The 115,343-nt window shown below is 39.9% G+C and carries 113 protein-coding genes, 1 tRNA gene and 3 pseudogenes (1 of these 117 running past the window's edge); 68 read left to right on the top strand and 49 right to left on the bottom strand.

Annotated elements, in window-relative coordinates:
• On the bottom strand, positions 1–1,065 hold the 5' portion of the coding sequence (eat, locus tag DTA23_RS05970) for an ethanolamine permease (RefSeq protein ID WP_112374122.1). Its footprint begins 258 nt before the window's first position; the window shows 1,065 of its 1,323 coding nt (coding positions 1–1,065); its start codon is at positions 1,063–1,065; its stop codon lies beyond the left edge, outside the window.
• Positions 1,066–1,256: 191 nt separating this feature from the next.
• Here eat and DTA23_RS05965 point away from each other — a divergent pair, with 191 nt between their 5' ends.
• Complete coding sequence (locus DTA23_RS05965; protein ID WP_112374121.1) at positions 1,257–1,721, top strand: Lrp/AsnC family transcriptional regulator; 465 nt, start codon at positions 1,257–1,259, stop codon at positions 1,719–1,721.
• 152 nt (positions 1,722–1,873) lie between these two features.
• Here the strand turns inward: DTA23_RS05965 and DTA23_RS05960 are convergent, their stop codons facing one another.
• Positions 1,874–2,818 carry a pentapeptide repeat-containing protein gene (locus DTA23_RS05960; RefSeq protein ID WP_112374120.1) on the bottom strand — a complete coding sequence of 315 codons (945 nt, stop codon included), beginning with the start codon at positions 2,816–2,818 and terminating at the stop codon, positions 1,874–1,876.
• A gap of 353 nt (positions 2,819–3,171) precedes the next feature.
• Between DTA23_RS05960 and DTA23_RS05955 the strand changes: the two genes are divergently transcribed.
• The gene (locus DTA23_RS05955; protein WP_070564084.1) at positions 3,172–4,749 is read left to right on the top strand and encodes a Na+/H+ antiporter; all 1,578 of its coding nucleotides are present in this window, start codon (positions 3,172–3,174) and stop codon (positions 4,747–4,749) included.
• A gap of 80 nt (positions 4,750–4,829) precedes the next feature.
• On the opposite strand, the gene DTA23_RS05950 is transcribed toward DTA23_RS05955, so the two are convergent.
• The 5 genes and pseudogenes from DTA23_RS05950 to DTA23_RS05935 all read right to left on the bottom strand — a co-directional run bounded on the left by DTA23_RS05950 (position 4,830) and on the right by DTA23_RS05935 (position 7,720).
• Positions 4,830–5,096, bottom strand: a complete 267-nt coding sequence (locus DTA23_RS05950) for a hypothetical protein (RefSeq protein ID WP_070564082.1) — start codon at positions 5,094–5,096, stop codon at positions 4,830–4,832.
• Positions 5,097–5,135: 39 nt separating this feature from the next.
• A complete protein-coding gene (locus tag DTA23_RS28600) occupies positions 5,136–5,594 on the bottom strand; it encodes a tetratricopeptide repeat protein (protein ID WP_256602933.1) in 459 nt (152 codons plus the stop codon).
• A gap of 273 nt (positions 5,595–5,867) precedes the next feature.
• Positions 5,868–6,772, bottom strand: a pseudogene (locus DTA23_RS28595) (serine hydrolase domain-containing protein); the annotation flags it as partial.
• 536 nt (positions 6,773–7,308) lie between these two features.
• Complete coding sequence (locus DTA23_RS27060) at positions 7,309–7,464, bottom strand: hypothetical protein (protein WP_172462333.1); 156 nt, start codon at positions 7,462–7,464, stop codon at positions 7,309–7,311.
• A 7-nt stretch (positions 7,465–7,471) separates the two neighbouring features.
• Positions 7,472–7,720, bottom strand: a complete 249-nt coding sequence (locus DTA23_RS05935; RefSeq protein WP_112374117.1) for a hypothetical protein — start codon at positions 7,718–7,720, stop codon at positions 7,472–7,474.
• 204 nt (positions 7,721–7,924) lie between these two features.
• On the opposite strand from DTA23_RS05935, the gene DTA23_RS05930 reads away from it, so the two are divergent.
• A complete protein-coding gene (locus DTA23_RS05930) occupies positions 7,925–8,584 on the top strand; it encodes a FadR/GntR family transcriptional regulator (protein WP_112374116.1) in 660 nt (219 codons plus the stop codon).
• 88 nt (positions 8,585–8,672) lie between these two features.
• Entirely contained in the window at positions 8,673–9,884 is a 1,212-nt protein-coding gene (locus DTA23_RS05925) for an MFS transporter (RefSeq protein WP_070564519.1), read from the top strand.
• Positions 9,885–10,396: 512 nt separating this feature from the next.
• Here the strand turns inward: DTA23_RS05925 and DTA23_RS05920 are convergent.
• Positions 10,397–12,274: a RagB/SusD family nutrient uptake outer membrane protein gene (locus DTA23_RS05920; RefSeq protein ID WP_112374115.1), complete on the bottom strand. Its 1,878-nt coding sequence runs from the start codon at positions 12,272–12,274 to the stop codon at positions 10,397–10,399.
• A 36-nt stretch (positions 12,275–12,310) separates the two neighbouring features.
• Positions 12,311–15,526, bottom strand: a complete 3,216-nt coding sequence (locus DTA23_RS05915) for a SusC/RagA family TonB-linked outer membrane protein (RefSeq protein WP_083295857.1) — start codon at positions 15,524–15,526, stop codon at positions 12,311–12,313.
• Between the two features lie 491 nt (positions 15,527–16,017).
• Here DTA23_RS05915 and DTA23_RS30185 point away from each other — a divergent pair, with 491 nt between their 5' ends.
• On the top strand, positions 16,018–16,326 hold the full coding sequence (locus tag DTA23_RS30185) for a GNAT family N-acetyltransferase (RefSeq protein WP_070564064.1): 309 nt from the start codon (positions 16,018–16,020) through the stop codon (positions 16,324–16,326).
• Positions 16,289–16,399, top strand: coding sequence for a GNAT family N-acetyltransferase (locus DTA23_RS30180; protein WP_201639204.1), 111 nt, complete (start codon positions 16,289–16,291; stop codon positions 16,397–16,399). The genes DTA23_RS30185 and DTA23_RS30180 overlap by 38 nt, the downstream gene beginning before the upstream one ends.
• On the opposite strand, the gene DTA23_RS05905 is transcribed toward DTA23_RS30180, so the two are convergent.
• The 6 genes from DTA23_RS05905 to DTA23_RS05880 form a co-directional block, all read right to left on the bottom strand.
• Positions 16,396–17,250 (bottom strand): polysaccharide deacetylase family protein, encoded by an 855-nt coding sequence (locus DTA23_RS05905; RefSeq protein ID WP_236590847.1) that lies wholly within the window; start codon positions 17,248–17,250, stop codon positions 16,396–16,398. The genes DTA23_RS30180 and DTA23_RS05905 overlap by 4 nt on opposite strands.
• 291 nt (positions 17,251–17,541) lie before the next feature.
• Positions 17,542–18,291, bottom strand: a complete 750-nt coding sequence (locus DTA23_RS05900) for a succinate dehydrogenase/fumarate reductase iron-sulfur subunit (RefSeq protein ID WP_046673445.1) — start codon at positions 18,289–18,291, stop codon at positions 17,542–17,544.
• Positions 18,292–18,302: 11 nt separating this feature from the next.
• Positions 18,303–20,219 (bottom strand): fumarate reductase/succinate dehydrogenase flavoprotein subunit, encoded by a 1,917-nt coding sequence (locus tag DTA23_RS05895; RefSeq protein WP_046673351.1) that lies wholly within the window; start codon positions 20,217–20,219, stop codon positions 18,303–18,305.
• A gap of 12 nt (positions 20,220–20,231) precedes the next feature.
• The gene (locus tag DTA23_RS05890; protein ID WP_070564055.1) at positions 20,232–20,888 is read right to left on the bottom strand and encodes a succinate dehydrogenase cytochrome b subunit; all 657 of its coding nucleotides are present in this window, start codon (positions 20,886–20,888) and stop codon (positions 20,232–20,234) included.
• A 16-nt stretch (positions 20,889–20,904) separates the two neighbouring features.
• Entirely contained in the window at positions 20,905–22,335 is a 1,431-nt protein-coding gene (locus tag DTA23_RS05885) for an anion permease (RefSeq protein WP_046673349.1), read from the bottom strand.
• A 20-nt stretch (positions 22,336–22,355) separates the two neighbouring features.
• Positions 22,356–23,522, bottom strand: coding sequence for a porin (locus DTA23_RS05880; protein WP_083295856.1), 1,167 nt, complete (start codon positions 23,520–23,522; stop codon positions 22,356–22,358).
• Between the two features lie 614 nt (positions 23,523–24,136).
• Here DTA23_RS05880 and DTA23_RS27450 point away from each other — a divergent pair.
• The 6 genes from DTA23_RS27450 to DTA23_RS05855 all read left to right on the top strand — a co-directional run bounded on the left by DTA23_RS27450 (position 24,137) and on the right by DTA23_RS05855 (position 27,975).
• Complete coding sequence (locus DTA23_RS27450; RefSeq protein ID WP_218565304.1) at positions 24,137–24,961, top strand: glycoside hydrolase family protein; 825 nt, start codon at positions 24,137–24,139, stop codon at positions 24,959–24,961.
• A 446-nt stretch (positions 24,962–25,407) separates the two neighbouring features.
• Entirely contained in the window at positions 25,408–25,824 is a 417-nt protein-coding gene (locus DTA23_RS28585) for a glutaminase (protein ID WP_256602919.1), read from the top strand.
• Positions 25,825–25,861: 37 nt separating this feature from the next.
• Complete coding sequence (locus DTA23_RS28580; RefSeq protein ID WP_256602917.1) at positions 25,862–26,371, top strand: glutaminase; 510 nt, start codon at positions 25,862–25,864, stop codon at positions 26,369–26,371.
• Positions 26,372–26,392: 21 nt separating this feature from the next.
• On the top strand, positions 26,393–26,758 hold the full coding sequence (locus DTA23_RS05865; protein ID WP_070564049.1) for a VOC family protein: 366 nt from the start codon (positions 26,393–26,395) through the stop codon (positions 26,756–26,758).
• 124 nt (positions 26,759–26,882) lie between these two features.
• Positions 26,883–27,323 (top strand): carboxymuconolactone decarboxylase family protein, encoded by a 441-nt coding sequence (locus DTA23_RS05860; RefSeq protein WP_070564046.1) that lies wholly within the window; start codon positions 26,883–26,885, stop codon positions 27,321–27,323.
• Between the two features lie 139 nt (positions 27,324–27,462).
• A complete protein-coding gene (locus DTA23_RS05855; RefSeq protein ID WP_046673443.1) occupies positions 27,463–27,975 on the top strand; it encodes an SRPBCC family protein in 513 nt (170 codons plus the stop codon).
• A gap of 79 nt (positions 27,976–28,054) precedes the next feature.
• On the opposite strand, the gene DTA23_RS05850 is transcribed toward DTA23_RS05855, so the two are convergent.
• From DTA23_RS05850 to DTA23_RS05815, 8 genes are all read right to left on the bottom strand, one after another.
• Positions 28,055–28,741 (bottom strand): Bax inhibitor-1/YccA family protein, encoded by a 687-nt coding sequence (locus DTA23_RS05850; RefSeq protein WP_046673344.1) that lies wholly within the window; start codon positions 28,739–28,741, stop codon positions 28,055–28,057.
• Positions 28,742–28,866: 125 nt separating this feature from the next.
• Positions 28,867–30,306, bottom strand: coding sequence for a TolC family protein (locus DTA23_RS05845; RefSeq protein ID WP_070564043.1), 1,440 nt, complete (start codon positions 30,304–30,306; stop codon positions 28,867–28,869).
• Positions 30,299–33,463, bottom strand: a complete 3,165-nt coding sequence (locus DTA23_RS05840; RefSeq protein ID WP_112374113.1) for an efflux RND transporter permease subunit — start codon at positions 33,461–33,463, stop codon at positions 30,299–30,301. Before DTA23_RS05840 ends, DTA23_RS05845 begins: the two co-directional genes overlap by 8 nt.
• A 21-nt stretch (positions 33,464–33,484) precedes the next feature.
• Complete coding sequence (locus DTA23_RS05835; RefSeq protein WP_256602914.1) at positions 33,485–34,525, bottom strand: efflux RND transporter periplasmic adaptor subunit; 1,041 nt, start codon at positions 34,523–34,525, stop codon at positions 33,485–33,487.
• A 220-nt stretch (positions 34,526–34,745) separates the two neighbouring features.
• Positions 34,746–35,042 carry a hypothetical protein gene (locus DTA23_RS05830; protein ID WP_070564037.1) on the bottom strand — a complete coding sequence of 99 codons (297 nt, stop codon included), beginning with the start codon at positions 35,040–35,042 and terminating at the stop codon, positions 34,746–34,748.
• Positions 35,043–35,231: 189 nt separating this feature from the next.
• Positions 35,232–36,446 (bottom strand): DUF763 domain-containing protein, encoded by a 1,215-nt coding sequence (locus DTA23_RS05825; RefSeq protein WP_112374112.1) that lies wholly within the window; start codon positions 36,444–36,446, stop codon positions 35,232–35,234.
• A gap of 158 nt (positions 36,447–36,604) precedes the next feature.
• Positions 36,605–37,255 (bottom strand): hypothetical protein, encoded by a 651-nt coding sequence (locus tag DTA23_RS05820; RefSeq protein ID WP_046673338.1) that lies wholly within the window; start codon positions 37,253–37,255, stop codon positions 36,605–36,607.
• A 93-nt stretch (positions 37,256–37,348) separates the two neighbouring features.
• Positions 37,349–40,270, bottom strand: coding sequence for an FAD-binding and (Fe-S)-binding domain-containing protein (locus tag DTA23_RS05815; RefSeq protein WP_239468863.1), 2,922 nt, complete (start codon positions 40,268–40,270; stop codon positions 37,349–37,351).
• Between the two features lie 210 nt (positions 40,271–40,480).
• On the opposite strand from DTA23_RS05815, the gene DTA23_RS05810 reads away from it, so the two are divergent.
• The 8 genes and pseudogenes from DTA23_RS05810 to DTA23_RS05785 all read left to right on the top strand — a co-directional run bounded on the left by DTA23_RS05810 (position 40,481) and on the right by DTA23_RS05785 (position 45,905).
• Entirely contained in the window at positions 40,481–40,984 is a 504-nt protein-coding gene (locus DTA23_RS05810) for an FUSC family protein (protein ID WP_046673336.1), read from the top strand.
• 183 nt (positions 40,985–41,167) lie between these two features.
• Positions 41,168–41,641, top strand: coding sequence for an Lrp/AsnC family transcriptional regulator (locus DTA23_RS05805; protein ID WP_046673335.1), 474 nt, complete (start codon positions 41,168–41,170; stop codon positions 41,639–41,641).
• A gap of 18 nt (positions 41,642–41,659) precedes the next feature.
• A complete protein-coding gene (locus DTA23_RS28575; RefSeq protein WP_256602910.1) occupies positions 41,660–42,016 on the top strand; it encodes an EamA family transporter in 357 nt (118 codons plus the stop codon).
• Positions 42,017–42,254: 238 nt separating this feature from the next.
• Positions 42,255–42,416, top strand: a complete 162-nt coding sequence (locus DTA23_RS28570; RefSeq protein WP_256602909.1) for a hypothetical protein — start codon at positions 42,255–42,257, stop codon at positions 42,414–42,416.
• 34 nt (positions 42,417–42,450) lie between these two features.
• The gene (locus DTA23_RS28565) at positions 42,451–42,726 is read left to right on the top strand and encodes a hypothetical protein (RefSeq protein WP_256602908.1); all 276 of its coding nucleotides are present in this window, start codon (positions 42,451–42,453) and stop codon (positions 42,724–42,726) included.
• 145 nt (positions 42,727–42,871) lie between these two features.
• Positions 42,872–43,632: pseudogene (locus DTA23_RS30175) on the top strand (5'-nucleotidase C-terminal domain-containing protein).
• Positions 43,610–44,569, top strand: a complete 960-nt coding sequence (locus DTA23_RS05790; RefSeq protein ID WP_112374111.1) for a bifunctional metallophosphatase/5'-nucleotidase — start codon at positions 43,610–43,612, stop codon at positions 44,567–44,569. The pseudogene DTA23_RS30175 and the gene DTA23_RS05790 overlap by 23 nt, the downstream one beginning before the upstream one ends.
• A 121-nt stretch (positions 44,570–44,690) precedes the next feature.
• The gene (locus tag DTA23_RS05785) at positions 44,691–45,905 is read left to right on the top strand and encodes an MFS transporter (RefSeq protein WP_112374110.1); all 1,215 of its coding nucleotides are present in this window, start codon (positions 44,691–44,693) and stop codon (positions 45,903–45,905) included.
• Positions 45,906–45,980: 75 nt separating this feature from the next.
• On the opposite strand, the gene DTA23_RS05780 is transcribed toward DTA23_RS05785, so the two are convergent.
• The 4 genes from DTA23_RS05780 to DTA23_RS05765 form a co-directional block, all read right to left on the bottom strand.
• Positions 45,981–47,984, bottom strand: a complete 2,004-nt coding sequence (locus tag DTA23_RS05780) for a M13 family metallopeptidase (RefSeq protein WP_112374109.1) — start codon at positions 47,982–47,984, stop codon at positions 45,981–45,983.
• A gap of 105 nt (positions 47,985–48,089) precedes the next feature.
• The gene (locus DTA23_RS05775) at positions 48,090–48,299 is read right to left on the bottom strand and encodes a hypothetical protein (protein ID WP_046673330.1); all 210 of its coding nucleotides are present in this window, start codon (positions 48,297–48,299) and stop codon (positions 48,090–48,092) included.
• Between the two features lie 60 nt (positions 48,300–48,359).
• Entirely contained in the window at positions 48,360–49,301 is a 942-nt protein-coding gene (gene metA / locus DTA23_RS05770; protein ID WP_112374108.1) for a homoserine O-acetyltransferase MetA, read from the bottom strand.
• 113 nt (positions 49,302–49,414) lie between these two features.
• Positions 49,415–49,945, bottom strand: coding sequence for a TlpA family protein disulfide reductase (locus DTA23_RS05765; RefSeq protein WP_112374107.1), 531 nt, complete (start codon positions 49,943–49,945; stop codon positions 49,415–49,417).
• A gap of 262 nt (positions 49,946–50,207) precedes the next feature.
• Here DTA23_RS05765 and DTA23_RS28550 point away from each other — a divergent pair, with 262 nt between their 5' ends.
• From DTA23_RS28550 to DTA23_RS05750, 5 genes are all read left to right on the top strand, one after another.
• On the top strand, positions 50,208–51,833 hold the full coding sequence (locus DTA23_RS28550; protein WP_256602901.1) for an aconitate hydratase: 1,626 nt from the start codon (positions 50,208–50,210) through the stop codon (positions 51,831–51,833).
• A gap of 121 nt (positions 51,834–51,954) precedes the next feature.
• Complete coding sequence (locus DTA23_RS28545) at positions 51,955–52,365, top strand: hypothetical protein (RefSeq protein WP_256602900.1); 411 nt, start codon at positions 51,955–51,957, stop codon at positions 52,363–52,365.
• Positions 52,366–52,411: 46 nt separating this feature from the next.
• Positions 52,412–52,786, top strand: coding sequence for a hypothetical protein (locus DTA23_RS28540; protein WP_256602899.1), 375 nt, complete (start codon positions 52,412–52,414; stop codon positions 52,784–52,786).
• 446 nt (positions 52,787–53,232) lie between these two features.
• On the top strand, positions 53,233–53,799 hold the full coding sequence (locus DTA23_RS05755) for a pentapeptide repeat-containing protein (RefSeq protein WP_070564014.1): 567 nt from the start codon (positions 53,233–53,235) through the stop codon (positions 53,797–53,799).
• A 139-nt stretch (positions 53,800–53,938) separates the two neighbouring features.
• A complete protein-coding gene (locus tag DTA23_RS05750) occupies positions 53,939–55,324 on the top strand; it encodes a WG repeat-containing protein (protein ID WP_112374106.1) in 1,386 nt (461 codons plus the stop codon).
• Positions 55,325–55,399: 75 nt separating this feature from the next.
• Here DTA23_RS05750 and DTA23_RS05745 read toward each other — a convergent pair whose 3' ends face one another.
• Entirely contained in the window at positions 55,400–56,269 is an 870-nt protein-coding gene (locus DTA23_RS05745) for a DUF808 domain-containing protein (protein ID WP_112374105.1), read from the bottom strand.
• Positions 56,270–56,402: 133 nt separating this feature from the next.
• Here DTA23_RS05745 and DTA23_RS05740 point away from each other — a divergent pair, with 133 nt between their 5' ends.
• The 5 genes from DTA23_RS05740 (at position 56,403) to DTA23_RS05725 (ending at position 59,753) form a co-directional block, all read left to right on the top strand.
• Entirely contained in the window at positions 56,403–56,960 is a 558-nt protein-coding gene (locus DTA23_RS05740; protein WP_112374104.1) for a DUF4256 domain-containing protein, read from the top strand.
• 31 nt (positions 56,961–56,991) lie between these two features.
• Complete coding sequence (locus DTA23_RS05735; RefSeq protein WP_112374103.1) at positions 56,992–57,849, top strand: DUF6265 family protein; 858 nt, start codon at positions 56,992–56,994, stop codon at positions 57,847–57,849.
• Positions 57,850–57,910: 61 nt separating this feature from the next.
• Positions 57,911–58,126 (top strand): GyrI-like domain-containing protein, encoded by a 216-nt coding sequence (locus DTA23_RS27445; RefSeq protein ID WP_218565303.1) that lies wholly within the window; start codon positions 57,911–57,913, stop codon positions 58,124–58,126.
• Positions 58,105–58,368 carry a GyrI-like domain-containing protein gene (locus tag DTA23_RS27440; protein WP_218565302.1) on the top strand — a complete coding sequence of 88 codons (264 nt, stop codon included), beginning with the start codon at positions 58,105–58,107 and terminating at the stop codon, positions 58,366–58,368. The genes DTA23_RS27445 and DTA23_RS27440 overlap by 22 nt, the downstream gene beginning before the upstream one ends.
• A gap of 92 nt (positions 58,369–58,460) precedes the next feature.
• On the top strand, positions 58,461–59,753 hold the full coding sequence (locus DTA23_RS05725) for a chloride channel protein (RefSeq protein ID WP_239468862.1): 1,293 nt from the start codon (positions 58,461–58,463) through the stop codon (positions 59,751–59,753).
• Between the two features lie 60 nt (positions 59,754–59,813).
• Here DTA23_RS05725 and DTA23_RS05720 read toward each other — a convergent pair whose 3' ends face one another.
• From DTA23_RS05720 to DTA23_RS27055, 3 genes are all read right to left on the bottom strand, one after another.
• Positions 59,814–61,235: an RtcB family protein gene (locus DTA23_RS05720; RefSeq protein ID WP_112374101.1), complete on the bottom strand. Its 1,422-nt coding sequence runs from the start codon at positions 61,233–61,235 to the stop codon at positions 59,814–59,816.
• A 102-nt stretch (positions 61,236–61,337) separates the two neighbouring features.
• Positions 61,338–62,432, bottom strand: a complete 1,095-nt coding sequence (locus DTA23_RS05715; protein ID WP_112374100.1) for a slipin family protein — start codon at positions 62,430–62,432, stop codon at positions 61,338–61,340.
• Between the two features lie 407 nt (positions 62,433–62,839).
• Positions 62,840–62,901 (bottom strand) — tRNA-OTHER (locus DTA23_RS27055).
• Positions 62,902–63,448: 547 nt separating this feature from the next.
• Between DTA23_RS27055 and DTA23_RS05705 the strand changes: the two genes are divergently transcribed.
• Positions 63,449–63,892, top strand: a complete 444-nt coding sequence (locus DTA23_RS05705; RefSeq protein WP_112374099.1) for a hypothetical protein — start codon at positions 63,449–63,451, stop codon at positions 63,890–63,892.
• 215 nt (positions 63,893–64,107) lie between these two features.
• Here the strand turns inward: DTA23_RS05705 and DTA23_RS05700 are convergent, their stop codons facing one another.
• The 3 genes from DTA23_RS05700 to DTA23_RS27050 all read right to left on the bottom strand — a co-directional run bounded on the left by DTA23_RS05700 (position 64,108) and on the right by DTA23_RS27050 (position 66,661).
• Positions 64,108–65,364, bottom strand: a complete 1,257-nt coding sequence (locus tag DTA23_RS05700) for an amidohydrolase (RefSeq protein ID WP_112374098.1) — start codon at positions 65,362–65,364, stop codon at positions 64,108–64,110.
• 76 nt (positions 65,365–65,440) lie between these two features.
• A complete protein-coding gene (locus DTA23_RS05695) occupies positions 65,441–66,292 on the bottom strand; it encodes an AraC family transcriptional regulator (protein WP_112374097.1) in 852 nt (283 codons plus the stop codon).
• Positions 66,293–66,484: 192 nt separating this feature from the next.
• The gene (locus DTA23_RS27050) at positions 66,485–66,661 is read right to left on the bottom strand and encodes a hypothetical protein (protein ID WP_172462332.1); all 177 of its coding nucleotides are present in this window, start codon (positions 66,659–66,661) and stop codon (positions 66,485–66,487) included.
• Between the two features lie 116 nt (positions 66,662–66,777).
• On the opposite strand from DTA23_RS27050, the gene DTA23_RS05690 reads away from it, so the two are divergent.
• From DTA23_RS05690 to DTA23_RS05680, 3 genes are read left to right on the top strand one after another with little or no spacing between them, the layout of a single operon-like run.
• Positions 66,778–67,392, top strand: coding sequence for a hypothetical protein (locus DTA23_RS05690; protein ID WP_112374096.1), 615 nt, complete (start codon positions 66,778–66,780; stop codon positions 67,390–67,392).
• A 14-nt stretch (positions 67,393–67,406) separates the two neighbouring features.
• Complete coding sequence (locus DTA23_RS05685) at positions 67,407–67,760, top strand: hypothetical protein (RefSeq protein ID WP_112374095.1); 354 nt, start codon at positions 67,407–67,409, stop codon at positions 67,758–67,760.
• A complete protein-coding gene (locus DTA23_RS05680; RefSeq protein ID WP_239468861.1) occupies positions 67,745–68,941 on the top strand; it encodes an oxygenase MpaB family protein in 1,197 nt (398 codons plus the stop codon). Before DTA23_RS05685 ends, DTA23_RS05680 begins: the two co-directional genes overlap by 16 nt.
• Here DTA23_RS05680 and recR read toward each other — a convergent pair.
• Positions 68,938–69,552, bottom strand: a complete 615-nt coding sequence (gene recR, locus DTA23_RS05675; protein WP_046673482.1) for a recombination mediator RecR — start codon at positions 69,550–69,552, stop codon at positions 68,938–68,940. The genes DTA23_RS05680 and recR overlap by 4 nt on opposite strands.
• 114 nt (positions 69,553–69,666) lie before the next feature.
• On the opposite strand from recR, the gene DTA23_RS05670 reads away from it, so the two are divergent.
• From DTA23_RS05670 to DTA23_RS05645, 6 genes are all read left to right on the top strand, one after another.
• Entirely contained in the window at positions 69,667–70,371 is a 705-nt protein-coding gene (locus DTA23_RS05670) for an LOG family protein (protein WP_046673602.1), read from the top strand.
• Between the two features lie 211 nt (positions 70,372–70,582).
• Complete coding sequence (locus DTA23_RS05665) at positions 70,583–71,140, top strand: RNA polymerase sigma-70 factor (RefSeq protein ID WP_112374094.1); 558 nt, start codon at positions 70,583–70,585, stop codon at positions 71,138–71,140.
• A 66-nt stretch (positions 71,141–71,206) separates the two neighbouring features.
• Positions 71,207–72,346 (top strand): FecR family protein, encoded by a 1,140-nt coding sequence (locus DTA23_RS05660; protein ID WP_112374093.1) that lies wholly within the window; start codon positions 71,207–71,209, stop codon positions 72,344–72,346.
• 35 nt (positions 72,347–72,381) lie between these two features.
• Positions 72,382–75,654 (top strand): TonB-dependent receptor, encoded by a 3,273-nt coding sequence (locus tag DTA23_RS05655; protein ID WP_112374092.1) that lies wholly within the window; start codon positions 72,382–72,384, stop codon positions 75,652–75,654.
• 18 nt (positions 75,655–75,672) lie between these two features.
• Entirely contained in the window at positions 75,673–77,223 is a 1,551-nt protein-coding gene (locus DTA23_RS05650) for a RagB/SusD family nutrient uptake outer membrane protein (protein ID WP_070563972.1), read from the top strand.
• A 66-nt stretch (positions 77,224–77,289) separates the two neighbouring features.
• Positions 77,290–77,961 carry a heparan-alpha-glucosaminide N-acetyltransferase domain-containing protein gene (locus DTA23_RS05645; protein ID WP_112374091.1) on the top strand — a complete coding sequence of 224 codons (672 nt, stop codon included), beginning with the start codon at positions 77,290–77,292 and terminating at the stop codon, positions 77,959–77,961.
• Positions 77,962–79,052: 1,091 nt separating this feature from the next.
• On the opposite strand, the gene DTA23_RS05640 is transcribed toward DTA23_RS05645, so the two are convergent.
• Positions 79,053–80,423 (bottom strand): exonuclease domain-containing protein, encoded by a 1,371-nt coding sequence (locus tag DTA23_RS05640; RefSeq protein WP_112374090.1) that lies wholly within the window; start codon positions 80,421–80,423, stop codon positions 79,053–79,055.
• Positions 80,424–80,601: 178 nt separating this feature from the next.
• Here DTA23_RS05640 and DTA23_RS05635 point away from each other — a divergent pair, with 178 nt between their 5' ends.
• Entirely contained in the window at positions 80,602–80,883 is a 282-nt protein-coding gene (locus tag DTA23_RS05635; protein ID WP_112374089.1) for a GNAT family N-acetyltransferase, read from the top strand.
• A gap of 65 nt (positions 80,884–80,948) precedes the next feature.
• On the opposite strand, the gene hutG is transcribed toward DTA23_RS05635, so the two are convergent.
• Genes hutG through hutH form a run of 4 tightly spaced genes read right to left on the bottom strand, consistent with a single transcriptional unit; the run spans position 80,949 to position 86,808 of the window.
• The gene (hutG, locus tag DTA23_RS05630) at positions 80,949–81,971 is read right to left on the bottom strand and encodes a formimidoylglutamase (RefSeq protein WP_112374088.1); all 1,023 of its coding nucleotides are present in this window, start codon (positions 81,969–81,971) and stop codon (positions 80,949–80,951) included.
• Entirely contained in the window at positions 81,968–83,986 is a 2,019-nt protein-coding gene (gene hutU / locus DTA23_RS05625; protein ID WP_112374142.1) for a urocanate hydratase, read from the bottom strand. Before hutU ends, hutG begins: the two co-directional genes overlap by 4 nt.
• Positions 83,987–83,990: 4 nt before the next feature.
• Positions 83,991–85,238: an imidazolonepropionase gene (gene hutI, locus DTA23_RS05620; protein ID WP_112374087.1), complete on the bottom strand. Its 1,248-nt coding sequence runs from the start codon at positions 85,236–85,238 to the stop codon at positions 83,991–83,993.
• A gap of 10 nt (positions 85,239–85,248) precedes the next feature.
• Positions 85,249–86,808, bottom strand: a complete 1,560-nt coding sequence (hutH, locus tag DTA23_RS05615) for a histidine ammonia-lyase (protein ID WP_112374086.1) — start codon at positions 86,806–86,808, stop codon at positions 85,249–85,251.
• Positions 86,809–86,885: 77 nt separating this feature from the next.
• On the opposite strand from hutH, the gene DTA23_RS05610 reads away from it, so the two are divergent.
• From DTA23_RS05610 to DTA23_RS28505, 10 genes and pseudogenes are all read left to right on the top strand, one after another.
• Entirely contained in the window at positions 86,886–87,809 is a 924-nt protein-coding gene (locus DTA23_RS05610; RefSeq protein ID WP_112374085.1) for a LysR family transcriptional regulator, read from the top strand.
• Positions 87,810–87,931: 122 nt separating this feature from the next.
• Positions 87,932–88,222 carry an antibiotic biosynthesis monooxygenase family protein gene (locus tag DTA23_RS05605; RefSeq protein WP_046673491.1) on the top strand — a complete coding sequence of 97 codons (291 nt, stop codon included), beginning with the start codon at positions 87,932–87,934 and terminating at the stop codon, positions 88,220–88,222.
• A 110-nt stretch (positions 88,223–88,332) separates the two neighbouring features.
• Positions 88,333–88,839, top strand: a complete 507-nt coding sequence (locus DTA23_RS05600; protein ID WP_112374084.1) for an S-ribosylhomocysteine lyase — start codon at positions 88,333–88,335, stop codon at positions 88,837–88,839.
• Positions 88,840–89,481, top strand: coding sequence for a 5'-methylthioadenosine/S-adenosylhomocysteine nucleosidase family protein (locus DTA23_RS05595; protein ID WP_112374083.1), 642 nt, complete (start codon positions 88,840–88,842; stop codon positions 89,479–89,481).
• A 256-nt stretch (positions 89,482–89,737) separates the two neighbouring features.
• Positions 89,738–90,916 (top strand): trehalose-6-phosphate synthase, encoded by a 1,179-nt coding sequence (locus DTA23_RS28535; protein ID WP_256602896.1) that lies wholly within the window; start codon positions 89,738–89,740, stop codon positions 90,914–90,916.
• 43 nt (positions 90,917–90,959) lie between these two features.
• Positions 90,960–91,349 carry a trehalose-6-phosphate synthase gene (locus tag DTA23_RS28530; RefSeq protein WP_256602895.1) on the top strand — a complete coding sequence of 130 codons (390 nt, stop codon included), beginning with the start codon at positions 90,960–90,962 and terminating at the stop codon, positions 91,347–91,349.
• Positions 91,244–91,917 (top strand): annotated as a pseudogene (gene otsB / locus DTA23_RS28520) (trehalose-phosphatase). The gene DTA23_RS28530 and the pseudogene otsB overlap by 106 nt, the downstream one beginning before the upstream one ends.
• Positions 91,917–92,246 carry a trehalase-like domain-containing protein gene (locus tag DTA23_RS28515; RefSeq protein ID WP_256602885.1) on the top strand — a complete coding sequence of 110 codons (330 nt, stop codon included), beginning with the start codon at positions 91,917–91,919 and terminating at the stop codon, positions 92,244–92,246. Before otsB ends, DTA23_RS28515 begins: the two are co-directional and overlap by 1 nt.
• A 50-nt stretch (positions 92,247–92,296) precedes the next feature.
• The gene (locus DTA23_RS28510) at positions 92,297–93,310 is read left to right on the top strand and encodes a glycoside hydrolase family 15 protein (RefSeq protein WP_256602878.1); all 1,014 of its coding nucleotides are present in this window, start codon (positions 92,297–92,299) and stop codon (positions 93,308–93,310) included.
• On the top strand, positions 93,262–93,723 hold the full coding sequence (locus tag DTA23_RS28505) for a glycoside hydrolase family 15 protein (RefSeq protein ID WP_370445059.1): 462 nt from the start codon (positions 93,262–93,264) through the stop codon (positions 93,721–93,723). Before DTA23_RS28510 ends, DTA23_RS28505 begins: the two co-directional genes overlap by 49 nt.
• A gap of 75 nt (positions 93,724–93,798) precedes the next feature.
• On the opposite strand, the gene DTA23_RS05580 is transcribed toward DTA23_RS28505, so the two are convergent.
• Both DTA23_RS05580 and DTA23_RS05575 read right to left on the bottom strand, forming a co-directional pair.
• On the bottom strand, positions 93,799–94,068 hold the full coding sequence (locus tag DTA23_RS05580; RefSeq protein WP_046673496.1) for a hypothetical protein: 270 nt from the start codon (positions 94,066–94,068) through the stop codon (positions 93,799–93,801).
• Between the two features lie 184 nt (positions 94,069–94,252).
• Entirely contained in the window at positions 94,253–94,831 is a 579-nt protein-coding gene (locus DTA23_RS05575) for a hypothetical protein (protein WP_046673497.1), read from the bottom strand.
• Between the two features lie 141 nt (positions 94,832–94,972).
• Between DTA23_RS05575 and DTA23_RS05570 the strand changes: the two genes are divergently transcribed.
• Complete coding sequence (locus DTA23_RS05570; RefSeq protein ID WP_112374082.1) at positions 94,973–95,323, top strand: hypothetical protein; 351 nt, start codon at positions 94,973–94,975, stop codon at positions 95,321–95,323.
• A 41-nt stretch (positions 95,324–95,364) separates the two neighbouring features.
• Here the strand turns inward: DTA23_RS05570 and DTA23_RS05565 are convergent, their stop codons facing one another.
• Positions 95,365–95,613, bottom strand: a complete 249-nt coding sequence (locus tag DTA23_RS05565) for a hypothetical protein (protein ID WP_070563936.1) — start codon at positions 95,611–95,613, stop codon at positions 95,365–95,367.
• A 397-nt stretch (positions 95,614–96,010) separates the two neighbouring features.
• Here DTA23_RS05565 and DTA23_RS05560 point away from each other — a divergent pair, with 397 nt between their 5' ends.
• The 4 genes from DTA23_RS05560 (at position 96,011) to DTA23_RS05545 (ending at position 98,461) form a co-directional block, all read left to right on the top strand.
• Positions 96,011–96,511, top strand: coding sequence for an RNA polymerase sigma factor (locus tag DTA23_RS05560; protein WP_112374081.1), 501 nt, complete (start codon positions 96,011–96,013; stop codon positions 96,509–96,511).
• A 79-nt stretch (positions 96,512–96,590) separates the two neighbouring features.
• Positions 96,591–96,776 (top strand): hypothetical protein, encoded by a 186-nt coding sequence (locus DTA23_RS05555; protein WP_112374080.1) that lies wholly within the window; start codon positions 96,591–96,593, stop codon positions 96,774–96,776.
• Between the two features lie 215 nt (positions 96,777–96,991).
• The gene (locus DTA23_RS05550; RefSeq protein ID WP_112374079.1) at positions 96,992–97,465 is read left to right on the top strand and encodes a PA2169 family four-helix-bundle protein; all 474 of its coding nucleotides are present in this window, start codon (positions 96,992–96,994) and stop codon (positions 97,463–97,465) included.
• A gap of 36 nt (positions 97,466–97,501) precedes the next feature.
• Positions 97,502–98,461 (top strand): DNA topoisomerase IB, encoded by a 960-nt coding sequence (locus DTA23_RS05545; protein ID WP_112374078.1) that lies wholly within the window; start codon positions 97,502–97,504, stop codon positions 98,459–98,461.
• An 8-nt stretch (positions 98,462–98,469) separates the two neighbouring features.
• On the opposite strand, the gene DTA23_RS05540 is transcribed toward DTA23_RS05545, so the two are convergent.
• On the bottom strand, positions 98,470–99,534 hold the full coding sequence (locus DTA23_RS05540; protein WP_218565300.1) for an NAD(P)/FAD-dependent oxidoreductase: 1,065 nt from the start codon (positions 99,532–99,534) through the stop codon (positions 98,470–98,472).
• Between the two features lie 265 nt (positions 99,535–99,799).
• On the opposite strand from DTA23_RS05540, the gene ku reads away from it, so the two are divergent.
• The 4 genes from ku to DTA23_RS05520 all read left to right on the top strand — a co-directional run bounded on the left by ku (position 99,800) and on the right by DTA23_RS05520 (position 104,023).
• Positions 99,800–100,555: a non-homologous end joining protein Ku gene (gene ku / locus DTA23_RS05535; RefSeq protein ID WP_070563924.1), complete on the top strand. Its 756-nt coding sequence runs from the start codon at positions 99,800–99,802 to the stop codon at positions 100,553–100,555.
• Between the two features lie 97 nt (positions 100,556–100,652).
• Complete coding sequence (locus DTA23_RS05530) at positions 100,653–101,279, top strand: hypothetical protein (protein ID WP_112374077.1); 627 nt, start codon at positions 100,653–100,655, stop codon at positions 101,277–101,279.
• Between the two features lie 163 nt (positions 101,280–101,442).
• The gene (locus DTA23_RS05525; protein WP_112374076.1) at positions 101,443–103,611 is read left to right on the top strand and encodes an ATP-binding protein; all 2,169 of its coding nucleotides are present in this window, start codon (positions 101,443–101,445) and stop codon (positions 103,609–103,611) included.
• A 112-nt stretch (positions 103,612–103,723) separates the two neighbouring features.
• Positions 103,724–104,023, top strand: coding sequence for a hypothetical protein (locus DTA23_RS05520; protein WP_046673508.1), 300 nt, complete (start codon positions 103,724–103,726; stop codon positions 104,021–104,023).
• An 8-nt stretch (positions 104,024–104,031) separates the two neighbouring features.
• Here the strand turns inward: DTA23_RS05520 and DTA23_RS28500 are convergent, their stop codons facing one another.
• Positions 104,032–106,050, bottom strand: a complete 2,019-nt coding sequence (locus DTA23_RS28500) for a glycoside hydrolase family 43 protein (RefSeq protein ID WP_239468859.1) — start codon at positions 106,048–106,050, stop codon at positions 104,032–104,034.
• 314 nt (positions 106,051–106,364) lie between these two features.
• Between DTA23_RS28500 and DTA23_RS05505 the strand changes: the two genes are divergently transcribed.
• Both DTA23_RS05505 and DTA23_RS31030 read left to right on the top strand, forming a co-directional pair.
• On the top strand, positions 106,365–106,739 hold the full coding sequence (locus tag DTA23_RS05505) for a hypothetical protein (RefSeq protein ID WP_139144937.1): 375 nt from the start codon (positions 106,365–106,367) through the stop codon (positions 106,737–106,739).
• 31 nt (positions 106,740–106,770) lie between these two features.
• Positions 106,771–107,100: a four-helix bundle copper-binding protein gene (locus DTA23_RS31030; RefSeq protein WP_084823133.1), complete on the top strand. Its 330-nt coding sequence runs from the start codon at positions 106,771–106,773 to the stop codon at positions 107,098–107,100.
• A 50-nt stretch (positions 107,101–107,150) separates the two neighbouring features.
• On the opposite strand, the gene DTA23_RS05495 is transcribed toward DTA23_RS31030, so the two are convergent.
• Both DTA23_RS05495 and DTA23_RS05490 read right to left on the bottom strand, forming a co-directional pair.
• On the bottom strand, positions 107,151–107,807 hold the full coding sequence (locus DTA23_RS05495) for a response regulator transcription factor (protein ID WP_046673510.1): 657 nt from the start codon (positions 107,805–107,807) through the stop codon (positions 107,151–107,153).
• A 10-nt stretch (positions 107,808–107,817) separates the two neighbouring features.
• Positions 107,818–108,549: a hypothetical protein gene (locus tag DTA23_RS05490; protein WP_070563908.1), complete on the bottom strand. Its 732-nt coding sequence runs from the start codon at positions 108,547–108,549 to the stop codon at positions 107,818–107,820.
• Positions 108,550–108,898: 349 nt separating this feature from the next.
• Between DTA23_RS05490 and DTA23_RS05485 the strand changes: the two genes are divergently transcribed.
• The 3 genes from DTA23_RS05485 (at position 108,899) to DTA23_RS05475 (ending at position 112,007) form a co-directional block, all read left to right on the top strand.
• On the top strand, positions 108,899–109,405 hold the full coding sequence (locus tag DTA23_RS05485) for an RNA polymerase sigma factor (protein WP_070563905.1): 507 nt from the start codon (positions 108,899–108,901) through the stop codon (positions 109,403–109,405).
• A gap of 181 nt (positions 109,406–109,586) precedes the next feature.
• On the top strand, positions 109,587–110,309 hold the full coding sequence (locus tag DTA23_RS05480) for an SIMPL domain-containing protein (RefSeq protein ID WP_112374075.1): 723 nt from the start codon (positions 109,587–109,589) through the stop codon (positions 110,307–110,309).
• A 363-nt stretch (positions 110,310–110,672) separates the two neighbouring features.
• The gene (locus DTA23_RS05475) at positions 110,673–112,007 is read left to right on the top strand and encodes a GH1 family beta-glucosidase (protein WP_112374074.1); all 1,335 of its coding nucleotides are present in this window, start codon (positions 110,673–110,675) and stop codon (positions 112,005–112,007) included.
• 5 nt (positions 112,008–112,012) lie between these two features.
• Here the strand turns inward: DTA23_RS05475 and DTA23_RS05470 are convergent, their stop codons facing one another.
• The gene (locus DTA23_RS05470; protein WP_146753011.1) at positions 112,013–112,645 is read right to left on the bottom strand and encodes a hypothetical protein; all 633 of its coding nucleotides are present in this window, start codon (positions 112,643–112,645) and stop codon (positions 112,013–112,015) included.
• Positions 112,646–112,942: 297 nt separating this feature from the next.
• Here DTA23_RS05470 and DTA23_RS05465 point away from each other — a divergent pair, with 297 nt between their 5' ends.
• Entirely contained in the window at positions 112,943–113,458 is a 516-nt protein-coding gene (locus DTA23_RS05465) for a hypothetical protein (RefSeq protein WP_070563896.1), read from the top strand.
• 20 nt (positions 113,459–113,478) lie between these two features.
• Positions 113,479–113,868 (top strand): ribosomal maturation YjgA family protein, encoded by a 390-nt coding sequence (locus DTA23_RS05460; RefSeq protein ID WP_112374072.1) that lies wholly within the window; start codon positions 113,479–113,481, stop codon positions 113,866–113,868.
• Between the two features lie 11 nt (positions 113,869–113,879).
• Here the strand turns inward: DTA23_RS05460 and DTA23_RS05455 are convergent, their stop codons facing one another.
• Positions 113,880–114,398, bottom strand: coding sequence for a VOC family protein (locus tag DTA23_RS05455; RefSeq protein WP_201303537.1), 519 nt, complete (start codon positions 114,396–114,398; stop codon positions 113,880–113,882).
• 266 nt (positions 114,399–114,664) lie between these two features.
• Here DTA23_RS05455 and DTA23_RS05450 point away from each other — a divergent pair.
• Positions 114,665–115,343 (top strand): threonine aldolase family protein (locus DTA23_RS05450; protein ID WP_112374071.1); only part of this gene is annotated, 679 nt, incomplete at its 3' end.

Raw genomic sequence — 115,343 nt, 5'->3', positions numbered from 1 at the left:
ACATGCGATGGTAATAATACCTGCGGTCTTTCCGGTCAATAATGCTATGATGCCAATAGCCATATTGATTAAGAGTGCATTGGCCGGAGTCTTAAATCGTTGATGTACTTTTCCAAGAATCGACGGTGCATACCCCACTCTCCCAAATTCGAAGGTAGCTCTGCCACCAGCGAGAATGATACCATGAAATGAGGCTATAAGACCCAAAAGACCAACGCCTATAAGTAGTTTATAGAGAATATGGCGATTGTCAATGACATGTGCAATGGCAAGTGGCAATGGTGAATCGGAGGGTTCAGTGCTTCCGACAGGATAAACAACAGCCTCCCAGCCGCCGACACCCACCGCCGACAAAAATGTAATGATACAAAGCACAACTAAAGTTACGATGGCCGATCCAAAGCCGATTAATACATTTTTCTGTGGATTGATCGTTTCCTCAGCAACATTCGCTACACCTTCAATAGCGAGAAAAAACCAGATGGCAAACGGAATAGCTGCAAAAATACCCGAGAAGCCATTGGGCAATGCGTTGTGCTCAAGGTTGGAAAATTCGAAAGCCGGAAATGTAACACCGGCAAATATTAGTAATTCGATAACCGCAAGAACAGTTACGACCAATTCAAATGATGCAGCGAGCTTTACGCCCAGTATATTCATTGAAGTGAAAATCACATAGGCCCCAATGGCAAAAATAAGATAGTCAACCGAAGGATGCAATAAATGTAGATAAGCACCTATAGCAGCAGCAATGGCAGGCGGAGCAAAAACAAACTCGATATTTTGTGCAATACCGGCGACAAATCCCAAATGCTTGCCCAATCCTCGATTGGCATATTCAAAGGCTCCGCCAGCCTTAGGGATCGCACACGCCATCTCTGTATAGCTGAAGTTAAATGTAAGGTACATGATAATAACGAACACTGTAGCAATGGCCAATCCCAATGTGCCGCCTTCTGCCAAACCGAGATTCCATCCAAAATACATTCCCGAGATAACATAGCCTACACCCAATCCCCATAACATAACCGGACCAAGGACTTTTTTTAATTGAGGCTCACTCATAATTTTATTTAGGTTGGTAAATGATAGTAATTAATTAATTTAAATTTACTACATATAGTTTAAATGATAGTATTATATATCTGTAATTATGGCTATTTTAGTAAAATAATATGGTTATATTTTATTTACTAGTGTTTACGATCTAACTACAGTCATAGATATAGTTTTTTTAGATTTAATTTACTACGATAATGAAATTGGATGAGAAAGACCTCATGCTTCTGGACCTTTTGCAACAGGATGCGAACATAAGTAACAAGGAAATAGCTGACCGTGTTAATTTATCCATGACTCCCGTTTACGAACGTATTAAGAAGTTAATGGCAACCTCCGTTCTCAAACAGAAAGTCTTTCTGCTGGACAGAAGAAAACTTTATCTTAATCTAATGGTCCTTGTATCCATTAGTATGGAAAAACATTCCAATGAAAGTGCCTTGTTATTTATGGAGGAGATACAAAAATTTCCAGAAGTAGTCGAGTGTTTCCACGTAACGGGTGCATTTGACTATCAAATAAAGGTGATGGTTAGGGATGTTGATCACTATCATGAATTCAATTTTAATAAACTGGCAACAATCAAGGGAATCAGACATATGGAAAGTTATTTTGTCATGAAAGAAATCGTGAATACAACCCGTCTCCCAATCTTTCTTTGATAATTAGTTTAGCATATTTTAGCTTTACTATGCTGCGCTGACGACTCTCCTAATTTAATTTCCCGGAATTGATGGGTTTCATTGGTATGGCACCTACACTTAGGCAATGGTTCATACTTGCAGAACCATGCCTTCTATTTGTATCGTGTTGTTTATAAGAGCACAATATTCTCAAGCGATACGCCTACTCCCTTAAGAGCTGCGTAGGTTAATTTGTCCATTGAGGCCCCGTCAAAATCGATTGTTTTAATACTCTTATAATATTTATTGGTAAGCGCAAACGTGGGCCGAAAGGAAACATTTCTAAGAATAACCCCTCTAAATGAACTGTTTGCTAGGTCTGCATTATCGAATTTTACGTCGACAAATACTTGCCCATCAAAGCTTATGCCTTTCATATCACAGGACTTAAAGCAAACACCATTGAACTCACAGTGTTCAAAAATGGTTTTTCTGAGATCCGACGCCGTAAATTTGACATCTGTCAGCTTTATACTATTAAATCTAGCATTGTTCAACTCCGACGCATAAAATTCTGTACGTGCGAGAACGGTCTTGTTGAAATTTGCGTTCGTCATATTACTAGCAGAAAATGTACAGTCCGTAAGGTTCGACGAATCAAAATTAGCATCGCGGATATCACTTCCTTTAAAAATGCTTGCCGTGAAATCTGCTGTACTGAAGTCTGTGCCACGCAGCTCACTTCCGAGAAATTTTCTCTTTGGCGCATTTACGCCAGAAAAATCAGTTTCGGCTAGCGTGTTACCGCTAAAATCTGTCAGTAGCGGCTTTTGTCCCGTATCAGAAAATTTTGCCTCTTCCAGAGAATTTCCTTTCGTGTCATCTAAAGTGCCAATGACCACCTTTTGACTTGCTACGCTATCTCCTAATTTCGAATTTTCGGCGAAGTAGTTTAGATCGACTGCGAATATTTCCGCAAGTCTATGTAGTGTTAAAAAGTCTGGTAAAGACTCTCCCCGCTCCCATTTTCCAACTGCTTGGGGGCTGACGAATAAAAGTTCAGCAAGCTGTGCTTGCGACATATTTCGCTCTTTCCGCACTTTGGCAATATTATTACCTAATGTTTTGTTATCCATAATTATTGTTTATTGATGATGTTCAACTTTACAAATATATTGAGGCTAATCTGTAATTATCGCGAAAAGGGAAATACCTCTAGTTGTAATTATGCTACTTATCGTTGTATTCGAACAGCTTCGGGTTGTTATTCCTAGAGTATTGTCCTATACTGTTATTGAAACTATATTTTAAGTAAAACTTCTCAAAGACGGGCCTTTCTTTATAATAATGCCATCCCATATTTTAGATCGTGGGTTATGAGAAAGACAAACTTTAACTAATTTAGGAAGATCTACCACCATGAATACCGCCAAGCTAGTTTAAATATTTCTAGAAATTTGATCTATATTTATATACCTAAAATTTACATATGTTAGAGAATTTTGAGTTTTACCTTTTTTTAGTCCTACTAATTACGATGTTGATCATGCTGGCGAGAAAAATTCAGGTTGCATACCCTGTTTTACTCGTATTAGCGGGACTTGTAATAAGTTTTATCCCGGGAGTTCCCCCTATAAAGATAGAACCCGAATTGATATTCATTATTTTTTTACCGCCGCTCCTCTACGAGGCAGCTTGGTCAACTTCCTGGAAAGAACTCTGGCGATGGCGCCGGATTATCTTCAGCTTTGCCTTTGTTGTGGTCTTTTTTACAGCATTGTCCGTTGCCGTTTTTGCCAACTATTTTATCCCGGGATTCTCCTTAGCTCTCGGTTTTCTATTGGGCGGAATAGTTTCCCCTCCTGATGCGGTTAGTGCCGGTGCAATTTTAAAATTCGTGAAGGTACCCAAAAGGCTGGCGTCCATATTGGAAGGTGAAAGTTTGTTGAATGATGCTTCCTCACTAATAATTTTTCGCTTTGCAATGATTGCTGCTGCTACTGGGCAGTATGTATGGTACCAAGCGGCCGGGAGCTTTATTTGGATGTGTATTGGCGGAGTGGGAATCGGACTTACAATTGCCTATGTTTTTCTGAAAATGCACAAACTTTTACCAACCGATTCCAATACAGACATATTGCTAACTTTTATTGCACCTTTCTCGATGTATTTGATCGCAGAACAACTTCATGCTTCTGGGGTTCTTGCGGTTGTCAGTGGCGGCTTATTTCTCTCGTATCGTAGTCACGATTTTTTGAGCAGTGCATCCCGGATCCGGACAGTGACCGTATGGGAAAGCTTTTGCTTTCTGCTGAATGGCATTGTCTTTATGCTTATCGGATTAGATTTACCGGAAATTGTATCTGGATTGGGTGATACCAATATCTCCACTGCTATTGGCTATGGCGTCGCCGTTACAATAGTCCTTATTCTTGTACGAATTTTTGCAGGGTATGCTGCAGTAATTACGACCTTGATCATGAGAAATTTTATAACGGTTGCAGACGATCAATCGCCTGGTTGGCAAACGCCAATGATTATCGGCTGGACTGGAATGCGTGGCGTCGTTTCTTTGGCAGCAGCGCTATCTATCCCATTAACTTTGGCCGACGGAACTCCTTTTCCTCAAAGGAATCTCATTCTTTTCATCACATTTGTTGTGATTCTGTTAACCTTACTTGTTCAAGGGTTAACCCTCCCTTTTATCTTGAGGAAAATCAAATTAGTAGATAGAGATTTTGTAAGAAGTGAAAAGGAGATCGATTATGAAATTCAGAATAGATTGGCTCAAGTCGCCGTTGACAAGATTCGTAATGATTACGCGGACAAAGTTGAAAGTTTTCCGACCTTAAAGGATCAACTACAGAAGTATGAAAATCAGTTGCGGAGCTCCGAGATTATCATTAATTATGCCGAATACCGTAAAATCTATATCGATATCCTTGAAACACAGCGTATTTGGCTTATCAATAAAAACCGCGAAGAACTTTTATTGGACGAAGAGATTATCCGTAAACACCTTCGTTTGTTAGATCTTCAGGAAGAAAGGTTGAATATGAGAAGCTAATTTATCCCTAGATCAGCCTACTGCCGTACATTTATGATCGACAATGCAGATTGAATTGTCGATCATAAATAACTAATTTATTAGTCTTCATCCAAATAAATGTCGTGAACAACAAAACGAATAGACTTGCTAAACACCAACATATCCGCTACATCTTCAGAATCTATGGCATAGAGTGTTTCTACCCCACCTTCATCCAAAAGTTCGGAATCTGGTATAAGTTCAAAAAAAGTGATTCCTTCAACAATGGATAATTCTTCTACTTTAACATATGATACATCCTGGCTCTTCCAAAGTGAGAGAATTTCTTTGGAAAACAATTGATAATTATTAGCTTGATTTGACATGCTCGCAAATTAACAAAAATATGGCTCATTATATTTGTGTTATAACGTTTCTAAAATCTTACTTACTCTTTCGTTTTTAGGATTAATTTCGCGAACTTTTTGATAGTTCTTCTTGGCACTATCTATTTGTCCAGATTTCAGGTAGGCTTCCGCTAAACTATTATAAACATTTTCACTTTTAGGATATAGCACCGTATTCACCTTAAATATGTCAATAGCTTGGTTTATTTTATGCTGATTGAGCAATTCATAACCTGCACCGTTCAGGAAACCTTCTGAAAGCAACTCATCGTCACTATCCTGTTCTTTTGCTTTTTGAAAAGCTTTTAATCCATCCTCGAAATTTCCTTCTAAAATAAGCTCTAGTGGAGTCCGGTCATTTGCATTGACTTTCGGATTTTTGGAATAAATCTTTTTATCACGCAAAACCTGTACAAGCTCATATTGACCGCTTTCGGTATCCTTTGAAAATACTACGTTCACGTTTCGATCTCGCATAACAAAAGTATTTGCCGACACTTTAACCAACTCTACAGGCTTGTCTAGATTTTGGACTGACATAAGCTTGCCACTCTGACTATAGACCCTTATAACACCGTATTTGCCAGATCGATAACGTCCACTATTAACATTCAGTTCTTGAGAACTGAGCGGCAAAATTTTATTTATTGGGGCCAGGTAATTGGGCCATTGATAGGTTAGTGCAACCGCTCGGACAAGTTCGTTGATAAATTCAGGTTTGTTTGTATTTGTAAGAATAACTACGCCATCACCGCTTGTTTTATTTCCAACAAAATAGGAGCTAAAGCCTTCGTTCCATCCACCATGGCAAAAAAAAGATGAACCGTCGTAATCTTCCAGAAAGACACCTAATCCTATAATAGATTCAATATAGGGGCTTGTGAATTCTTCGGCCGTCTTCTTGGAAATAACAGCATTACTTTTGCCATTTAAGGTCCGTTGAATATCGATCACGAATCTAGCGTAATCTTCTGCTGTTGACCACAAGCCAGCAGCCGCCTGCTCTGGGTAGACATGATATCTTCCTTCGACTTTTTTACCATCTACAGTATAAGCCGTCGCCGCAAATTGTTTTTTCAACTCAGGAAGAGGCTGGGCAAAAGTGCTATTTTTCATACCCAAAGGTGAGAGTACCTTTTCTTCCATTATGCTACTATAATCTTTCCCTTCAATATCAACGAGCATCTGTTGAAGTACGGTATAGCCACCGCCTGAATACCGAAAATTTAAGCCAGGAAGTTTATCAACATACACCATTGGTGTATTAGCAGGCTTTAGACCACTCAGTACTTCTACCGCTGTAGGAATTGGGTCTGTTGTCCGATAGCCCGGGAACCCACTTACAGTAAGTCCCGCAGTGTGGCTAATGATATTTTTGAGTGTAACATTTTTCGCTCTGGTCCAATTATTTCGGGTATTTTCCAGGATTTCAGGTATAAATTCACATCGGCATTGGATGCCAACTTGCCAAGCTCCACTTCCTTCAATGCAGCGTATGCACTTACGGGCTTGCTCATGGACGCCACCTGAAATAAGGTGTTTGACCTAACTGGTGTTTTCGAATCGAGATCGGCAAAACCATACGTTTTGCTCCATAATATTTCAGCGTTTTTTATCACGGCGATGCTTACACCTGGAACCTGATAAAATTCCATGCGCGATTTAATATTCCAGGCCGGCTCACCCTCAAAACGAACAGGCGGTATGAGACTGGATTCGACATGAGAAATCTCCTTTATTTTTTGAGGGGTCGTTTGAGCACATGCGGTTGACACTAGTATCGCAAAAATTCCAGTAATTGGTAAAGCTTTCATTTTATTTATGATCGTTTAAATGGTGATACGAAGCGTCTCTCCTATCTCTTGCTCGCTTCTTTGTAATTCTTCATTGACAGTAGATGCCAATTTTATTGCCAAAACCATAAATCACTGTAAAACAATATTATGCAATAGTATTCCAAAATAAATTGATCGTATTCGGACATTTATTGTCCGAATACGATCAATTTATTTTTACTAAGCGGTATCTCGCTTTTCTAACATCATCAGCTGTCAGCCCCATAGCATGTTCGCATACAGTAGCATCTTCATTGTCGTATTAGGATCGCCAATAGAAGTTTCCTTTTGGTTGAATTGTGGAAAAATGAAAACGGGGCATACTAGCCCCGTTACATTGTTTGATTAATTGATACTTAATGATTCGGATTACCATAATAGTTTTGATAATTCTGAATGGTAGCACTAAACCATGCTCCACAGCTGCTATAATACATATCATTGGCTCCATAGCTGGTGTACGTGAGATCCTGAGTTTCGATCAACTGACCGCTTGTATTATAGATACTCATCGTCAATCTACATAGCGTACGAGACTTTCCGAGCTTGATCTCTGGCTTCGCTCACGATATTCAAATTAGCTTTTCCAGTTTGTGATTTGTAAATCGTTGATTTTTCAACAAGGCTGTTGTCGGCCGCTTTTGGCCCCGTTTTCGCAAAAGTTGATTTTTCAACAAGGCTGTTGTCGGCCGCTTTTGGCCCCGTTTTCGCAAAAGTAGCAGATGACATTAAAGCCAAGGCTACGGCGCTCATCATTAATTTTTTCATGTTACTAAGTTTTTGATAAATACATTGGAGGACCAGCCTCACTGTTAATAAACCTAAAACTGCCAATAAATTTGGCACTGTAAACACTGTAATAAATATCTGATGTAGTCGTAACAATATTCGGTTGGTTTGATCAAATTTTTGAAAATAACTAAGAATTCAAAAAATTCTACTACCTTTGCAATCATCAGATGATATGACTATATGAAGACTGAAGCTATCGTACGAAGATCCTTGGCAGAGGAAGTTGCCGCGGCAATAGAAGAAAAAATAAAATTAGGTGAATTCCCGGTAGAATCTAAACTTCCTACGGAACCAGAATTGATGAAACAATTTGCTGTGGGCAGATCCAGCATTCGTGAGGCGGTCAAATATTTAAGTCAATCAGGCTATCTCAATGTACAACAAGGTCTTGGTACTTTTGTTAAAAGTAGCACAGGTCATCATGCTCTTGACTCAAAAATTGAAAAAGCCAATTTTAACGATATTTTTGAAGTTAGACACGTATTGGAATTGCGAATTATTGAAAAAGCTGCCTTAAATCGTACTTCGAAAGGCCTCAAGGATATGGCTCAAGCGCTCAAAAATAGAGCAAAATATGCCGAAATGGGAAATTTGATGGCGTGCGTGGATGCCGATATTGCCTTTCACAGTGCAATTGCTGAATCATGTGGAAATAGTATTTTGACCGCTTTATATACAACTTTATCTGAACATGTCAATAAGTTCTTCATGACTATTTATAAGGATACAGTACCCTTCTTAACTTCACAACAGCAACACGAGGAACTGATGTTGGCAATCAAAGATAAAGAAGTGAAAAAAGCTGTTGATATTGCTAACCGAATTATCCAACAGCTGTAATTTTCCTATAGCATATGCAAATCATCAATCTCAATATACTTTATTTTTATCAATTAAAACATCAGATGACCTGATGAATATTTCTTTTATGAAAACACAATCTTTAAACCCGAGTGGATCTTGGAAAAGCTCCGAAACCGTCTATCCGATTTTATTTGCGATTAGTCTTTCACACTTGCTCAACGACTTGATTCAGTCGGTCATTCCGGCAGTATATCCCATGTTAAAATCAAATTATGCGCTTAGTTTTACCCAAATTGGTATTATAACGTTGGTTTTTCAGCTTACTGCTTCTATTTTGCAACCCTTCGTTGGTTTGTATACAGATAAAAACCCTACACCACGATCACTCGCTGTCGGTATGCTTTTCTCTTTAGCAGGATTGATATGCATTTCTTTTGCGTCAAACTTTATCTACATTCTCCTTTCTGTAAGTCTTATTGGCATGGGTTCGTCTATATTTCATCCTGAAGCTTCTCGAGTTGCTCATTTAGCTTCCGGAGGCAAAAAGGGGCTCGCGCAGTCTATCTTCCAAGTCGGTGGTAATGCTGGTGGTGCGATAGGTCCCCTTCTTGTAGCGCTTATTGTGATCCCTTTGGGCCAACAATACATTGGTGTATTTGGCGTATTGGCCATTGTAGCCGTTATGATTCTTACTTATGTCGGTAATTGGTATCAAATACATCTCAAGCCTAAGACACAAACAACTGCTGTTGGTGCTTCAAAAGCCGACCTGCCAAAATCAAAAGTAGTATTTGCACTTGTAATTTTATTGGTACTCATTTTTTCCAAATATTTTTACATGGCTTCCATGACCAGTTATTTCACCTTCTATTTGATCAATAAATTCCATGTTTCGGTTCAGGAATCTCAAATATACTTATTTATATTTCTTGCTTCTGTAGCTGCGGGAACTATATTAGGGGGGCCATTGGGAGATCGCTATGGGCGTAAACTAATTATCTGGGTATCGATTCTCGGAGCGGCTCCGTTCACATTACTATTGCCACACGTTGGTCTAGGGCTAACCATTATCCTCGCTATTTTAATAGGTCTTATTATATCGTCTGCATTCTCTGCTATCTTGGTCTATGCGACAGAACTCATCCCAGGAAAGGTCGGAATGATTGCTGGTTTATTTTTTGGCTTTGCTTTTGGTATGGGGGGAATTGGTTCAGCAGTTCTGGGCTGGCTTGCAGATCAAACCTCAATCGAATATGTATTTAATATCTGTGCTTATCTTCCATTAATCGGAGTAGTTACAGGGCTATTACCTAATATAAGTCAGCAGAAAAAGTAATTATATAATCCGTGTGTCCGAAAAGTTTGTCACTTGTTTTGTGGAAACTATTTTTGAATAGCAGAGAAAGTTTCAACCTGTCCAAAGAGCTATGGTGAAATTCGATGAAAAATAACCAAAATAAGCGAGTGGGAAGCCCTTTGCTTCGTACCTGCTTCGTACTTTCTTCGGATCATCAATAGATTCCGTACAGATGCTGAACAGTCATTGACCAGTCTCCGAACAGGAAAATACTGGTCAGGAACTGGCCAATAGCTAATCCTTATCTGGTGAGCTCCGAAGCTTGTCCGAAGCAGGTACGAACACAATAGGTATCTAAGGCATATTGCCGCCACTAGCAGCATATACTGAAACTTATTCCTGTCGCTTATCAATACAGCATAGTTACTAAAATTGGACCTATTCACGTATTAAAAATTAGCCGCAAAAAAAGCTGTCCAAAAAAATGCAGTGCCCCCAAAAAGTTAGACATTTTCCGGGGGCACAGCACATTTGGACAGCTTCTTTAAATACTAGTAACCTGGATTTTGGATCAATTTTGTATTTCGATTAACCTCATCGCGATGCAAAGACGTGTAGTACATCTTGTCATCCCAGTTCCTATTTTCGATACCTGGATCAATATTGGATACCGTATAGGTATAGGTGTAGTTATCGGGATTATATTGATAAAGAGTTACATTTTTACCCGCCTTAAGGGTTCCCGTGATGTTTATAATATTTGCTTTACGACCTATAGTTTCCGCGGCTATCATCCAGCGTCGCGCGTCAAAGAAGCGATGCTCCTCGTAGGCTAATTCAATACGGCGCTCGTTTCTATAACGTGCTTTTAGAGCCGCTCCGGTTTCGGCGGTTGGAATTGCAGGCATTCCAGCTCTAAAGCGGATTTTGTTTAACCATGTTTTAGCTTCATTCTCTTCTCCTAATTCAAGACATGCTTCTACATAGTTCAATATCGCCTCTGTATAGCGAAACATTGGCCAGGGAATGCGCTGTCTTGTGTTTTGATCCTGCATTGTAGGGTCCGGATCTGTAAATTTACGAATATAATATCCTGTCCGTGAACCATTCCAATCTTCAATCGGGCTTTTTCTTGTGTCAAGGCCAAATTGGATAACCTTTTGTCCTTTGGCATTCATTATTTCGTATTGACCTGTTTGGATTTGATTCGCCTTATCTCTTTCAGCGACATCGGCTGTCCTAGGTTTCCAATCCGCACCGTCGTATAAAATTGTTGCCTTTAAACGTGGGTCACGATTTTGATAAGGGCTGGCTGCCATAGTAGGATTTGACCAACTGAATTTTTGGCCATCAATAGTCTCGTAGTCGTCTACCAAGAGTTGTATCGGTGTATTTCCGGCCCAGTTATGATAGCCATTTGGACCGTTGTCTCGCCCTACCCAGCCACCACGTTCGTCCTTTTCGTCAATAAAGAATCTCCCCAGAATAATATCTTTTCCTGCTGTAAAATCAACTGTCTTGCTCCCCCCTCCTAACGATACGGCCATATAGTTGGCAGTACCCTCATTAGGCGAAGCGGGTTGAGTTAGGTCTAACTTATAGGCGAATTCTGTATGATCCAGTACGGCTTTTGCTGCGGCTTTTGCTTTTGTCCAACGCTCCACCTGATTGCCACTCGTGTACATTAGATATTCTGGATTCTTATACCCTGCCAATAATGTTGATTTTGCTTTGGCTTTACCCGCATCGTGGAGATCGCTGGCAGCATAGAGTAATACCCTTGATTTTAAGGCCAATACTGCAGTTTCATTTGCACGTCCCTTTGTTGATGAACTGCCCTTTAACAAAAGAGCTGCGCTGTCTAGATCTTTCACGATGGCATTGACACACTCCTCATAGCTATTCCTCGGAACCATATAGTCTTTATCGTTCAATGTATATATCTTATTATCGATGGGGATGCCACCATAAAAGCGTAAGAGCTGTTGATAATAATACCCACGCAGGAAATAAGCTTCGCCTAACAGCTTATCGGCTTTTGCTTTGTCAAACTTGGGTGCACTCAAATTGGAGATGGCAATGTTAGTTGCCCGGATGCGCGTATACATGCGACCGTATTCGTAAGTATCCATAATATAGCCTTGATCAGCTGGATTTGATCGAGATTCGGTCACGGTATTTATGCCCCGATTAGGGTGTGTAAATAAGGCTTCGTCGGTCATGGATGCCATTTCTTGCTCATAAAAGCCTCCTACTCCAAAACCGTTATAGATTTCTGTCACGAAAGCCTCAGACAAACCAGCATCCGACCAAACGATCTCCTGTGGAACTTCACTGAGTGGCTTCGTGCTCACAAAATCATCATTGCAAGCTTGTAATGATGCAGAAAGTACAAGTAGTATAAGTGATATATTCTTAATTTTTTTCATTTTTATTCTTCGTTAAGTTCTTAATATGACAGTTGGTTAGAACGATAATAATGCGCCAAAATTAATCAATCTTGCCTGCGGATAATATTGCCCTAATGCATTAACGGCTTCTGGGTCATACATTTTGATCTTACTCCACGTCATTAAGTTCATGCCATTTGCATATAGCCGTAAAGAACCAATGCCAATTTTACTACAAATGCTTGAGGCCAGATTATATCCTATTTCCACATTTTTAAGCCGCAAATAATCGGTGCTCCGCATCCAATAGGTATTGTTATAAGAATAATATTGATTGCCACGGTCTGTCAAACGTGGATAAACGCTACTTGGGTTACTGATGCTCCAGCGTTTATCATAGAATTCTTCCACAAAATTTCCGATCGATCCAGATTCATCTGTTCCTACACGTATCTCTCCTCCTGTAGCTCCTTGAAATAGTACCGATAAGTCAAAATCCTTATAGGTCAGACTAAAATTGAAACCTCCCTGAAATGTTGGGTCACTATTCTTGTCTCGTCTTACTTTATCATCGGGGGTAATCTTTCCGTCACCATTGAAATCTTTATATTTCATATCTCCAGGGCGTAAAGTTTTCGTAATGGCACTATAGTCCAATTTATTGTTGGCGATATCTTCCATGTCACGGAATACGCCGTCATAGACATAATAAATATCCGTTTTGATAGGTTTACCTGTACTTTGCTGCCATGCAGGGGCGCCCGGGGCTTCATCCCAGAAGATAATTTTGTTTTTAGCATAACCACCATTCACACCAACCGTGTACCCCAAATCTCCCACCTTGCCACGATAACCTAAGTTAAATTCCCAACCCTTGTTATCCACTTTGCCAATATTTTCTGCCGGTAATGTCATCCCTGTACTTTGTGGTATTGACGCATTTTTTCTCCATAGAATGGAATTACGGCGATTTTTAAAAATATCAAACTCGAAATTCAGCTTTCCTTGTAAAAATTGAAAATCAAACCCTAAATTATAGTTATTGGCAACCTCCCAAGTAATCATCTCATTAGGAACACGGCTTTCAAAAAGGGTTTTGGCTAGCTTATCATTGACGATATAAGTACCAAAGGAATAGGTTGAAAAATATTGATATTCTTGTAATTTATCATCATAGTAGATGTTGTCATTACCCATCTGGCCATATGACGCACGGATCTTGAAATAATTAATCACAGGGACATTTTCCTTCCAGAAATTCTCTTCCGACACGACCCATCCCGCCATGGCACCTGGAAAGAAACCGAACCTTTCACTTTCAGGGAACATATACGATCCGTCATAACGCCAAAGGAATTCTGCGATATACTTGCTTTTATAATTATAGCCAAATCGCCCAAAGTAATTTAGCCGCGCTCTTTTCCATGCAGATCCATCGTTATTTTTTTCCTGTTCTCCACCGGCAAAAAGATAGTCGATCGCATTTGAAAGAAAATAGCGACGATACGCGCTGAATTTATCATTATCAATTGTTTCTCTGTTGATACCGGCTATAGCATTTACCTGATGGTCACCAAATTTCCGCTCAAAGCTTAAGATTCCACCAAGTAAGATATTCAGTTGATCTTCATTGCTTTGGTTTAAATTTGGATCGGCAGGGCCACGTCTTCCAGGAACCAGTTGTGGTGTGCTGCCATCGGCCTCATAAGCGCCCTGCCAAGAATACAAAGTCCAGGGTGTAACCCATGTTTTTTGATTTTTTACATATTTGTCAACAGAGGCATTAAGTGTTAATTTAAGACCATCTATCCAGGGATTTGTAATCTCAACCTGACCATTTGTTTGAAAATAGTAGCGTTTATCATGATCGTAACCTGTCGCATTGGTCGTAATTACCACGGGGTTTTCGCCATTTTCGATATCTGGTCCCGGCATTCCATTAGGCCATATTGCTGGTTGTGTTGGATTTCCCCGCATCAGCATTCTAAAGACCGTGCCAGCACTCTTGGTGGGGAAATTTCGGTTTTCCTGTCTTCCTAAAACACCAAATTGTGTTTTGATATACTGACTTATATTGGCGTCCAGATTGATCCTTAAGTCATACTGTTTATAACCTGTAGCCGAATTTTTATAGTAGGCATCCTGATTTTGATACCCCAAAGACATCAGATACTTGACATCCTCAGTACCGCCATTGATTTGGAGGTTGTGGCGCTGTTGAGGTGACCAGTTTTTTAGCGTAGCTTTATACCAGTCAGTATTGGGATGCCCCCAAGGATCTGATCCGTCTTTGAACTTTTGGATATCTTCTGGTTTAAACGGCGCATCCAAAACTCCTCCACCTTGTTTATTGTAACTGCCTTTCTCGTTGATCGCTGTATAAGCAGCAGACCATTCTTCAACAGGGAGGTTATAAATTTCGAGTTCATTTCTAATTGCCGCAAACTGGGAGGCATCTGTTAATTTAGGAATAACGGTAGGTTGGGAATACCCTTGGTTGAACGTATAAGAAAACTGCGGTTTTCCTGTTTTTCCTCTTCTTGTCGTAACGAGAATAACCCCATTGGCTGCCCTGGCTCCATAAATAGCAGCAGAAGCATCTTTTAGAACCGAGATATTTTCTATATCTCGGGGATTAATACGATCAATTCCTCCTTCACGCGCAGGAACTCCATCAATAACGACTAAGGGACTGCTATTACCCAGTGTATTCGTTCCCCGGATTTTGATATTGGAACCATCGTAGCCAGGCTCGGCGCTCCCGTTGGTTGCTGTAACGCCCGGGACGCGTCCTGTTAATGCATTGGAAACGTTCAATGCCGGTGATTGTGCTAGATCGCTTCCCTTCACAGTGGCTACGGCACCGGTGACAGTCTCTTTGCGTTGCTTTCCGTAACCAACAACAACGACTTCTTCGAGATTCGATTCCGAATTAAGAAGTGTGATATCGATGGTCTGTCTTCCTTTTACAGCTTCATCCATAGATTGTTTGCCGACCATCCGGAAATTAATAATCGCACTTGCGGGGACTTTGTCTAACTTGTATCTACCTTGAACGTCGGTTTTAGTTACTAACTTTGTTCCATTGACGGAAACTGTTACTCCAGGAATTGGCATTCCAGATTCATCATGCACCGTTCCAGAAACACTTTGCTCCTGCTGAAAGAGAATTCCATAGCTTGCGAGGGTTGTAGCATCGACGATTTGGGGACTCAAGGCCACTAGTGAGCACAATGATCCAGTCCAAAACGCTCTCTTCCATTGATTTGAGAAATAATGGCAGTTAATCATAAAAACTGTTTAATTGTTTAAATTTTGTGTTTAATTAGTTATTTTTTTTACCTCTAAGACGTATCGGTTTAGGTGTCTACTGGAGGCGATTTATAATTGTTTATTTAACATGAAAATACGAAAATAAATATACATTGCAAGTGTTATTTTTACACTATTTAACACTATTGTTATTAAGTGATTGGTAATCAGATAATTTATTGAAAAACAAATCAATTGTAAATTCATTTTCTCAAAATTGTTTCCAGCGCTTTTGCTACTCAACGCAAGATCAAAGAACTAGTAAAACACTGCAAATAGAAAGTCCTGAGGAAAAGTACTTTTTATCATTTAGAAACTATATTATCAATTTTTCAAATATTAATACGCATATTTATCCTATATAATTAGATCTATAATTGATTTTTTCTAAACAACTATGTACCTACAAATAATGGGGCCAAAAACGGCTTTATTAATAGCGAAGAAATAGTTGTATCTACAAAAAAACTATGACTGTAAATATTAGGACAGAAAAGTCAAGTGACACAACGATTGTATTCGAACTGATCCGACTCGCCTTTGAAAACGAACAGTATAGCGATCATCAAGAGCACATTTTAGTAGAAAAACTAAGAAGGACAGCAGAATTTATACCACAACTGTCAATGGTAGCTGAAGCTGAAGGAGAAATAGCAGGCTATATACTCCTGACAAAGGTGAAGATTATCGATAAAGAGAATCAAAAAAACATCCGATTCTCTTGCCTTGGCTCCTGTCGCTGTGCTACCTCAGTTTCAAGGACAGGGAATTGGCGGTAAATTAATTCTTGGTGCTCATCAGATTGCAAAAGAAATGGGTTTTGATGAGATGACAGCTGGCGAACCTATCTAATACTTAATCGGATAATCTTGCATCAATTCAAACTGGTAGCCTTCTTTTTTTAATGCATCAATTAAAGTGGATAACTCCTGCTGCCCTTTTCGCGTTTGAAACATATCATCATGCATTAAGAAAACAACATTATTAGGTACCATTGAGCTTTTGTTGTTCATATAATTTCGGATATGAGACAAGGTAGACTCTTGGCTCTGTATGGGCGTACCAGTAACGCTATTAAGCCGCCACTCGACATCCCAGCCATAAATTGTATATCCGTTCTTATGCAATAGATCGGCTGTGCTGGATCCATTCTTAAGGTCAATCTTACGAACATTATCATATATCCAAATATTCCTTCCTGGAAGCCGAACAATTTTATGTTTTAAATGGAGATCTTTTTCATTCTTTTCAAAATCAGCAAAAGCATTTTGGGGGTTACTATAAAATCTTGAATATTGATTGTTTGCGTGCGTATAGCTGTGATTATAACAGGCTATAAGTGGATTGGATTCATAACGGGCAAGATCGCGTTTTCTTCCTTTGCTCATATTCGCATGTTTACCAATCAAGAATACACTCACTTTAATGTTTTTTTCTTTCGCAATAGAATCAATAAAAGCACTACCAATTAATGGGCCATCATCAAAAGTCAAATAAATATGTTTTGGTTGCTTATCAAATGCTTTCCGCAGGGAGTCCTTTAGCTCACGTCTTTGTTGTTTGATCGGAACAGGGTGTAGACTATCTACTGTAAAGTGTATCTGATTTTTCTGAAGCGAATCCCACCTATTCAACAAATGTGGTATTTTTTCCTTAACAACCAATTTCTCCGTAAGTGTGTCCTTCAGTTCGCCTTTTCCCAAGACTTTGTTTGAAAAAATCCTTACATGCGGTTACACTAAACACTATACTACAAATGAAAAGTACCACAAACAACCTACTACACTTCATATCAATCGCTATAACTTAATGAATTTCTTTTTTCAAAATTACTACAAAAACCTATTTATTAACCATAAAATCTTACAAATCCCTACTTTCAGGGATAAGGTGAGTCATCTTCAACGATCCGGTATCGCTCTTTTTATGGCTTCAGTCTTTATTATAAATCCGATATAAGAAACTATCGTGCCACTTTTTTCGACCGTTGGTCTTTATTTCTTTTTAAAAAATAGTGCCTTGTTATACTCAAAATTCATACGTGCGATATTCAGTACAGATATACCTTGTGGACACTCTACCTCGCACGCTTCTGTATTTGAACAATGACCGAAGGACTCCTTATCCATTTGTTTGATCATATTTAATACCCGTTGACTACGCTCTTCCTTTCCTTGTGGTAATAGTGCCATATGGGTGATCTTTGCTGAGGTAAAAAGGGCCGCGCTGCCATTTTTGCACGTCGCCACACAAGCACCACAACCTATACAGGCTGCCGAGTCAAATGCCGATTCAGCTAATTCATGAGAAATAGGAATGGCTGTTGCATCTGGAGCCTGTCCTGTATTAATAGAGACAAATCCACCAGAAGAAATAATTCGATCGAATGCGGAACGATCCACTTTCAGATCTTTTTTTATATGAAATGCGGCTGAACGAAAAGGTTCTATGGTAATGGTATCCTTGTCTTTAAATGAACGTAAATGTAACTGGCAAGTCGTCGTATGCTTAAGGGGCCCATGTGCAATGCCGTTAATCATCATTCCGCACTGCCCGCAAATTCCTTCACGACAGTCGTGATCGAACTCGACGGGCTCTTCTCCTCCTGTTATCAACTGTTCATTTAAAGTATCCAACATTTCCAAAAAAGACATATGCGGATTTAGGTCAGTTAATGTGTACGTCACTAATTTGCCTGTAGCATTGCGATCCTTTTGTCGCCATATTTTAAGATATAAATCCATAATCATTCATTTTATTTATAGCTCCTAACAGTTGGTTGTATTTCTTCAAAGGTCAACGGTTCTTTGACCAACTCAGGTTCTTCATTTTCTCCCTTCCATAACCAAGCGGAAATAAATTGGTATTCGGCATCGTTACGTAGCGCCTCTCCGTCTGCAGTTTGATATTCTTCCCGAAAATGCGCTCCACAGGATTCATTTCGCGTCAATGCATCATAACACATCAGTTCTCCAATCTCAAAATAGTCTGCTACACGTCCGGCTTTCTCCAGTTCGCTATTTAACGTATCGGCCTCGCCGCTGACAATAACGTCCTTGAAAAATTCTTGTTTTAGCTTTCTAATTTCTTCAATAGCATAGCGAAGCCCTTTTTCATTACGTGCCAGCCCACAATAGTCATAGAGTATTTTGCCGAGTGTTTTATGGAAATAATCCACAGTTTTACTGCCTTTGATTTTCAAAAATACGTCGATTTGTTTTCTAACATCCTCTTCAGCACGTTCAAACGCAATATGATCTGTGGAAATTTTCCCCGTATGAATATCGTTTGCCAAATAATTGGCAATCGTATAGGGACCGATAAAATAGCCATCGACAGATGCCTGAAGCAGTGAGTTTGCCCCAAGTCTGTTTGCACCATGGTCCGCAAAATTAGCTTCGCCAAGCGCAAATAAACCTGGCAGACTCGTCATCAACTCATAATCGACCCATAAACCGCCCATGGAAAAGTGTGCAGACGGTGAAATCATCATCGGTACGCTATAAGCATCATATCCCGTAATCTTTTCATACATGTCAAATAGATTACCATATTTTTCCTGTATTTTCTGTTTCCCCTGTTCTCTGATAGCCTTCGCAAAATCAAGATAAACAGCATTTTTGAGTGGACCAATCCCAAAGCCGGCATCGATCCGTTCCTTTGCCGCCCGAGAGGAAATATCCCGTGGGGCAAGATTTCCAAATGCGGGATACCGTCGTTCTAAATAGTAATCCCGTTCTTCCTCCGGAATAGCGTTGGGTTCTCGCGTCTCACCTTCCTTCATGGGGACCCATATTCTTCCGTCATTGCGCAAAGACTCCGACATTAAGGTTAATTTAGACTGATAACTGCCCGATTGTGGTAAGGACGTCGGGTGAATCTGAATCCAGCTCGGAGAAGCCATTAATGCGCCCTTTTTATGTGCGCGCCAGATTGCCGAACCGTTACATCCCATAGCCAAGGTCGATAGGTAATATATTTTACCATAACCTCCTGTTGCTAATACAACTGTATGGGCCGCATGCCGTTCAATATCGCCCGTATCTAGATTACGTACGATAACACCACGTGCCTTTCCATCGATAACAACAACATCAAGCATCTCATGTCGTGTAAAAAGTTGCACGGTTCCCTTTCCTACCTGGCGCATAAGTGCCTGGTAGGCGCCCAAAAGAAGCTGCTGCCCGGTTTGGCCTCTTGCATAGAACGTCCGACTTACCTGTACGCCGCCAAAAGAGCGATTATTTAAATAGCCGCCGTATTCTCGTCCAAAAGGAACTCCTTGGGCTACAGCTTGATCGATCAAATTAAGTGAGCATTCTGCCATGCGGTATACATTTGCTTCACGTGCACGGAAATCCCCTCCTTTTAAGGTGTCAACAAACATTCTGTAAACGCTATCTCCATCATTTTTATAGTTCTTTGCCGCATTTACCCCGCCCTGCGCTGCGACGGAATGCGCCCGTCGCGGACTGTCCTGAAAACAAAATGATTTCACCTGATACCCCATCTCGCCAAGGGAGGCTGCAATAGAACTACCCGCCAACCCTGTACCAATCACGATAACATCCAATTTTTTGCGATTGGCGGGATTAACTAATTTGGCAGTCTTCTTATAGCGTGTCCATTTTTCATCCAATGGCCCTTCTGGTATTTTTGAATTTAATATCATGATTTATCCGCTTTAGTTTACTGTAAAGAATATATAAACAGGCATCATGGCAAAGCCCAAACTAATGATAACCGAATAGCCAATGCCAAGGATCTTAAACCATTTGACAAATTTTGGATGAAATAATCCTAAGGTTCGAATTGCGCTATGAATCCCGTGAATAAGATGATAACACAAGGCTATCATAGATAATACATAGATAAGGACGTACCACCATTGTTGGAAGACAGCGATGACCAAAACATATAAGTCCTTGTTCCCCCGCTCATCAAGCGGGGTTGCACCAAATTTGTATACATACCAAAAATTCTGAAAATGGATAACTAAAAAGATGAGAATTATAGTACCTAAAATTCCCATATTACGCGAGTACCATTTGCTTGCTCTTCCGCGATGATCCGATTTATAAACAGCTCCCTCCTTTTTATTTTTTAATGTAATGACAAGGCCATCTAAGGCATGAAGGATAATGCTGGCATAAAGTACATAAGAGATAATCTTGATCAAGATATTGCCCGCTAGAAAATGTGAGTAGGCATTAAATTGTAAATGTGCTTGTTCCTGCGGCAAGAATAGCTGTAAGTTCCCTAGGAAGTGAATCAGCAAAAAGAACGCTAAAAACAATCCAGTCAGGCACATGAGCATCTTTTTTGACAAAGTAGATAACATAATAAGATCCTAATTTTTAATAATAACCTATAACCTTCATCCACAATCCACCAACACCCATGTAAATCACCAATAATACGATACCGATTTCCAATCCACGCAACCACCATGATTTTAAATCAACATAGCCACTTCCGAAAAATACCGGTGCAGGGCCATGGCCATAATGTGTTAATACACCATAGATGGAGCCTAGAAATCCAAGCATCATCGCAAGCAGCATTGGTGGAATGCCTAAAGAAACACCGACACCCAACAAAGCGGCATACATCGCTGCTACATGGGCAGTGGCGCTAGCGAAAATGTAGTGACTAAAGAAGTAAACAAGAATAATGACAGGAAAGGCTATTTGCCAGCTCAAATCACCAATCTGTACTTTAATCAAATCACTAAACCAGCCGATGAATCCCAATTCGTTTAATGAACTGGCCATCATGACCAACACAGCAAACCAAACAATCGTATCCCATGCTCCTTTTTCTGCTTTAACATCCTCCCAGGTCAACACAGAGGTTAGTAACAGTAGCGTTAAACCTATAAAAGCCGTCGTTGTAGCATCAATTGAAAAGGATCCACCAAAGATCCATAATGCCAATAAGATAAAGAATGCCAAAAGCATTAACCACTCATTCCTCGAAATAGGCCCCATCTCTTTTAGTTTCTGTGCCGCCATCTTCGGCGCATCGCCTGTTTTTTTTAATTCAGGCGGATATAATTTGTAAAGAACAAGCGGTACCACAAAAAAGGCGACAATACCAGGTATGAATCCCGCAATGGCCCAGGACATCCAAGTAATGTCGATTCCCAGGTTAGCAGCAAATTTTTGACACATTGGATTACTGGCCGTCCCAGTCAAAAACATCGAAGATGCGATAAGATTCATATAATAGCTATTTAAAGTAAGATAGGATCCCAATTTCCGATGTGTCTCTGGTTTATCGGGGACGGAATCAAAACTAATAGCCATGGATTTCATAATTGGATATATAATTCCACCGCCTCGAGCCGTATTGCTCGGGATTGCTGGAGCTAAACAGACGTCTGCCAGTCCCAATCCATAGGCTAACCCGAGCGAACTTTTTCCAAAAACACGAATGAAAAGAAATGCAATCCGATTGCCAAGACCGGTTTTTATGAAACCGCGAGCAATAAAAAAAGAGATACCAATCAGCCAGATAACTTTGTCGCCAAAACCGGTCAAAGCTTTGGTAATGGATTTACCAGCATCTCCGGGGGCCAACACTTGTGTCAGCGCAGTAAATGCTATGGCCATCATACACATGGTACCCATTGGAGCTGCTTTTAAAATAATCCCAAGAATAGTTGCTGCGAAGATAGCAAAGAGATGCCAAGCTTCTGGGCTGACTCCTTTCGGTATTGGGATAAACCATAAAATGAGTGCCACAAGAAAAGTGATGGCAATATTTTTAATACTGATTTCTTTCATAATAAGCGTGGTTTAATAAATTAGAATCGACTTTGCACTTGAATAATAAATAAGTTCTTATTGAATTCACTGGTATTTTCGGTCTGCTTTTTATACCGGTCTAACTGGACACCAAGCTGAATCCTTGCACCATAATTTTTTAAAAATTCTAGACCGAACATCGGTGTGTATGTTTGACGTCCATTTGCATTTAGTTTATAATTAGGATCAATGTATTCATATCGGCAAGATAGCTCGAAAGCGCTTAGGTTGAAATAATTTACTTCGTATCTTAAGTTTGGAAGAAAATAAATACCCCGTACAAGGTAATCGCTCAATTTGGAGCTACGAGCACTCTCGTCCAACGAATAGTACAGGCTATGATTGATCGCCTGTTTTGCTTCCAGCTGCATATCGAGATTCCAGCGCTTGCCAAAGTTCACATTTCCGGTTAGATCAACACCCAATGCGTGCACCTGTTTTTTCATAACCTCGCCAATCCCCCCATTGAGCCCTAAGTTAACACTATACTTCTTCGAAAGGCCAAAGACAAGACGCGTAGCATATTGTTTGCCATTGTCGTTATCGACTACCTGATTTTTTCCATTTCCATTTACCACGGATAACGAGTAGCTAAAAGGCATTTCCCCAAGCGTGGTCTCACCTGTCGCTGCCACGCCGATCTGAAAGCTTGCCCAGCCGAGTTTGCCAAACTCAAGATATTGATTGGACCAATCCAATGATTTGATAATATCAATTGGATAAGTCTCTTCAATACCAAACCAGGGACGGAATTGGCCTACTGTAATCGCCAATTTGGGACTAAATGTATATTTCAAATAAGCATTTTCGAGAACTTTTGTTTTCGGATCGCTTTTAAAATCCGCGAGATTTGCCAAAACTGTCACCTCTGTGCGTTTGCTAATTTGGGCACGCATCTGAACGCGCATATACTTCACCATAAAATTGTTGTCCGTACCAGAACCATCACTGTGATGCAGTCCATTAACGTCTACATCTTTTGTGCCACTCACAAGGTATCTGGCCTGAAATAAACCTTTTACCTGAAGCTTGGGATAAATCGTATCATCCTTGGTTAGTTTTACAGAATCTACTTTGCTTTGTTGTTCGGTCCCTACTTCTTGCCCGTTGGCCAGGTTATTCAATAGTGAGCACGCAATAAGGAGTGGAATGTAATGTTTCTTCATATCAAAACAATTTGGCCTTAGCGAGTAGCCCGGCCTACTTTTCGTTGTTAATAATGTTACTTCTTCGATTTGGTATTGTAGTAACAACAGATAACATTAGAAAATGTTTTGTTATTTTAATATAATTTAATAACTGTAAGAAAACCAGTCCGATTCTAAAATGGTATCGTGTAAATTCCATGTTTTTGTGTAATTTCACGGACGAACATTAAACTAATCTAATTTTCAAATTCGCAGATTGATCTTTTAAGGAGCCATTGAACTCACTGAAAACTTCGCGCGTAAATTATGGTATGCAATTTTTAGAATCGATAAATATTATGAAAGAAAAATTAATCAAGACATGTTTTATTTGCCTGCTTCTCCTGATCATTCAGGGTTTTTCAATAACCACAAGCCACGCTGCTGACAAAGAAAAACCCGCCATGTTTTGGACTTGGCTAGATTACAACGCCAAAACAAACTTGATTCAATTTGCCGTGAGATGAATTATTTAGGAATCGATGGCGTAATGTTAAATGCCGCCAGTCCAGACGAGTATCGGTAGCAATTCCCATTGCAAAAAAATATGGCATCCAAGTTATCGCGTGGCTTTGGGACGATGAACTTGGAACATGACAGGGATAAAATACTCCAAGAACATCCGGATTGGGTTCAGCGTCAATCGAAATGGTAAAAGTCTGGCAGATACCACTGCATACGTTGGTTATTATAAATTTTTGTCACCTGTTGTGCCCGGAGTAAAAGAGTATATCCGTAAAAAAATCGAATCCTATTGTGAAGTCGAGGGATTGGAGGGGATTTCTATTGACTATAATCGCTACGTGGATGTTGTCCTCCCTACAACCCTTTGGCCTAAATACAATATTGTTCAAGATCGTGAATACCCAGCTTGGGATTACGGTTACCATCCAATTGCAATAGCGAAGTTCAAGAAACAGTATGGTTATGATCCGAGAGCACAAAAAGATCCATCGAAAGATCTAAAATGGCGCCAATTTCGTTGCGATCAGATAACCGATATCGCCAATATGATTGCAGACATCGTTCACTCCCATGGTAAAACAATGGCTGCATCCCCATTTCCGACTCCCAAAATGGCTTCTCGTATGGTGCGCCAAGATTGGGGTAAGTGGAATTTGGATGTTGTTTTTCCGATGGTATACAGCAATTTTTATACAGAAGATCCAAGCTTTATTAGAGATTGTACATTAGAAAATGTGCGCGATAAAGGAGCAAATACGACGCTATATTGTGGATTGATGGCTAAAAATAATGAAGAAATATTTGCCGATATGGATGAGGCGCTAAATAATGGTGCGCAGGGAATTTCTATTTTTACCATCCATAGCTTAAAAGATCCGCAGATAAGGGAAAAATTTAAAAAAACTATACAGCTGCTGCGAAAGCTAAAAAAGCGCAAAATAATGGAACTTTAACCCATTCGGCACATGTGAAAATCGAAAATAATCCTTTCAAAAAAGAAGGTATTATGAAATTAATCAACCAAAAGATACAAGATTTGGTACGCTCAGAAAATCCTGCTGCCAGCCCGATAGCATTATCAAAATAAAAAAAATAGATGCATACGATGTAACTCAAAAATACCTGGTTACTGATCAGGTGAGCAAAAAGAATTTTTACGTCACCTTCTTTTTCTATGGCGGTATACTTTCCGGTTGGAATGTTGATCCAGCTCCAAATGCAGCCTAAAGGATGACCTACTAGATGGAGGTGCTAAAATGTTACTTATTTGGCACCTCTTTTCTTTTAATACACTGTTCCCTATCTTTGGAACAAACAAATACTGAAAAAATGAGAAAAAATGTCAGGTTGGTAGCCTGTATTATAGGTTTGATATGTTCCGGATCAATTACTGTATCGTTTGCTCAAAACAACATTCAAAACCAGCGGCAGTACTAAGAGCGCGATCATTGATAAAGCGCTATTGGATAAAATATTGGATAAAAATAGGCAATCATTCAAAGAAGGTAAAGTGGCTGATTACATCCCGGAATTAAGTAAAGCCAATGCAGCATCTATCGCACTTTCGGTGGTAAATAGTGATGGAACAATCGTTAGTATCGGAGATGTACAACAAAGATTTACAATTCAGAGTATTTCAAAAATTGTTTCCTTGATGGTTGCTGTATTGGAAAATGGCGAGGAAGTTGTTTTTAATAAAATGGGATACTATGGAACAGATAAACCCTTCAATCATTTTGCGAATTTGGAAACATCGGGTAAACCGCTCAATCCGATGATGAACGCCGGCGCCATTTTAACGACATCGCTTATTTAAAGGAACAGGTGAGGAACCTTTTGTTAAAATAAGGGATATGATTCGCTTTATAACGAATAATGAAAAAATCGATTACAGTAGATCTGTATACCATTCGGAACGGGAGACTGGAAATCGAAACAGAGGCATGTTCTACCTGATGCGCAACAATGGACTCATTGATGGTGAAGGTGAAGACAAACTCAATAATTATTTTAAGCAGTGCTCCATTGAGATAACTGCGGAGGATCTGGCTAAAATAGGTTTCTTTTTTGCCCATCATTGCGTGCGCTATGATGGAAATAAGCAATACTATAACCCAGATCTATCTCAGCTAGTTCAATCACAAATGCTCATTGCAGGGATGTACGAATTTAGTGGCGAATATGCCAGAACTGTCGGACTTCCAAGTAAATCGGGCGTTGGTGGCGGAATCACAGTAAGTGTACCGAATAAAATGGGTATAGGGGCCTACAGTCCAGCATTGGATCAACATGGCAACTCTGTTGCAGCATATCGCATGATATTGGACTTGGTAAAAGAGAAATCGCTGGGCCTCTTTAATTAGTTTTCAACCTTTCAAAATCATATGACACGAACAGAACCCATAATTGCTGTAAAGAGCGTCTCCAAAAGCTCGCTATTCTACCAAAAGCTTTTGGGCTGTACCAGTCAACATGGCGGCGAAACATTTGAAATTCTCACGGATAACGGGACTGTCATTCTCTGTTTACACAAATGGGGTGAGCACGACCACCCTACTATGCAAGATCAAAAACATGCGGGGAATGGATTTATTTTATTCTTTAGAGTAGACAATTTACAGCAAATCTTCGAAAACGCTACTTTGTTAAATGCATTCATAGAGAAAGATATACATTACAATGAGAACTCGCTAAAGGATCAATTTATCCTGCGTGACCCCGACAACTATTACCTGATTGTATCAAACTAGGCTACTATAGCTGTATATCGATTGAATGGAGGCTTGTCTTCATACGTAAAATTTCCATTCTTAAACCAGTTTAATTTTTTTAGCGTATACTAATCGCAACTTTGTCTTATCAAAACTTAAAACAATGAACACACGATTGAATATTGCAAAAGTAGATGCGGTAGCCTATAAGGCGATGATGGGATTGGAAACCTATCTCAATGATATTTTTTTAAATCCAATTCAAAAGGAACTCATAAAAATACGTGCTTCTCAAATCAATGGCTGTGCCTTTTGCTTAGATATGCACACGAAGGATGCGCTGAAGTATGGTGAAACGCCACAACGGATATTTTTATTAAATGCCTGGCGGGAAACGAATCTATTCACTAAGGAAGAACAGATTTTGTTGGAGATGACAGAGGAGATCACATTGATACATCAAAAGGGTTTGACAGAAAGCACTTTTCAAAAAGCAAAAGAAATATTTGAAGAAAAGGAGATTGCACAGATTATTTTGGCGATCATTACCATAAATGCGTGGAATAGAATTGGCATCAGCACCCATTTAGAACTATTAAAGTAGTGCTACGCTTTGATTACAAAAAAGCCTCTTTCAATATTGGAAGAGGCTTTTTTCATTGCTAAATATATTCCTGTTTTTTCCAATAAAAATCCCGATTATCCTTTATCTTTATTAGGAAAACCAATATGAATGCATGATTATGAAAATCCTAAAAAAAATCCTAATTGTTTTGGCGATCATCATCGCTATTCCCTTAATTACTGCAATCTTCGTCAGTAAAGACTTCTCGGCCCAGAGTGAGATAACAATCAATAAGCCAAAGCAGGAAGTGTTCAACTACGTGAAAATGCTTAAGAACCAAGATAACTTTGGTGTATGGCAACTATCAGACCCGCAAATGAAAAAAACTGAACAGGGTGTAGATGGTCAAGTCGGCTATAAATCCAGCTGGGATGGTAAGAAAGTCGGTAAAGGTTCACAGACCATTACAAAAATCGTCGAGGGCGAAACAATTGAAACGGCCCTCGATTTCGGTATGGGTGAACCAGCCAAGGGTTATTTCATCTTAAAAGAGATCTCGCCTAATCAAACTTTGGTGACCTGGGGAATTTCAGGAAAATCGCCCTATCCATGGAACTTTATGAACTTATTTATGAATATGAATAAAGACTTCGATCAGGGTCTGAAAAACTTAAAAAATAGACTAGAATAGCGACTATACAATGCAAAAAAAAGTGGTTAAAATAAACTTTACTTTAACCACTTTTTCTCATTTTTAAAAGGAACAAAATTTATCTTCTGCGCATTAAAATTCGTAGAATGTACCAGAACAGCAACATGATTGATGAAAATAGCTGCAAGGCTGCCCCTACATATTGTTCGTTGCCGTAACTATACTTCAGATTTTGAGTTTGATAGAGTATGCTTCCAGAAGCAAGTGCAATCATGGCAACCGAAAACCATAATCCAAGTTCAAAACCAAAAATAGCTCCAGCAACAATTGCCCCCAAAGATAAGAAGCCTCCAATCACCAGGATATTTCTGAGAAATGAAAAATCTTTATTGGATACAAATGCAACGACAGTAAGGCCGGTAAACAAGGCCAAAGTCATTATACTTGCCTGATAAATGACACTAATTCCTTCGGTCATAAATACCGCCATAAAAATCATCGGCAGGAAGATGATTGCCTCCAGTACAATATAGAATGCTAGGCCTAAATATTGGGTTTGACGGCTTTGCGAAAGTGTCCATCTTGATGAAAGTGTGGAGCCCAACCAAAAACATCCCAATAAGAACAACCAAATAAATTTTCCGCTAACCATCCAAACGATAAAATCATAAGGGATCAATTTGATCAGCAAAGTTTCCAAAACGATAAATGCTAAAATCGAAAGCGCAACATGAAGATAGGTTTTTTTATAAAAAACGCCCCTTTCAGCGTCATCATTGATAAGAATATACTCTTGTGATTCCATAAAACAAATACAATAGATTAAATAAGGATTAAAAATAAGCATTTATTCTATTTTCACAAGAAAGAAGTTTGCATAGGCTTATAAAAAAAGAACCCCGCCTAGCGGGGTCCATTCAAACAAACAACTTATTTCCAGCCTCCTCCCAAATCTTTATAGATATTGACAACAGCATTGAGCTGCTGCTTCTTTGTTTCTATCAATTCAAGTTTTGAATCCAGTACATCGCGTTGTGTCATTAAAACCTCCATATAGTCTGCCCTCGCTGATTTAAAGAGATCATTTGACACAGACACGGAATTATTCAGAACCTCAACTTGTTTTGTTTTGAAATCGTAGCTGCGCCCGAGGTTTTCAATATTAGAAAGTTGTGTAGAGACTTCTAAGTAAGCATTCAGAATCGTCTTCTCGTAATTATATACCGCCTGTATTTGTTTCGCGTTGGCTGTATTAAATTCCGCTTTAAGCCCATTTTTGTTGATCAAAGGTGCTGCAAGCTCCCCTATTAGATTATACAAAACTGATTCAGGCATCTTAAATAGATAAGAAGGCTTGAATGCCTGTAAACCCAGAGCAGCCGAAATCTCCAAAGAAGGATAAAACTCTTTCCGCGCGATCTGTACGTCCAACTTCGCGGCAGCGAGCTCATACTCGGCCTCACGAATATCAGGTCTATTGCTTAGTAGTTGGCTCGGTATACCTGTCTTAACTTTCGCCGGGATCAGATCGACAAAATTGCTTTTGTCACGTTTGATCTCTTGTGGGAAACGTCCCAATAGAAAATTAATACGGTTTTCAGTTTCTTTGATCTGTTGCCGCGTCTCAAATTCCATACCTTTGGTCTTCAACACTTCGGCTTCAAACTTTTGAACCGCCAGTTCTGTTACACGAGCAGCCTGTTTCTGCAATCGGATTACCGAAAGCGCATTGTCCTGAAGCTCGATATTTTGTTTGATAATAGCCAACTGATTGTCCAATGCCAATAATTCATAATACGAACGGGCAACTTCGGCAATAAGGCTACTTAAGACAAAATTTTTCCCTTCTACCGTAGCAAGATAACGGTTCAGTGCTGCTTGTTCGGAGTCCTTCAGTTTTTTCCAAACATCGATTTCCCAACTGGCATACGCACCAATGGTCAAATCTCCTAGTGGATCCGGCATTTCCTTTCCAGGGGCAATTTCTGTACTGGCATCACCGGCCCCCTGACTGGTGTATCGTCCAACTTTTTCAACACCACCTCCGGCACGTAAACCAACAGTGGGTTTCAATGCTCCTTTTCGTAAAAGAATATCATTCTTTGCGATCGCCAACTCCTGCAAAGTAACATTCAGCTCCTGATTGTTTTTCAACGCTGTATCGATCAATACAACTAAATTTGGATCCGTAAAAAATTCACGCCACTTAACCGACGCTGAATTCGTTGTATCTGATTGAGCTACATCTGTATACTGCTTCGGAACGAATTTATTCTCCTGTATTTGTGTCGCTTTGGGAACCTTACATCCCGTCACTGCTGCTGAAAGCGAAAATGCAATGACCCATTGTATTTTTCTGCGATTAGTCATTATTATCAAGTTCTTCAGTTAATGGATTTTCATCTTCGTGTTTAATAAGCTTGCGTTTGGAGGCAATAGTCCCGAAGATAAAGTATAAGCCCGGTATCACCACAATACCAAAAACCGTCCCTAACAACATACCTCCCGCTGCCGCTGTACCGATCGTACGGTTTCCAATTGCACCTGGGCCTGAAGCCATAACTAAGGGAATCAACCCGGCGATAAAAGCAAATGATGTCATCAAAATAGGTCTAAACCTTACTTTTGCACCGTCCAAGGCAGCCTCAATGATACTCAATCCCTGCGAATGCCGTTGAGCGGCAAACTCAACAATCAACACGGCATTTTTACCAAGTAGACCGATAAGCATGACCAAAGCAACCTGCGCGTAAATATTGTTTTCCAATCCCAATAACTTCAATAGTAGAAATGCCCCAAAGATTCCGATTGGTAAAGAAAGCAACACCGCAAAGGGCATAATAAAGCTCTCATATTGAGCGGAAAGTATCAAGTAAACGAAACCGAGACAAATTAAGAAGATATAAATTGCTTGATTTCCACGACCTACCTGATCTTTGGAAATACCAGCCCAATCAATGCCATAGCCTCGTGGTAAGGTCTTGGCAGCGACTTCATTAATCACCTGAATTGCTTCACCACTGCTATAACCTGGTGCGGCAGAGCCCGAAATTTCAGATGCCATATACATATTGTGCCGGGTGATCTCAGAAAGACCGTAAACCTTTTCCATATGCATAAATGCTGAAAATGGTACCATTTCGTCTTTATCATTCTTCACATATAGTTTTAAGATATCTTCCGGCAAAGCCCTGTATTGCGGCAAAGCCTGAACCATAACTTTATATTGACGGTCATACTTAATGAAATTTGTTTCGTAATTACTGCCCACCAAAGTCGAAAGCGTATTCAGTGCATTATCAATGGTAACACCCTTCTGTTGCGCCAGATCATTATCGATATGCAACATATACTGCGGAAAACTTGCACTATAGAAGGTAAATACAGACGATAATTCAGGCCTTTTGTTCAATTCACGCACAAAATCCTTACTTACCGTTTCCATTTTCTTGTAGTCGCCAGAACCTGCTTTGTCCAGAAGACGAAGCTCAAATCCACCCGCAGCACCATAGCCCGGTACGGCCGGCGGTTGGAAAAACTCGATAGACGCTCCTGGAATATTTTTGGCAGCGGCCTCCAGTTGCTCTATGATCTCCTGCGAGGATTCTTTACGTTCTTCCCAGCTTTTCAAGTTGATCAAACAAGTACCTGTATTTGCCCCGGTTCCTTCAGTCAGGATTTCATAACCAGCCAATGAAGATACCGATTGTACACCATCAATGTCTTCAGCTTCTTTTTGCAATGTCTGGGCCGCTAGATTGGTCCGTTCCAATGTCGATCCTGGCGGCGTTTGAATAATAGCATAAATCATCCCCTGATCTTCATTGGGGATAAAACCTGCAGGAACAGCATTATTCAAAAAATATGCGCCAATACAAAAACCAATTAATACTAAAAATGTAAAAACGCGCTTATCCACTATGCCCTTCAACAAGTAAACATATTTGTTGGACATCTTATCAAACAATCTATTGAAAGAATCCAGGAATTTATCGATAATGGATTTCTTTCTTGCCTTTCCATGGTTATTCTTCAGCATAATCGCACATAAAGCCGGAGTGAGTGTCAATGCCACAACACCCGATAAGATGATGGAAGTAGCCATGGTAATGGAAAACTGCCTATAGAATATCCCTACGGGGCCAGACATAAAGGCAACCGGAATAAAAACCGCCGCCATAAGGAATGTGATCGCAACAATGGCACCACTGATTTCGTGCATCGCTTTTTTGGTCGCCTTATAGGCCGAAATATGAAGCTCTTCCATTTTAGCATGGACAGCCTCAATAACCACAATCGCATCGTCCACAACCACACCTATGGCAAGCACCAGTGCAAACAATGTGATCAAGTTGATGGTAATGCCAAAAAACTGCATGAACAAAAATGATCCCACCAATGAAACCGGCACTGCAATGGTTGGAATCAAGGTCGAGCGCCAATCTCCTAAGAATAGAAAAACCACAATAGCAACAAGCACAAATGCTTCCAATAAAGTATGGACTACTTTTTCCATGGATGCATCCAAGAATTTTGATACGTCATAGCTAATTTCGTAATCCAGCCCTTTCGGAAAGGAAGCTTTCAATTCCTTCATTTTGCTTTTAACGTCTTGGATTACCTGAGAAGCATTACTTCCATAGGATTGTTTTAAGACAATCGCTGCAGATGGTTTTCCATTCAGTGTAGAGTAGATATCGTACATCGCCGAACCGAATTTGATTTCCGCAACATCTTTTAAACGTAACATTTCACCATTTTCACCCGCACGTAAAACGATATTGCCATAACCTTCCGTAGTTGTAAAACGCCCCGGGTATTTCAATACATATTCAAAAGACTGGGAGGTCATACCAGACGACTCCCCGGCTTTACCTGGTGAAGCTTCCAAACTTTGCTCGGATAAGGCTTTCATCACCTCTTCTGCAGAAATCTTGTAGGCTGTCATACGATCAGGTTTCAACCAAATACGCATCGCTAATTCGCGTGTTCCAAGAATATTTGCCACCCCGACACCGTCTACCCGACGTAATTCGGAGACAATATTCATGTCCGCATAGTTATACATAAAATTTCCATCAAGCTCCTTGTCTTTACTGTAGAGATTGATGTACATTAACATATTGGATTCTTCACGTGTAATCTTCACCCCTTCACGGACCACAATTGGCGGAAGCTTGTTAACCACAGAGGCTACGCGGTTCTGTACATTTAAAGAAGCCTGATTCGGATCCGTTCCTAGGTTGAATACGACCTGAATACTTGCTTCCCCGTCATTACCGGCATCGGAAGCCATGTATTTCATTCCAGGAACCCCATTGATCGCACGTTCCAGCGGAATGATAACTGATTTAATCATCAACTCACCATTGGCTCCAGGATACTCGGCAGTGATGTTCACCTTCGGTGGCGATATTGACGGAAATTGTGTTACAGGAAGCTGTACCATAGAAAGCACACCCAAAAACACAATGATCAGTGATATCACGATCGAAAGTACTGGTCTATTTATATAACGACTAAACATAGTAATTTAACTGTAAGGGATCTATTCTGTTTTTAACTTCAAATTTGAGATGGCGTCTTTAGGTTGCACAAAGCTGTAGCTGATTTTATCATCCTCTTTTGCTTTCTGAATACCATCCAACAAAAATTTATCATCTTTTTGAAGTCCGCTCGTTACCACATACAGATCTGGTAGGGAGTTACCAATGGTGATATGACGGGCTTTTAATTTGCCCTCCTTATCGATTACATACACATATTTACGGTCCTGCATTTCGTATGTCGCTTTCTGTGGAATAATTAAAACCTGTTTCAGCGGAAAGTTCATCACCACCTTGCCGCTCTCGCCATGTTTTAATAGACGGTTTGGATTGGGAAATTTCGCTCTAAAAGCAATATTTCCCGTCTCACTGTTGAACTCACTTTCTATGGTCTCCACAAGACCATTTTGAGCGAACAACTCATTATTGGCAAGCAACAAGCCGACATGAGTATCTCCACGTTTACTCACGTTAGTTTGATAACTTAAATATTCAGGTTCGGAGACATTGAAATAAACCAGCATCTCACTGTTGTCGGACAGACTTGTCAATAATTCACCTTCATCCACCAAACTTCCCAATTTCAATGGAATCCGATCAATGGTTCCGTCAAAAGGTGCCCTGATTTCTGTAAAGGAGAGATGTAATTTTGCAATCGCAGCCTCAGCTTTGGCTTGCTCAAGTTTTGCTTTAGCCATCGCGAGTTCATTGGGCGATACGACATTTTTATCGGCAAGCGTTTTTGTATTTTGAACTTCAATTTCTGCTACATTAACTTCTGCCGAAGATTTACGGTATTCGGCCTCATACATCTTCGGCATAATCCGAAAAAGTAATTGCCCTTTATGGACAAATTGTCCTTCATCTACGAAAATCTGCTCGAGATAGCCCTTTTCCTGAGCCCGAAGCTCAATATTTCGGAAAGACCTAATCTGGGAAACAAAGTCCTTACGGATAGTTGTGTCCATTTGCACCGGAGAGGTCGCTGTAAATTTCTCTTTTCTTCCTTTTCTTCCTTTTTGGAAGTACACCCGATTTGGCATAAGGTAATAGCCAAACTAGCGAGCATAAATACTCTTTTCATTTGTAAGCGTCTAATTAAAAAAATAAGTTTGATTGTTTGTTGTCTTGGTTGGTGAAATGACCTCTACTTTTGGTTTATGGTCGTTCCGACTTGTTCATAGATTGTACAAATCGATTACGACTGAGCAGAGCATCCCTTAGGATATCCACCAAAGCATATGAAATTTCGAAGGGTATATTTTAAATTCTCCAGTTTTGTTGAAGAACGTATCTTTGAGGGAAAAGATAGGCTATGAAATTGCAAAAAGGTATCTTCTTTGCAAATCGAAAAACGAAAACAAAAAGGACAATAGCAAAAAGTAGCAGCGCAACAAATTGGGATGTCACCTGCAAATCCTTGGTCAGTTGAAAATTTTCGGCATCAAATTCCTCGATAACTGGATTATCACTGTGAATATTACCGTAAAATAGCGGATCGATGTGGTCAACTGATGCGTCAATATACTGCTGTACATCAGCATGATTATGCTGATACATAAAACTAACAGTTGGTCGGTCGGATTCAATGAGCACGGCATGGCTATTACTGCTTCTGATAAATAAGAAGCATAAGAATAAGAATATCGTAACAACCGCTTTCATTGCGGAGCAAATATACTAGCGTACAACTAATTTTAACGATCTTTAACACATTTTAACAAAACAATTACAATTCGTAGATTTCCGCTAGAAAAGTGACAATTGCAAACCCCGACCATTTGTTCTCAAGGGTTGTGCATCTCCGAAGACTGTTCTGCCACCATATTTCCAAGTATCTCGCCGTTCTTCTGCTATAATTTGTTGAATATCAAATTGTGGCTGAAAATCTTTTTCGCTATCCAAGACAATCTGGTGCAACTTGTTAATCGACCTTAATTTTTCACCGTAACCCAGTTTAGATTTTTCAATGCCTTTTTGCAAAATTTGAATACTTTCATCGTAAATGGTTAAAGGAACTGGAAAAGGATGCCCATCTTTCCCGCCATGAGCAAAGGAAAATCGAGCGGGGTCATTGAACCGTGAAGGCGCACCGTGGATTACCTCACTGACTAAAGCCAATGACTGTAACGTACGGGGCCCAACTCCTTTTAAAAGCAATAAGTCTTCAAAATGGCTTGGTTGACTTTCTCGAGCCACGTACAACATCGCTCCTAGCCTCTTCAAGTCAACGTCCGAAGCACGGACATCGTGATGGGATGGCATAATAAGTTTAGCGAAGTCTTGCATCACTTGAGTTGAATCCTCCGCTACGATCGTCATAATACCTGTTCTATTGGCCGCCGCTTCTGCAGCTGTCAAGTTGAGGATAATACCTTGTGAAGGACCACTGATACCCGCATGTGGTTCTTCAACGAACGATTTGACCTTTTCAGAATGCCAATGGTAACGACGGGCAGTTCCATCCTTTTCATGCATACCTTGCTGCACGACCGACCAATTGCCATTATCCGTCACGATAAAATTGTGGAGATATAATTGGTAACCATCCTGAATAGCGGTGTTATCCACTTTAGCAACAAGCTTACTGCTGCGAATCAAGTCGTTGCCATCTAGTCCCATGTCGTTCGAAAGCCGAAGTAGTTCCTGTGGGGTCTGCATGGAAAGCTTGCCTTTACCCCCACAGATATATAGTCCTAAAGATTTCGCATCGGGATTAATAGCGCGTTTTAATGCCCCCATAACAGCCGTTGTGATCCCTGAAGAATGCCAATCCATGCCGAGAACAGCACCAAAGCTTTGAAACCAGCGGGGATCTGCCAGTCTTCTCAAAACCTCGTCTTTACCATAATCCATTAATATTACTTCAACAATGGAGCGACCTAGCAAAGCCATACGTTCGTAAAGCCACGCTGGTACTTTTCCATAGTGTAATGGGAGATCTGCGGTTCCGGATCGTTTCATTTCAAACTAAATATATTAGTACAAATCTATCTCTTTTTTAGATAAAATAAAAACGGCTAGATAGCTTCTAGCCGTTTTTATTTTATGATCAATCTATACACTACATCTGAGCATATAACTTAGGGCGCATCGAAGTAGCGGCACAAGTCACAGCTTCACTACTTACCGGTCAACGCTGACAATAATCCAGCCCGGAACGAAGGATCTTTCTCCGAAAACTCGATCGAATGCTTATAGGTGTCTACATTAAAGAAGAGCTCCGCTGGAGCAGCTTTTTTATTGTCCAAAAATAGTTTAAAGCTGTACGCTGTTTTTTTGGACAAATCAGCATTCACCTTATTGGATGAAAACACATTTGGAAGAATTACATCTTTTGTAAAAGAATCAGTGGTAGCTATTTGAAATAAATCACCTAATGCTTTAATTAAATTGTCAGACTGTTGACCCGACGACGAGATTCTAATCTTACCTTTGGTAAAGCCGACTTCATCACTCGGTTGGCCATCTATTATACCTGCGGGTATAAAATCTACAACCTCAAACTTCGCTCCTACAGTATCCTGTTTGTAAAGAGATTTTGTGATATAAATACGGCTTGAATCCGTTTTAATTTCATCTGTAATACGTAGAAAAAAGTTCTTCTTTTCTGCGCCCGGTGAACCATTCGTAAATTGTTCGATTTTTACACCTTCAATTTTGTTCACCGTTGTTGTATCACTTCCATCAGTTTTCTTTTGATTGGAATTTCCGCAACTAGCCATCAGCACCGTAGCGGTCGCAAGAAATGCTATAGATTGAATCTTGTACATATTGAATTGTTTGTTATCAGTTATTAATGAATATTGCTCTTATAATATTACCATTATTACTGATAACAAACAACTATTAGCAATGTTTTTATTTTATTTCAATAAAGCATCGTATAAAATTTCCACAGGATGATAAGATTTTCTTCCTACACCATCTTTAATCTGATGTCTGCAAGAAGTACCCGCTGCGGCAATTAAAGTACCAGGTTCTGTTTGGCGTATGGTTGGTAATAAAACCAATTCGGCTACTTTCATCGAGATATCATAATGTTCAGCCTCATAACCAAATGATCCTGCCATACCACAACAACCCGAAGGAATTGTTTCTACGCTAAAGTTCGTCGGAAATGATAGGACCTGTTCCGTAACAGTAACGAGATGAAAAGCCTTTTGATAACAGTGGCCATGAAGCTTTACCTTTTTCGTTTCCGACGTAAACTGTTCTGAATGAATACGTCCCGCTTTCATTTCATTCAACAGAAATTCGTCAATCATCAGCGCATTTTTGGCTATTTTTTGTGCGTCAACACGTAAATCATCATCGACTAAACTTAAATACTCATCTCGAAATGTAATTATCCCGGAGGGTTCAACGCCTAAAAGTGGCGTATCATCCGTAATTAGTCCCTTTAAGAAATGGATATTTTGATTCGCAATCTCCTTTGCTTTTTTCACAAAGCCTTTAGAAAGATAAGTCCGCCCGCTTTGCACATGTTTTGGAATGACTACTTCATACCCCAAGGCAGTCAGCAACTTATATGCGGTAATGCCGATCTCGGCATCATTATATTCGGTAAATTCATCCGAAAAAAGGTAAACCCGACGCTTACTATCACTTGCCACTGCTTGTTTTTTTACCCATTGGGTTAAAGTCGTTCCATTGACTGTAGGTAAGGAACGCTTTGGCGCAAATCCTACTGTTTTTTTGACTACTCCTGACAAGAAATCATTTTTGACCACAAAGTTGTAAATGGGCGCAACCCAAGATCCGAGTTTCTGAGACTGGGTGAAATTAGCGATTAATTTTGTTCTAAATCCCGCACCATGCTCATCATAATAGTGCTGCAAAAATTCGGCTTTCATTTTGGCCACATCCACACTGGAAGGACACTCCGTCTTACAGCCTTTGCAGCTTAAACAGAGATCCATGACCTCTTTGATCTCCTCATGATCGAAACGATTTTTCTTTGGGGAATTCGTTAAAAATTGACGCAACATATTTGCCCGCGCCCGTGTCGTATCTTTTTCATCGCGCGTAGCCATGAATGAAGGGCACATTGTTCCACCGGTAATTTCAGTCTTTCGGCAATCTCCCGAACCAGAACACTTCTCCGCCAACCGAAGAATAGACTCATCTTTAGAAAAATCGAAATAGGTCTTTATTTCTGTTCGGTTGCTATCGTTGTCATAACGTAAATGAGAATCCATTGGCGGCGTGTTGACAATTTTATTTGCATTAAAAACGCCCTGTGGATCAAAGATATATTTTACATCTTCAAGCAATTTGTAGACTTTTTCACCAAGCACTTTGCCGATAAATTCGCCGCGCAGACGACCATCACCGTGCTCACCACTCAGTGAACCGTTATATTTTAATACAAGGTCGCTGGTTTTTTCGAGGATTGAACGAAATGTACGCTTCCCTGCTGCTGTTTTCAAATTCACAAAGGGCTCAATATGTAGTTCCCCGGCTCCCGCGTGCGCATAATAGGATGCATGCACCCCCTCTTCCACCAAAAGTTTTTGGATATCACGCACGTAAGCAGGTAAATCTTCAGGCGACACCGCACAATCTTCAATCAAATTTACAGGTTGACTATCCCCGGGTAAATTGCGAATTAGCCCCAGTCCTGCCTTGCGTACATCCCAAACCAAATTGGTCTGTTCAATACCCGTAATGTAGGGATAAGCATAACCAAGCCCGCGGGCTACAAGGTCCGCTTTCAGAGCCATCGCTTTTGCCTCTGTTTCAGCGGCTGTCTGCCCCCTAAACTCAACAATTAATAAAGCCTGGGGATCACCCTCAATAAAAAAACGATTATACTTATAAGTTGGATGCCCAACCGTAAAATCCATGATGTATTTATCTACCAATTCGGATGCTTCCGGCTTGTGCGCTAAGGCTACCACATTACCGTGCATACACTCTACCATATCCGCAAAATGAACACAAAGTAAGCCTAGTTCCTGCGGTGGTAAGGGCATCAGTTTGAGTTTCGCTTCTGTAACAATAGCCAGCGTTCCTTCGGACCCTGCCAACAAATTACACATATTGAAAGGTGTCGAGCGATCGGCAAGGATATCCAAAGCATAACCGGTATTTCTGCGCGTGATAGATCGTTTTGGATAGCCCGCTTCAATGGCGCTTAAATGCTCGGAGTCTGTCAATAATGCATTCATATTACGGTAGATATCCCCCTCACGACCAGCTAATAATAATTTATTAAAATAGGCTGCTTCATCAACTGCTTCAAAGGTCACTTCAGAACAGTCGTCCAAAAGTACATTGGCCGAAATCAAATTGTGTCGTGTATCGCCCCAAACAATCGAATGCAGACCCGAAGAGTTATTGCCAATCATTCCACCTACCATAGCACGGCTTGCAGTCGAAGTTTCAGGGCCAAACATCAGTCCGAACGGTTTAAGATAATTATTCAAGTCGTCACGGATCACACCAGGTTGTACCCGAACCCACTGCTCGTCGACATTAAGTTCAAGTATATGGTTAAAATGACGAGAAATATCCATGATAATGCCATTGCCTACTACCTGACCAGCTAAAGAAGTGCCGGCGGTACGTGGTATGATTGTGACACCGTTGTGCCGCGCAAAATCAATTATTTTTTTGATATCATCATGATCGACGGGTATGGCTACGGCCAAGGGTTTTTCTTGATAAACAGATGCATCTGTCGAATAGGCAAGCAACATCGTTTGGTCCTTCGTTTCATGAGTATAATAGAGCTCCCCTTTGAGTTGAGACGCTAATAAGGCTAATTGATTTTGATCTTTCACTTAATCTGCATTTATGTATGAAACAAATTTAGTCAAATTTATCCATCGGAAAAAGAGAAGATTGCAAGAAATACCCAAATCAAAAACAAAAAACGCATAAAAACGCAAAATCAAACAAATTACCATAAAAGTCAATTTTATTTCGTTCCTTCCGACAATGCACGTATTTTTGTGGCGCTACATCATTTAAATTAACGATTCATATCTTATATGCGTAATCTATTCCTTCGCTATACGCTGCATTCTGATTTTATTATATACACCATCCGGGTATTGATTGGCTTCCTTATAGGTTATCCCCTTTTCGTATCTTTTCCCCAATATTCGGTTTCCTGGACACTAATCTCCATTATATTGGTCATTTCACCGCAAGAGAATGAGTCGAAAAAAATAGCCATCGACCGGGCTAAATCCAACTTTATAGGATCAGCAATTGGTCTCAGTCTATATTTCGTTCCCATTTCGCAACTCTATGCCATGATTATCGGTATTGTTGCATCATTGATTACATGCAAGCTACTCAATATTATGGCTGTGGCAAGGACATCCATGGTGGCACTCATTATCGTCTACCTTCACGAACAGCAAAGTCGCTCTTACTTCGCCGCTTTGGATCGCTTTGGCTGTGTGTGCTTAGGTTGTCTGATTGGATTGGGCGTCATCCTGTCAACGAGTAATATTATTCTGAAATTAAGAAAAAGGTACAATTGTTGAGTTATACGCCTACCTGTCTAAAAGGCAATATACTTACCTTCAGTACCATAGCCCAAATGGTCAAGATTTCTTTCTTATAAATAAGAATAAAATTCACTCAAATTTCCGATCACTCAGAATTATATTCAGAATTTTATATACAATTTTGAATTTTATACTTTTTTGCCTACCTTTGCAGTCGAAATGACAAAAGTAGAATATAATTTAGACCAGGTCGACTATAAAATCTTGCGCCTAATGCAGGATAATGGACGGATCAACAATGCTGACATCGCAAGAGAATTAGGCATGGCACCATCGGCGATCCTCGAGCGCGTAAAGAAGCTCGAGCAAAAAGATGTGATTTTAAAGTATAGTGCCAAGATCAATCCTGCCGCGGTCGATCAGAAACTTTTATCGTTTATTTTTATCAAAGCCAATGATATTATTGGCGAACAGGGTGTAGGGTTGGCACTTGCGGAAATCCCTGAAGTTCAAGAGGTACACGACATTGCAGGTGACGATGGTTACCTTATTAAAGTAAGAACTGCGGATTCTACAGGTTTAGTGGATCTCATGCGAAATACCTTAAGTAAAGTGGAAGGTATTATTTCAACGCGGACAACAATTGTACTTCAGACTGTCAAGGAAGATCAGCAGGTTGTCATACCTGAGTAATAGAAAGGAGGTTTAATCATGTTGCAAGGACAAAAAAAGGCTGCTAGCCCATTAATGGTTGTAGTTGCTTATTTCATTATTTATGTGGTATGGGGCTCGACCTTTTTCTTTATAGAAAAAGCGTTGCATAGTTTCCCCCCATTTATTTTGGGTTCGTTTCGATTTGTTGCAGCCAGTGCAATTCTAATGACATATTGTGCTATAAAAGGGTATAGATTATTTAACAAGCGTTCTATTCAAGAGGCCGCAATCGTAGGTTTTTTATTGCTCTTTGTCGATATGGCCGGGGTTATCTGGGCCGAGCAATATGTGTCTGGTGGTGTTGCCGCTATTATTGCCGCAGCCGCTGCAATCTTGGTTTATTTTATTGGATAAACCCAAGTGAAAGAAAAACTTTAGCAGCATTAGCACGGTTGCTGGTGTAGCATAGGTTTCTGTGGTGTTGTGATGCTTTTCGCTGAACAGATCATGGCGACCAATGATCATACAGACGGTACGCTTAAGGTAATTGCCCTATCTATTTTGGTATTGGTTCTATCGCTTGGACTGTAGGTTCATTGATTTCCAAGTATTTTAAAAAATCCGAAAAGAAGAAAAAGAGGACCTGCATGTTATGGTGAAGACTGCTTGGCAAATGGTTACCGCAGGTGTTCTCTTTAATATCACGGCGCTATTTACCGGTGAATATGCATCATTTACACTGAGCAGTGTAGCACCTATTGACTGGTTTAACTTGGGGTATTTAATCACATTTGGTTCCATCCTTGCTTTTTAGCTCGTATATTTGGTTATTGCAGGTACGTCCAGCAATGGAAGTAAGTACCTATGCTTATGTGAACCCAATTATTGCACTTATATTAAGTCATTTTTTTACTTCGCATGTGGTGACCTCATTGCAAATTGTTGGACTAGCGGTTATTCTATTCTCGGTCCTATTAATGAACTGGAAAGCATATCGTACCAAGCTGTCCTCGCGCAGCAAAAGGAAAAAGATCCTTCAGCAGGAGAATAGTTTAGAGCGTTTGATAGCAGCGGATCCCCAAACGGACAACAAACATATTCCTGAGACGGAATTAGTTCATTAGGTTGTTATTTTTCTAATTATATGGGCAAAGCTTAACGTGTAACAATGTTAAGCTTTTGTTGTTTTTAAAAATTAGCTAACATTGGATAAGATTTGTTCATATATAATTGGCTAACTTTGCGTACTATTTGGTTAAATTAAAAAGAATGAATATTTCGAAGCAAATTGCCTTTATTGGTAGCCTTGGTGTCGCTTCGCTTTTGATGATTACAGGTTGTACAAAACAACTCCATCCAACGCAAAAAGATTTCCAACAATATCATATCAATAGCGATATGCAAGCTGATCCTGCAGTCGTGTCAATCTACGAACCCTTCAAACACAAAATGGAAGCGGAGATGAATCGTGTGATTGGACATGCGGACAAGGCATTGACAAAAGAGAAAACAGCGGAAACATTAATGGGCAATTTTTTTTGTGAAGCCTTGTTGTGGATGAGTGAACACAATGCCCATAACCCCGCGGATTTGGCGTTCGCAACAAAAGGTGGTATCCGAAATGATCTTAAAGCAGGCGATATTACAGTAGGACATATTTTGAGGTTATGCCCTTTGAGAACACATTGACGATACTCGAGCTCAAAGGTAGTCAGATTCGTCAGCTGGCTGACTATATTGCTACAACACATGGACAACCTATAGCCGGAATGACGTTGACAATTACGGGCAACAAAGCTCAGGACATAAAGATCAAAGGTCAAGCTATTGAAGACAATAAGTTATATAAATTAGTGACCTATGATTATCTTGCCAATGGTGGTGACAACCTCAGCCTGTTGACACAACCTGTATCCCGGGCTAATTATCCGCAACGCATGCGTGAAGGTTTGATTGAATATGTGAGCGAATTAACAAAAGAAGGCAAAAAAGTAAATGCAGAATTAGATGGAAGAATTAAAATCAATTAACCGAAGATCTTTTATCAAGCAAGTTGGTGGATTTTCTGTTGCAGTTGCTTTGGGATCACTTCCTTTTCAAGTCGACGCGAAGAGCAAAAAGGTAAAACTTACAATTTTACATACCAACGATGTTCATAGCCGTATTGAACCGTTTCCAATGGACGGCGGGAAATATCAGGGATTAGCTGGTGTTGCGCGCCGAAGTACACTGATCAATAAAATCCGCAAAGAAGAAGAACATCTTCTATTACTCGATGCAGGCGATATGTTTCAAGGTACCCCCTATTTTAATCTTTTTGGAGGAAAACTTGAACTTGACCTCATGACAAAGTTAGGTTATGATGCCGGGACATTTGGAAATCATGAATTTGACAATGGTCTTGACGGTCTTGTAAAGTACCTGGATCACGCTAAATTTCCGTTCTTAACGGCAAATTACGACTTCAAAGGAACCGTATTGGAGGGCAGAACCCAAGATTATACCATATTCCATAAAGGTGGAATAAAAATAGGCGTGTTTGGACTAGGGGTAGATATTGAGGGATTGGTTGACCCCAATAACTTCAGGGGAATGAAATATTTGGATCCTATTGAAGTTTCCAACAAGGTGGTCCGCACATTGAAAGAAAAACACAAATGTGATTTGGTCATCTGTTTATCGCATTTGGGCTATCAATATGAAAACGACAAGGTGTCGGATCTGATCCTTGCCGCCAAAACCTCAGACATTGATCTCATTATCGGAGGACATACGCACACCTTCTTAAATGAACCAACACTGGTTACAAATTTAAAAGGAACAAAGACCGTTGTGAATCAAGTCGGTTTTGCTGGAATTAATCTAGGACGTATTGACTTTATTATGGAACCAGGGTCTGACAAGAAACAAATGGTCGCAAGTACCTATCAGGTCAATCCGACAATTCCGGAGTCCATGTTGGCATAATATAATCTAATTTTAACAAATGCCAAGTTGACTAATCAATTTGGCATTTTTTTTACCAATACTATAAGAAGACGTATGAAGTAAAAACTTATACGGTCTATACACGCTGATTCGTCATTCAATGAAAAGAATTTTATCGATTTACCTCGACTCCTTTAAGGGACTGTCTCAAGCCGCATGGCTACTTGCCATAGTGATGCTCATTAATAGAATGGGAAGTATGGTGATTCCCTTTCTTGGCCTCTACATGACCCAGGTTCTACATTTTGACATTAAACAGGTCGGTGTGGTATTGATGAGTTATGGATTCGGCTCCGTTTGTGGTTCCTATATTGGTGGCTGGCTGACTGACCGGATTGGCAGCTTCAAGGTTCAGTTCGGAAGTCTGGTATTGGCGGCCCCTTTATTCTTACTGATCCCACATTTCAAAGAGGTACAGTCCTTATCCATCATGATTTTTACGTTAAGCTTAATCTTTGATGCCTTCAGACCTGCAAACTCCGTGTCAGTGGCAAGTTACGCTAAACCCGAAAATATCACGCGCGCCTTTTCATTGAATCGTCTTGCCATAAATCTGGGATTTTCAATCGGCCCGGCGGTGGCTGGATTTTTGGCCACCATCTCATTCAATTGGATCTTTTATGGAAATTCTTTTGCCGTCCTTTGCGCTGCAGTGATTTTCTTTGTCTTTTTTCATAAACGAGAAAAAAGAAGCGATATTAAATCTAAAAAAGAGATTACTGCTGAAAACGAATTACCTCAAAAGACACGAAATCCCTATACCGACCTGCCTTTTGTCTTATTCAATATCTTTTGTTGCATTTTCTCATTCTGTTTCTTTCAGTTGATCACAACGTTACCTATTTTCTACCGAGAAGTTCACCATTTGAATGATCACCAAATCGGATTTCTACTCGGCTGGAGTGGATTCGTTATCGTATTACTGGAGATGTTCATTGTCCATATAGCTGAAAAAAGATTCTCGCTTATAAGCACGCTCGTCTTTGGAACATTTTTATGTGCCAGCTCTTATGCCATGTTAAATTTTTCAGGTGGACTCGGGTGGTTATATTTCACATTCTTTATCTTCGGCCTTGGCGAGATGCTGACACTACCATTTATGGCAACGGTTTCTGTTAACCGTTCGACACCTAAAACACAAGGAGCATACATGGGGTTCAATTCGTTGGCATTTTCAGCTGCAAATATATTTTCGCCGCTTTTAGGGACTAGCATTGTCGATTCCTTCGGTTTTACAACCTTATGGTGGGCAACCGCATTAACCTTATCTGCTACGGCGATCGGATTCTACTTGGTTCTGAGATGGATGAAGTAACCTACACTTGAGAAATGAAAAACGGGTGTATGCTCATGTGAGATACACCCGTTTTTCATTAAACACGCCTGAAACCTACCAAATTTTGATACGTTTATCGACCGGAACAAACATTTTGTCGCCGTTCTTTGTATCCCAAGCCTTATGGAAAGCATCTAGGTTAATGATTGGGGCAAAAGCACGGTACTGTGCTGGAGAATGTGGATCAGTTTTTACTTGATTGACCACAAACTCATCGGTAGTTTTCGTTCTCCAAATCGTTGCCCAGGAAAGGAAAAAGCGCTGGTCCTGTGTAAAACCATCTATTAAACCAGGATTTCCCTTATCGTTCAGATAGAGTTGCAATGCATCAAAAGCCACTGATGAGCCACCTAAATCCCCAATATTCTCCCCTAATGTAAAGCGACCGTTCACAAAAACACCTGGTACAGGTTCGTAGGACTCAAACTGACGTACCAAAGCATCAGCCGCTGCTTCAAATTTCGCCTTATCACTGTCGCTCCACCAATTGTTCAGGTTTCCATTCCCATCGTATTTCGCACCCTGGTCGTCAAATCCGTGCGAAAGTTCGTGACCAATTACCGCACCAATACCGCCGAAATTAACTGCAGCATCAGCTTTATAATCATAGAATGGCGGCTGAAGAATCGCTGCTGGAAAGACAATCTCATTAAACAGTGCACTATAGTAAGCGTTCACAGTCTGTGGAGTCATCCCCCATTCAGATTTGTCCACTGGCTTATCTTGTTTCGCCAAATTCCGGTAAAATGCCCATTTACTCGAAGCTAATACATTTTCATACAACGATGTCCCAACATCAAGTTTGCTAAAATCTTTCCATTTATCCGGGTAACCAATTTTAACTTTAAACTTAGTCAGTTTGTCCAATGCCTTTACTTTCGTTTCATCCGACATCCAAGTCAATCCCTTGATATGCTGCCCGAAAGATTTAACGAGGTAGCTTACAAGCTCTTCCGCTTCAGCTTTGGCCTTTGGAGGGAAGTTTTCTTTCACATACAATTTCCCTAATAACTCACCTGCGATCGAATTGACAAATTCCACACCGCGCTTGTCCAGAGCACGCTGCTCCTTTTGTCCTTTTAACTTACGACCCCAGAAATCAAAATACAGATCATTTAACTCCTGAGTAGTATATGACGCTGCATTATTTAAAATATGAAATGTCAATAGCTCTTTGATCACCGGTAGATTTTCAGGGTTGAAAACCCGATCCAAATTTTCGTAATACTTTATTTCCGGTACAATAACAGTATCAGCCTTAAAACCGACATCCTTTAGGTACTTTGCAATATCGACGTTTTTCACAATCTTTTTTAGATCGGCTACAGCGATCGGATTATATCGCCCATTTGCATCGCGTGATTGCTCAACGGTTTTAAGGTTTGCCGCCAGCTGCTTTTCAAAGGCGACAATTTTTGGACCTTTTAAATCCTTCGTAATTTGGCCTGATTTAGCATAAAGTGCAGAAATATAATTTGAATAATCCGTTAACGTTTCTTCGTTCTTCTTATCTTTTACTTGATAATAAGAACGTCCAAGCCCCAGACTTCCTCCGCCGAGGTATACTGTATTAACATCGGAATTTTTAAGATGCGCATATACATAGCCACTAAAAAAAGGATTTCCACCAATCGGTGCTACCTCAACAAGATAGTTGTATAAATCATCAAAATTTTTAATTGCTGCAATTTTAGCAAGATAAGGTTTAACAGGTTCTAAACCAAGTTTATTACGTGTTTTCATATCCACAAATGATTTATACAAATCACCTATCTTCTGATTGTCTGTACCCTTTTGGAATTGTCCAGTTAGCGATTCTTGCAAGACCTTCAACGTAGCAATATCGGTGTTTTCACGCAATTCGTCGAAAGAACCCCAACGTGCTTTATCAGAGGGCATTTTGACTGTTTTCATCCAGTGTCCATTCACAAAATTATAAAAGTCATCTTGAGGACGAACACTCTTGTCCATGTAACTCACATTGATTGCGTTGTTTTGCGCTTGGCCCGCCAATGAGCCGCAGGTCAACAAAGCTGCTAAAAGTAGATTTTTCTTCATATAAAAATTTAGTTTGTCTATCGCTATACACAAACTTAAGCAAAGTTCTTCTATTGTTAATGCAACAATTGGGATTCTAATCGCAACTAAAATTAATGGGGATAATTAAGTCTTGGTTTTATTGCGTGTTGATTTACGTAGTACAAGGATAAAAATCAGTAGAAACAGTGCGACACCGGCAATCCAAATCCACGGATTAGCATACCATAACGTCCCATTCGCTTCTTTAAGCTTTTGATTCTCTTCCAGGGTAACCTGTGCTTTCAATAAAAAAACTGAAAAAACAGGACAAACTATTAAAGCAGTCTTTTTCATATTTAATCACTTCATATGAATAGAATACTCTTTTAGCTGTTTTTGTTTGAAGGAATTAAATTATCCTTGTTTGATTTCGCCTAAATAAACCACGTCTTTTAGATCAAAAGGAGTTTCTTGATACACAAAGTAATTCAACCAATTATTGAAAAGAAGATTCGCATGACTTGTCCAGCGCACCAGAGGGCGATTTTCGGGGTTGTCATCAACATAATAATTTGCCGGCATAGCAATCTCCTGCCCTTTTTCTAAGTCTCTTTTATACTCTTCATCCAGTGTAAAAGGAGCATATTCTGAATGTCCCGTCAAATAAAACTCGCGTCCCCCGCGTGAAGAAACGATAGCAATACCGGCTTCTGGCGATTCTGAAAGAATTTCTAAACCCTCTTTTACCAGGAGATCATCCTTCTCAATTGTTGTATGGCGGCTGTGCGGTATAAAGAACTCATCGTCAAATCCACGGAATAAAGGATGTCTTTTGTTTAACGCAGTGTGCTTAAATACACCAAAAAGTTTTTCCGTTAATGGCTTCTTCTCTACACCATAGAAATGATACAATGCAGCTTGAGACGCCCAACAGATATACAAACTTGATGTTACATGGGTCCTTGCCCAGTCGAAGATGGTCTGAATTTCATCCCAGTAGGTCACTTCCTCAAAAGCAACCATTTCAACTGGAGCCCCCGTAATAATCATTCCGTCGTAGAAATTCTCCTTAACCTCGGTCAAGCTCTTGTAAAACATTTCCAAATGCTCTTCGGGGGTATTCTTTGAAACATGCGTTTCAAGTCGCAAAAATTCCATTTCCACCTGCAAAGGATTATTTGACAGCAAACGAATAAAATCTGTCTCTGTCGTAATTTTAAGCGGCATTAAGTTCAGTACCAAAACACGAAGCGGTCTGATATCCTGCTCATTTGCTCTTAAATCACTCATGACAAATATATTCTCCTTTTTCAACAGCTCAATGGCAGGAAGGTTATTAGGAAGTTTGACCGGCATAGATAATTTCTCCTTATACAATTAGCATGCAAAATTAGCAAGAAAATGCCATAAATGCTAAATGAAACATAAATTATCTTCCATTATATTGTTATAGTCTCCAAGACCAAAAGCTATTCCTTGCTTAAATCCAATAGGGATTTTCTGAATTTCTGCGACCCAAAGTTCATTCCACCTACGTGTTTAATGACCAGCTTACCAGCCTTATCCAAAATAATCGTTGTTGGTATGCTTGTGGTACTCAATTCTTTGGGTAAAGCCGAATTTAATTGATAGACCGGTAGACTATATTTTCTTTTCGCCATAAACTTCCGCGAAGCGCTAAGATTTCCATCGATATCGACAGCCAAAATAACAATAGCATCGTTGCCCTTAAAGTCCTTATAGAGTTGATCCAAGGAAGGCATCTCAGCAAGACATGGTGGACACCATGTCGCCCATAAATTAATAACCACAACTTTTCCTTTGAGCTGGTTTAGGCTCAATATATTGTTTTTACTGTTCCTAAAACTAAGATTGTATCCTTCGGTTCTGCTCTTATTCTCCTCCTCGACCACACAATGCTTGCTTGCTTTAACCAAAAATGGATTGCAAAACAACAAACTAACCAATAAAAGGAGACTATAATTTACTTTTTTTGTCATATAACACTTTAACTAAGCTTAAACATTACCATAACGTTTGTATCCTAATTTGATTGCTTTTATAGCAGAAAATTAATCGAATTTTTTCACGCGTTTTTTTAACGGATTTTTTCAGCGGCAATGGAGGTTTAAAATTCGGTGTTAGAATACGAAAGCGAAAAGGTAAGTGTAAAAGATATTACAAACAAATTTAGGGATATGTATATTATATAGTATGAAAATAAGTGAATGAATATGAGCAAAGAGAAATCAATACAAGAAATTGAAATTAACGGAAAAGTTTACCAGTATAGTTCTATTAAAGATCTCCCTCAAGGTAATGTTATGCACCTACCGTTCAGCATCCGGATACTACTGGAAAAATGTATTGCGAAACCATGATGGATTCAGTATCACAGACGAGCATGTCAATACCCTGATTCATTGGACTCCACAACCTGTTGACAAAGATATCCCCTTCAAACCGGCCAGAATTTTAATGCAGGATTTCACCGGAGTACCTGCTGTAGTCGATATGGCATCACTACGTGCCGAATTTATCCGTCATGGCAAGGATGGACAAAAAATAAATCCTGCTATCCCGGTGGATCTGGTCATTGATCATTCCGTTCAGGTCGACTACTTTGGTACACAGTACTCGTATGACAAGAATGTCGAGTTGGAATATGAACGCAACCGTGAGCGTTATGAACTCCTTAAATGGGCACAGAAAGGATTAAAAAATTTTACCGTTGTTCCCCCAGGTATGGGTATCTGCCATCAGGTCAACTTGGAATATCTTGCCAAAGGAGTCATTGAACGTGACAATTGGCTTTTTCCTGACACATTAGTAGGGACAGATTCGCATACACCAATGGTCAATGGTATTGGTGTATTAGGTTGGGGAGTTGGTGGTATTGAGGCCGAGGCAGCCATGCTTGGACAACCCATCTTTTTCACCTGCCCCGAGGTTATCGGCCTTAAACTTACGGGCAAAATACCAGCGACATGCACCGCGACGGACATGGTTCTTTCCATCACAAAAATACTTCGTGATACAGGTGTTGTGGGCAAATTTGTTGAAGTATTTGGCGATGGATTGGACAGCCTTTCGGTGACAGATCGTGCGACAATATCCAATATGTCACCAGAATTCGGCTGTACGGTTACCTATTTTCCGATCGATGACCGAACCCTTGAATACATGCATAGCACCAATCGAAGTGCCGAACAGATTAAAATTGTTGAAGATTATTGTAAAAGCAATTTACTTTGGCGGACAGGCAAGGAAGAAATTCAATATTCGTCGGTTGTTGAATTCAATTTATCAAGTCTGGAGCCAACTGTATCCGGCCCTAAGCGACCTCAGGATAAAATTCTTGTGAAAGATCTAAAAACTACATTTTCACATCTCTTGGATAGCGAACACCATCGACAGTATATCCCTGTTCTACAGCGATCGGAATCTGCTTGGCTTGCCGACGGCGGGTCTGGTACGGAGTTTACCTTTGGTAAGGTACCTATTGAACATGATTCACCGCATGAAGTTATCCAAGAGTCTATTCATGCTGTGCGCATCAAGCACAATCATAAAGAATATATTGTCAGTGATGGCAGTATTGCCATTGCCGCCATAACAAGCTGTACCAATACGTCGAACCCTACTGTGATGATCGGCGCAGGATTATTGGCCCGTAACGCTATCGAGCGTGGACTGCGGACCAAATCCTGGGTAAAGACCTCCTTAGCCCCTGGTTCAAAAGTCGTTACACAATACCTTGAAAGATCAGGACTTAGTGCTGATCTCGATGCCCTGCGTTTTCACACGGTGGGTTACGGTTGTACCTCCTGTATTGGAAACTCGGGTCCTCTTCCAACCACAAATAGCAGAGGCAGTGGAAAAAGGTGAACTCATTGTCGCATCGGTATTGTCTGGTAACCGAAATTTTGAGCGCGTGTGCATCCTCAGGTAAAAATGAACTTTTTAATGTCGCCGATGCTTGTTGTTGCCTATGCGTTAGTCGGAAGAGTTGATATTAATCTTTTGGAGGAGCCGCTCGACTACGACCCCGAATGGTGAGCCCGTATATCTGAAAGATATTTGGCCGAGCCGCGAGGATATTATGGAAACGTCAATGCCCTGCGTCAAACAATCGGATTTTCAAGAAGTTTATGATGTCATCTTCGATGGTTCAACAGACTGGCAAGAACTTGAAGTGAATCTGGATCAAAATTACCAGTGGGACAACACGTCTACCTACATTAAAGAATCACCTTTTTTTGAAAATTTACAGGCTGTACCAAATCGATACAAGACATCCAAAATGCAAGGGTGTTACTTTATCTTGGTGATTCGGTTACAACGGATCATATCTCACCTGCAGGGTCATTCAAAGAAGAAACTGCGGCTGGGCAATACCTCAGCGACATCAGGTAAGTAAAGAAGATTTTAATTCGTATGGATCTAGACGTGGGAACCACGAAGTTATGATGCGTGGAACATTTGCCAATGTGCGTATTAAAAACAAAATTACTGATCGTGAAGGTGGATTTAGCCGTTATTTCCCAAGCAATGAGGTGAAGACGGTATATGAAACCGCAATGGAATATCGAAAAAACAACACTGCACTCATTGTGCTGGCAGGAAAAGAGTATGGTTCGGGCTCCTCAAGAGATTGGGCTGCAAAGGGAACATTCCTGCTCGGCGTACGGGCGGTTATTGCTGAAAGTTTTGAGCGTATTCACCGAAGTAATCTTGTCGGTATGGGGGTAGCACCACTTGTGTTATCAATGACGAAAATGCAGAGAATTAGGACTAGATGGAACAAATCTATAGCATCACGGGACTTGCGAACGATTTAACACCCCATAAACTCCTCTCGGTAAAGGCGGTGCATGAACAATGGAAAAACAACCACATTTCAAGTGAAAGCAAGACTCGATTCTGCCATTGAAATCGAGTATTTTAAGAATGACGGTATTCTGCAATATGTGCTACGGCAATATTTAAAAAACAACTAATATTCGGCAAATTGAAGAATCGAAATAGCTAAAAAAGTAAAGGGCACTCTATAGAGTGCCCTTTAACAACTATATTAAAACCTACCAGAGTTCTACAATACTTCAGTCTTGCCCCCAGAATTATGTTTTATGGCTATGCCAAATATAATTGGAAAAAATTACCCTTTTTATCCCTGAAATCAGGTATTTTGCATATAATCGGATGTAGCGCATTCACTTCATTTTAAAGTAAAATCATTCGGGAGAATTGTTTATTTTCGCTAAGATCAATGCCAACAGCATACAGAATGAAAGAACTTATCGAACAAACAATCACGAAACAAACATGGACTCCTGAACTGAAACAAGTTCAGGAATTCTACAAATGCACCTTTGAGCAATGTGATTTTCAGAGCGCGGAACTGTTAGACCTCATTTTCACAAATTGTGAATTTAAATCGTGTAATCTTTCCAACGTCAGTCTGAAGGGCACACAACTAGATCATGTTGTCTTTAATGACTGCAAAATGCTAGGTATACACTTTAATGAATGTAGTTCATTTTCCTTTCATGTTAATTTCAGCAACTCGGTATTGGATTACTCCTCTTTTTTTGAACGAAATATAAAGAAATTTCAGTTTGATCACTGTTCGTTGCAACATGTGGATTTTGAACGAGCTAATCTGCAACAGGCGGTGTTTAGAAAAGCGAATTTGTTAAATGCCCGTTTTATACAAAGCAATCTCGAAGGCTGTGATTTTCGGTCCTCCATCAACATCCAGCTCGATCCCGAGGCCAATCGCATGAAAAAAAGTAAATTTGGTCGGGAACAGCTGCCTGGACTATTGCTTAAATATCAGTTGGCCATCGATTAAATCTCAGAATGGGGTTTGATAAGGGCCTGAAGATCGTTGCATGAGATCGGCTCGATTTCGATTTATCATTAAATAACGGATTTCAGGGATATAACACCTTACATTGAATCAGGATATTTGTCTTTCAAAGTTTAAGAAGATGAAAAAAATATCCCTATCGTTCGTAGCTATCTTGGCGGCCAGCAGCATGTCGTTTGCACAAATCAATAAAGCATTCAAGATCAACTATGCCATTACCTATTCCGTCGATCCCAGCGAAGAAGCTCAAGCAGCTCCAGTTTCTGTCTACGAAGCTTATGTTAACAATGATAAAATAAAAGTTGTATCGGCTTCCGGAGACGGCGAAGAGTCCATCTTTCTCGTTAAAAAAAATGAAGAGCAATCGGTTATATTATACCCAGGACTGGCAAAATATGTCGTGAAAGAAAATGAGCTTAGCTCACATGCGATCAAACTCGTCCCAAACCAGACGAAAATGATCGCTGGTTATCCCTGCAAACTAGCGCAGGTAGAAATTCCTATTTCGGAAGATAACGCGGAAAACAGTACCCTATCGATTTGGTATAGCGATAAACTGCCAGTCGCCTATTGGGAGGGCTTTGATCTGTTCAAAAAAATACCTGGGGCTGTGCTGCAGCTAACAACACCGCTTGGCATGAATATGATTGCGCAGAACATCACCGATAGCCAACTGGACGAAAAGGATTTTATTGTACCTGAGGATTATGAACAAGTAGCATCCATTTATGATGACGAAGAGGATGCGGAAGATAGCAACCAGATTGCTGAAAATCTCTATTTATTTGAAGATGCTGCAACTAGCCTTTTGGGGGTAAAAGACGGCGATGAAAAAACAATTGTGCCAGCACAATACCTTTACATTGCTCCATTTGTTGGCGACCTGAGTATAGTTCAATATAAAGATGAAAAATATGGTGCCATTAATCTCACCGGTAAACCAATCCTCCCCTTCCGATACGATTATTTAGGTTACGATGACCATCTTGGCCAACTGGTTTTTGGACTAAACGAAAAATATGGGGTCATGGATAAGTCTGGTAAAATTTTGATCCCAGCAAATTATGATATGATATCATTCATTAACGGGGGCTATGCTGTATTTCAAGTGAAAGATAAATATGGCATATTGAATCAAGCGGGTAAAATAATTGTCCCGGCAACGTATAGCTTTATTTCTGAAAACATTGCAACGCATTTCGTCAGCATTGAAAACGACAAGTATAATCTTACTGATATTAAGACCAATAAAATCGTTGCGCCCGACTACGATTTGATTTCAATTACCGAAGAACCCAATCTTTTCCTTGCAAGCAAAGGTGGAAAGTATGGGTATTTAGAGGGTCAGGGAAAAGTTGCAATACCATTTATATACAGTGGAGCTACCTCGTTCAGCGATGGCGTGGCTTCTGTTTCATTAGCGGATTCGGACGATGTAATTTTGATTAATACAAAAGGCGAACGTGTGGAAATAGATGCTGCGGCAGAGGCAACAGATATAATTTAAACATCAGCAACCAAAAAAGGCAACAGATAGATCTGTTGCCTTTTTGGTTGCTGATCATCAATGATCAGTATAAGGTTATTTTTTCTTTTTAAACAGCATTTTGCCGATCGTAAATAAAATCACCACAATTATGCCTCCACCTAGGCCAAATAACAGCTCTTTTAGCATGCTTGGCAGAGCGGGTAGCGCGTGATGTAAGAAATCAATATAATGCGCAAATATTCCGCCTGAAACTAAAATTAAAGCAAATGTACCAACCACAGCCAATAACTTGATAACAAAAGGCAGTGCGCGGACTAAAAAACGACCTAAACTCGCTACAGGGCCTTTCTCACGGGAGGTTTTAATCAATTTATAACCCGCATCGTCCATCCGAACGATAAGTGCCACAATACCATAGACTCCAACTGTGGCTAAAAAAGCAACAACCGAAACCGTAATAATTTGTAAGGACAAGCTTTTTCCAAGAACTGTTCCTAAAGCGATAATGACGATCTCCACGGAAAGAATAAAATCTGTCGTGATAGCCGATTTTACCTTCGCTTTTTCAACAGCAACTGAGTTTTCAGCAACGACAGTCTCTACTTTCGTTTCTTCTGTAGCATGTTTGCGGTGAAACAGGTATTCAATAATCTTTTCAACACCTTCAAAAGCAAGGTAGAAACCACCCAAAATTAAAATATATTTGATGGCAATTGGAAAAAAGACGTTCAGTAATAAAGCAATAGGTACAATGATCAACTTATTGAGCAGCGAACCCTTTGTAATTGCCCATAAAACTGGGAGCTCACGTGAAGCCAAAAAACCAGTCGCTTTCTCTGCATTTACCGCTAAATCGTCACCTAAGATTCCAGCAGTTTTTTTTGTTGCGATTTTGCTCGCCACTGCTACATCATCCATCAACGCTGCAATATCATCTAGTATTGCAAATATTCCTGAAGCCATACTTATATAAAAATTGAACGTAAAAATATAAATTTAATTCAATTTTGAACTAAAGAATTTAATCCATTTGTAATATTAAGCTACATTACATTTGATTTAAATACGTAATTTTAATACCACAAGGACAACCGTTATGAAAAATTCACTTACACTGCAGGAACAGTCAATGCTACTTGAAACACTAAAACAAAGGTTTCAGAAATTTCCTAAAAGACATCCACAGATCAGTTGGGATGATGTTGCGCATAAATTACTTGAAAATCCCAAGAAATTGTGGAGCTTGTTCCAAATGGAAAAGAGCGCTGGCGAACCCGACCTTATTCTGATTGATGCAAACAAAGAACAGTATGCTTTTGTGGATTGTACTGAAGAAAGTCCCAAAGGAAGAAGAAGCCTCTGTTTTGACCAAAGAGCCATGGATGAAAGGAAAGAAAACAAGCCTATTGGGAATGCTGTGGAAGAAGCTAAGAAAATGGGGACTGAGCTACTGAATGAAGAACAATATCGCCAACTTCAACAATTAGGTGAATTTGATTTAAAAACTTCCAGCTGGATACAAACACCAGATGCCATCCGCAAGCTTGGAGGTGCCTTATTCTGTGACCGACGTTACAACCAAGTCTTTACCTATCATAATGGCGCAATCTCCTATTATGCCGCACGTGGATTTCGCTGCATACTTTTTCTTTAAAAGTCCCTAACCTTCAAAATTTAAAACCTATATGAAAACAATTGTAATAGCCACCCTGCTCTTTTGCTGGGGAGCTGCCCAACCGCTTTTTTCACAAGTATCTTTTCCATCGTTCTTGGAAGGGACATGGAAGGTGGACAATAAAGAGCAATACGAACAATGGGATCGTATAAATGAACACGAATTAAAGGGACTTTCCTATACGTTGAAAAATGGGCAAAAGATCGTCAGTGAATACCTAAAATTGACCAAAATAAAGGATAAAGTTGTATACACAGCACTGGTCATCGGACAAAACCATGGAAAAGAAGTCAATTTTGAGCTAAGTTATCAGGATAGTACCTATTCGTTTATCAATGAGGCCCATGATTTCCCCAATTACATTCGGTACACACCAGTCGCCACAAACCGACTTCACATTGTAGTGGAAGGAAAATCGGGAAGAGCCAGGTCTTTTTATGCGAGCAGAATTGCACCGACCACGACTGAAGGAAACCCAAATTACGATCAAGAGCTCGCAAAAAAATTGGGGGCTGATGATTATGGAATGAAATCCTACATCTTTGTCCTCCTCAAAACTGGCGAGAATAAAACAACAGACAAACAATTCATTAATGAATGTTTCAAAGGTCACATGGAAAATATCAATCGTCTCGTAAAAAATGGGCAATTGATTGTTGCTGGCCCATTTGGAAAAAATGACGACAACTTTCGGGGCCTTTTTATCTTAAATAACATGGCTTCAACTGATGCGGCAAAGCATATTTTAGAGAACGATCCAGCGATAAAAAACGGCCTCTTAGAAGCTTCGTTTTACCCCTGGTATGGTTCAGCTGCCTTGGCAGAATATCTGTCCCAAGTAGATAAAATCTGGAAAAAACAACATTAGCCCTTTGGTCATGACATAGGGTTGTCATTGGCCGATCTAACTTTGGGGAAAACTAAGCGAAATGAATAATAAAATAATCCCTTCATTCAGTATAATAGGTCTTGCCATCCGTACAAGCAACCAAAATGGGCAGGCGGCGAAAGACATTCCAGAACTTTGGGCCCGCTTTTTTAAAGAAGATGTGTTGAGCCGTATTCCCAACAAGATATCCAACGAACTCTATTGTATCTATACCGAATATGAAAAGATCACACATTGCCTTATACGACTTTATTAGGCTGTAAAGTCAGCAATCTTGAAGAACTACCCGAAGACTTGGACGGTATTCATATCGCTGAAAACCATTACCGACATTTTACAGCAGAAGGAAATTTGGAAGATGGCATCGTTTATGAAACTTGGCAAAGGATATGGCGTTCGGATTTACCCAGAACGTATGCCGCAGACCTCGAAATATATGGCGAAAAAGCCCAAAACCCACACGATGCAAAGGTGGATATATACATAGGCATTCATTAGGGTCTTTATCGTAACAAAACGTATGTGTTAAGGTATTTATCGTTTATTTTAAACTAAATAACCCTTACCTTTGTGCCGATTTAAAGAAAAACATGATGCAAGGCAATACGACATACAGAAAAAAAGTTGTTCGATATAGCTATCTAAAATTAATTGGAAGTTCAGCGCTCGTCAGTATCGTTTGTTGTGTATTGGCATACAGCCTCAAACACAGCACAGCTTATGTACAGGAAGTATTGTTTGAAAGTGTATCTTCCTGGGATGCCAAACTTTTTATTGTTTTACCCAGCATAGGTATTACAGCGATTTACTTCTTACGGAAATACGCTTTTCAAAACAGAAAAAACAAAGGGATCAAAGAAATTTATACGACACTAGAAACAAGAAAAGACCATTTACCTTTTTTTAAGATTCCTTCACATTATATCAATGGTTTTCTAACGGTAGTTTTTGGTGGGTCAACCGGTGTTGAAGTTTCTACAGTTGTTGCATCAGCCACGGTGGGTAACCAAGCGTATAAGCGATTACATCCAGCTTGGGCTTACAAAACCGAGTTGATCTGCGCTGGCGTAATCGCTGGAGTCACCCTTTTGTTTGGAAGTGCATTGGGTGGTTTTCTTTTTGCTTTTGAGGTAATTGCACGCAGATATAACAAGACCTTGCTCATTAGCGGACTAACTTCAATGGCCCTGGCTTCCGTATTTGTCTATTATCTTGACGCAAGTCCTTTGTTTACATTTGAGGTAAAAGCATGGCGATGGCAAGCGATCCCTTTTGTCGCTATTTTGGGATTGATTGGCGGGATTTTAGCATTATATTTTACTAAAACGGTAATTTATGCGAAGTCCTATTTTGCAGGCATAAAAAGTAATTTTATCCGTGTCAACTTGGGTGCAATCACCGTTGGAACATTTATCTTTTTCTTACCGGTACTCTATGGCGACAGCTATCATGGTCTTGGAGAGGTTCTAAAAAGCAGTCTGCATGATTCTGTCAATTTACTTTACTTTCTTCCGTTGATCCTGCTTGTTCTCTTAAAACCTTTTGTGGCTTCTCTGACGCTAGGTGCTGGTGGTGACGGCGGCGTTTTTGCCCCCAGTATTGTTACAGGTGCATTGTTAGGCGTTTTGTTTGCACAGCTTTGCAACCATTATCTAGGCACACAATTGGTGGTTATTAATTTTGCCCTTTTTGGTGCTGCAGCAATGCTTTCTGCGGCTATACATGCACCTTTCACGGCGATCTTTATTATTGCAAGCCTTGTTCCTTCCGGATATTTATTACTAGCCCCCCTACTCATCAGCAGTTTTATTGCGAAAACGCTAGCTAAAAAACTATATCCTTATAACGTATACACCTATAAGGAAGTGGCGACGGCCAGGTAATCAAAAGAAATTAAATACGAAAGCGGCTCAGACATCAATCTGAGCCGCTTTTTCTTGCCATTAGTCTTCTCTGCTCCCATCATCTGCCATGCGGACAATCTTGGGCGAAAATTTTGCCACGACATCAACAAGATCTTTTTGTGAAGCCATGACAGTGTGGATGTCTTTATAGGCCATCGGCGCTTCATCCATCCCTGCTCCAAGCAGCATAACACCTTGATCTTTAAGCATCGCATGAAGGTCATGGGAAGATAAGGTTTTAATCGCTTGTGTACGGCTCATCAGTCGACCTGCCCCATGAGATGCCGATTGTATAGCATTCGACTCCCCTTTTCCGCGAACCAAAAACCCTGGTGTCGCCATGGAGCCCGGAATAATCCCCATTACCCCTTTTGCAGCGGGCGTCGCACCCTTTCGGTGTACAATAACATCTTGACCATTCCAAGTTTCCTTCCATGCAAAATTGTGGTGATTTTCAACTTTCGCCAACAATTCAGCTCCTAAAGCCAACGTGATCTTGTCATGGATCACTTCGTGGCAGGCTGACGCATAATCGCCAGCGAGATTCATGGCCAGCCAATACTCCTGTCCCTCATGGCTATCCAGGTCCAAATAAGCCAGATTTTCCGCTTGATAAGGTAACTTACACACGGATTTGGCCAGCTTGGTATAATGTGCTGCTAGGGTAGCGCCCATTCCTCTTGAACCCGAATGTGTCAACAAACCCAAATAACTGCCGCTATCAATGTTTAAAACCTCATCTCTTTCCTCAAATTCGACTATACCAAATTCCACAAAATGATTCCCCCCACCGGAAGAGCCCAATTGGGTCCAGGCTTTATCCTTCAAGGAGGAAAGTAAACTATTCTCATTGAATAATTTGTTTTCCAGTACAGCATGATCTACGCGTTCATGTCTCAGGTATCCATTACCAGCCCCAAATTTACTGTTTCGTAGAATAATATCTTTCAGCGTCATTATATTGTGCTCCACAAATGAACCCGGTAGATCAAAGATGGACAAAGCCATGCGACAGCCAATATCGACACCAACACCATAAGGGATCACGGCATTATTTGTCGCCAGAACTCCTCCGATTGGCAATCCGTATCCTTGATGGGCGTCTGGCATCAATGCTCCGGCAACCGAAACTGGTAATTTCATGGCGATATTCATCTGTGCTTTCGCCCCTGTTTCAATTTCAGACGAACCGTAAATGGTATAATCCGCCGGGTTTTCGTTCAAGACAATTAATGACTTGTCAATTGCCTCTTGCCCAAGCAGAGCACTCGCTAAAATTCCGAAAACAGCATCATCAGAATAGCTGGTCGGATTTTCCAAAACAGCTTTAAACTTTTCAAGCATTTCTGCCCGCGTAAAACCGTGTCTTTTACTGTTGATCTTCAGCGCTACTCCCAAGCTATGATTTTCTTTATATCCCAAAGCAATTAAGTCATTGCCGTTTATTCTCTTATTTTCCATTTTCTTACTTTCTAATTTATAGAGTAGCTTTACAACTCCTCCAAAGCAGGTAACAACAGCTCTTTACGTTGCTACCTGCACCTCTTTCAATTTAATAATCTTTTATTTCACAAACAATTGTTTGAGTTGGTCAACAATCTGTCCATTTCCGGAAACCGAAATCGTATTGATCTTTTCTGCGATCTTTTCGACATATTCCATTTCCTTCAACTTAAACAACATACTGTTTTCTTCCATCAGTTTCGCCGTATTCAACAAACTCCGTGTCGAAGCGGTCTCTTCGCGACGCATGATGCTATTTGCCTGCGCCCTCTTCTCTGCAATCAACACCTGGTTCATGATGTCCCGCACATCCCCTGGTAAAATAACATCTTTAACACCGCAGGTCAACAGTGTTAGTCCCAAGCTCGCAACCTGTTGTAATGTATTTTCTAAGATATAGCCTTGTATTTCAGTCTTCCGCTCCATCAGCTCGTCTAACGTCATCTGCCCGATATAGGACCGTAGGGTCAACTGCATCAACGAATACAATTGCTTCTCGTGGTCTTTATTATTCAATAGTGCTTTGACAATATCCACAATCTGATATTGCAGCGTGAAATTGATTCTGATCTGTGCTTTATCTTTAGACAAGATCTCCTGTCCTACCACCTCCAAGGTCAAAACCCGCATATCAGCTTTTGAAATCGCTATGGTTTTTGCATTCTTCCACCAATAATACGTTCCCGACTTCAAGATATCCACAAACACACCGTCTACAAAAAACAGGGCTTTCTCATTTGGTTCAATTTTATACTGACGTACATAATAGCTCAAACTCTGTTTCTCCAACAACTGACGATTTAAAGATGCCGGAACCTCAATCTCCGCAATGTCTTCCAGTTGAAATCTGCGTTCACGCAATTCCTTCCAAAAAACATGTCTGCCGGAGGCTAACGTCTTTTCGAAATTATTATTCAAAAAAACAAGACAAATCTCCGTATCGCCCACCTCAACGATGTCGACCAATTCACTAAAACCTGCCAACTGCAAAAGCACATCGATATTACGATCGGAAGGAAATGAATGAGTAGTTGTATATTTCTCCAGTTTTTCACCAAATCCCAACCAATAGTTACCGGATTTTAAAACACGGACCACCATATTGTTTTTAATAACCAATCCGATTTCTGCTGTAGTTATCTGTACTCTTTTCATTTGTATATTCTTTTAAATTTTCATTATTGCTATTATAAAACCTGCTATTTTTTATCCCTTGACCTCAAGCGGGATTCAAAAGCCCAAGTACCCGCTTTTAAAATCAAAAGTCGGTGAACAAATACCCCATCTTATTGGTCACGACTTTTTAGTATAAATTCAAATACCACATCTTAGGAATCTCAGGCCATCAATCAATTGCATAGTCGCATGAAAACAGCGCATAAGCAGGATAAAAAGATAGCAAGCTTCTACCAAATGACCTTTTTAAAGAAGGTCTTAACTTTGAATGTCCGAATGGACAGTTCGGTGCAATACCCTTATGCTATTCCATCCGAAAATGGAAGTGGGATTCGAACCCACACGATTGAGCTGTTGTTCTACCCAGACTGAACTATCCTGATTGCTCAGGAGTAGGAATCGAACCTACGACCCACAACTATCTGCTCTGCTCTACCCTTGAGCTACCTTTTTACGGGAGAGGACTCGAACCTCTAACACGAGCACTTTCCTTTCAACTTCTCGTTTTATCAGTATATTGATTCTCATTGAGAACAATACTAACCTGCTATACTGAAACAGGTGACCAGGATGCCACTGAAGAAGAAAGGCTTCTTTAATACTTCATCAAGAAGTATATATCTTAAAGCTATTCGCTATAATTTCATCAAAGAACGTTTGTCATTGTTGACATTACAAATATCGTTGGGTTAATGCGCAGGGAATTTGCGTAGAAAAAAAAAGAAGTAAAAAAAATATAGAGAAAATATAAAATACTGTTATACAGCAATTAAAAATAAATAATTGGCATCAGAAAGAAACAAGGGACTCTTAACTACGCAGATGTATTGCGTTTATACGCCACACGATCGGCACACAGAGCTTTGCTTTATTTCAACAAGAATGGGAAATAGGATTTTTTGGCAAATATGCTGTAGAAATATAGCGGTAATCCGTGATCGTGTTATGGGATTTATATCCTAATTTTACACCCAAATAAAAGACGATATCAAAAGATGAAAAGTTTGTATGCAACAATACTGCTGTTTTACATGCTAGCGAGCTGTATAAATCCAACGAAAAACCATAAAAGCACTGCAGTGGACCATCCTGCAAAGCAGGTTTTAATCAACGACGGCACAGGCACAGCGAAGCAAAACACGACAATTGCTCAGCATCAGCAAGCGGAAGATTGGTTAAAAGAGATTTTTAAATATAAAAGTTCTGCATCCGGAAAATATTGTTACTATCTGGACAAAGAAGATGCCTTATGTACCAAACGCTTTCAGGCGTTCTTAAACGATGCCAATGAAATTTACGGGCCATCTAACCTCACAGATGAAGAACTGCCCAAAGCTGAAGCAGCTTACAAAGCTAAATGGGAAAAAATCTATCCCTTATATACAGCGGAAACCTGGTTATTTGGAAGAGGTAATTGGATATCAAGGATGTTAAAATAGACAAAATAACGGAGAGCAAGTTTATCGTATTTATTGATTACGGCGATAATATCCGAACCAAAAACGAGGTTCAATTGGTCCATGAGCAAGGTTCTTATAAAATAGACTACTGCAAGACGACTTTCCTACATTAACCGTAATCCCTCCTAAAAAATGAGCATGCCAATTCCCCAGACGATAAATTGGCATGTCAAATGTTCTTATTATGTGCTATTTTAATCAAGCTGTGAACTATTGTTCCATTTGACGAGATTTCCCTGATGAATAAGCCCATGGACGGTCGAGATCCGAGAAACTGCTTCTGCTGAACAACTCGCGTCGACAAAAAGAAGGCTAGCATCATCTCCTACTTTCGGCCATACCGAATTCCCGTGGTCATCAAGCGGGATTTTGCCATTGGTCGCATAACAAAGGCAACGAGATAGCTCGAATTCAGTTTCATAACCATATAATTGCGCGGCTAGATTGGCTTTCTGAAGCATATTACCACTACCAAAAGTACCCCAATGATCCTGAACATTGTCGTTCCCCACAAAAACTTCCACTCCCGCCTTTTTCAGTTCCCGAAATGGCATCAACATATTGCGGAAAGGAACCGAACTGCATATACCGACTTTCGCTTCTGCCAGTCGTTCGGCCATGTGTTCTAAGTCTTTTTTCGGCAGGTAGCCTAAGGCGAAAGCATGACTGATAAATGTGCGTCCCTGTAATGCGGGGTTTTCCAATGCTTTATCAATCAAATATTCCATAGTCTTAACACCTGATTCTCCACCTTCATGCAAGTGGATATCGATTCCCTTGTTATTGTCCAATGCAAGTCGAACCGTCAAGTCCATCGGTTTCTCGATATTGCCGTCAATACTAAAGGGATCCAAACCACCGATAAAATCCACCTGTTCCCATTTTGCAACTTCCTCCATTAACTTCGCGGATTCTGTATAGAATAGACCATGTTGGGGGAATGCGACCAGTTCTGCAGCAAAGGAATACTTTAAATGTTCCAGTGCCTGTAACAGATGTTCCAATGACTTCGTCCCCGATGTTGGGTCTACATTAAAATGTGTACGCGCAAAATTAGTTCCGTAGCCCTGCAATAGCGCAATCAATTTTTCGGCACGTTCGACAGAGGTTTTCAACAATTCAGGGATGATGATCTGTTCCTTGGCAATCATATCTTTTACAGTCCTGTTTTTTGGAAATACCGCCTTCCAGGGCAGGCCGTATAAAGTTTTATCTAAATGAATGTGCATGTCACGGAATGGCGGTAAGGCCAATTTACCTTTCATGTCGAAGCCTTTTCCGTCAATCCCCGATTGCGCTGGCTCTATATTTTTTATTTTATTTGCCTCGATTTGAATATCAAATAATGCCGTTTTCGTAGCAACAATTTCTTCCTTCTCATAAAGAAAGCCTGTTTCTAGCAATACGTTCCTCAACAAATAAGTATCTTGATTTTGATTGATTTCATTCATGCTTAAATCATTTTCACCAAAGCTAAGTGATTTGGGACAATGATCCTTGTAAGAATTATCACAGCTTGTGTATAAATTATGGCTGCGCTTTAAACTGACTTGGTGTCATATTTGTATGGCATTTAAAAAACTTGCTGAAGCTTGCATTATCGTAAAACCCTAAATCAAAAACAATCGCTTTGATCGTTTTATCCGAAATTCTAAGCAATCGCTTTGGTTCCAGTAACACACGTTCCTGAATCAAAAATGAAGCTGACTTGTGTAACACCCGATTACTTAACACATTCAGATAGTTTGCGGATATATTTAGCTTCTCGGCATAAAAAGCAACGGATTTTTCACTTTTATACCATTCATCGATAAGCTGAACAAATTTTGCCACAATCGGATTATCCTGATGTTGTTCATAATCATGATAATTATCCTGAACGATCTTGCTAATCAGAAGGGCGATTACTTTAACCCGCGCGTAAATCAATTCCCATAGGATATGGTCGTCCGCTAGATCAGCTGCAATTGCTTTAAATTCTGCCAATAGCGACTGAAAGTGGATCGCTGAAAGATCAATGACCAATTGCTTTAGATAATAAGAAATAGGAAATCGCAATGCAGGTAATAAGCTTTCGAACCAACGTCTGCTGATCATGAGCTGCAATGCATAGGTAGGATCGGCCATCTGCCACTGATGTACCTGTCCCGGAAAAACCAGATGTAACTGATTTCCGCCAAGTACAAAACGATCAAAATCTATTGTATGTGTGCCTACAGACTTCTGAAACAATAACAAGATAAAAAAATCGTGTTTATGCGGTTCACTAATTTCTCTTGGGCCAATGAGCTCATGAAAAAGCAAATCTCGATCGCTTACAATCCCTTCCTGGAATTTTTGCAGATCTAATATTGGAAAATGGTCATTGAGATGGTACATAAGCAGCAATCCGAAGATAGCATAAATATCAGAAAAGGAAAAACCTGTTTTCAGTATAACAGAACATAATTGAGCTCATACAAAACTCCGTTCAAGTCCGTCAAAGTTCGTTCAAGTCCGCTCAAGTCCATACAGTGGTCGGCAACGATCCGGACCTGATTCGAGACAGCTCCGGGACAGGGTCGGGCCAGCTTAGTCATCGCTTCGGTTTGCGTTCGGTTGTCCATCGGCAACAAGGCGAACAAGAGCCGAACAACAACCGAAGTAGTCCCCTACTTGTCTGGGAGCAGTCTGCAACAAATCCCCTATACTCGCCGAAGCCAAGCCGAAGAAAGGGTACACAATAGCCGAAGCTGCCCCAAAAAGCATGTGACCCCGGTTCGAAGCTGACTACGATAATGTTATTTTTCAAATCGCTTTTCTTTAACGCAAAAAATATCGTTACTTTGACACCATAGAACGGGTCTATCATTGTACATCGGAAAATGCAAATCGAAATTGGCAGTATATTTTATGAAATAATCCCCTGGAATAAAGATTACATCCAGATTCTAGGTAGTTCATCACCCTATCGTGTATATGCTCCAGCGCATTGCGATGTTGCTTTCCTCAAAGAGTACATTAAGCTAAATCCTCCAGAAAATAAATCGGAAGATTCATCCTATTCCTATCTGGAAGATCCCTACTACCTATTTGGAAAACCTTATTTGGTCAAGATTTATCCGTCCGCAATGCTACCAACTGTTGAATTGACAGCAACGAGCATATGTGTATATCAAAAGAAGAACACAAATACCTTGAACTTACTGTACAAATGGTGCCAGGAATTACTCTACCATGAAGTCGTCAAGCAAATTGCTTACTGGGAGGAGCAATTGGATATATATGATGTGGCAACAGTAACCATCCGTAAACTACCCAAAAGTGATTTTAGAATCGTTGAAGGTGGATTTCAATTTTCAAATCGACTCATTGATTTTAAAAAAGAACACATCAATCTAATTATTCTAAAGGCTTTCTGTAAATTTGCGGATAAGACCCGAAAGGAAACAGAAGCAATTTTCAATCTATATATCCCAAACTGCAGAGATCTTTATTAGCACACTATAATAAAATGGCAGAAATTAGCATCAGAATAGCGATAGAAAAAGATAGTTTAATCATACCGTTCACCGATCAAGAGCTCCTACCATTCGTCGACAAACATCAGAAAGAAATCAATGATTACGTTATCGATCAATTGGAAGATAAAGATGGCGGCCCGCATTTAAGTGACTTTAGCGTCAGCAGGCTAACTTTTTTTGCTGATCAGACAGGCGGCTCTTTTAGACTTCATTTTAAAATTGACCGTCAATTTTGCTGCAGTGATCTTTTATCTTGTCAAACGGATTATATAGACTTTAAATTCAATAAATCGAACAATACAATCACATTAACAGGAGGTTATATATCTTGGATAACTCAATAAAAGAGAGGCGAATACCCGAGCGTTATCAAGTTAATACAAGTTCATTTTCTTTCTATTGGTCGAGAGGTCTTGGCGTGGAATTGCTTCGCAAATTGCCGACTAAACCTTCGATCGCTGCTGCCGATCAATTTGTACCTTTACTCGATCAATTTGACAATAGCTGCGACCAGCTTGTCGAACAGCTCCACCTAAAAATTGGTTTCCCTCAAGGTCAACAACTGCTTAAAGATGCACTTGCAGGAAAGCCTATTGATGCAGCATACGAACCCATATTGCAGAATTTTCTACAGACATTGGATCTCAGTCCCTCTTGGTTAGATTGGGATAAAATAGAGCAAGGCATTGGCGTCAGCCAACGTTCGGGCTTATCAGGACTTGTTGTATTACGGGACTATGTCCTCATGGGGGGCTATGAATCCAGTGCCATCAATAAACCCCTAATTTTTACAGGTGCGTTAAAAAAAGGTGCTGTCAAAAGGCTCACCGAAACGGTCACCTTTTGGGTTGACGTCACAGGTAACAATGCACTGAAAAAGGGTAATATCGGCATTGAGGCCATCCTACTTACCCGATGTATCCATTCGTATGCTCGGTTAAATATTCTAAAGCACGGTCAGTGGCAAACAGAAAAATGGGGCATCCCTTTAAACACTTGGGATATGCTTGCGACCAACCTCGGATTCTCTCTTGTTTATCTAACAGGGCTAAAACGCATGAAATTCAATATATTGAAAAGCGAGGTTGATGGTTTATTCCATGTTTGGAAATTTATCGGGACATTGCTGGGCATTCCCACGCAATTGCTACCCGACAGTGAGGAGCAAGCTATTGAAGCGTTGTATTATTGGACGATGACCCAACAATCAGGAGATCAGGATAGTTTAGCCTTAGCAAAAGCGCTCATGGAAGAGCCCATTAAAGCAGCCTACCCCACAAACAAATGGGGACGAAAGCTTATGCGTGAAATTCATCTCTACTACAATCATTATCTATTGGGAGACTATTCGTGTTCATTACTTGGTTTAAGGAAAACGGTACTCGGTAAAATCGCTTATGTGAATATCTTAAAAAATAAAAAAGCAAATCATATGATCACCGACAGCCTATGGCGACAACAACAGATTGACAAAGGAAGAAAGATACACGAGGGTGTGAAACAAATCTATCTGAAATACAATTAACCAACATTGCGCTCGTAAGGCACCCGTGTCGCAATGGACCGTCCTAAGGTCAGTTCATCCACATATTCCAATTCACCACCAAAGGCTATACCGCGGGCAATGGTTGTAATTTTAACATCAAACTCACGCAATTTGCGATATAAATAAAAAATGGTGGTATCCCCTTCCATTGTTGCTGAAAGTGCCAGAATAACTTCTTCCACCTCACCTCTTTGAATTCGATTGAGTAATCCCTCAATTTTTAGATCCGCAGGACCAATACCGTCCATTGGCGAAATTAACCCACCCAATACATGATATACACCTTGATAGGAATTTGTATTTTCAATGGCCATCACATCACGTGTATCTTCCACAACACAAATCAAGCTTTTATCACGTTTAAAGGAGGCACATATCTCACATATACTGTGATCCGAAATATTGAAACATTCCTGGCAATACTGAATATCTTCTTTCAAGCGATCAATAGCGGCTGTAAAACGGGCTACATCCGCATCGGATTGCTTCAGCAGATGCAAAACCAGTCGTAATGCTGTCTTTTGCCCTACGCCTGGTAGTTTTCCAAATTCAGCGACGGCATTCTCAAGAAGTTTAGAAGAAAAATTCATAATGCAAATGTAAGAATAATCAGAAAAAGTAGCTACTATTAAAAAAATAGCTATATTGTATTCCTTTTTGAAAAATTGGAATTTAGAATTAAATGTATAACGTTATATATGGACATTACAAAAGAAGATAAAATTATCCGCGCATTTGAAAACAAAACATGGCAGGAAATTAAAGTTAAGGACTCATGGCAGATTTTTAAAGTGATGTCAGAGTTTGTGGACGGATTTGAGAAATTGGCAAAAATTGGTCCCTGTGTATCGATATTTGGATCAGCACGTACGCCACGTGAACACAAATATTATCAAATGGCGGTCGATATTGCCAGTTTATTGACAGAACGCGGTTATGGTATTATCTCGGGCGGTGGACCTGGAATTATGGAAGCAGCCAATAAAGGTGCTTATGAATCCGGAGGAAAGTCTGTTGGTCTAAATATTGAATTACCATTTGAGCAGTTTCACAACAAATATATTGATCGCGACAAACTACTTGAATTCAAGTACTTTTTCGTCAGAAAAGTGATGTTCATGAAGTATTCTCAGGGTTATATTGTTATGCCAGGAGGCTTTGGAACCATGGATGAGCTTTTTGAAGCAATCACATTGATTCAAACCGGCAAAATTGCACGTTTTCCAATCGTGTTGGTTGGCTCTGAATATTGGAAAGGGTTGATGGACTGGGTTCAGAATACAATGATTCCTAACAAATATATCAGCGAAGAAGATTTGAAACTATACCGTATTGTCGATACTGCCGAAGAGGCTGCGGATCATATTTTCCGATTCTACGACAAATACTTGTTGAAACCAAACTTCTAAGAAGTACCCGTAAAAAAAGAGTACCTGAATCAACAGATACTCTTTTTTTTTGCCTATTTGCCCTCCCCTTGGTCTTTGTAAAATAGGTATTTAGCTGTTCAAAACCAGCTTTTACAGATTAAAGTTGCATTATTGCTAATTTAGTCCCTACATTTATAGCGCGATTCGCATTACACGTCGTTAACCGTAGAAAAACAAATTATTGTCTTGCATGAAAGATTTTGGAGGCCATTCAGATGAAGAGTTGATTGTATTGGTTCAACAAGACGATAGCTTAGCTTTCGAAGCTTTGTATGATCGCTATTGGAAAAAGCTTTATTACCAGGCTGCGCGCAAAACAAATTCGCTGGAAGACGCGCAAGAAATCGTACAAAACATCTTTACTTCGCTTTGGCTGAGACGCCATCAACTCCAAATTGAAAGCAATCTCGCCTCCTACCTCGCTGTGGCCGTTAAATACAAAGTCTTTAAATATCTGGCGCAACAATACAAGCAGGAAGCTTTTAAACACGATACGGAATGGGCCGATTTCGATAACTCGACGGAAGATTGGCTTCAGTTTGAAGAACTTCGAGTTCGGCTGGATCAGCTTGTTTCGGAACTGCCCGAAAAATGCCAGCTTGTTTTCAAATTATCCCGCGAAGAAGGACTCACTTATAAACAGATCGCTGAGCACATGAACATCTCTGTGAAAACGGTCGAAACCCAATTAAGCCGTGCCTTAAAAAAAATACGCGCTGGTATTCAGCGCTTTCTGATTACTTTGTGATTTTTTTTCTCTTCTTGTCAGGGTATCAACCCAATCTAGGGACTCTATATATAAATAACCCTAAATATGGTTGATCATAATCAATTCCGGATAAAGCAATTGGCTTACAAATGGCTTCAAGGCACATGTACCCCTGAAGAGGAAGCCGAATTGCAAGAGTGGTATGAAACAAGTAATGGCGAACCTCTCCCTATTCCTGAGGGGCTGGCAACCGATGAACAACAACTCAAAGAGCTGTTATTTTCCAATATAAAGCAGGAAATCCAAGCGTCAAAAATCAGGCGAATTCCGCAACGGGTGAAGTTGGGTGGAATAGCTGCTGCTTTGGCACTGTTGTTTATATTACCCCTTTACCTTGTTAAAAGAACATCTGGAGATAGCCAGCGGGTAGCCGTGAAGATGCAACAACAGGTTCACCCGGGCATTAAGGCGGCCGTATTAACTTTAGCCGATGGAACCAAAATTGATCTTTCTGCCCAGCAACAGCGCGTTCTCCATCAGGATGAACAGGTGAAAGTAATTACGACTGCTTCCGGAACCGTGCAATATCAATTTACAGCCAGTAGGAAAACTGCTACAAGCCGTACCAATACCATTGAAACCCCGATTGGAACAGAGTATACGATCATTTTGGCCGATGGCAGTAAGGTGTGGCTAAATGCTGGATCCGTGCTGACGTTTCCTGAATCTTTTGCGTCGAATAGCCGGGAAGTAAAATTATCTGGGGAGGGCTATTTTGAGGTCAGCCACGATAGCAAGCGCCCCTTCTATGTGCGATCCAATGAACAGACCATTCGTGTATTCGGAACCCATTTTAATGTACGCTCTTATCCAAATGAACACAATAAAACCACACTTATAGCCGGTTCTGTACAAGTCTCGCAATTCGGTAAGTCAAAAATGCTGAAACCTGGTCAAGCAGCATTTACCACTGGCGGGAATCTTATCGTAGCAGAAGCCAATATCGAAGAAGCAATGGCCTGGAAAAATGGTTTTTTCTATTTCGAATCGACACCCATTAAAGATGCGCTTGCCGCCATAAAACGCTGGTATAATGTGGATATCGTGTATAAAGGAACAAATGACAAGCGTGAACTGACAGGTAAGATAAAACGCAATTCAACTGCCCAGCAACTGGTTGAGACCCTCAACTTTCTGGATATAAAATGCCGATTGGAAAACAATAAAATTGAAGTTGAACTCTAAATTATCTAATATAAAACAAACTTACCCAACTAATTATGTATAAACTTAAAACCATCCAAGGGGCTGGTAAAAAGGCAAAACTATTTGCTGCTTTACTTGCTATCCAATGCGTTTCCCATGCAAATAATTTGGCGATGGCGAATGTAAACCAATCTAAAATCAAGTTACAAGACAAGGAATACACTTTGGCAAAGTTTGCTAAAGAAATCGAGCGTCAGAGTTCTTATGTGTTTCTGTACGATAACTCACAGATTAATGATAACCAAAAAATCCGCATAAACCATAAAGATGGTTCTATTGTTGAAATTCTGGATGACAACCTGAAAGAACTGTCGTATTCATACAAAATTGTCAATAACACCATTGTCCTAAAAAGGAAAATAGATGACATACCTTTAAGAAACACGATCAATATACAACAGCTTGTCAAAGGGCGCGTTACCGATGGCGACGGTAAAGCATTAACAGGGGTCACCATCCGCAATACAACAACAGGTAAACAAACGGAAACAGACAGCAAAGGTGAGTTTTCTATTGAAGCGACTACTACCCATCAACTCAGCTTTAGTTCAATAGGTTATGAGACTATCAGTAGTACGGTAGGTTCCAATAGTTACCTCAATATACAGCTAAAAACTGCCAACAACCAACTGGAACAGATCGTTGTGGTCGGTTTTGGAACACAGAAGAAAAAAGACATCACGGGAGCCATTGCAACCATGAGTACAAAAGATATTGAAGATCGCCCTGTGACCCAATTAGCGAGTGCTATGGAGGGCAAAATGGCGGGGGTGGAAATTGTAAAATCTTCCGGACAACCTCAAGCTGGCTTCTCTATTCGCGTTCGCGGAACTTCAACAATTACTGCAGGTAGCAATCCATTATACATTGTAGATGGTGTTCCTACTGAAAACATATCGGAGCTCAATCCATCCGATATTCAAAGCATTTCTGTATTAAAGGATGCTGCTTCAGCCGCTGTCTATGGATCTTCTGGCGCAAATGGCGTTGTATTGATTACAACCAAAAGAGGAACAAACGGTAAGACACAGGTAAATTTCGAAACCTATCAAGGATTTTCAGGCATCAGAAAAAAGCCTAGTGTTCTAAATGCGGCACAATATAGAGAATTAATGACTGAGATGGGAGAAGCCTTGGATTGGTCGAAATATACCGCTGATACAAACTGGCCAGATCAGCTATTCCGCACCGGTCACAGCCAAAAATACCAGGCTTCAGTACGCGGTGGAGATGAAAAGACAGGGTTTTACATCTCGGGATCTTATCAAAAAGATAATGGTACGGTCATCACAAATACAGTAAACAAGGTCAATTTCAAGGTTAATTTGGATCATCAGATCAATAAAATCTTTAAGGTGGGGACCAGCTTATCGTACAACCGTTGGTACGACGTGGATATTACCGAGAACTCCCGAAATGGAGTCATCATGAATGCTTATCTGGGCTCTCCAGTAATCGGAATATATGGCGACAAAGGTGCTTTCACAGTAGATCCATTCTATACAGATCTTGACAACCCCGTTGCATTGGCAACAGGCAACGAGCACAGCTATATCAACAACAGATTTACAGGAAATGCCTTTGTGGAAGCCAATATCCTACCTGGATTAAAATTCAAATCGCTGTTTGGGTATGAGAAATTTAACAACCAGTACCGCAGTTTCGTAGATCCTTTTCGTACAACGGAAGGTCGAAAATATAAGGGTATGGCAACGCTCCAGCAGCAGGACAATCAGTATTGGATGTCCGAAAATACATTAAACTATAATAGAACCTTTAGTGACAAGCACCACTTTACAGGCTTATTAGGCTATATTACAACGAAAACACAAACAACAACCTCAAATATTGCTACGCAAAATTTTGCTAATCCAGCAATCCACACGGTCAATGGTGGTTCGATGATCACAGCGATGCCTACGGCAGTAGACGCCGCTGTATCCACTGTATCTGGCATCGCAAAAATTGGTTATGATTATAACGACAAGTACCTATTTACAGCAAATCTGCGGGCTGACGCATCATCTGTATTTGGCCCAAATAACCGCTGGGGCTACTTCCCTTCTTTCTCTGCCGGTTGGCGTTTATCCAATGAAGATTTCTTCAGTTCGCTGAAAAACACCGTAAACGATTTGAAAATCCGTGCGAGTTGGGGTAAAGTTGGAAATAGCCAAATTCCGGCCTTTTCCTATCTCGGTTTAGTCGACGTGACAGGATCATATAACATCGGCGACCAAGTTGTACCCGGTTATACGCCTGCTACCCTGGACAATCCCAATTTAAAATGGGAAACAACAAATCAGACCGATATTGGTGTGGATGCCAGTTTCTTTAATTCGAGATTGATATTTGGTGCAGATTATTATGCAAAAAGGACTGTAGGCCTACTTCTCAGCTCAAGGGTTCCGTACAGTTCGGGCTATAGAACTGCGCTGAAAAACTTAGGCGACCTACAAAATAGAGGTTTTGAATTCGAATTGAGTAGCCGAAATTTCGTTCACGATTTCAAATGGAATACAACTGTGACTTTTGGGCTCAATCGCAATAAAGTCCTGAATATTGATGGCGGAACCTATTATGACGGAAATATCGATGGTCGGGGTAATAGTACGATTGCAAAAGAAGGCGTTGCATTGGGGTCCTTCTGGGGCTATATCGCAAAAGGCGTCAATCCAGAGACCGGAGATATGATCTATCAGATGGCTGATCCGGAAGCAGGTCTTCAAACGAGTGATATGGCTATCATCGGGAATGCTACACCAAAATTCTCTTATGGCATGACCAATGATTTCAGCTATAAGAACTTCAACTTTTCCTTTTTCTTACAGGGGGTACAGGGAAATGATATCCTTAATGCGACGCGTATTTATACAGAAGGTATGTGGGAACCGAGAAACCAAAGTGTTGCCGTGTTAAACAGATGGACTGTTGATAACAACAACAGTACTATGCCACGTCCGGATCTAAACAATACAGATGACAACTACAATTCACAAATTTCCTCCCGTTTTGTAGAGAAAGGTTCTTACCTCAGGGTAAAATCGATGACCCTGGCCTACACGCTACCTAAACAAGTGCTTGAAAGATGGAAGCTCAATAAGGTCCGTTTTTATGTGACGGGCGAGAATCTGTTAACATTCACCAAATACTCAGGTTTGGATCCTGAGGTAAGCATGTATGGGGGAACTAATCAGCAAACCGTGAGCTCCAATATGGCGCCCGGTATCGATTTTGGTACTTCGCCGCAGGCACGCACCTTTATTGTTGGTTTAAACCTAACTTTTTAACCTTTTAGCTTACAAAAAATGAAATCAACTAGATATACTTCATTGGCCATAGCCTTATTGACATCGCTTACTCTAAATTCCTGCAAAAAGTTTTTAGATCTTCAGCCTACCTCCACGGTAACGAGCGAAAATGCCTATCTCACAGGAGACAATATTGAGAAAGCATTAAACGGAGCCTATAATTCTTTTATAGGCAATGGCACTCGTCCAGGGAGCAATGCCAATTATTATCAATGGGAAATGATTCTGCAAACAGATATTCGCTCTGATAATGCCCATGCTGCCGGTGGTGGCGAAATAGATTTTGCACAAATTGACTATAATAACATCACCAATACCAATGAAATGGTACGCAGGGACTGGGAAGAACTGTATGGAGCAATCTCAAAATGCAATATCGTTATTGACAACGTTGATAAGGTCACAGATCCTACTTTTTCGGATGAAAGACGCAAACAAATTCTTGGAGAAGCTTCATTTTTAAGGGCCTTCCATTATTATCAATTGGTCAAGCTTTATGGTGGTGTGCCCTTGGAAAAACACTCCAACAGTACAGATGCAGAAGTATTACGCATCAAGCGATCAACTGTAGCCGAGGTTTATGATTTTATCGATTCGGATCTGCAAGTTGCTGCAAACAACCTACCCGATGGATTTGGGCAACCTTCCATTGACAAGGTCAGAGCAACAAAAGGGGCTGCAAATGCCTTACTGACCAAGATATGGGCACAACGCCCTGATCGAGATTACAATAAGGTATTGCAATACGCCGATGCAGTGATCGCTGGAAAAGGTGGTTACCAGCTCCTTCAAAACTATGCGGATCTTTTTGACGGCAAACACAACTATAATAGTGAATCTATCATTGAGATTCCCTATATCGCCGGCAGTCCCAATCTAAGCTGCTGGGGTGGCGCATTCTTTTTCCCGGATCTTGATGAAAATGGCAAAATCAACGAAAACGAATGGCGCCGATATGGAACACCATCGAAAGATCTTGTCGAAGCTTATGACAATGCTGGCGACACCGAACGAAAGAACGCCAACATTTGGTTCTATTCAGTTCCTTGGGCGGATGAATTTTGGAATCCATGCGGAGATGCTGCGACAGAAATCCCATTTAACGTAAAGCAAAAACATGCCAACAGCTTCCAAAGTGGCGATCATTTTTACCTTTTACGACTTGCAGACATCATTCTGCTCAAAGCAGAAGCTCAAAACGCACTGGGAAATACTTCAGGGGCAATAAATACCCTTAATGTCATCCGTCATCGCGCAGGGCTCGCCGATTTATCCGGTATCAGCTCCAGTGCCCTAAAGGCCATCATTCTCAACGAGCGCCGATTAGAACTAGCTTTCGAAGGGCAACGGTGGGATGATTTAAACCGTTATGGTGTCACAGTAGATGTGATGAATAAATTAAATGAAATCAAATTTACATGCGATAACGGCAAGCAGAGTAGCCCTACGTTGATTAAGTATAATTTTAACCAAAATAGCCTGCTCCTTCCAATACCATTATTGGAACTGCAGGCAAACCCGAGCCTGACTCAAAATCCAGGCTATTAATTAGACCAAGCATAGGCTGTTCAAAGGAGTATTCTTGAACAGCCTTTTTTACCAATACACTTTATTATGACTCGTTTTAAATCACTGGATATTTTCCGTGGGTTTACACTCGCGGCTATGATTCTCGTCAATAATCCTGGCAACTATCATCATGTGTTCCCTCCACTTGAACATTCCATCTGGCATGGATGCACGTTTACAGATCTTATATTTCCATTTTTTTTATTTGCTGTCGGAAACTCCATGGCATTTTCTTTAAAAAACAGCGACCAGCTAGCACCCGTACCTTACTGGAATAAAATTCTCAAGAGAACAATCATCCTTTTTCTACTTGGTCTGTTTTTAAATATTTTCCCCTTTGTGGAATGGAATAGTCTTCACCAGCTCGAGTGGATTCCCTTTGCCAAGTACAGGTATTTTGGGGTGCTGCAGCGTATTGCAATCTGCTATTTCAGCACGGCAATGATACTATACTATTTTAGGGCTAAAGGTGCTGCAGTTATTAGTATCTTCCTTCTACTCCTCTATTGGCTAATTTGCTATTACGGTAATCCTGCAGATCCTTACAGTCTGGAAGGTTGGTTTGGAACGACACTGGATATCCGAGTCTTTGGTGCATCCCACCTCTATCACGGCGAAGGAACAGCATTGATCCAGAGGATGTCTGGAGCGTATTTCCGGCCATCAGTCAAACGATATTCGGGTATATCACAGGAAAATACATTATTCAAAAACTGACCGGCAAAAGTGAACTGATGAACCTATTTGTCGTAGGCCTGGTCTTATTTAGTGGGCTATCTATGGTCATTTGCTTTTCCTATTAATAAGAAAATCTGACCAGCAGTTACTGCGTATTCACAACGGGTATTGCCATCTCTTTTCTTGTATATTAATCTATCTCATCGAATTTCAAAACATCAGAGGGATATTTTATACTGTCTTTGACGACTTCGCAGGAATACACTATTTATCTATTGTCTTAGCGGACTAATCCCTACGATTTGTTCATTTATTCTCATTGGGGATAAACATCAAAACCTTTGGAACTTTAGCTATCATTTCCTGTTTGATGGTTGGCATAATCAACAATTATCCTCCGCCCTATTTGCATTGCTATTTGTCGCTTTGAATTGGTTGATCGCCTATTATTTACGAAAGAAAAATATCTATATCAAAATCTAGGTCAAGGTATCTTTGGGTTAAAATAAGTGAATCTGAATTAGGAATAAAAAAAAGGCCAAAGGCCCTTTTTATATATAAAGATATGGATAAGATATACCGCAGCTACTTTTAGAAACGCCCCATCTTTGTTTTACTAATTCCGCTATACAGTACGCTGACACTAAAGTAACTTAAACTAACTATAGAGAGAAAAAACTTAGGGGGACAAAAGGGGGACAAATATTAATCAATTGAAAACCAATAAATTGAAACATACACTTCAAATAAAAAAAAAAACACTGATTTATTTTGAATAATCAAAATAAAAGGAATACTTCACCTAAAATTCTTGTTCGGAAATATAAAAAAAAAAAACCTGAGGTTGGGACCCCAGGTTTTTAACTAACCAATTATTAACCTAAATTATGAAAAGTCTTTTTTAATATTCTACACAAAGAATATTTCAACTATTGGACCAAAATCGCGCGCGATTTGCGATTTCACATTTCTTTAACAGATTACTGAGATTGAAATGACTAAACGGAAAAAATTCCCAAAATATGACTTGAAAATATGCTGTTAATAGAAATTAAATAGACTATTCGGAGTCAATTTCTCGTAAGAGAAAGTGGGCTCTGCCGCAACGTCAGGTAAAATCTTTGATTTTGTTAAGAAATTACTTTAGCGGGATGTCTTTCTGCTGCCATTTTGACCAATTCCATCATGTAGTGATTGCTCTGATATTTTTTAACTTGTCCTTTTATATCTTCAAACTCGTTGTACTGGCCGTATTGATCTATATATCCCATTCCATAAAAAACGCCATTTTCAATAACAATGCAACTTTTTTCATCGGAATTACGTCCTTTATCGATCAATACAAAGGATGGTTGCTGTTTGAGCCAATCCTCAATACAACGTTCCACCCGGGTATTGTGTAGGTCTCGATCGGGCAACTCGGTCTTCTTGATGGATTTCGTAGACAAACTGGCGTGCCCAAACTGACAAAATTGCGGATTAATAGCGTCATGCTGAATAAAGCTTTGCAGCAACTGAATAGCGTCATATTCACGCTGAAACAGCTGAATACATGCTTGTCCCCTTGTCGTCTTCCCTATAGCCATATGGAGATAGCCATTTTGGTCCTCATAAGAAAATAAACCGAATTTAGGCTCATACCGTTTAAGTGCCCTATTATATTTTGGCCAGAACTTTTTAATTTCCGCACATTCCAATAACAATGACATCAGCTCAGTTCCGCAGCACTCATAACTTATATGATGAATTTCTTTTAAGAAATGTTGCCTTTGCGCTTGAATATTATTCCCTGTAAAATGGGACAATACTCTTTTTTTTATATTTACAGCCTTGCCAACATAAATTACTTTTCCAGCTTTGTCATGAAAATAATAGACCCCGGGCTCATTGGGCAATTGTTCATATTCCAAGGGATTTAAATGCGGTGGAAAACGTTGGTCTAGCGCTTTATGTTTAATCATATCCTGAAATACCTGTTCGGTATCTAGCACTTTCAAATAAGCAAAGAGAATGGCTGTTGCATCGGCGTCGCCACCCGCACGGTGTCTATTTTCAATTGGGATATCTAAATAATCACATAGACGCCCCAAACTATAGGACAATAATCCGGGCTTAATTTTTCGGGCATAGCGTACTGTACATAATTTTATCGCTGACCACTCGAAGCCCGATTCCTGAAGCTGAAACCGAATGAATGAATAATCAAAGTTTACATTATGCGCAACAAAAATACGGTCTTTGAGCATTCCATAAATGTGTTCGGCAACTTGATCAAATAATGGAGCATCTTTCACCATATCATTGTCTATTCCCGTAAGCGCAAAAATTGAATTTGGAATTTCTTTCCCTGGATTAACCAAGGTCTCCCAACGTTCCAAAACCTGGTTACCATCATGAATAACAATGGCAACTTCGGTGATCCGGCTCGATTTTGCATGGCCACCTGTAGTCTCTATGTCCACAATGGCAAATTCTTGTCTTTTGCTTTGATTTACACTCATAACGCAAAGCAAACATACTAAAAATATTAGCTATTTAAAAGAATCACTGCAATTTTACAAAACACAAAAGCGAATTATGCCATCTAACTGGTAAAACAGCTGTTTTTCTCAACTAATGTCATGTTATATATTGCTGGATTTTGTTTAATTTGTACTTTTCATTCATTAAATCATGCTCATGGAAGTAATACAAAAAAATGACGATAAACATGGTAGCTTTGAGGTTATCGATCAGGGAAAATCAGTTGCGCAAATGACTTATACCTGGGCTGGCCCCACAAAATTCATTATAGACCATACGGAAGTAAGTTCTGAATATGCAGGAAAAGGGCTAGGTAAACAGCTATTGATGGCGGCAGTGACTTATGCACGTCAAGAAAATTTAAAAATTATGCCTTTATGTCCTTTTGCAAAATCAGTTTTTGATAAGGATCCGACATTGGCCGATGTGCTTTTTTAAGGCCTCGACCAATATGCAGAAAGATGGTTAGATTGCTGTCGCAATTTACCCATCTTTTTTTCTGTTTATCTACTGGCTAGTTGCTGATCAAATTTAATGGCAAGTTTGTTTATCAACTTGAAGATCAGATCAGCTGTTAATTTCGCCGTTCTAGAATCGATATCAAAATGGGGATTAAATTCAGCAAAATCGACAGATTTTAAGTTGGGCAGATCCAGTAGAATATCGTAGATCGTAAAGAACAAATGATCGGGCACTATACCGTTAAATGCCAATGCACTTACTCCCGGCGCATAAGCTGCAGCGAAAGCATCAAGATCAACCGTCAAATATACATAATCTACTGATTTGGCAAAACGTACAATTTTGTCGCGAATGAAATCAAGTTTCTCAACGACCAGACTCTCTCGCCCTATAATCTGTACTTTCTTCGCTTTGGCATAGTCGAGCAATCCTTTGGTATTACTAATTTCTTGAATACCAATTGCCAGGTAATGAAATGGCAAACCTGCATTAGACTGGTCCTGCTCGATTTGATAGAAGCCCGTTCCCGAATTCCCTTTGCCGTCCTGCAATGGACGGATGTCTAAATGGGCATCCAAATTAATAATGCCTAGACTTTGATCACGGCTCTTAAGAAATTCTTTAACACCCAAATAATGGCCATAGGTTACTTCATGGCCGCCACCCAAGATGACTGGAAATCCTTCTTGTTCAAGAATACAATTTAAGGCAGAACCTAAACCCTGCTGCGACAGCTCTAAATCACTGTCTTTTATCAATATATCACCACAATCTTTAAGTTGTAATTTATCTGAAAAATGTACAGGAAGGTTTGTTAAGACATTCCGAAGTGCTGTGGGTCCGTCCTTGGCTCCTACACGACCTTGATTGCGTCCGACCCCCTCATCGCTACAGAATCCCAGAAAAGCGAAGGACTGTCTTAAATCAGGCTGCTCGAGAAGATCAACACAATCCATTAATTGATGCCAACGCATCCATTCACGATCCTGGCCATCGGTACGCCCCTTCCATACCGCTTGGTCACCTTTACTATATATTTCTGGATTATTCAACAAAAAGTTCATTCGCTCTGATCAAATAATTGTTCAATAATATCGTCATCTACAAGTTGCGCGCGGGTAACTTGCAATGTTGTGTTTCTCTCCATTGCTCGATCTAGCGCCTGATTAGCTTCCTTATTTCTAGCCCAAGCGCGCCTAGCAATCCCATTATTGACATCAAAATACAACATCTTTTCCAATTTAACAGCTGCTTCTTCAGAGCCATCTAGTAGTAGACCAAAGCCTCCGTTGATAACCTCACCCCAACCGACTCCACCGCCATTGTGGATAGAGACCCAGGTAGCCCCCCGGAAACTGTCTCCGATGACATTATGAATTGCCATATCTGCTGTAAATTGACTGCCGTCGTAGATATTGCTTGTTTCCCGATAAGGTGAATCGGTACCGCTCACATCATGATGATCTCTTCCCAATACAATAGGTGCTTCAAACAAGCCACTTTTTACAGCGTCATTAAAAGCCTTTGCTATCGCAATGCGTCCATTGGAATCTGCATAAAGGATACGTGCCTGAGAGCCTACCACAAGTCTATTTTTTCCAGCTTCTTTAATCCATTGTATATTATCTTGCATCTGCTGCTGAATCTCCGTTGGGGCTTCTGTTCGGAGATTTTCCAAAACTGTCATGGCTATTTCGTCTGATTTTTGAAGATCCGAAGCCTTTCCAGACGTACAAACCCAGCGAAAGGGTCCAAAACCATAGTCGAAACACATTGGGCCAAGAATATCTTGTACGTAAGATGGGTAGCGGAATTGATCCTTATCGTCATTCCATACCGCTGCACCAGCGCGACTGCTTTCCAATAGAAATGCATTACCGTAATCAAAGAAATAGGTTCCCTTGGATACATGCTTATTGATGGCATCGACATGCCGTATCAAGCTTTCTTGTACGCATTGCTTAAATCGATCAGGATCACTCGCCAATAAAGCATTCGATTCTGCAAAGGTCAGCCCCATCGGATAATAGCCTCCAGACCAAGGATTATGTAAAGATGTCTGATCAGATCCTACAGTGACGTGGATATTTTCGCGATCAAAAGCCTCCCACACTTCGACAATATTACCGATATAGGCAAAAGATACGGTCTCCTTTTGATCCATCGCCGACTGTACCTGTTCAACGAGCTCATCGATGTTTTCGATCAATCGGTCTACCCAACCTTGTTCATGCCGTTTCTTTGCCGCAGCGGGATTTATTTCAGCGCATACGGTGATACAGCCGGCAATATTACCTGCTTTAGGTTGTGCGCCACTCATTCCCCCCAAGCCAGAAGTTAAAAATACTTTACCTTGAATTGTATCATTTGCTGTCAAATGTTTTCGGAAAGCATTCATGACCGTAATTGTGGTACCATGCACAATACCCTGGGGACCAATATACATATAAGAACCTGCTGTCATCTGTCCGTATTGCGTAACACCTAAGGCATTAAAACGTTCCCAGTCATCCGGTTTCGAATAGTTTGGAATCATCATGCCATTCGTTACAACGACACGTGGTGCATGTTGTGACGACGGGAAAAGACCCATCGGATGACCACTGTAGAGATGTAAAGTTTGCTCATCTGTCATCTGAGAAAGATACTGCATGGTGAGCCGATATTGAGCCCAATTTTGGAAAACAGCTCCATTCCCACCATACGTAATCAGTTCATGGGGATGTTGGGCTACAGCCGGATCAAGGTTATTCTGAATCATCAACATAATCGCTGCCGCCTGCTTACTCCCTGCTGGATAGTCAGCTATCGGTCGAGCGTGCATCGCATATTGGGGCCTAAAGCGGTACATGTAGATTCGGCCGTAACTACGGAGCTCCTCTAAAAATTCAGGTGCTAAAACGGTATGCCATTGTTTGGGGAAATAGCGTAATGCGTTCCGTAAAGCCAGCTTCTCTTCCGACCGGGTGAGAATATCCTTTCGTCGGGGGGCATGACTTATGGTATGATCTCGCTCTACTTTTGGGGGCAATACGGTCGGAATACCTTCCGCCACCTCGTTCTTAAATGTATCTTCCATGTTGTTATAATGAGAATACTTCCCGACCATTTTTCCATACTGCTGTAGGTTGCAAACTTCCTTGGTAGTAAGTAATATCCTGATAATTAGCTGTTTTAAATATACTGAAATCTGCTTTCATGCCTTTGGCTAACACGCCGCGATCCGACAGGTTTAAAGCTTTGGCGGCACGGTAGGTTAATGCAGCAAGCAATTCAGCGTTTGTCAACTTCTCTGCTGTTGCCAAAATACTCGCACTTGTCAATAATTGTCCCATGGGTGCAGAACCCGGATTCCAATCACTTCCTATGGCCAAACATGCACCTGCATCCAACAGCTTTCTAGCTGGCGTAAAACCACATCCAAGTCCGATGGAAGCCGCAGGTAGCGCCACCGCAACTGTATCTGAATGGGCAATAAGGTCAATTTCAATTGCTGTTGATGCCTCAAGATGATCCGCAGATTGGGCACCGAGTTCAACTGCAATCTGACTTCCCGAAGTTGTGAACTGATCGGCATGAATAGTCAGGTCAAAACCCATCGCTTTTGCTTTTTGTAAATATGCCACAATGTCTTCCCCTTGAAACGCTGTTTTTTCTATAAATGCGTCAATCCGGTTTGACAGCCCTTCTGATTTTAATAGCGGAAAAAGATCTGTTGTGATTCGATGAAGATAATCCTTTGCCGATCCGCTGAAGTCTCGCGGGAGCATATGTGCCGCCAAACAAGTTGGAACAAGGTCTGATGCCGTACGACGATCCGACTCCTGAATGACACGTAATATCTTCAGCTCCTCTTCAACATTAAGACCGTAACCGCTTTTAACTTCAATTGTTGTGATTCCTTGCCTTAACAGAAAATTTGCACGCTGGATCGTGAGATCAATCAATTCTGCTGCATCACAATCCCTTGTGTGTGATACCGTGCTCCAAATCCCTCCCCCAGCTGCCGCAATCTCCAGGTAGCTTGAGCCTGCATTTCGGAGGGCGAAATCATTCGCTCGATTACCGGCAAAAGCAATATGCGTATGGCAATCAATAAAGCCTGGCAAGGCGACCTGATCGCCTTCTACATGTACAAGTGCCACTTGCTTTCCCCATTGCAGTTGTAATCCCTCAAAGTCCGCCACTTCCATGATATCGTTACCTGCTATTAAAATACCTCCATCTTTAATAATAACTATTTGTTTATCATGGAGCGCCCCATTAACGGGCATATTTGACATGGTTAATATCTGCCTAAAAGGTCCAACTAATTTTAGCTCTTTTTCCATCCTTCTTCGTCTAAAACTCTTCAAATCTTTGTTTCAAATCCGCAGCAATTTCGCCCGTCGCATATTGACGATGCAATGTGATCAGTTCGCCCGATTTTACGAGCCTTAATGCTTCAGTCAACAGCTCTTCCATCGGTTGATCGGATTCGATATGCGGAATGGACTGACGAATTCTCGCATGAATAGCTTCCAATGCTGCAGACGATTTTAATGGCTGATGATAATCCTTTGCCTGTGCCGCACATAACAGTTCAATGCTTAATATTTTATCAACATTGTCAATGACCTGTAGTAATTTTCGGCCGGAAATAGATCCCATACTGACATGGTCCTCTTGGCCTAAAGAGGTAGGAATACTATCTGCACTTGCAGGAAAACAAAGCCCTTTATTCTCACTTGCAATCGCGGCTGTGCTATATTGTAAGATCATAAATCCTGAATTGAGACCGGTTGATTTCATTAACAATTTTGGGACACCGTTGGTTTGACCTTCTAAAGACAAGTAAACCCTTCGATCCGAAATATTGCCGATTTCCGATGCAGCAAGTGTGGCATAATCCAAAGGCAAAGCGATTGACTGTCCGTGAAAGCTACCGCCACTAATGGTTAGTTCATCATTAATGATCACAGGATTATCGGTCACTGCATTTATTTCGATTTCTATGGTCTCCTTCAAATGAAGCCAAGCATTGCGTGATGCTCCGTGGACTTGAGGGATACAGCGCAAAGAATAGGGATCTTGTACGCGGGAACAGTCTTTGTGGCTTTCTAAAATGGCTGAACCATGAAGCATGTTAAAAATGCTTGCAGCGACATAACGGTTTCCGGCATGCGGGCGTAATTGATGTAATTCAGTAAAAAATGGTTTTATTGAGCCATTTAAACCTTCAATCATTAAGGTCGCAATAATATCAGCATTCTGAAGTACACGATTTAACTCAGCAACAGCCATCACAGCATGGGCCGCCATAAATTGAGTTCCATTGATCAAAGCCAGACCTTCTTTTGCGCCCAAGTGCACCGGAGCCATACCATATTTTTCCAGAACGGTAGCTGTTTCCATAATTTCCCCTTCTACGTTGACTTTTCCTAAGCCAATCAAGGGTAAAAATAAATGTGACAATGGCGCCAAATCACCCGATGCGCCGACAGAGCCTTGCTTAGGTACCACAGGAATGATATGGTTTTCGATATGCCAAATAATCCGTTCAATTGTCGCATACTGAACACCCGAAAATCCTTGAGAAAGCGCGTGAACTTTAAGAATAAGCATCAATTTGGCCAAATCATTGGCGATAGGTTCGCCCATACCGACAGCATGGCTTTTTAGAATGTTTTCTTGTAGCAACTGCGTTTGACTTGCGTCAATAAGTGTGGTACACAAGGGACCAAAACCGGTATTAATCCCATAGACAACCTCACCACGCTCGACTATTTTACGAACATAACTGGCGCTCTGCTCGATCTTATTCTTGACTCCGGGTGATATTTCCCCCGTAACCGTTCCTTTTACTATGGCTAAGGCTATGGAGCATGTTAGCTGCCCACTGCCGTATAAAAATTTTTCCATCTTCCTATCTGCTTTACTCAAATGTACTTGCTATATTTGATAATTAGAAATACCATTTTTATCATCAATTGATAACCATGAATTATCAAATAGAACTAAGACACTTACTGTATTTTAAAGTATTGGCAGAAGAGCTGCATTTTAGAAGGGCTGCCGAAAAATTGTTTATTGCGCAGCCGGGCTTGAGCAGACAAATTAAGCAGCTGGAGGAATCCTATGGCGTAGCACTTTTTGAGCGTAATAAACGAAATGTTCAAATGACGGAAGCTGGGATCTATCTCTTTGCGGAGGTGAAAGAACTCTTTAGGCACTTGGATCAGATTGAAACTCAACTTCAAAGCTTTGCCAATGGTAAAATAAGTACCTTAAAGCTGGGGTTTATTGGGTCGGCTGTTCAGACCATCCTGCCGGAACTACTACTCAATTTAAAACAGCAGCAACCTGATATCGAGTTATCACTTCACGAACTAGCGAATGAAACCCAGCTGGATCTGCTGGAGAAAAAAGAATTGGACTTAGGCTTTGTTCGTCTTTCGGAAACGCCACCTGGCCTATGTAGCCTGCCTATACATACCGAGCATTTTAGTCTCGTTTTACCCAACGATCATCCCCTATTGAATTCGCCGAAAGCAAGTCTTGACGCCTTAAAAGATGAATCATTTATCTTATTTTCCAAAAACTATAGCCACTCTTATTATGATCTCGTCATGAGTATCTTTAGTGATCATAAGTTTATCCCCAAAGTTACTTTGCGCACTGTGAATGCTTTGACCATTTTCAATATGGTTGCTCAGAGATTGGGTGTTGCCATTGTTCCTTCGTCTTTAAAGAACGGATACCATGTTGATGTCACCTTTCTTGAATTGAACGGTTTACCACAACGAACAACGCTCTCTCTAGTTTGGAATGCACAAAATCGCAACCCGGGTATTCCATTGGTCACCCAGATCATCACTTCACAACTAAAATACGGATATAATACGTCAAAGCGGGATAATTAAGGTCTAAGTCCATATTAAAACAATAAAGAATAAATTGTTCGGTAAGCTTGTTCGTGTATTGCATATCAGAAACAAATTTTCTAAGTTTGAGTTATTTACTAAACTTGATAAAAAAACAAATTATGATTTTAGAAGTAGCTGTATTGCAAATTATTGAAGGACAACAATCCAATTTTGAAAGAGACTATAAAACAGCTTGCCAGTATATTAGTGCGAGTAAAGGCTATATAACGCATTCACTACGTAAATGTATTGAGAAAGACAACCAGTACATTCTATTGGTCGAATGGGAAACGTTGGAAGATCATACCATCGGTTTCAGAGAATCTGCATTATTTAAGGAATGGGAAAAACTTTTACATCATTACTACGATCCGTTTCCAACAGTCGAACATTATGAAGTGTTAAAATAGTAGTTTTATCGTCCTTTTTCTATAATAATCTAGTATCTTTGTAGAAATTTTTGATATTCAACTTTTAACCCCTGTAGCGTCGCAAGCGTTACAGCTTTGAACAGAACAAGATGTACACAAAAGAAAAAGCAAAAGTAAATAGTTTTACGGTAGATCATACCAAATTAAAACAAGGGATCTACGCTAAAGCTTCTACCACCAATAACAGCAATGTTGAAAGTTATACAACTTACGACATTCGCATGATCAGACCGAATTCTCCTGAGCGTATGCTATCGCCTGAAGTCATGCATACCTTAGAGCATTGTTTTGCAACAGAAATTAGAACCATCTTAGGTGATGAGGTTATTTATGTTGGACCAATGGGCTGTTGCACGGGATTTTATGTTGTATTGGCTGGAACAGCGAAAACTTCTCAGAATGTGGCGGAATTGATGAAAGAAGTATTAGAGACTATTCTTACAGAAGGATACGAAGTACCTTTCCAAAACCCGATTAGCTGCGGAAACTACACATTTATGGATTTTCCCACCTCAAAGCAGGCTTGTGTTAACTTCTTAAATCTGATAACTGCCGGAGAATTGGCTTTTGAGTATCCATATATTGAAGAAAACTAAATGATCCTGAATAAAGATATTGAAACGATTATCTTGGTAGCAAATAAAAATGAGCTATCTTTTAATACGACCAGTGAATCGACTTTTGTCTACGAAATTGGTGTAGGTAAAGTAAATGCTCTCCTAGCCGTTGCTACGCTTTATGAAGACATCAAAGCTTTAGGGATCAATCCTGTTCTTCTCAATGTGGGCACTGTGGGCTGTACAAGACATCCGATAGGACATGTTCTTTATCCGGCATACTATGCGCAAGGAGACGCGTATACAGATGGTTTTTTTCTGGAAAACACCTTGTTTTTTAAAGGGCAAGGGATTTTGGAATCCATTTCACGCGATGAATTTCGTTACGAAGATGCACTCTTGACATCGGATCGTTTTATCAATGTAAATACGGCTTTTTATCAGGATATCAAACATTTTAATCCTCTGGCATTTGATATGGAATCTTATGCCCTAGCGAATTTCTGTTTTCAAAAAAATCTCACCTTTCATAGCATTAAAATTGTTTCAGACAATTGTGATGGTACCGTTAAAGATTGGGAAAGCATTTTAGGGGAAATTTCAGGGAGATTAGGAGACATCCTCGATCAATTTATGAAAAAATTGAATCACGAAAAAGCTGCTGCTGTCCCTATATCGTAAGTTAATGAGATCACAAAAAGACCTGTAGAAATAGAGGTCTTTTTTGTTGCTATTTGGGCCGTACCGCTGCCCAAATTTCCCAACATTATTCCAATAAACTACCTTGTTCTTTCTTCAACAGCTGCTCCTACCGTCCTTCTAATTTGAATTTATCGAAACTATTCTTCGCCGAGGTTGTTCAGATAGTGGATGACAAGCCCATCGTTATAGTCAATATAACTCTTCCACACTGCAAATAAATCGATCTAATATTCTTATGAAGAAAAAGAAGAAAATAATAATTTCAAATAGACTGCCGATACAAATAGAACGAAAAAAAGAAAAATTAATCATCAAGCCGAGTGCGGGTGGACTTGCAACTGGGTTAAACTCCGCTTTTGATAGCGACGAAATACTCTGGGTTGGCTGGCCGGGAATCGTTCCGAAAGATGAAGAGGAAAAAGAAAAGATTGTTGAGCTTCTCAAACCGATGAGCTTACTTCCTGTTTTCTTATCAAAAGATGAAATCCGCAATTTCTACGAAGGTTATTCCAATGAGGTTCTCTGGCCTATCTGTCACTATCAGCCGAGCTACATTCATTTTGATCGCGAATATTGGTCTACGTATGTCACAGTGAATAAAAAATTTTGTGAAGCCGCTCTTTCCATCGATCAACTTTCGGATTTTATCTGGGTGCAGGATTATCAGCTTATGCTGCTCCCGCAACTGCTGCGTTCAGAAAACCAAACACTCAACATCGGTTATTTTCACCATATCCCCTTTCCTTCTGAAGAGCTCTTTATGAACATTCCACAACGTAAAGAATTGGTCGAAGGTTTATTGGGTGCGGATCTCATCGGATTTCATACGTTCGCTGATAGCCAGAACTTTCTAAACGCCTGCAAAAAAATACTGCATGTATCATCTGGTTATAATCAGCTGAAATATAAAGATCGCCATATCTTTGTGGAATCCTTTCCGATGGGCATTGATTTTGATAAATTCGTCCAAGTCAGCCATCAACCAAAAATTCAATCCATTGCAAGCCAATTTCGAAGCCACTTTCCCGACCAGAAGATTATTATATCGGTCGACAGGCTCGATTATAGCAAAGGGATATTAGAGCGATTACGTGCTTTTCTCACCTTCCTTGAAAAATACCCCGAATGGCATACAAAAGTTGTCTTATATATGCTTATCGTGCCATCCAGGGATAAAGTGTCGCAATATAAGAAGCTGAAAGACGAGATTAACCGAAAGGTGAGTGAAATCAATTCCATTTATGGAAATTTAAGCTGGACGCCAGTATTATATTTTTACAAATCACTTCCATTCGAGGAGCTGGTTGGATTATATGTTGCATCTGATATCTGCATGATTACATCGACGCGCGATGGGATGAATCTTGTCAGTAAAGAATATATCGCCAGTAAAACGTTATCAAAAGGTGTTTGATTTTAAGTGAGTTTGCGGCGCTTCCAAAGAACTTGTTGACGCCTTGATTATCAACCCCTATAATCGAACGGAAACTGCTGACAGTATTTACCAAGCGCTTAAAATGCCGCCCGAAGAAGTTCAGGAACGTACCGATGCCAATATTCAGATTATACAGAAGTTTAATGTACAGCATTGGGTGCAACTATTTACCAATCGCCTGGCTGAAACCAAAGCATCCAGCGTGATGAATGGGCAAGGCGGATTTCAGATAAAGTGTTCAGTAGTATTCGGAACGATACCAGTAAAAGCAGCAATAGGCTCTTTTTCCTGGATTATGACGGCACTTTGGTCAAATTCCAGAACCACGCCCAAAAAGCAACTCCGACGACCTTATTGTACAACCTCTTGGATAATATTATTTCAGACCCACTTAATACCTTGGTCATCATAAGCGGCGCTCGCAAGAAAGCTTATCGTCTTGGTTTGACGGTCGGTCTTACTATTTGGTTGCCGAACATGGCATTTGGTCAAATTTCCCAAATTTCAACTGGTCATATAAAAAAGGACTGGCACTTCATTGGATGCCCGAAGTAAAAAAATTGATGGAAAAATTGGCCGACCAAACTCCAGGCGCATTTATTGAAGTCAAGCCTTATTCGTTGGCCTGGCATTATAGAAAAGTAGAATTAGGCTTGGGCGAACTTAAAGCCACTGAATTAAAAGAGATTTTAAACCCGATGCTGAATGATTATGGCTTACAGTTACTTGACGGAAATGCGGTCATTGAGGTTAAAAATACGGAAGTTAACAAAGGTAAAGCAGCATTGGAAATTGCAGGTCATATAAAAGCAGATTTTATGTTGGCCATTGGCGACGACATTACCGATGAAGACCTATTCCGTTATCTTCCTCAATCGACGATAAGTATTAAAGTTGGTAGCAATAAGTCTGCGGCAAAATATTATCTGGATGAACAAGAAGATGTTCTTCAATTTTTGAATCAACTTATCATAAAATAATGAACGAAAATACAATGGAAAAAAGACATACCTATCAATCTGGAATCATTGGCAATTGTTCCTATATTGCGCATGTCGGTATGGATACCAATATATCTTGGCTGTGCTGGCCCTCTTTCGAAGATAGCTTTGTATTTGGCAGTATGCTCGACAAACAGCAAGGCGGGCGCTTTGAGATCAGCTCAGAGGAACCTATTGTCGAAACCAAGCAATACTACATCAAAAACTCCAACGTGCTCTGCACGGAAATCCATACAGCGTCCTATGCCTATCGCGTTACGGATTTTGCCCCTCGATTTGAACAATTCGGACGATATTTTAAACTTTGATGTTGGTCCGGAAGATCGAACCTTTATATGGGCCCCAGTGTAAACGTTAGGTGTCATCCTACTGGCGACTATGGCCGATTGGCACTAAACCAACCCGTGGAAGCAATCATATCTTGTATAGTAACGACCAGATCGGGGAACGAATTCGCCTTACTACGGATCTGCCCATTTCTCATTTCTTTCAAGAGGAGAGCTGGACCATCATCAGTGAGAATAAATACCTTGTATTGACCTATGATGCTGCTTTCGAATCAGCTATCGCAGGTACCTGCGAAGATTTCCTCCATAAGACAATTAGCTATTGGCAGCGATGGATTAAAAGATGTAGTATTCCCAACATCTATCAAACAGAAGTTATTCGATCCGCTTTGGTGCTAAAGCTCCATCAATATGAGGACACAGGAGCAATTATAGCAGCTTCAACAACAAGCTTGCCCGAGTACCCTGGTTCTGGCAGAAACTGGGACTACCGCTATTGCTGGGTACGGGATAGCTACTATGTGCTAACGGCACTGACGCATATCGGTCAATTTGAAGAAATGGAAAGCTTTGCAAACTATATTGCCGGCATCACACATCGTAATCCGGGAAGGCTTCAACCATTGTACGGTATTCTCGGCAATTCCGAGCTTACGGAACATATTTTACCCTATCTAAAAGGATATCAGGAAAGCGGTCCAGTGCGAATCGGGAACCAGGCGTTTGAACATATCCAAAATGACGTCTATGGTCAGGCTATGATTGCATTGTTGCCTCTTTTCACTGATCAGCGTTTTAAAATCCATGAAAACAAAAATGTCTTAGGCTGGGTGAATTTTATTCTGGAAAAAATAGAAGCCACAATCGAGGAAAAAGATGCCGGCATTTGGGAGTTCCGGAACTTTGCCAACCATCACTGCTATTCGAATCTTTTCCAATGGGTTGGATGCAAAGCTGCCCTATTAATTGCACGCCAAAATGGTTATCAGGATATGGAGGATCGCGCGAATGTTCTTCTAAAAAGGCAGAAGCTTACATTGAAGCTTGTTATGACGAGGAGCGAAAAGTCTATCAAAACGCATTAGACAGCCGAAATTTAGATGCAAGCACCTTACAGCTTATTGTTATGGATTATCTTGACCCAAAATCGGACCGTGCACGTCATCACCTCGATATGCTGGAAAAAGAATTAAAAGGCGAAAATGGACTTTTTTATCGGTATAAGCATCAAGATGATTTTGGCCGGCCCAAATCCACGTTCTTGGTCTGTGCATTTTGGTATGTAGAAGCCTTGGCCTGCGTAGGGCGTGTGGAAGAAGCGAAAGAGATTCTCGAACGTTTGCTGACCTACAGCAATCACTTAGGTCTTTTCAGCGAAGATGTTACGGAAGATAACGGTAGCCAATGGGGTAATTTCCCTCAAGCCTATAGTCACGTTGGATTGATGAATGCTGTTTACCGCCTAGCGATAAAATTGGATAAACCAATTTTTCATTAACATAAAACAAACATGAAGGTGTTAAAAAGTCAGGTTAACACCTTCGGTTTGAGCATTCGAAAGCGCTATCGGTGCTTATATTAAGGTCTGTTTGTATCGATCAAAATGCTCACAGATTTCTTCCACCCCAATTTGTTTACCCATTAAATCTATAAAACGGTTCTTATACAATGAGAAAATATATAATCCTGTTGCCAAGCTTCCCACCACAAAAATACCTTCCTGCTCGTTACTTTTGACCAGTTTATTATTTAGATGACATTCCTTAAGCAATGGTATATCATAAGAAGACCATTTCCCCATTTTATCTTTTAGTACCAACCCAATATTTTTTGTTCCAGTCATCGTAATTTGCTCCTTTCTTAAAAAGGGAACATCAGTAATTGTCTAAATGTTTGCATCATTTGCTGATTCCAGCAAAAATGCGTCTTTTATACACAGTATCAAGTATAAACACGTTATATAAAAAAGCATGTTTTCACCATTATGGTTTGAAAACATGCTTTTATTAAGTCTGTACGAGATTAATCTATCTTTTGCCAGGCAGATAGATCTGAAAACCCAAACCTACCCCCAATCCACTCGCTCCACTACCCGTATTGATATTGGCTTTACTGTAGTTATAACCGAAGGTGGCTTCCAAAGCCACTGTCCTGGTAATAAAATGTGCATAACCCACATTCGCTCCTACGGCCAGCGCAACATCTTTCCCTTTCGAGCTACCCGAAATCCCGATGTCTCCCTGCCCAAAGAATCTCCCTGTAGTTGAACCTGCATTGGGGAAGTAATAGCGTACAAAAGGTGCAACCCCATATGTCCATTCATTATCAGCATCCTTTACTGTGGCCAAACCTAAGTTGGCTTGCGCTCCGATGGCCAAACCATCCGAAACAAAATAGCCCGCTCTCGGTTGAAGTGCAATGTTAAACGATTTTGCTTCAAAGCTGTAGCCTAGATTACCGATCGATCCACCGACCATCCAGTTTCCTTGCTTTATAGGTTCGATGCCTACCTCCGATGACATCTGTGGCGTGGTCTCAATTTTCTGCGCATGGGCCTGATACCCAATACCTGCTGTTATTAATAAAAGAAGTGTCGATTTTTTCATATATATGTATGTTCTAAATTACTTTAATTTAATAACAAGGTCAATAAATGAAAAGTTTTAAATTTATCATTAAAATATAGGTATCACCTTTAATAAAAAAAAACAACCATTCAGTTTTAATTACTGTTCTCTATTAAAAAGATGATGAATACAGCAATTCAATTTGGTGATTCTATTTCACATTCATATTGGAGAAACTCCATGTACATGAACGAAATAGACCCTTTAGACAACGATCCAAGTACCGACGATGGCACTTCTGTACGTCAGCAGCCTCAAGTCCCTTCACAAGAAGACGTAACTCCTGACCTATACTATCCTGAAAATGCAGAGGGGCCAGATCCAAGTGAAGAAGAACAACGCGATCGTAGTAATAAAGAAAAAATTAATACGGAAGAGGATCAACATAAAGAGCAACCGGACCATTCGGAAGAAAATATTTATGATGCTGATCCGGATCAAAAGAAAGAGCAAAAAAACTCCCTTAATTAAGGGAGTTTTTTATCAGATATATTGATAGGTCGACGAGATGATTACGGTTTTGATTTACTATTATTGATACTGTCTTTCCTAAGTGTGTCTGCTAAACTCGTATCTTTCTGCATGGTCATTTTTTGCTGTTCGCTTAAATTATACCGGGTTTCGTCGGCATCAGTAGGTGCAATGTTGTCTGACTGACCGCTTCCTTCAGTTTGATTTTTGGTCGAGTTTTGGCACGAAAAGAATAGTGTAGCGCATAATATCGCTCCTAAAGTTAAGGTGAATCTTTTGCTCTTTTTCATGGTCTATTTTATTTTGCGTTAATCTTTTTCGATAAGAACCACATTCAAAGCTTATTAGTTCAATAAAGCTGATAAAAACAAGAAATTTAAAACTTGCTTGAAAAAATGGACACTGGCATAAATCATTAAAACAGGTAATGCCCGTAATAAAGACATTTTTTTTAGGAACAAATACCCAATTAAAAAAAACTATTCATGGCAGTAAATTTTATTGCGACACGTTTAATCCTGCTTTTTTTGTAGTGTTTCTACTACAAAATCAACGATACTCAGCATTACGTATTTTTCCCATATACCTGTTTAAACAAGGTTTGGATGACCTCTAAATCGCAAAACTAGCACTTTAATTGTACCTCTGTTTATCGAATACACATCAATCAATTTAACAAAAGGTACTATGAACAATTCCAATTTAAATTTGTTAGTCGAAGAAAAAAGAAGTCTTTTGAAACATTTCGCGGGAAAATTCACCAATGATCCTGATCAAAAAGAGGATTTGATTCAAGAAACACTTATCCGCGCATTAAAATCGATCGATGATTTTATCCGTCACCCCCAAGTAATGTCTTGGCTTTACGTTATTATGAAAAATGTATACATCAATCAATACCGCAAAGCGAAGCGTACGAATGATATCCACGAAACCTACATCGGTCTCGAAAGTACCAACACAATAGAAACAAATAAAAGTGACAATAAATTCATCGCGGATGATATTGAAAAAGCGATGTGCAGTTTATCTGAAGAAAATTATCAAGTGTTTCAATTATTTCTCGAAGGATACAAGTATCATGAGATAGCCTCTTATTTTGACATGCCCGAAGGCACTATAAAAACCAGGATCCACATGACAAGAAAGAAACTTCAAAAGCAACTTAAAATTTACAGGCTCAAATAAAAAACAAAAAGGTGGTTCTAGGGTTATCTATCTAGAAGCAGCTAACCGACATCACAACAATTCGTTAAATGGTAAACATATGAAATCAAGAGTTAAAATAAATAATCAGCAAGCTATGGTCATTGCGCTAATTATCTGCGGCGGTCCGATAAGAAAAGGAAATAGCAAAACCATTGTTCAACCAGAAGTTTCGGAATCAGTAGACAAGAAACAGATTAAGGTCGATACGGAAAAAGGTAAAAAAACTTCTTTTAATAAAAAATAAAGATAGCAATTACCGTCCAACGGCTGCTTTAGCAATTTAAAGCAGCCGTTTTTTTTTGCGTTTCGCTCCAGCTATCGTGCAACAATCTACTGATGGTACGCAGCATAAAATCGCCTTCATGGATGAAATTATACCTATCCTGTTCTTTCACAAAACTGCAGGGCTACTTGAGGCGTTCTTAAGTGAAAAATAGAAATTCACAAAGCCGACATTAAATGGAAAACAATACGATAAATGATCGTACATTAATCAGCGACCTTATACAGATCAACAACGATCGGATTGCAGGCTATCAGAAAGCTGTAGAAATAGCCACACGCCTCCATCTTGAACATTTAAATAACACCTTTATTGAGTTTATGAACCAATCCGAGGTATTTATTGAAGAATTAAAACCCTACCTAGCTCCGCGGGAAGACGACTCAATCGGAGGAACGATGATCATTGGCAAGCTATTCAGAATTTGGATGGAGATAAAATCCGCCATTTCAGGAAATGATGAAAGGAGTTTACTATGCAGCTGTGAGCAAGGTGAAGATGCCTTTACACATACCTATAAGGATGTTGTTGACCATGAAGACTGGGAAATCAGCCATGATCTGCTCCTGCTCATCGAAAAACAACTTGGTATACAGCTCGAAGCTCACGAATATATTAAAACGTTACGAGACAAGGCCACTACGTCTTAACCTATTATCAACATATTTTACAAGGGTAAATGCACTATGAAAGCAAGAACGGGGTATACAAGAAGAAAAGTAGGTAAGTCTTTTAAATATTTCGACGCTTCGGAAAAGGAAGTGTCCGATAAAAAGATTTTAGAGCGGATCGCAAAACTCGTTATTCCACCAAATTGGACAGATGTTTGGATCGCTAAAAGCTCAAAAAGCGATTTACAGGCTTTTGGCTTCGACCAAAAAGGACGCAAACAATATATCTATCATTCCAAATTTGTCGGCCAACGGCAAGCTGCAAAGTTTAGCAATATCCTCTATATGGGTAAATACTTACAAGAGTTGAGAAACATCAGTTCCAAACACCTCAAACACGAATTTTGGGACATGGATAAACTTTGTGCAGTTGCTTTTAAAATAATGGACAGTACATTGATTCGTATTGGCAATAAGCGTTATACACTGACAAATAAATCGTATGGGCTGAGTACTTTGGAAAAAAGACACGTCAGCATTGAAGGCAATCGGATATCGCTAGCCTATAAAGGTAAAAAGGGGGTTTTCCAGCAGAAATCCTGGACCAACAAACAACAAGCTAAACTTTTGGAAGAATTACTAAAAATGAAAGGCAAAAGGATATTCCAAATGGATAGTGCAAGTTGCGAAAGCACTTTCTGTGGTTCCGCTTTTAATCAGTATCTGCGGAAGAATTGTACGGGTGAGATCAGTTGCAAGAGTATTCGCATTTGGGGCGCCAGTCGTGAAGCCTTTTATCAGCTTGCGCAAACAAAACAGGCGGGATCACTCAGTGCACGGAAAAGACAATTAAATAGCGTCATCAAGAAGGTTGCAGAGCAACTTGGTAATACGAAGTCTGTTTCGCAGACTTATTATATCCATCCGGCCATACAACAGGTATTTATGGAAGCAAAGTTCCCCTTTATAAAAGATAAATTACCACTTGCGAAGCTTGAAGAGAGAGTATTCCGATTTTTACGTAAGCATGGCTAAGCAGGAAATTACCGGCCAAATCTAAACCATTCTTCCAATGGATGGTTTAGCTTATGAAGCCAACTCGCAACCATCTCCATTGCTGCAACAGAAAAGGTTATACCATTTCCGCCGAAGCCACATACAAAATATGAATTTTTGAACTTTCTATGTTCTCCGATATAAGGTAATCCATCTTTGGTCGTCCCAAATGTACCTGCCCAAGTAAAATCAGTGCGGAAGGTTTTATCGACAAAAATTTTATTAAATGACTGCGCTAACTTATGAGACTTCTTTGCAATGAGCTCATCTCGCTTGATGGGATCTCTAAAGGTCTCATCTTCTCCTCCAATCAGAAACCTATCGTCGTCTGTTGTTCGCATATACAAATAGGGCGTGGCCGTATTCCAGATGAGAAGGTCGCGATATAGCTGATTATGTTCTTTATTAGCTTCCGATACAATAGCAAATGTGCTTAGCAGGTCAACAAATTTTTCGGAAATGAGATTTGTTGTTTCGTATCCTGTACAATAGATAATCTTTTCCGCTTTGATTTTAGCCCCTGTTGAAGTAATCGCTGAATTATAACCAGACTTATAAAACACTTTTTCTAACGCTGTCTTGTCAAAAATAGATAACCCTCGGTTAACATTATATGCCAATAGTTCGTGTGTGAAACAAAAGGCGTCAATGCTTGCCCCTAGATCCGAAAGTATACCCCCATAAGCACCGCTCATTGCATAACGTTCCCTGATATCCCGCTCCGTTAGCCACTTGACGTCGAAGCCAGCTTCTTGCCTTGCTTCGAACTCCTCCTTTAGCCAAGCTATATCCTTTTTCTTTGCCGCATAGTAGAGTGACTGTTTGCTTCTAAAACCAGCTTTCGATCGGATTTTCTTGGCAAGTCTACCTAATTTATCAATAGCTTCTCCACAGGCTCGGTAGCTCGCAATTGCCCCCTGAATACCGATTAATTCCTTTAATCTATATAAGGGAATATCAATCTCATATTGTAACATGGAAGTTGTTGCCGCCGAACTCCCATTCACAATTTCCCGCTTATCTATAAGAACACATTTCTTTCCATCGGCCATACATTGATGCGCAATCAAGGCTCCGGTGATCCCCCTCCTACAATAAGTACATCACAGCTTATATCTTTATGTAAGGAAGGATAGGTATTTAAGAGACCATTCTTCACCAACCAAAATGGCTCATTAGACTTTAAATCCATGATAATAATAGCAGCTTTACAGTATATAACCGATTCCTTTAGGAATAGTTTGCCAGCTATTTTATTAAATTTCAAACCAATCCTCCATAGCGAAGGTTATCGTATTAGCAATAAATAGACAACATATGCGTGCAATTTGGACAGGGGCTATTGGTTTTGGCTTAGTTAATATTCCCATAAAATTATATAGTGCAACTGAAAATGCAAGTCTCGATTTGGACATGCTTGATCGTAAAGATTTATCCAATATTAAATTCAAACGGGTAAATGAACAGACTGGTAAAGAAGTAAAGTGGGACAATATTGTTAAAGGATACTTTATGAAAGACCACTATGTAGTTTTGGAAGACGCCGATTTTGAAGATGCAAGTCCGGAGAAATCAAAACTTATCAATCTGCATGCATTTGTAAAACTGATGGATGTTGACAGTATTTATTTTGAAACACCTTATTACCTCGAACCACAGAAGGGCGGTGAGAAAGCTTATCAGCTGCTTGTCAAAGCTTTAGAAAAAACAAAAATGGCGGGTTTAGGAGCATTTGTGATGCGAAATGTCGAACATCTAGCCCTTATAAAACCCTATCGTAATGCATTGGTATTGAATAAAATTCGCTATCAGCAGGAGATTAGGGGCTTGGACGACCTTAAATTGCCCACTACAATAAAAATTCAAAAGGTGGAAATGGACATGGCGACACAGCTGATTGAGCAGCACAGTAAGTCCTTTGATATTAGTAAATATAAAAATGAATACATGGACGAGCTCCTAAAAATTATCAAGCAAAAAGACAAGGGAAAACGCCCAACCATCCGAAAAATGAAAGTTGAGCATACAAAAGCAGACGATCTCCTTGCCAAACTAAAAGCGAGCTTGGGTTAAGACGCACCGACATAAAAACCTAGGTGGCTTAGCTACCTTCAAGGAAGCTAAAAGCAGGAATAAGAAATCCAGTATTTTAAGCATAAATAGAAAAACGATGAAAAATATCATACCGGAACAGAAAGAAGGGAAAAGACTTGATTGTTTTGAATCACTTGAATTTGCAAGTGAAGATATCGCTAACTTAGCATTTGAATTGGGCGTAGAGAACCTGAGAAAGGTCAACCATTGGTACACTTTAGCCCAATTACCCGCTACCACATTTCAATTGACAGGCGGTTATGGTACACCGATAGATCGCTTACTCGAATTACATGATTATATCAGACTGGATATCCCCAGACCGGGACTTCCAAGTAGCGGTGGTTATGACTGGGTACATGTCGTTAACCTCACGCTAGACAAAACCGATGATTATAAAGTTTTTGCCCTAACCTTAAAGCCTTGTCCCGATCCAAGCCATCCCGGCGATAAAAATACAGCTCATTTTTTCGAAGGAATTTCATCGTCAACTTTCCTGATCGAACAGCGTAGAAACAGTATATTGTTTCAATATGCTGGCAGAAACGAGATCATAAACGTTGACAATGAAAATTTTAGCGATAATGTTCGGAACTATCTCGTCGGTTTGGCGGCGAAAATAGGAGCCTCCTATCCGCAGTGGAAATCATTAATCAAAGGAATGGCGAATGCTGTTGCCAAAGAATTTAATGCCCGTTTATAGTATGTTGCATGTGAGAAATTGGTATCATTTTTAATTCCAAAGTAAAAAGAAGCCAATAAGGCAATTTTATCTACTTTCCAACGTTCTAATATTAAAGATTCGATCTATGCTGTCGTAATTTTATTTCGTATATTTATGTATACATTAGGAGTTTTGGGGTACTATGAATCATACAATCCAATCGAGTAATCAAACCGTTATTAAGCTTCAGTCTTTTGGCAGCCTGGTCATTTTAGATCGGCACTTTACGATCGTCGGAGTGACGGAGTCTGTCGTAAATGAACATTATACCAGTGAAGCTCTATTAGGAACCCATTTTTTTCATAGCTTTGGCCATACCTTCGGCGAAGCCCTGTTGAAAGTGAGGAATGCTGTGATGGAACTTCTTGAAAACGGACAGTCGCGTCACATTTTACCCATTAAAATTAAAAACGACAGGGTTTATGTTAAACTACGTAGACATGATGAATATCTTTACATTGAATGGGAACAACAACATAAAAAATATATTTCCGCTAAAAAAATTAACGAACTCAATTTTTTGTTGGATACCATTCAGCCAAATAACTGGAATCGCGTTTGTTCGGCCATTAACAAGATATTGAATTATGATCGTGTTTTCGTTTTGCAAATTCAAGAAACAGGGTATAGTTCGGTGATTGCTGAGCATACGGCAAATGGACGGTCTTCTTTCAAAGGCAAGGAATTCTCCAAAGATTTTATGCCCGAGGAAGTTTTGTCTTACTATCGTAGTTATTCGTATCGATACGCTCCCAACATGGACGATCAGGGACAAGAATTCTATTATAAAGATGAGGCCATCGATCCCCTTTCGAGCCTATTATCTCCTCTGCCTGAACTCCATCAACTTTTTTTAAAAGAAATAAATGTTCAAAGTGCCCTTTTTTTTCGAATCTGTATTGATGATGATTTTTGGGGACTTGTGGTTGCGCAGCATGACGAAAAGCGTGTGGTCGACCTACAACAACGAAAACTATGCACATTTGCCATCCAGGCGGCAACCAGCAAATATGAAAGTCATGTCAAACAGAATCTCTTGGAAAGAACAGAGCTTCTAAAGCTCGCAGAAGAAGAATTAAAGAAAAGTCTCTCTGAAAATAAGATGGTAAATTGTGCCTTGATACAACATATGGACATTCTAACTCAGCTTGTGGATGCAGATGGTTTGGCAATTTTCAATCAGGGCGACGTTTTTAGCTATGGGCAGTCTCCTCCTAAAGCACAGTTTTATGAACTCATTCAATTCCTGCAGAAACATACCGACAAAGCCCTCTTTAAAGACTACAACTTTCGTCTAAATCATCAAGAAAACTTTAAAGAAAAGCTTGGTTTTGCCGGTCTAATGTATTTAAAGGTAGGCTTGGAGAACGATTATTACATCGTTTGGTTTAGAAGAGAAAATAGCAGTCAGGTCATGCAAATGGAGTTAAAAGAAGAACAGGATGGTAAAAAGCAGCTCAAAATCTGGGAAGATACGCGTTATGATGTTGCCAAGCCATGGAATGATGCTGAAATTAACTTTGTGCTTCGCTTAAATCAAATCATCAAAGAATCCATCTTTGCGAAATTGAAAGAACGCCAGCTCCTCAATGACGAACTTCTCAGCTTAAACAATGAATTGGAAATGTTTACCCATACGCTTTCCCACGATTTGAAAAACCCGCTGTCCATCTTAAAAATGGGTATACAATTTCTTCAGCAACACCCCGACAATATCGATTTTAAAAAAATCAATAAATGGTATCAGAATTTCAGCCGAAGTGTCACCAACATTGAGGATATTATCAACAATATGGTACAATTAAGCCAACACCGATCCAGCATTTTAGACAAAGAGCCACTTCCAATGGCCTACACCATTCAGCGTATATTCCAAGAAAACAGTATTCTATATAACGTCAATAATTGTCGGCCCACTTTTGGCACATTATTGCCTATTTGGGGCGAGAAAAGTGCCGCTTATCAAATTTTTTCCAATTTAATTATCAACGCTATAAAATATTCAGCCCAGTCGGACAGCCCTGTGGTGTCCATAGATAGTTCGCATGAAGATGATTATACCCATTATCAAATCAAGGATAATGGAATTGGCATACCCAGTGAACACCTACCGCACATATACGAAATGTTTACAAGGGCGGATAACGTGGGCTCCATACCCGGTACGGGCATTGGTCTTTCACTCGTAAAGCGCATTATGGAGCGGTTGGGAGGAAATATAAAAATTGAATCGGAAGTCGGTTTGGGTACAACAGTTCATCTTTACTTTCCAATTGTTAAGCCATTTCCCGAACAAATGTTGCTCAATTAACCTGATGAGCATCCTGAAATCTCGCAAACTATTTCCTCGCTGATATTGTTCATTATTCGAGAGAATACAACGCGAATAAAGAGGGTTGTACCACTTAAACGAAATCGAAAACATGGAAGAGATATTGCAACATGCAGTAGTAAAACGAGGTTTGATTATTGCCTATTACTTTAGTAACATATGGTATCGTAAAGGATTATTCGGGCAACATACTATTCCGGATCCCAATGATACTGATCCAATTGAGCGTCCTGAACCGGACGTGGATGAAACCGATCCTGAAGAAGAAGAAAATGTCAATTATGCCCATAAAAAGACACAAACAAGCGACGGAACAAGTGCTAGAGCGGCCTCGTCCGCTGCTTGGGATGAAAATGTCGAAAATCCAGCAATACCCAAAAAGACAGATTGACCCGTGGGTCAATCTGTAACGATATGCAATTGGCCGTTTTCATTAAAAAAAACGTCGCTGATAAACACGATGCGTTTATCACCCGTTTTTATAGTACGTCCGTGATACACACAGCGGAGCTTTCCTTCTCTATCGCTAAATAGGCTATTGTGTCCGGTACCCGAAATTACTCCCCCGCTATGGGTATTTTTTTCAATGATTGGATTAGCAGGTGACTTTTCATAGCTTCCCAATGGGGCAGTTGCCGTTCCATAGCCTACCGCATAATTGGCTCCAGCAAAATAGTTGGCGGAATACATCATATAATATTGTCCGTTTTTTTTCATTAGAAAAGAACCTTCTGTCCATCGTCTATTTATCTCACCCGAAGTGACTGACCTACTCTCCCATTCAGCCTGTGCGTCATTCATCGAAACTGGAGGTCGCATTAAAAGGACTGGGTCCCCGATCGTTTTAGTCATACTGCTGTCCAATTCAACACCGTACACCCAGCTCTCTTCGATCCTGCTATAGCCATACTTCTGCTTCGCCCAATCCGCAACCTCCGACTCCACCGGATGCTCATAGCAACAACGCGAATAAAACAGATAATTCCTATTGTCGGTATCTCTAAAAACGTTCGCATCAATAATTGGATATCCCGGATCAAAAATAGGTTTTCCAGTAAGGTCTTTGAATGGCCCTAAGGGACTATCCGCCACAGCTACCCCGATGCGATAGTTTTCAATATGTTGTTTTGGATTATCTTTCCAATGGGCGCTATAATACATATAGTATTTGTTATTGACCCGGTAAACTTCAGGCGCCCAAAAATCTTTTTCTCCCCAGCCATTAGGCTGGTTGGCATCATATACTTTCCTTTCCTTCGTCCATGTTTTCAGATCTTTGGAACTATAAGCAATAAAGCCGTTTTCAGTTCCACCTGTGCCATATAAATAATATCGATCGGTAGGGGGATCAAATACAATAAAGGGATCGCCAAAGGCTACATCCGTTTGATAGGATTTTCCATTCCGGGTCAATCCCTGATCTGTGGCCAGGAAGCGAAACTTTGCGGTATCAAACCGAGGAACCGGAATACCATCACCAGTTGATGCAAAATTAAACGGTATGATAGCGGTTCTCCGAGGTGCCACTTTTTCATCTGAAAAGTGTGTGTGACAGACATAATACCATTGCTTTCCTTTTTTGAAAACGTCGCCATGTCCAGTTCCGGCAAAACCGCTATTTTTTCGGCTTAATGCCGGCTGACCTTCCAGTTTTTTCCAAGGCCCATAGACATTATCCGCGATTGCCACGCCGACAGCATAGTCTTTATTTCGAAAATCATTTGCCGAATAAAACATATAATAATACTGGCCTTGCTGGATAACAGTAGGACCTTCGGTAACCGTCCACTCTGCATTTGCTGTATTTTCCCAGGGTAATTCCGCATGGACACATTCTTTTAGCGTCTCTCCTTTTATTCCCGAATAATCGGACTTTAATTCGGCGACAAAAATTCTATTTCCTTGCGTTAATCTGACATGAAACAGGTATTTCCTCCCATTGCGATCGCTGAATACAAATGGATCTATCTGCTTTTGCCCGACTTCAAGTGGTGCTTTGGAAGTTTGCTTAAAAGGACCTACAGGGCTATCACTAACTGCAATTGCTATATGCTCATCTGCTGTATAAGCCATATAAAATTTACCCTTTTCAAACCATACCTGTGGCGCCCAAAATCCCGTCGATCCAAAAGCATCTCCTTTTAAAAGGGCAAAACCTGAAGTTGTGCCTGCCGGGACCTTCCAATGTTTCAAATCTGTAGATTGATACACTTTAAACCCCTGCTGTTCTTCAGAATCTCCATTCGTACCATACAGATAATAATATCCCCCGTAAAAGAATACGGTTGGATCAGCCTGAAAAATTCCGTCTATTGGAATATTCGCCTTTCCTATCGATACTGCTGTGGTATGCTGTGCGATTGTCGTCTGTACAAAAGACAGAAAAAGGGCACTAATTAAAAGGTATATTTTGTTCATTGAATTGAATAGCTATTTGGTATACAGATATCTAAAATTCAATAATTAATCGCTCAATTGCCGGTAATATTGTATCAATTGAACATCATTTTGTATCATAAAACCATTTCTCTAACCAAGTTTAGTTAAATGCAACTGTTTCATTTAATTGACAAACCATTTACTTCTGAGACCCGTTCTATTTAAAATAATCAAATACTTAATTAAGAGCGTAGGTCATGATATGTAATAACATCTTTTTCTTTTCCTTAATAACCAGTCTGCTGTTGATATCGTGTAATCATCAAACTCCTCAGGAAAAAGCTTCCCGTCATATGGAGGAGGCCGAAAATAAAGCAGCGGCAGCCAGTGAACAAGCTATAGCGAGAGCTGAAGCTGCGGCAGCAAAGAATACCGAAGCAGTCATTTATGCAAATATAGCTGCTGCTAACGAGGCTGTTGCTGGGATTCCAGCTCCAGCGTTGTCCAATAAGGAAGCTGAAAGGATATACAACAAACTCGGCAAAATCATTGTCGATCGAATCAATGCAAAGACAGCAGTAGAAGCGATGGAAAAAGAACAAGCCATCGCTCGAATTAAAAAAGATGTTTTGGAAAATTTAAGGAATGGCAAAATTACCCAAGCTGATCATGACGGTATAATGGGCTATTTAGAAGATAGCATCAAAGCTGCCAAGTCAGTTATGTAAGGCGCAATCAGCGAGACAAAACGACAAACTTATGATAAATTCAATCGAACAATCGTGTATAGAAGCCTGTTGGCAATGTGTTACTGCTTGCCATACCTGTGCGAATGCTTGCACAAAAGAAAGTGACCTTCAAGCCATGGCAAAATGTATTGCATTGGATATGGAATGCGCAGTCGTTTGTAAAGCAGTGGCCGAACTTCTTGCTATGGAAAGTTACTATAGCCGACGACTTATCAAGACTTGCGCTGAATTATGTACACTCTGTGCAGAGGAGTGCTTTATGCATCCACATGAACATTGCCAGCACTGTGCTAAATTATGTGAACTTTGCGCAATTGCGTGTAACAAACTAACTGCATAAAATATAGTGGTGTAGATTTCAAATTTCCTGATGGGGCTATCAGGAAATTTTTAATTCAAAATGCCTCTTTCAAATGCAAATTTGACCAAATGAGCTGTATTTTTTACGCCCGCTTTATCGATTAAGTTTTGACGGTGTCCTTCAACTGTACGCTTGCTTAAAAATATCTTATCGGCAATTTCAATATTTGTGTATCCTTCTGCAATTAATTTGAGTACTTCAAGCTCTCTATCGGAGATATCAAAATCTGTCTGTAGCTCGCCTGATACCTGTGCATAGCTTTGTCCAGAGCGAACTTGGTCCAATAGTATCATTGCGATTTCCTCGCTCATGTATCGTCCCCCATTTGCGATATGATTTAATCCAAAAAGCAATTCGTTATAGCCAACGTTTTTAACCAAATATCCGGCAAGACCAGATTCAAATGCTTCAACAACGTAGTTGATCTGATTCAACATGGACAGTATTACTACTTTAATGGACGGATACTGTTTTTTTAATTCATGTAATAGTTCAATACCATCCATTTCCTCCATGCTGATGTCTGTTAAGACAATATCAGGAACAGGATTAGAATTTAAGAACTGAAGAGCCTCCTTTCCATTCGACGCCTCTCCAACAACTTCAAATCCATCTTGCGATTCTAATAGTAATTTTATTCCGTTACGTACAACCATGTGGTCTTCAACCAATAGGATTTTTATCATTATTCTTTTTTTAAATAGTTAATTTAAGTAAAATACCTGTCTCCGGCGTATGATTCATAATCCGTGCATTATAGAGTTCAGCAATCTTCATCAAACGCATTGGACTATGTTCATGTTTTATTGTTGACAGCGATCTCCCCTGGCTAAAAAAAGGTGACACTTTAACTAAAATCTCAAATTCAATCACCTGTACCGAAACTGAAATAGCCTGTGAAGGAATCTCATCATTTAAATACTGGAATATAGCAGTAAGTAACTTAAACAGCTGAACTTGTGCCTCATGATGCAATTCTCTTAAATGCGGATCTAGCAAGGTGTCAATTGTAAAACCCGATCGTTTTCTATAACTCGCCACAGCCTCATCAACTGCATGAAAAATGCCAAGATCATTCAGTATCGGATTGTAGAGCAATACAGCTTTATTACGAATCTCCATAACCAACGTGCTTAATGAATCACGTAAGCAACGTAATTCTTCAAAATCACCATAGCGATTTGTAAAATTCTGAAGAGATATACGCATTCCGTAAAGTTCCTGAGCCAATTCATCGCGGAAATACCGTCCTATTTTTCCAATATCATCTTGTTGATTCCTAATAATCGATTTATAAAAATCTTCTTGACTACCATCCCATACCTGCTTTAGTTCCGAAGGCTCTTTGAGGTTCTCCAACCGTCCCACAGGCTCTTCTGATAGATCAAAATATAGTTTTTTGTTTTCGTCCCCCATATTGTTTTTCATTACATGTCATAACTAATAACCATTTAAAGGTATCAACAGTTTTAAATATTCACATCTATTTAGCCATTAAAAATGTACCAATTAAAACACTACGTATAAATACGTGCGACAAAAAGAAAAAAGGGGGAAATGAAACAGGAAAACACTTGTTATTAATGCAGAATAACGCTTAGCATCAGCCTGATAGCTGAATAGTTATTCTACATAAAACATTGACTAACTGATTGTTAAAATAAAACAAGTAATAAAACAGCTTGATCCATTCAGCGTCAACGCATTTCCTCTTAATTATTTTCTAGCACCTTAATTGTAGTGATATAGGCAAGATAGACACTTAAAACTTGATAATATGGAAAATTTAACAATCGATCAACTGTTTAAGGAAAAAAGACCTACATTAAAATATTTGGCAGCGCAATTTACAAACGATCCGGATGAACGAGAAGATCTGGTTCAGGAGACCATGGTAAGGTCATTGGGATCTATTGAAAAATTCCTGAAACATCCAAAGTTGATGTCCTGGCTCTATATAATCATGAAAAATACATATATTAACCAATATACTCGAAATAAAAGATTGGAGAATTACCGCAATGAATATGTAAGTATAGGTTATCATAATGAAATAACAACCAATCGCGGTGAAAATAATTTTATAGCCTCTGATATACAACACGCACTCAATAGTTTATCAAAAGATTACTATAACGCCTTTGCAATGTTTTTGGAAGGATTTAAATATTATGAAATTGCAGAGCATCTGCAAATCCCGGAGGGTACGGTCAAAACACGTATACATATGGCCAGGAAAGCACTGCAAAAACACCTAAAGATTTATTCAAAAAGTATCGATTAAAAAATGGTCGCTTTTCAAGATAAAAAAGCAGGTATTTAGCCTGCTTTTTTATCTTATTTCCCATTACTTAGACCTTCCTATTCTTCAACTGCATTTTACCCTAGCGGATATCCTAGTTATTCATTATATTTAGATATTTAGGGAACAACTTATTGATTTAATAGATTGAACATCAAAAAGTATGAAAAAACAGTTAATCACTTTATTTTTTATATGCTTGAGTGGCATTATGGTAGTATTGTCCTGTGATCGGGCAGCAAAAGAAGGTGAAAATAGAATTCGTGTCAGTGGTGAAGGAAAGATTAGGATAATGCCCGATCAAGTCACGTTGACAATCAATACGGCATTCACAAAACCGAGGATGGTAGACGCGGTTAGAGAGACTCAAGCAACTGTCGATACGGTCATTGCATTGCTCCAAAAATACGGCAATAAAAAGGAAGACATTAAAACAAGCAGCGTATCAGCAAATAAGGATTATCAATACATCGGAAATACCAATAAATTTATTGGTTATCAAGCACAACAAACAATCGATTTTGTTTTACATGATTTATCGAAATTTACAGAATTAACAGGCAAGTTGTTAGAGACCAAAATAAGCGGAATAGGCTCCATCTCATTCGATCATTCCAAAGCAGACAGTATTTTAAGAGAAGCGGATCTTATTGCTTATGATGATGCATTAAAATCTGCAAAAAAACTTGCATCACGGGCAGATGTCGAAATTGGCAAACTGCTGTTTTTGTCGAACGACGGAAGCGCATCCAACCAATCGACGCAGTTTAGAACAGGGATGGCGTTAGAAACATTCAACAAGGGTTACGGCGGCGAAGGATTTAAAGTAGCCCCCGAAGTTTTAGAATTTAAAAGGACAATATATACGGAATTTGAAATTAGATAGCTCAAAAATTGGGATTAAGAATCTACGCCAATTAGACATTCTGGTAAGATCGTACTTACGAATAAAACTTGCTTAGAATTAGCATACGGCTAAGTTAAATACCATGATTCATCGCGGTGTTTTTTTCGTATATTTAACACATAGTTTATATACAGTTCATTTTCGTTTCGTTACTTTATCATACAATAGTTCAATGTAATCAACGGAGTAATGTATCTATTATGAAAACGATAAACTATTTTTTCCAGCGAATTATATTTAGGATCTTTCTAGGTCGATTCAGTTCATTTTTTTCACCCTTGAGATTCCACAAGACCTAATTGTTTTTAAACGGCATTGAGGTCCGATAATTTTATTTTATAAATGCTTTTAACCAAAGATGCTTTTGGCAAAGATTTTATTTGGGGAGTGTCTACAGCTGCCTATCAGATCGAGGGTGCGCATGATTTACATGGCAAAGGTCCTTCTATTTGGGATATCTTTGTACAAAAAAGGAACCGTATATTTCAAAATCAACATGGTAATCAGGCTTGCGATTTTTATAATCGCTACGTCCAGGATCTCCATCTAATGAAAGGAATGCATATTCCTAATTATAGATTCTCCTTATCATGGAGCCGTATTTTCCCAAGTGGAATCGGTGAAGTAAATCAATCAGGTTTGGATTTTTATGATCAATTGATCGACCTATCGCTCGAACTAGGGATCACCCCTTGGGTTACCTTATACCATTGGGATCTTCCCCATGCATTAGAAAAAAAAGGTGGCTGGGTGAACCGTGATGTAAAAGATTGGTTTGGCGAATTTGTTTCCAAATGTGTGCATACCTACGGTGATCGTGTTAAAAACTGGATGGTTCTCAATGAGCCTACCGTATTCACTGCCGCAGGTTATTTCTTTGGAGTGCATGCACCGGAACGAAAAGGTCTGGGTAATTTTTTGGCCGCCGCGCATCATGCGGCATTGGCACAAGCACAGGGAGGTCGAATCATCAAATCGATCCAGCCCGACAGTCAGGTTGGAACTACATTTTCATGTTCTCATGTCGAACCATTCACATCGAGAGACAAGGACATTAAAGCAGCAAAAAAAGCAGACGTATTACTCAATCGTCTGTTTATAGAACCTCTCTTAGGAATGGGCTATCCTACTCAGGAGATTAAAATACTGAATAGAATTGAGAAGTATATTAAATTTAATGATGAAAGAGACCTGAAATTTGATATGGATTTCATTGGGATACAGAATTATACGCGGGAGGTTATACGATACGCCATGTTCGTTCCTTATCTCCAAGCAAAAATAGTATCCGCAAAAGAGCGTAAAGTTGATTTAACTGAAATGAACTGGGAGGTTTACCCAGCGTCCATCTATCATATGCTCAAAAAATTCAGTACCTACCAAAACATGCCGCCTTTAATTGTTACCGAAAACGGCGCCGCGTTTCCGGATAAAGCCGAGAATGGTATAGTACATGATCCTAAAAGAGTTTCCTATTTACAGGAAGCATTGCAACAAGTTTATCGTGCGAAACAGGAAGGTATAAATGTCAAGGGCTATTTTGTATGGACTTTTCTTGACAACTTCGAATGGGCTGAAGGATATCGGCCAAGATTTGGACTGGTGTATGTTGATTTCAAAAATCAACAACGTATCATCAAATCCTCTGGGCATTGGTATGCGGACTTCTTAAAATAAAAAAATTACTTTTTCTCACCATGATGATAAATCAAATTCGTGATTTTTAATAAAATTACCGCTACAAGTATTGCCCCAATAATGATACATACGCTGATTAATGAATTTCGCCCGTTATCAGCAAAAATATAGATTGCGCATACCGCCAACAGACAGGGCAAAGCAAAAACAATCAGCTTGATCCAATAGACACGATCCTCTTCCTGGAGGATCCTTTCGGTGGTTACCGCATGAATAAGAGCGGCCTTATTTTTTCTAAAATACGTAAGAATGAGCTCTATCTCTTCCTGTCTAAGTTCGCGGGGGCGGACGATCTGTTCTTTTAATACGATAAGTAGATTTTTGCGATCGCGTTGTACAGAGCGAATATCTGCCATTTGAAATCGCTTTTTATAGCCCATGGGATTTATTGCATAGCCCTTATAATCGCTGTTTTCGGGACATAGACAAGAGAACTCAATGGCATTTAAAGAGAAGATAATATCAGTGTGATCTTGACCAATCTCTCTAAATTTTGATATGGCAAGTTTAACGGTTGCAAATAATGCACACTGAAGCACAAACAGACCAAAAGACAGATGAAAAATCCAGGACAAAAGCAATGCAACAGCAATAAATCCAAAAATAAACCAGCTCATATTAGACAAAATGTCAACCTTACGTCGTATTATTAACACAAAAATTGTACACATTACAGCTGGGATACTTGCTTTCCAATCCCAAAATATACTGACAACACCCAGCACTGAGCATAGCATATACATCAGCAGTTGAAAATAATCTGATTTCCGTTGGAAGTTGGTTCTCTTAATTTCAATGCTGTTTTCCACTACCTGCTCGAACAAAATGAAAAAATGTTTAACATAATATCTCTCTGATTGCATAAATATAAATATCTTTAATTAATATATATGTAAAAAATCAAAGCGTATCGTATGAAGACTTTTCAGTTTAAATCACACCAGGTTAAAAAGGGCTTAATCTTTGGATTAATTTATTTAGTTGTTGTATTTATACTATGTTATATGATCTTCGGTGGTATAAATGGGATGGCCGATGCGGCAAATAACTTTGGTTCGGCGAAGGGCTTAGGGATATTGGTTGCGGTTGTTATCATTGGTCCACTAGTCGTCATCTTGCAATTGATCAATCCCAAGATTGAAGTACAAGTTGACAGTGCGAACTTATCTATCAGGCAGCCGAAAAAAGAGGATAGCATTATTCCACTGAAAGAGATCTACATCATGGAAATAAACCATGCTTTGGTCAACCAGCTTCAGCTGTTCGATCAAAATAGACAGCTACTCGCGACAATACACCCCCAAAACGACACAAATGTCATTTTCTCCATCGCTAGTGCAATAGCACAACAGGGTAGATTTGTGAAGACAAAGGGGAACAAAAAGATCTTTGGAAATCCTGTTGAAACAATTTCCTATTCCAGGCAATAAATTTGGCATCGATATACGAAATGAAAAGCGCGGCAAAAATTCAGTATTTGGTCCTAATGGTGACAACTCTACTCTTGGGTTTAATCTCACGTAAAATATCTGTCATACCGCCTATATGTGGCGATGTGCTTTATGCCATGATGGTGTATTGGTTATCACGCTTAATATTTATTAAAAAATCACTGTTCTCCTACTGTATCATTACCATTCTATTCTGTTTTACCATTGAATTTTTACAACTTGTCCAATTGCCCCTATTTTTATGGATAAGGAGCAATTCACTTTTGCGCCTCGTATTTGGACAAGGATTTCTCTGGTCAGATTTAGGGGCTTATTTCCTGGGAGCGCTTGGAGCTGCATTTCTTGATTATCTTAAAGATCATTTGCTAAAAACAGACCCTGCGTTGTGAACTGAATAGACCTATTTTGTCGTTTTGGCCCCCATATCGATGCCCATCTTTTCATAAGCAACATCATTCGGCTGCCAAAGCTCTATTTTATTTCCTTCAATATCCATGATATGAACAAATTTGCCATAGTCAAAGGACTCGATCTTATCAAGTACCGTAACTCCCTCCTTCTTCAATTGATCGATTAGAATTTCAATATCGGCAACCCGATAATTGATCATAAAGTCTTTGTCCGAGGGACCAAAATAGCTTGTACTCTCTTTAAAAGGGCTCCATTGCGTAAATCCTTTTTTCGTACTATCAGCACCCTGATACCACTCAAATACAGCGCCGTAAGAATTTGTTGCCAGTCCCAGATGATCGGCATACCAGGCCCTTAATTTTTTAGGATCTTTGCACTTGAAGAAAATTCCGCCTATACCAGTTACTCTTTTTAACTCGACAGGTCGGTTCAAATTGCTCATGGTATTAAAGGCGTACCCCATTCCAAACGCCAGCGAAATACTCGCAACAAATACGACTCTTTTCATAATTTGATAAGGATAAATATTTATTTCTACCTCCTCTCCCAAATTTAATCATAAGTTTTGAAAAAACATTTACAGTGCAAAACAACATATTCTTTTCTTATACGCTCAGAATGTTATATTCATAGCTTTTATCCCATTTTTTTCCTGCTCAGATTGTTAAAAAACGATATTGTATTTATACATTTGACTCGGTCAAGATTCATTTATCATCCTGGTAATGCGTTTGACGTACTTAGTAAATAGCATCTGAAGTAAAAAACAGCGTTATGTATAATTTTAAAAACGATTATTCCGAAGGGGCGCACCCCCGCATTTTAGATAAACTTATTGAAACAAATCTGATACAACAAGCCGGCTATGGCGAAGATGAATATGCTAAAGCAGCAAAAAGCATTTTGAAGAAAAAGATAGCGAACGAGCAAGCTGTTGTTTACTTTTTATCTGGCGGAACACAGACCAATCTACTTGTGCTATCCTTTCTCTTACGTATCCATGAAGCCGTAATTAGCGCAAAAACGGGGCACATATCGGCCAATGAAACTGGCGCTATCGAAGCAACTGGACACAAAGTCATTACTGTCGAAACACTTGATGGAAAACTAACGCCGAAGGATATTACAAAAACGTTAAAGGAACATGCACTGGCACCACATGTCGTAAAGCCAAGAATAGTGTATATTTCCAATTCGACTGAAATTGGCACGATCTATACGCTGACAGAATTGGAAGCACTTTATGTATGTTGTCAAGAACATCATCTTTTACTTTATCTGGATGGAGCTCGGTTGGGGCATGCTTTGATGGCTGAAAACAACGATCTAACACTGAAAGACATTGGAAATTATGCTGACGTATTCTATATTGGCGGGACGAAAAACGGTGCGCTTTTAGGTGAAGCCGTAGTGTTTAATAAACCCGAATTGGCACTGGATTTTGACTATGCAA

The sequence above is a fragment of the Sphingobacterium multivorum genome (assembly GCF_900457465.1).
In the GTDB taxonomy this organism is placed as follows: Bacteria; Bacteroidota; Bacteroidia; order Sphingobacteriales; family Sphingobacteriaceae; genus Sphingobacterium; species Sphingobacterium multivorum.
This window is presented reverse-complemented; position numbering and strand designations above follow the sequence as displayed.

Excerpts from the sequence above, each read along its gene's own strand:
- DTA23_RS05965 (WP_112374121.1), top strand. The coding sequence starts at position 1,257 with ATGAAATTGGATGAGAAAGACCTCATGCTTCTGGACCTTTTGCAACAG.
- DTA23_RS05960 (WP_112374120.1), bottom strand. The coding sequence starts at position 2,818 with ATGGATAACAAAACATTAGGTAATAATATTGCCAAAGTGCGGAAAGAG.
- DTA23_RS05955 (WP_070564084.1), top strand. The coding sequence starts at position 3,172 with ATGTTAGAGAATTTTGAGTTTTACCTTTTTTTAGTCCTACTAATTACG.
- DTA23_RS05950 (WP_070564082.1), bottom strand. The coding sequence starts at position 5,096 with ATGTCAAATCAAGCTAATAATTATCAATTGTTTTCCAAAGAAATTCTC.
- DTA23_RS28600 (WP_256602933.1), bottom strand. The coding sequence starts at position 5,594 with ATGCGAGATCGAAACGTGAACGTAGTATTTTCAAAGGATACCGAAAGC.
- DTA23_RS27060 (WP_172462333.1), bottom strand. The coding sequence starts at position 7,464 with ATGAGTATCTATAATACAAGCGGTCAGTTGATCGAAACTCAGGATCTC.
- DTA23_RS05935 (WP_112374117.1), bottom strand. The coding sequence starts at position 7,720 with ATGAAAAAATTAATGATGAGCGCCGTAGCCTTGGCTTTAATGTCATCT.
- DTA23_RS05930 (WP_112374116.1), top strand. The coding sequence starts at position 7,925 with ATGAAGACTGAAGCTATCGTACGAAGATCCTTGGCAGAGGAAGTTGCC.
- DTA23_RS05925 (WP_070564519.1), top strand. The coding sequence starts at position 8,673 with ATGAAAACACAATCTTTAAACCCGAGTGGATCTTGGAAAAGCTCCGAA.
- DTA23_RS05920 (WP_112374115.1), bottom strand. The coding sequence starts at position 12,274 with ATGAAAAAAATTAAGAATATATCACTTATACTACTTGTACTTTCTGCA.
- DTA23_RS05915 (WP_083295857.1), bottom strand. The coding sequence starts at position 15,526 with ATGATTAACTGCCATTATTTCTCAAATCAATGGAAGAGAGCGTTTTGG.
- DTA23_RS30185 (WP_070564064.1), top strand. The coding sequence starts at position 16,018 with ATGACTGTAAATATTAGGACAGAAAAGTCAAGTGACACAACGATTGTA.
- DTA23_RS05900 (WP_046673445.1), bottom strand. The coding sequence starts at position 18,291 with ATGGATTTATATCTTAAAATATGGCGACAAAAGGATCGCAATGCTACA.
- DTA23_RS05895 (WP_046673351.1), bottom strand. The coding sequence starts at position 20,219 with ATGATATTAAATTCAAAAATACCAGAAGGGCCATTGGATGAAAAATGG.
- DTA23_RS05890 (WP_070564055.1), bottom strand. The coding sequence starts at position 20,888 with ATGTTATCTACTTTGTCAAAAAAGATGCTCATGTGCCTGACTGGATTG.
- DTA23_RS05885 (WP_046673349.1), bottom strand. The coding sequence starts at position 22,335 with ATGAAAGAAATCAGTATTAAAAATATTGCCATCACTTTTCTTGTGGCA.
- DTA23_RS05880 (WP_083295856.1), bottom strand. The coding sequence starts at position 23,522 with ATGAAGAAACATTACATTCCACTCCTTATTGCGTGCTCACTATTGAAT.
- DTA23_RS27450 (WP_218565304.1), top strand. The coding sequence starts at position 24,137 with ATGACAGGGATAAAATACTCCAAGAACATCCGGATTGGGTTCAGCGTC.
- DTA23_RS28580 (WP_256602917.1), top strand. The coding sequence starts at position 25,862 with ATGATTCGCTTTATAACGAATAATGAAAAAATCGATTACAGTAGATCT.
- DTA23_RS05865 (WP_070564049.1), top strand. The coding sequence starts at position 26,393 with ATGACACGAACAGAACCCATAATTGCTGTAAAGAGCGTCTCCAAAAGC.
- DTA23_RS05860 (WP_070564046.1), top strand. The coding sequence starts at position 26,883 with ATGAACACACGATTGAATATTGCAAAAGTAGATGCGGTAGCCTATAAG.
- DTA23_RS05855 (WP_046673443.1), top strand. The coding sequence starts at position 27,463 with ATGAAAATCCTAAAAAAAATCCTAATTGTTTTGGCGATCATCATCGCT.
- DTA23_RS05850 (WP_046673344.1), bottom strand. The coding sequence starts at position 28,741 with ATGGAATCACAAGAGTATATTCTTATCAATGATGACGCTGAAAGGGGC.
- DTA23_RS05845 (WP_070564043.1), bottom strand. The coding sequence starts at position 30,306 with ATGACTAATCGCAGAAAAATACAATGGGTCATTGCATTTTCGCTTTCA.
- DTA23_RS05840 (WP_112374113.1), bottom strand. The coding sequence starts at position 33,463 with ATGTTTAGTCGTTATATAAATAGACCAGTACTTTCGATCGTGATATCA.
- DTA23_RS05835 (WP_256602914.1), bottom strand. The coding sequence starts at position 34,525 with ATGCCAAATCGGGTGTACTTCCAAAAAGGAAGAAAAGGAAGAAAAGAG.
- DTA23_RS05830 (WP_070564037.1), bottom strand. The coding sequence starts at position 35,042 with ATGTATCAGCATAATCATGCTGATGTACAGCAGTATATTGACGCATCA.
- DTA23_RS05825 (WP_112374112.1), bottom strand. The coding sequence starts at position 36,446 with ATGAAACGATCCGGAACCGCAGATCTCCCATTACACTATGGAAAAGTA.
- DTA23_RS05820 (WP_046673338.1), bottom strand. The coding sequence starts at position 37,255 with ATGTACAAGATTCAATCTATAGCATTTCTTGCGACCGCTACGGTGCTG.
- DTA23_RS05810 (WP_046673336.1), top strand. The coding sequence starts at position 40,481 with ATGCGTAATCTATTCCTTCGCTATACGCTGCATTCTGATTTTATTATA.
- DTA23_RS05805 (WP_046673335.1), top strand. The coding sequence starts at position 41,168 with ATGACAAAAGTAGAATATAATTTAGACCAGGTCGACTATAAAATCTTG.
- DTA23_RS28575 (WP_256602910.1), top strand. The coding sequence starts at position 41,660 with ATGTTGCAAGGACAAAAAAAGGCTGCTAGCCCATTAATGGTTGTAGTT.
- DTA23_RS28570 (WP_256602909.1), top strand. The coding sequence starts at position 42,255 with ATGGTGAAGACTGCTTGGCAAATGGTTACCGCAGGTGTTCTCTTTAAT.
- DTA23_RS28565 (WP_256602908.1), top strand. The coding sequence starts at position 42,451 with ATGGAAGTAAGTACCTATGCTTATGTGAACCCAATTATTGCACTTATA.
- DTA23_RS05790 (WP_112374111.1), top strand. The coding sequence starts at position 43,610 with ATGGAAGAATTAAAATCAATTAACCGAAGATCTTTTATCAAGCAAGTT.
- DTA23_RS05785 (WP_112374110.1), top strand. The coding sequence starts at position 44,691 with ATGAAAAGAATTTTATCGATTTACCTCGACTCCTTTAAGGGACTGTCT.
- DTA23_RS05780 (WP_112374109.1), bottom strand. The coding sequence starts at position 47,984 with ATGAAGAAAAATCTACTTTTAGCAGCTTTGTTGACCTGCGGCTCATTG.
- DTA23_RS05775 (WP_046673330.1), bottom strand. The coding sequence starts at position 48,299 with ATGAAAAAGACTGCTTTAATAGTTTGTCCTGTTTTTTCAGTTTTTTTA.
- metA (WP_112374108.1), bottom strand. The coding sequence starts at position 49,301 with ATGCCGGTCAAACTTCCTAATAACCTTCCTGCCATTGAGCTGTTGAAA.
- DTA23_RS05765 (WP_112374107.1), bottom strand. The coding sequence starts at position 49,945 with ATGACAAAAAAAGTAAATTATAGTCTCCTTTTATTGGTTAGTTTGTTG.
- DTA23_RS28540 (WP_256602899.1), top strand. The coding sequence starts at position 52,412 with ATGATGCGTGGAACATTTGCCAATGTGCGTATTAAAAACAAAATTACT.
- DTA23_RS05755 (WP_070564014.1), top strand. The coding sequence starts at position 53,233 with ATGAAAGAACTTATCGAACAAACAATCACGAAACAAACATGGACTCCT.
- DTA23_RS05750 (WP_112374106.1), top strand. The coding sequence starts at position 53,939 with ATGAAAAAAATATCCCTATCGTTCGTAGCTATCTTGGCGGCCAGCAGC.
- DTA23_RS05745 (WP_112374105.1), bottom strand. The coding sequence starts at position 56,269 with ATGGCTTCAGGAATATTTGCAATACTAGATGATATTGCAGCGTTGATG.
- DTA23_RS05740 (WP_112374104.1), top strand. The coding sequence starts at position 56,403 with ATGAAAAATTCACTTACACTGCAGGAACAGTCAATGCTACTTGAAACA.
- DTA23_RS05735 (WP_112374103.1), top strand. The coding sequence starts at position 56,992 with ATGAAAACAATTGTAATAGCCACCCTGCTCTTTTGCTGGGGAGCTGCC.
- DTA23_RS27445 (WP_218565303.1), top strand. The coding sequence starts at position 57,911 with ATGAATAATAAAATAATCCCTTCATTCAGTATAATAGGTCTTGCCATC.
- DTA23_RS05725 (WP_239468862.1), top strand. The coding sequence starts at position 58,461 with ATGATGCAAGGCAATACGACATACAGAAAAAAAGTTGTTCGATATAGC.
- DTA23_RS05720 (WP_112374101.1), bottom strand. The coding sequence starts at position 61,235 with ATGGAAAATAAGAGAATAAACGGCAATGACTTAATTGCTTTGGGATAT.
- DTA23_RS05715 (WP_112374100.1), bottom strand. The coding sequence starts at position 62,432 with ATGAAAAGAGTACAGATAACTACAGCAGAAATCGGATTGGTTATTAAA.
- DTA23_RS05705 (WP_112374099.1), top strand. The coding sequence starts at position 63,449 with ATGAAAAGTTTGTATGCAACAATACTGCTGTTTTACATGCTAGCGAGC.
- DTA23_RS05700 (WP_112374098.1), bottom strand. The coding sequence starts at position 65,364 with ATGAATGAAATCAATCAAAATCAAGATACTTATTTGTTGAGGAACGTA.
- DTA23_RS05695 (WP_112374097.1), bottom strand. The coding sequence starts at position 66,292 with ATGTACCATCTCAATGACCATTTTCCAATATTAGATCTGCAAAAATTC.
- DTA23_RS27050 (WP_172462332.1), bottom strand. The coding sequence starts at position 66,661 with ATGCTTTTTGGGGCAGCTTCGGCTATTGTGTACCCTTTCTTCGGCTTG.
- DTA23_RS05690 (WP_112374096.1), top strand. The coding sequence starts at position 66,778 with ATGCAAATCGAAATTGGCAGTATATTTTATGAAATAATCCCCTGGAAT.
- DTA23_RS05685 (WP_112374095.1), top strand. The coding sequence starts at position 67,407 with ATGGCAGAAATTAGCATCAGAATAGCGATAGAAAAAGATAGTTTAATC.
- recR (WP_046673482.1), bottom strand. The coding sequence starts at position 69,552 with ATGAATTTTTCTTCTAAACTTCTTGAGAATGCCGTCGCTGAATTTGGA.
- DTA23_RS05665 (WP_112374094.1), top strand. The coding sequence starts at position 70,583 with ATGAAAGATTTTGGAGGCCATTCAGATGAAGAGTTGATTGTATTGGTT.
- DTA23_RS05660 (WP_112374093.1), top strand. The coding sequence starts at position 71,207 with ATGGTTGATCATAATCAATTCCGGATAAAGCAATTGGCTTACAAATGG.
- DTA23_RS05655 (WP_112374092.1), top strand. The coding sequence starts at position 72,382 with ATGTATAAACTTAAAACCATCCAAGGGGCTGGTAAAAAGGCAAAACTA.
- DTA23_RS05650 (WP_070563972.1), top strand. The coding sequence starts at position 75,673 with ATGAAATCAACTAGATATACTTCATTGGCCATAGCCTTATTGACATCG.
- DTA23_RS05645 (WP_112374091.1), top strand. The coding sequence starts at position 77,290 with ATGACTCGTTTTAAATCACTGGATATTTTCCGTGGGTTTACACTCGCG.
- DTA23_RS05640 (WP_112374090.1), bottom strand. The coding sequence starts at position 80,423 with ATGAGTGTAAATCAAAGCAAAAGACAAGAATTTGCCATTGTGGACATA.
- DTA23_RS05635 (WP_112374089.1), top strand. The coding sequence starts at position 80,602 with ATGGAAGTAATACAAAAAAATGACGATAAACATGGTAGCTTTGAGGTT.
- hutG (WP_112374088.1), bottom strand. The coding sequence starts at position 81,971 with ATGAACTTTTTGTTGAATAATCCAGAAATATATAGTAAAGGTGACCAA.
- hutU (WP_112374142.1), bottom strand. The coding sequence starts at position 83,986 with ATGGAAGATACATTTAAGAACGAGGTGGCGGAAGGTATTCCGACCGTA.
- hutI (WP_112374087.1), bottom strand. The coding sequence starts at position 85,238 with ATGGAAAAAGAGCTAAAATTAGTTGGACCTTTTAGGCAGATATTAACC.
- hutH (WP_112374086.1), bottom strand. The coding sequence starts at position 86,808 with ATGGAAAAATTTTTATACGGCAGTGGGCAGCTAACATGCTCCATAGCC.
- DTA23_RS05610 (WP_112374085.1), top strand. The coding sequence starts at position 86,886 with ATGAATTATCAAATAGAACTAAGACACTTACTGTATTTTAAAGTATTG.
- DTA23_RS05605 (WP_046673491.1), top strand. The coding sequence starts at position 87,932 with ATGATTTTAGAAGTAGCTGTATTGCAAATTATTGAAGGACAACAATCC.
- DTA23_RS05600 (WP_112374084.1), top strand. The coding sequence starts at position 88,333 with ATGTACACAAAAGAAAAAGCAAAAGTAAATAGTTTTACGGTAGATCAT.
- DTA23_RS05595 (WP_112374083.1), top strand. The coding sequence starts at position 88,840 with ATGATCCTGAATAAAGATATTGAAACGATTATCTTGGTAGCAAATAAA.
- DTA23_RS28535 (WP_256602896.1), top strand. The coding sequence starts at position 89,738 with ATGAAGAAAAAGAAGAAAATAATAATTTCAAATAGACTGCCGATACAA.
- DTA23_RS28515 (WP_256602885.1), top strand. The coding sequence starts at position 91,917 with ATGAACGAAAATACAATGGAAAAAAGACATACCTATCAATCTGGAATC.
- DTA23_RS05580 (WP_046673496.1), bottom strand. The coding sequence starts at position 94,068 with ATGACTGGAACAAAAAATATTGGGTTGGTACTAAAAGATAAAATGGGG.
- DTA23_RS05575 (WP_046673497.1), bottom strand. The coding sequence starts at position 94,831 with ATGAAAAAATCGACACTTCTTTTATTAATAACAGCAGGTATTGGGTAT.
- DTA23_RS05570 (WP_112374082.1), top strand. The coding sequence starts at position 94,973 with ATGATGAATACAGCAATTCAATTTGGTGATTCTATTTCACATTCATAT.
- DTA23_RS05565 (WP_070563936.1), bottom strand. The coding sequence starts at position 95,613 with ATGAAAAAGAGCAAAAGATTCACCTTAACTTTAGGAGCGATATTATGC.
- DTA23_RS05560 (WP_112374081.1), top strand. The coding sequence starts at position 96,011 with ATGAACAATTCCAATTTAAATTTGTTAGTCGAAGAAAAAAGAAGTCTT.
- DTA23_RS05555 (WP_112374080.1), top strand. The coding sequence starts at position 96,591 with ATGAAATCAAGAGTTAAAATAAATAATCAGCAAGCTATGGTCATTGCG.
- DTA23_RS05550 (WP_112374079.1), top strand. The coding sequence starts at position 96,992 with ATGGAAAACAATACGATAAATGATCGTACATTAATCAGCGACCTTATA.
- DTA23_RS05545 (WP_112374078.1), top strand. The coding sequence starts at position 97,502 with ATGAAAGCAAGAACGGGGTATACAAGAAGAAAAGTAGGTAAGTCTTTT.
- DTA23_RS05540 (WP_218565300.1), bottom strand. The coding sequence starts at position 99,534 with ATGGCCGATGGAAAGAAATGTGTTCTTATAGATAAGCGGGAAATTGTG.
- ku (WP_070563924.1), top strand. The coding sequence starts at position 99,800 with ATGCGTGCAATTTGGACAGGGGCTATTGGTTTTGGCTTAGTTAATATT.
- DTA23_RS05530 (WP_112374077.1), top strand. The coding sequence starts at position 100,653 with ATGAAAAATATCATACCGGAACAGAAAGAAGGGAAAAGACTTGATTGT.
- DTA23_RS05525 (WP_112374076.1), top strand. The coding sequence starts at position 101,443 with ATGAATCATACAATCCAATCGAGTAATCAAACCGTTATTAAGCTTCAG.
- DTA23_RS05520 (WP_046673508.1), top strand. The coding sequence starts at position 103,724 with ATGGAAGAGATATTGCAACATGCAGTAGTAAAACGAGGTTTGATTATT.
- DTA23_RS28500 (WP_239468859.1), bottom strand. The coding sequence starts at position 106,050 with ATGAACAAAATATACCTTTTAATTAGTGCCCTTTTTCTGTCTTTTGTA.
- DTA23_RS05505 (WP_139144937.1), top strand. The coding sequence starts at position 106,365 with ATGGAGGAGGCCGAAAATAAAGCAGCGGCAGCCAGTGAACAAGCTATA.
- DTA23_RS31030 (WP_084823133.1), top strand. The coding sequence starts at position 106,771 with ATGATAAATTCAATCGAACAATCGTGTATAGAAGCCTGTTGGCAATGT.
- DTA23_RS05495 (WP_046673510.1), bottom strand. The coding sequence starts at position 107,807 with ATGATAAAAATCCTATTGGTTGAAGACCACATGGTTGTACGTAACGGA.
- DTA23_RS05490 (WP_070563908.1), bottom strand. The coding sequence starts at position 108,549 with ATGAAAAACAATATGGGGGACGAAAACAAAAAACTATATTTTGATCTA.
- DTA23_RS05485 (WP_070563905.1), top strand. The coding sequence starts at position 108,899 with ATGGAAAATTTAACAATCGATCAACTGTTTAAGGAAAAAAGACCTACA.
- DTA23_RS05480 (WP_112374075.1), top strand. The coding sequence starts at position 109,587 with ATGAAAAAACAGTTAATCACTTTATTTTTTATATGCTTGAGTGGCATT.
- DTA23_RS05475 (WP_112374074.1), top strand. The coding sequence starts at position 110,673 with ATGCTTTTAACCAAAGATGCTTTTGGCAAAGATTTTATTTGGGGAGTG.
- DTA23_RS05470 (WP_146753011.1), bottom strand. The coding sequence starts at position 112,645 with ATGAGCTGGTTTATTTTTGGATTTATTGCTGTTGCATTGCTTTTGTCC.
- DTA23_RS05465 (WP_070563896.1), top strand. The coding sequence starts at position 112,943 with ATGAAGACTTTTCAGTTTAAATCACACCAGGTTAAAAAGGGCTTAATC.
- DTA23_RS05460 (WP_112374072.1), top strand. The coding sequence starts at position 113,479 with ATGAAAAGCGCGGCAAAAATTCAGTATTTGGTCCTAATGGTGACAACT.
- DTA23_RS05455 (WP_201303537.1), bottom strand. The coding sequence starts at position 114,398 with ATGAAAAGAGTCGTATTTGTTGCGAGTATTTCGCTGGCGTTTGGAATG.